General features: G+C 63.3%; 100 protein-coding genes, 4 tRNA genes and 1 riboswitch (2 of these 105 cut by a window edge). Of the genes, 71 read left to right on the top strand and 33 right to left on the bottom strand.

Features of this window, described 5'->3' with window-relative positions:
- Positions 1–1,003, top strand: the 3' portion of a protein-coding gene (locus ABEA23_RS02305; protein WP_345476469.1) for a phytoene desaturase family protein. It extends 671 nt beyond the left edge of the window; only the last 1,003 of its 1,674 coding nucleotides appear in the window; its start codon lies beyond the left edge, outside the window; the stop codon is at positions 1,001–1,003.
- A gap of 96 nt (positions 1,004–1,099) precedes the next feature.
- On the opposite strand, the gene ABEA23_RS02300 is transcribed toward ABEA23_RS02305, so the two are convergent.
- A complete protein-coding gene (locus tag ABEA23_RS02300) occupies positions 1,100–1,819 on the bottom strand; it encodes a LysE/ArgO family amino acid transporter (RefSeq protein ID WP_345476468.1) in 720 nt (239 codons plus the stop codon).
- A 94-nt stretch (positions 1,820–1,913) separates the two neighbouring features.
- Here ABEA23_RS02300 and ABEA23_RS02295 point away from each other — a divergent pair, with 94 nt between their 5' ends.
- The 17 genes from ABEA23_RS02295 to ABEA23_RS02215 all read left to right on the top strand — a co-directional run bounded on the left by ABEA23_RS02295 (position 1,914) and on the right by ABEA23_RS02215 (position 28,816).
- Positions 1,914–2,807, top strand: a complete 894-nt coding sequence (locus tag ABEA23_RS02295) for an ArgP/LysG family DNA-binding transcriptional regulator (RefSeq protein ID WP_345476467.1) — start codon at positions 1,914–1,916, stop codon at positions 2,805–2,807.
- A 131-nt stretch (positions 2,808–2,938) separates the two neighbouring features.
- A complete protein-coding gene (locus tag ABEA23_RS02290; protein ID WP_345476466.1) occupies positions 2,939–4,339 on the top strand; it encodes a 2-hydroxycarboxylate transporter family protein in 1,401 nt (466 codons plus the stop codon).
- A gap of 148 nt (positions 4,340–4,487) precedes the next feature.
- On the top strand, positions 4,488–6,488 hold the full coding sequence (gene ftsH / locus ABEA23_RS02285; protein ID WP_345476465.1) for an ATP-dependent zinc metalloprotease FtsH: 2,001 nt from the start codon (positions 4,488–4,490) through the stop codon (positions 6,486–6,488).
- Entirely contained in the window at positions 6,481–7,050 is a 570-nt protein-coding gene (folE, locus tag ABEA23_RS02280; protein ID WP_044495777.1) for a GTP cyclohydrolase I FolE, read from the top strand. Before ftsH ends, folE begins: the two co-directional genes overlap by 8 nt.
- A gap of 266 nt (positions 7,051–7,316) precedes the next feature.
- Complete coding sequence (folP, locus tag ABEA23_RS02275) at positions 7,317–8,231, top strand: dihydropteroate synthase (RefSeq protein WP_345476464.1); 915 nt, start codon at positions 7,317–7,319, stop codon at positions 8,229–8,231.
- Between the two features lie 188 nt (positions 8,232–8,419).
- Positions 8,420–9,454 (top strand): 2-amino-4-hydroxy-6-hydroxymethyldihydropteridine diphosphokinase, encoded by a 1,035-nt coding sequence (folK, locus tag ABEA23_RS02270; protein ID WP_345476463.1) that lies wholly within the window; start codon positions 8,420–8,422, stop codon positions 9,452–9,454.
- Complete coding sequence (locus ABEA23_RS02265) at positions 9,451–10,008, top strand: DUF3180 domain-containing protein (protein WP_049897398.1); 558 nt, start codon at positions 9,451–9,453, stop codon at positions 10,006–10,008. The genes folK and ABEA23_RS02265 overlap by 4 nt, the downstream gene beginning before the upstream one ends.
- Positions 9,998–10,510: a PH domain-containing protein gene (locus ABEA23_RS02260; RefSeq protein ID WP_345476462.1), complete on the top strand. Its 513-nt coding sequence runs from the start codon at positions 9,998–10,000 to the stop codon at positions 10,508–10,510. Before ABEA23_RS02265 ends, ABEA23_RS02260 begins: the two co-directional genes overlap by 11 nt.
- Positions 10,510–12,300 (top strand): PH domain-containing protein, encoded by a 1,791-nt coding sequence (locus ABEA23_RS02255; protein WP_345476461.1) that lies wholly within the window; start codon positions 10,510–10,512, stop codon positions 12,298–12,300. Before ABEA23_RS02260 ends, ABEA23_RS02255 begins: the two co-directional genes overlap by 1 nt.
- Positions 12,301–12,331: 31 nt before the next feature.
- Positions 12,332–13,249: a Rossmann-like and DUF2520 domain-containing protein gene (locus tag ABEA23_RS02250; RefSeq protein ID WP_345476460.1), complete on the top strand. Its 918-nt coding sequence runs from the start codon at positions 12,332–12,334 to the stop codon at positions 13,247–13,249.
- An 80-nt stretch (positions 13,250–13,329) separates the two neighbouring features.
- Entirely contained in the window at positions 13,330–14,250 is a 921-nt protein-coding gene (gene panC / locus ABEA23_RS02245; RefSeq protein ID WP_345476459.1) for a pantoate--beta-alanine ligase, read from the top strand.
- A gap of 109 nt (positions 14,251–14,359) precedes the next feature.
- On the top strand, positions 14,360–16,375 hold the full coding sequence (locus ABEA23_RS02240; RefSeq protein WP_345476458.1) for a M13 family metallopeptidase: 2,016 nt from the start codon (positions 14,360–14,362) through the stop codon (positions 16,373–16,375).
- A 33-nt stretch (positions 16,376–16,408) separates the two neighbouring features.
- On the top strand, positions 16,409–17,953 hold the full coding sequence (lysS, locus tag ABEA23_RS02235; protein ID WP_345476457.1) for a lysine--tRNA ligase: 1,545 nt from the start codon (positions 16,409–16,411) through the stop codon (positions 17,951–17,953).
- Between the two features lie 3 nt (positions 17,954–17,956).
- Complete coding sequence (locus ABEA23_RS02230; protein ID WP_345476456.1) at positions 17,957–18,124, top strand: hypothetical protein; 168 nt, start codon at positions 17,957–17,959, stop codon at positions 18,122–18,124.
- Between the two features lie 168 nt (positions 18,125–18,292).
- Positions 18,293–18,595, top strand: a complete 303-nt coding sequence (locus ABEA23_RS02225; RefSeq protein ID WP_044493714.1) for a histone-like nucleoid-structuring protein Lsr2 — start codon at positions 18,293–18,295, stop codon at positions 18,593–18,595.
- A gap of 204 nt (positions 18,596–18,799) precedes the next feature.
- The gene (locus ABEA23_RS02220) at positions 18,800–21,316 is read left to right on the top strand and encodes an ATP-dependent Clp protease ATP-binding subunit (protein ID WP_345476455.1); all 2,517 of its coding nucleotides are present in this window, start codon (positions 18,800–18,802) and stop codon (positions 21,314–21,316) included.
- Between the two features lie 465 nt (positions 21,317–21,781).
- Positions 21,782–28,816, top strand: a complete 7,035-nt coding sequence (locus ABEA23_RS02215; RefSeq protein WP_345476454.1) for a choice-of-anchor G family protein — start codon at positions 21,782–21,784, stop codon at positions 28,814–28,816.
- Positions 28,817–28,865: 49 nt separating this feature from the next.
- Here ABEA23_RS02215 and ABEA23_RS02210 read toward each other — a convergent pair whose 3' ends face one another.
- Entirely contained in the window at positions 28,866–29,753 is an 888-nt protein-coding gene (locus ABEA23_RS02210; RefSeq protein ID WP_345476676.1) for an HhH-GPD family protein, read from the bottom strand.
- Positions 29,754–29,955: 202 nt separating this feature from the next.
- Here ABEA23_RS02210 and radA point away from each other — a divergent pair, with 202 nt between their 5' ends.
- Positions 29,956–31,326, top strand: a complete 1,371-nt coding sequence (gene radA / locus ABEA23_RS02205) for a DNA repair protein RadA (protein ID WP_044493716.1) — start codon at positions 29,956–29,958, stop codon at positions 31,324–31,326.
- A 122-nt stretch (positions 31,327–31,448) separates the two neighbouring features.
- Positions 31,449–32,600, top strand: coding sequence for an FUSC family protein (locus ABEA23_RS02200; protein WP_345476453.1), 1,152 nt, complete (start codon positions 31,449–31,451; stop codon positions 32,598–32,600).
- 82 nt (positions 32,601–32,682) lie between these two features.
- On the opposite strand, the gene ABEA23_RS02195 is transcribed toward ABEA23_RS02200, so the two are convergent.
- The gene (locus ABEA23_RS02195) at positions 32,683–33,657 is read right to left on the bottom strand and encodes a phosphatase PAP2 family protein (RefSeq protein ID WP_345476452.1); all 975 of its coding nucleotides are present in this window, start codon (positions 33,655–33,657) and stop codon (positions 32,683–32,685) included.
- A 134-nt stretch (positions 33,658–33,791) separates the two neighbouring features.
- Here ABEA23_RS02195 and ABEA23_RS02190 point away from each other — a divergent pair, with 134 nt between their 5' ends.
- Positions 33,792–34,826 (top strand): o-succinylbenzoate synthase, encoded by a 1,035-nt coding sequence (locus ABEA23_RS02190; protein WP_345476451.1) that lies wholly within the window; start codon positions 33,792–33,794, stop codon positions 34,824–34,826.
- A gap of 128 nt (positions 34,827–34,954) precedes the next feature.
- Positions 34,955–36,946 (top strand): 2-succinyl-5-enolpyruvyl-6-hydroxy-3-cyclohexene-1-carboxylic-acid synthase, encoded by a 1,992-nt coding sequence (gene menD / locus ABEA23_RS02185; protein ID WP_345476450.1) that lies wholly within the window; start codon positions 34,955–34,957, stop codon positions 36,944–36,946.
- Here menD and ABEA23_RS02180 read toward each other — a convergent pair.
- From ABEA23_RS02180 to ABEA23_RS02170, 3 genes are all read right to left on the bottom strand, one after another.
- Positions 36,943–37,344: a VOC family protein gene (locus tag ABEA23_RS02180; protein WP_345476449.1), complete on the bottom strand. Its 402-nt coding sequence runs from the start codon at positions 37,342–37,344 to the stop codon at positions 36,943–36,945. The two genes, menD and ABEA23_RS02180, sit on opposite strands and share 4 nt — an antisense overlap.
- A gap of 143 nt (positions 37,345–37,487) precedes the next feature.
- On the bottom strand, positions 37,488–38,129 hold the full coding sequence (locus ABEA23_RS02175; RefSeq protein ID WP_345476448.1) for a flavin reductase family protein: 642 nt from the start codon (positions 38,127–38,129) through the stop codon (positions 37,488–37,490).
- Entirely contained in the window at positions 38,126–39,544 is a 1,419-nt protein-coding gene (locus tag ABEA23_RS02170) for an isochorismate synthase (RefSeq protein ID WP_345476447.1), read from the bottom strand. The genes ABEA23_RS02175 and ABEA23_RS02170 overlap by 4 nt, the downstream gene beginning before the upstream one ends.
- A gap of 134 nt (positions 39,545–39,678) precedes the next feature.
- On the opposite strand from ABEA23_RS02170, the gene ABEA23_RS02165 reads away from it, so the two are divergent.
- Positions 39,679–40,449, top strand: a complete 771-nt coding sequence (locus ABEA23_RS02165) for a demethylmenaquinone methyltransferase (RefSeq protein WP_345476446.1) — start codon at positions 39,679–39,681, stop codon at positions 40,447–40,449.
- A gap of 22 nt (positions 40,450–40,471) precedes the next feature.
- Positions 40,472–41,521: a polyprenyl synthetase family protein gene (locus ABEA23_RS02160; protein ID WP_345476445.1), complete on the top strand. Its 1,050-nt coding sequence runs from the start codon at positions 40,472–40,474 to the stop codon at positions 41,519–41,521.
- 318 nt (positions 41,522–41,839) lie between these two features.
- On the opposite strand, the gene ABEA23_RS02155 is transcribed toward ABEA23_RS02160, so the two are convergent.
- The gene (locus ABEA23_RS02155) at positions 41,840–42,409 is read right to left on the bottom strand and encodes an HIT family protein (protein ID WP_345476444.1); all 570 of its coding nucleotides are present in this window, start codon (positions 42,407–42,409) and stop codon (positions 41,840–41,842) included.
- Entirely contained in the window at positions 42,406–42,837 is a 432-nt protein-coding gene (locus tag ABEA23_RS02150; RefSeq protein WP_044493725.1) for a hypothetical protein, read from the bottom strand. Before ABEA23_RS02150 ends, ABEA23_RS02155 begins: the two co-directional genes overlap by 4 nt.
- A gap of 114 nt (positions 42,838–42,951) precedes the next feature.
- Between ABEA23_RS02150 and ABEA23_RS02145 the strand changes: the two genes are divergently transcribed.
- The gene (locus ABEA23_RS02145) at positions 42,952–44,379 is read left to right on the top strand and encodes an FAD-dependent oxidoreductase (RefSeq protein WP_345476443.1); all 1,428 of its coding nucleotides are present in this window, start codon (positions 42,952–42,954) and stop codon (positions 44,377–44,379) included.
- Between the two features lie 77 nt (positions 44,380–44,456).
- On the opposite strand, the gene ABEA23_RS02140 is transcribed toward ABEA23_RS02145, so the two are convergent.
- The gene (locus ABEA23_RS02140) at positions 44,457–45,338 is read right to left on the bottom strand and encodes a M48 family metalloprotease (RefSeq protein ID WP_345476442.1); all 882 of its coding nucleotides are present in this window, start codon (positions 45,336–45,338) and stop codon (positions 44,457–44,459) included.
- A gap of 203 nt (positions 45,339–45,541) precedes the next feature.
- On the opposite strand from ABEA23_RS02140, the gene ABEA23_RS02135 reads away from it, so the two are divergent.
- The 5 genes from ABEA23_RS02135 to ABEA23_RS02115 all read left to right on the top strand — a co-directional run bounded on the left by ABEA23_RS02135 (position 45,542) and on the right by ABEA23_RS02115 (position 50,944).
- A complete protein-coding gene (locus ABEA23_RS02135; protein ID WP_345476441.1) occupies positions 45,542–46,771 on the top strand; it encodes a Na/Pi cotransporter family protein in 1,230 nt (409 codons plus the stop codon).
- A gap of 11 nt (positions 46,772–46,782) precedes the next feature.
- A complete protein-coding gene (locus tag ABEA23_RS02130; RefSeq protein WP_260072619.1) occupies positions 46,783–47,079 on the top strand; it encodes a hypothetical protein in 297 nt (98 codons plus the stop codon).
- A gap of 2 nt (positions 47,080–47,081) precedes the next feature.
- On the top strand, positions 47,082–48,074 hold the full coding sequence (locus ABEA23_RS02125) for a PstS family phosphate ABC transporter substrate-binding protein (protein WP_345476440.1): 993 nt from the start codon (positions 47,082–47,084) through the stop codon (positions 48,072–48,074).
- Between the two features lie 82 nt (positions 48,075–48,156).
- Positions 48,157–49,530, top strand: coding sequence for a M23 family metallopeptidase (locus ABEA23_RS02120; protein ID WP_345476439.1), 1,374 nt, complete (start codon positions 48,157–48,159; stop codon positions 49,528–49,530).
- A 199-nt stretch (positions 49,531–49,729) separates the two neighbouring features.
- Positions 49,730–50,944, top strand: a complete 1,215-nt coding sequence (locus ABEA23_RS02115) for a Na/Pi symporter (RefSeq protein ID WP_049897406.1) — start codon at positions 49,730–49,732, stop codon at positions 50,942–50,944.
- An 89-nt stretch (positions 50,945–51,033) separates the two neighbouring features.
- Here the strand turns inward: ABEA23_RS02115 and ABEA23_RS02110 are convergent, their stop codons facing one another.
- Positions 51,034–51,522 carry a YajQ family cyclic di-GMP-binding protein gene (locus tag ABEA23_RS02110; RefSeq protein WP_345476438.1) on the bottom strand — a complete coding sequence of 163 codons (489 nt, stop codon included), beginning with the start codon at positions 51,520–51,522 and terminating at the stop codon, positions 51,034–51,036.
- 237 nt (positions 51,523–51,759) lie between these two features.
- Here ABEA23_RS02110 and ABEA23_RS02105 point away from each other — a divergent pair, with 237 nt between their 5' ends.
- Positions 51,760–52,266: a GNAT family N-acetyltransferase gene (locus ABEA23_RS02105; protein ID WP_345476437.1), complete on the top strand. Its 507-nt coding sequence runs from the start codon at positions 51,760–51,762 to the stop codon at positions 52,264–52,266.
- A 108-nt stretch (positions 52,267–52,374) separates the two neighbouring features.
- Here ABEA23_RS02105 and ABEA23_RS02100 read toward each other — a convergent pair whose 3' ends face one another.
- On the bottom strand, positions 52,375–53,730 hold the full coding sequence (locus ABEA23_RS02100) for an aminotransferase-like domain-containing protein (protein ID WP_345476436.1): 1,356 nt from the start codon (positions 53,728–53,730) through the stop codon (positions 52,375–52,377).
- 150 nt (positions 53,731–53,880) lie between these two features.
- Between ABEA23_RS02100 and ABEA23_RS02095 the strand changes: the two genes are divergently transcribed.
- A tRNA-Tyr gene (locus ABEA23_RS02095) sits at positions 53,881–53,965 on the top strand.
- A gap of 189 nt (positions 53,966–54,154) precedes the next feature.
- The gene (trxA, locus tag ABEA23_RS02090) at positions 54,155–54,541 is read left to right on the top strand and encodes a thioredoxin (RefSeq protein WP_260073797.1); all 387 of its coding nucleotides are present in this window, start codon (positions 54,155–54,157) and stop codon (positions 54,539–54,541) included.
- Positions 54,542–54,691: 150 nt separating this feature from the next.
- On the opposite strand, the gene ABEA23_RS02085 is transcribed toward trxA, so the two are convergent.
- A complete protein-coding gene (locus ABEA23_RS02085; protein ID WP_345476435.1) occupies positions 54,692–55,741 on the bottom strand; it encodes a DNA-3-methyladenine glycosylase family protein in 1,050 nt (349 codons plus the stop codon).
- Positions 55,742–55,969: 228 nt separating this feature from the next.
- Between ABEA23_RS02085 and ABEA23_RS02080 the strand changes: the two genes are divergently transcribed.
- Entirely contained in the window at positions 55,970–57,499 is a 1,530-nt protein-coding gene (locus tag ABEA23_RS02080) for a cystathionine beta-synthase (protein WP_345476675.1), read from the top strand.
- 2 nt (positions 57,500–57,501) lie between these two features.
- On the top strand, positions 57,502–58,668 hold the full coding sequence (locus ABEA23_RS02075) for a cystathionine gamma-synthase (RefSeq protein WP_345476434.1): 1,167 nt from the start codon (positions 57,502–57,504) through the stop codon (positions 58,666–58,668).
- Between the two features lie 75 nt (positions 58,669–58,743).
- Here ABEA23_RS02075 and ABEA23_RS02070 read toward each other — a convergent pair whose 3' ends face one another.
- Both ABEA23_RS02070 and ABEA23_RS02065 read right to left on the bottom strand, forming a co-directional pair.
- Complete coding sequence (locus ABEA23_RS02070; RefSeq protein ID WP_345476433.1) at positions 58,744–59,367, bottom strand: DUF4282 domain-containing protein; 624 nt, start codon at positions 59,365–59,367, stop codon at positions 58,744–58,746.
- A 23-nt stretch (positions 59,368–59,390) separates the two neighbouring features.
- Positions 59,391–60,917, bottom strand: coding sequence for a hypothetical protein (locus ABEA23_RS02065; protein ID WP_345476432.1), 1,527 nt, complete (start codon positions 60,915–60,917; stop codon positions 59,391–59,393).
- 449 nt (positions 60,918–61,366) lie between these two features.
- Between ABEA23_RS02065 and ABEA23_RS02060 the strand changes: the two genes are divergently transcribed.
- The 10 genes from ABEA23_RS02060 to ABEA23_RS02015 all read left to right on the top strand — a co-directional run bounded on the left by ABEA23_RS02060 (position 61,367) and on the right by ABEA23_RS02015 (position 68,544).
- Positions 61,367–63,256 (top strand): DEAD/DEAH box helicase, encoded by a 1,890-nt coding sequence (locus ABEA23_RS02060; protein WP_345476431.1) that lies wholly within the window; start codon positions 61,367–61,369, stop codon positions 63,254–63,256.
- 86 nt (positions 63,257–63,342) lie between these two features.
- Positions 63,343–63,414: transfer RNA gene (locus ABEA23_RS02055), tRNA-Thr, on the top strand.
- Between the two features lie 86 nt (positions 63,415–63,500).
- Positions 63,501–63,574, top strand: a tRNA-Met gene (locus ABEA23_RS02050).
- Between the two features lie 252 nt (positions 63,575–63,826).
- On the top strand, positions 63,827–64,702 hold the full coding sequence (locus ABEA23_RS02045; RefSeq protein WP_345476430.1) for a DsbA family protein: 876 nt from the start codon (positions 63,827–63,829) through the stop codon (positions 64,700–64,702).
- A 63-nt stretch (positions 64,703–64,765) separates the two neighbouring features.
- Positions 64,766–65,047 carry a hypothetical protein gene (locus ABEA23_RS02040; RefSeq protein ID WP_044493771.1) on the top strand — a complete coding sequence of 94 codons (282 nt, stop codon included), beginning with the start codon at positions 64,766–64,768 and terminating at the stop codon, positions 65,045–65,047.
- Positions 65,044–65,499 carry an FAS1-like dehydratase domain-containing protein gene (locus tag ABEA23_RS02035; RefSeq protein ID WP_345476429.1) on the top strand — a complete coding sequence of 152 codons (456 nt, stop codon included), beginning with the start codon at positions 65,044–65,046 and terminating at the stop codon, positions 65,497–65,499. Before ABEA23_RS02040 ends, ABEA23_RS02035 begins: the two co-directional genes overlap by 4 nt.
- A complete protein-coding gene (locus ABEA23_RS02030; protein ID WP_345476428.1) occupies positions 65,496–65,969 on the top strand; it encodes a MaoC family dehydratase in 474 nt (157 codons plus the stop codon). The genes ABEA23_RS02035 and ABEA23_RS02030 overlap by 4 nt, the downstream gene beginning before the upstream one ends.
- Positions 65,970–66,092: 123 nt before the next feature.
- Positions 66,093–66,947 carry an ABC transporter substrate-binding protein gene (locus ABEA23_RS02025; RefSeq protein WP_345476427.1) on the top strand — a complete coding sequence of 285 codons (855 nt, stop codon included), beginning with the start codon at positions 66,093–66,095 and terminating at the stop codon, positions 66,945–66,947.
- A gap of 5 nt (positions 66,948–66,952) precedes the next feature.
- A complete protein-coding gene (locus ABEA23_RS02020; protein WP_345476426.1) occupies positions 66,953–67,762 on the top strand; it encodes an amino acid ABC transporter permease in 810 nt (269 codons plus the stop codon).
- The gene (locus ABEA23_RS02015; protein ID WP_345476425.1) at positions 67,759–68,544 is read left to right on the top strand and encodes an amino acid ABC transporter ATP-binding protein; all 786 of its coding nucleotides are present in this window, start codon (positions 67,759–67,761) and stop codon (positions 68,542–68,544) included. The genes ABEA23_RS02020 and ABEA23_RS02015 overlap by 4 nt, the downstream gene beginning before the upstream one ends.
- Positions 68,545–68,697: 153 nt before the next feature.
- Here the strand turns inward: ABEA23_RS02015 and ABEA23_RS02010 are convergent, their stop codons facing one another.
- The 3 genes from ABEA23_RS02010 to ABEA23_RS02000 are packed head-to-tail and all read right to left on the bottom strand — an operon-like array spanning position 68,698 to position 71,408.
- Positions 68,698–69,375, bottom strand: a complete 678-nt coding sequence (locus ABEA23_RS02010; protein ID WP_345476424.1) for a methionine ABC transporter permease — start codon at positions 69,373–69,375, stop codon at positions 68,698–68,700.
- Positions 69,372–70,469, bottom strand: coding sequence for a methionine ABC transporter ATP-binding protein (locus ABEA23_RS02005; protein ID WP_345476423.1), 1,098 nt, complete (start codon positions 70,467–70,469; stop codon positions 69,372–69,374). Before ABEA23_RS02005 ends, ABEA23_RS02010 begins: the two co-directional genes overlap by 4 nt.
- 45 nt (positions 70,470–70,514) lie before the next feature.
- Entirely contained in the window at positions 70,515–71,408 is an 894-nt protein-coding gene (locus ABEA23_RS02000; RefSeq protein ID WP_345476422.1) for a MetQ/NlpA family ABC transporter substrate-binding protein, read from the bottom strand.
- A gap of 209 nt (positions 71,409–71,617) precedes the next feature.
- Positions 71,618–71,757: riboswitch (SAM riboswitch) on the bottom strand.
- Positions 71,758–71,991: 234 nt separating this feature from the next.
- Between ABEA23_RS02000 and ABEA23_RS01995 the strand changes: the two genes are divergently transcribed.
- The 7 genes from ABEA23_RS01995 to ABEA23_RS01965 all read left to right on the top strand — a co-directional run bounded on the left by ABEA23_RS01995 (position 71,992) and on the right by ABEA23_RS01965 (position 81,355).
- Positions 71,992–73,110 (top strand): UDP-N-acetylmuramate dehydrogenase, encoded by a 1,119-nt coding sequence (locus ABEA23_RS01995; RefSeq protein ID WP_345476421.1) that lies wholly within the window; start codon positions 71,992–71,994, stop codon positions 73,108–73,110.
- A 53-nt stretch (positions 73,111–73,163) separates the two neighbouring features.
- Complete coding sequence (locus ABEA23_RS01990; RefSeq protein WP_345476420.1) at positions 73,164–74,183, top strand: aldo/keto reductase; 1,020 nt, start codon at positions 73,164–73,166, stop codon at positions 74,181–74,183.
- 256 nt (positions 74,184–74,439) lie between these two features.
- Complete coding sequence (locus ABEA23_RS01985; RefSeq protein ID WP_345476419.1) at positions 74,440–75,870, top strand: NtaA/DmoA family FMN-dependent monooxygenase; 1,431 nt, start codon at positions 74,440–74,442, stop codon at positions 75,868–75,870.
- Between the two features lie 56 nt (positions 75,871–75,926).
- Positions 75,927–77,633 carry an ABC transporter substrate-binding protein gene (locus tag ABEA23_RS01980; RefSeq protein WP_345476418.1) on the top strand — a complete coding sequence of 569 codons (1,707 nt, stop codon included), beginning with the start codon at positions 75,927–75,929 and terminating at the stop codon, positions 77,631–77,633.
- 10 nt (positions 77,634–77,643) lie between these two features.
- Positions 77,644–78,672, top strand: coding sequence for an ABC transporter permease (locus tag ABEA23_RS01975; protein ID WP_345476417.1), 1,029 nt, complete (start codon positions 77,644–77,646; stop codon positions 78,670–78,672).
- A complete protein-coding gene (locus tag ABEA23_RS01970; RefSeq protein ID WP_345476416.1) occupies positions 78,669–79,541 on the top strand; it encodes an ABC transporter permease in 873 nt (290 codons plus the stop codon). Before ABEA23_RS01975 ends, ABEA23_RS01970 begins: the two co-directional genes overlap by 4 nt.
- On the top strand, positions 79,541–81,355 hold the full coding sequence (locus ABEA23_RS01965) for a dipeptide ABC transporter ATP-binding protein (RefSeq protein WP_345476415.1): 1,815 nt from the start codon (positions 79,541–79,543) through the stop codon (positions 81,353–81,355). The genes ABEA23_RS01970 and ABEA23_RS01965 overlap by 1 nt, the downstream gene beginning before the upstream one ends.
- Here ABEA23_RS01965 and ABEA23_RS01960 read toward each other — a convergent pair whose 3' ends face one another.
- The gene (locus ABEA23_RS01960; protein ID WP_345476414.1) at positions 81,356–82,189 is read right to left on the bottom strand and encodes a sulfurtransferase; all 834 of its coding nucleotides are present in this window, start codon (positions 82,187–82,189) and stop codon (positions 81,356–81,358) included.
- A 19-nt stretch (positions 82,190–82,208) separates the two neighbouring features.
- Here ABEA23_RS01960 and ABEA23_RS01955 point away from each other — a divergent pair, with 19 nt between their 5' ends.
- The 4 genes from ABEA23_RS01955 to ABEA23_RS01940 all read left to right on the top strand — a co-directional run bounded on the left by ABEA23_RS01955 (position 82,209) and on the right by ABEA23_RS01940 (position 86,882).
- On the top strand, positions 82,209–83,597 hold the full coding sequence (locus ABEA23_RS01955) for an FAD-binding oxidoreductase (RefSeq protein WP_345476413.1): 1,389 nt from the start codon (positions 82,209–82,211) through the stop codon (positions 83,595–83,597).
- 139 nt (positions 83,598–83,736) lie between these two features.
- Positions 83,737–84,786 (top strand): ATP-grasp domain-containing protein, encoded by a 1,050-nt coding sequence (locus ABEA23_RS01950; protein WP_345476412.1) that lies wholly within the window; start codon positions 83,737–83,739, stop codon positions 84,784–84,786.
- 124 nt (positions 84,787–84,910) lie between these two features.
- On the top strand, positions 84,911–85,930 hold the full coding sequence (locus tag ABEA23_RS01945) for an asparaginase (RefSeq protein ID WP_345476411.1): 1,020 nt from the start codon (positions 84,911–84,913) through the stop codon (positions 85,928–85,930).
- A gap of 64 nt (positions 85,931–85,994) precedes the next feature.
- On the top strand, positions 85,995–86,882 hold the full coding sequence (locus ABEA23_RS01940) for a polysaccharide deacetylase family protein (RefSeq protein ID WP_345476410.1): 888 nt from the start codon (positions 85,995–85,997) through the stop codon (positions 86,880–86,882).
- A 19-nt stretch (positions 86,883–86,901) separates the two neighbouring features.
- Here the strand turns inward: ABEA23_RS01940 and asd are convergent, their stop codons facing one another.
- From asd to ABEA23_RS01900, 8 genes are all read right to left on the bottom strand, one after another.
- Positions 86,902–88,104, bottom strand: a complete 1,203-nt coding sequence (gene asd, locus ABEA23_RS01935; protein WP_345476409.1) for an aspartate-semialdehyde dehydrogenase — start codon at positions 88,102–88,104, stop codon at positions 86,902–86,904.
- Positions 88,105–88,233: 129 nt separating this feature from the next.
- Positions 88,234–88,503, bottom strand: coding sequence for an NF038396 family protein (locus ABEA23_RS01930; RefSeq protein WP_345476408.1), 270 nt, complete (start codon positions 88,501–88,503; stop codon positions 88,234–88,236).
- Between the two features lie 48 nt (positions 88,504–88,551).
- Entirely contained in the window at positions 88,552–89,094 is a 543-nt protein-coding gene (locus ABEA23_RS01925) for a dihydrofolate reductase (protein WP_345476407.1), read from the bottom strand.
- On the bottom strand, positions 89,091–89,909 hold the full coding sequence (locus tag ABEA23_RS01920; protein WP_345476674.1) for a thymidylate synthase: 819 nt from the start codon (positions 89,907–89,909) through the stop codon (positions 89,091–89,093). The genes ABEA23_RS01925 and ABEA23_RS01920 overlap by 4 nt, the downstream gene beginning before the upstream one ends.
- Complete coding sequence (locus ABEA23_RS01915) at positions 89,906–90,283, bottom strand: GNAT family N-acetyltransferase (protein WP_260072556.1); 378 nt, start codon at positions 90,281–90,283, stop codon at positions 89,906–89,908. Before ABEA23_RS01915 ends, ABEA23_RS01920 begins: the two co-directional genes overlap by 4 nt.
- Before the next feature lie 207 nt (positions 90,284–90,490).
- Positions 90,491–91,483, bottom strand: a complete 993-nt coding sequence (locus ABEA23_RS01910) for an NUDIX hydrolase (protein ID WP_345476406.1) — start codon at positions 91,481–91,483, stop codon at positions 90,491–90,493.
- Between the two features lie 72 nt (positions 91,484–91,555).
- Entirely contained in the window at positions 91,556–92,593 is a 1,038-nt protein-coding gene (gene mshD, locus ABEA23_RS01905) for a mycothiol synthase (RefSeq protein ID WP_345476405.1), read from the bottom strand.
- A gap of 42 nt (positions 92,594–92,635) precedes the next feature.
- On the bottom strand, positions 92,636–93,331 hold the full coding sequence (locus ABEA23_RS01900) for a response regulator transcription factor (protein ID WP_345476404.1): 696 nt from the start codon (positions 93,329–93,331) through the stop codon (positions 92,636–92,638).
- A 183-nt stretch (positions 93,332–93,514) separates the two neighbouring features.
- Between ABEA23_RS01900 and ABEA23_RS01895 the strand changes: the two genes are divergently transcribed.
- The 3 genes from ABEA23_RS01895 to ygfZ are packed head-to-tail and all read left to right on the top strand — an operon-like array spanning position 93,515 to position 95,737.
- Complete coding sequence (locus ABEA23_RS01895) at positions 93,515–94,354, top strand: hypothetical protein (RefSeq protein ID WP_345476403.1); 840 nt, start codon at positions 93,515–93,517, stop codon at positions 94,352–94,354.
- A gap of 17 nt (positions 94,355–94,371) precedes the next feature.
- On the top strand, positions 94,372–94,494 hold the full coding sequence (locus ABEA23_RS01890; RefSeq protein WP_267878916.1) for a hypothetical protein: 123 nt from the start codon (positions 94,372–94,374) through the stop codon (positions 94,492–94,494).
- 7 nt (positions 94,495–94,501) lie between these two features.
- A complete protein-coding gene (gene ygfZ, locus ABEA23_RS01885) occupies positions 94,502–95,737 on the top strand; it encodes a CAF17-like 4Fe-4S cluster assembly/insertion protein YgfZ (RefSeq protein WP_345476402.1) in 1,236 nt (411 codons plus the stop codon).
- A gap of 47 nt (positions 95,738–95,784) precedes the next feature.
- On the opposite strand, the gene ABEA23_RS01880 is transcribed toward ygfZ, so the two are convergent.
- From ABEA23_RS01880 to aqpZ, 4 genes are all read right to left on the bottom strand, one after another.
- On the bottom strand, positions 95,785–96,603 hold the full coding sequence (locus tag ABEA23_RS01880) for a GNAT family N-acetyltransferase (protein ID WP_345476401.1): 819 nt from the start codon (positions 96,601–96,603) through the stop codon (positions 95,785–95,787).
- 308 nt (positions 96,604–96,911) lie between these two features.
- Positions 96,912–97,943 (bottom strand): 6-phosphofructokinase, encoded by a 1,032-nt coding sequence (locus ABEA23_RS01875; RefSeq protein WP_044493816.1) that lies wholly within the window; start codon positions 97,941–97,943, stop codon positions 96,912–96,914.
- A 137-nt stretch (positions 97,944–98,080) separates the two neighbouring features.
- Positions 98,081–99,286, bottom strand: a complete 1,206-nt coding sequence (locus ABEA23_RS01870; protein ID WP_345476400.1) for a pyridoxal phosphate-dependent aminotransferase — start codon at positions 99,284–99,286, stop codon at positions 98,081–98,083.
- 160 nt (positions 99,287–99,446) lie between these two features.
- Positions 99,447–100,193, bottom strand: coding sequence for an aquaporin Z (gene aqpZ, locus ABEA23_RS01865; RefSeq protein WP_345476673.1), 747 nt, complete (start codon positions 100,191–100,193; stop codon positions 99,447–99,449).
- A gap of 269 nt (positions 100,194–100,462) precedes the next feature.
- On the opposite strand from aqpZ, the gene ABEA23_RS01860 reads away from it, so the two are divergent.
- The 7 genes from ABEA23_RS01860 to rplL all read left to right on the top strand — a co-directional run bounded on the left by ABEA23_RS01860 (position 100,463) and on the right by rplL (position 104,569).
- Positions 100,463–100,535: transfer RNA gene (locus tag ABEA23_RS01860), tRNA-Trp, on the top strand.
- A gap of 69 nt (positions 100,536–100,604) precedes the next feature.
- On the top strand, positions 100,605–100,862 hold the full coding sequence (secE, locus tag ABEA23_RS01855; protein WP_345476399.1) for a preprotein translocase subunit SecE: 258 nt from the start codon (positions 100,605–100,607) through the stop codon (positions 100,860–100,862).
- A gap of 51 nt (positions 100,863–100,913) precedes the next feature.
- The gene (nusG, locus tag ABEA23_RS01850; protein WP_345476398.1) at positions 100,914–101,618 is read left to right on the top strand and encodes a transcription termination/antitermination protein NusG; all 705 of its coding nucleotides are present in this window, start codon (positions 100,914–100,916) and stop codon (positions 101,616–101,618) included.
- Between the two features lie 147 nt (positions 101,619–101,765).
- Positions 101,766–102,197, top strand: coding sequence for a 50S ribosomal protein L11 (gene rplK / locus ABEA23_RS01845; RefSeq protein WP_260072567.1), 432 nt, complete (start codon positions 101,766–101,768; stop codon positions 102,195–102,197).
- A gap of 181 nt (positions 102,198–102,378) precedes the next feature.
- A complete protein-coding gene (gene rplA / locus ABEA23_RS01840) occupies positions 102,379–103,086 on the top strand; it encodes a 50S ribosomal protein L1 (protein ID WP_345476397.1) in 708 nt (235 codons plus the stop codon).
- Between the two features lie 422 nt (positions 103,087–103,508).
- A complete protein-coding gene (rplJ, locus tag ABEA23_RS01835) occupies positions 103,509–104,030 on the top strand; it encodes a 50S ribosomal protein L10 (protein WP_044493828.1) in 522 nt (173 codons plus the stop codon).
- 152 nt (positions 104,031–104,182) lie between these two features.
- On the top strand, positions 104,183–104,569 hold the full coding sequence (gene rplL / locus ABEA23_RS01830) for a 50S ribosomal protein L7/L12 (protein ID WP_044493829.1): 387 nt from the start codon (positions 104,183–104,185) through the stop codon (positions 104,567–104,569).
- A gap of 67 nt (positions 104,570–104,636) precedes the next feature.
- On the opposite strand, the gene ABEA23_RS01825 is transcribed toward rplL, so the two are convergent.
- Together ABEA23_RS01825 and ABEA23_RS01820 are read right to left on the bottom strand one after the other, a co-directional pair.
- The gene (locus ABEA23_RS01825; RefSeq protein ID WP_345476396.1) at positions 104,637–105,104 is read right to left on the bottom strand and encodes a hypothetical protein; all 468 of its coding nucleotides are present in this window, start codon (positions 105,102–105,104) and stop codon (positions 104,637–104,639) included.
- Entirely contained in the window at positions 105,097–106,779 is a 1,683-nt protein-coding gene (locus ABEA23_RS01820; protein WP_345476395.1) for a PspC domain-containing protein, read from the bottom strand. Before ABEA23_RS01820 ends, ABEA23_RS01825 begins: the two co-directional genes overlap by 8 nt.
- A 136-nt stretch (positions 106,780–106,915) precedes the next feature.
- Between ABEA23_RS01820 and ABEA23_RS01815 the strand changes: the two genes are divergently transcribed.
- Together ABEA23_RS01815 and ABEA23_RS01810 are read left to right on the top strand one after the other, a co-directional pair.
- Positions 106,916–108,256 carry an ATP-binding protein gene (locus tag ABEA23_RS01815; protein ID WP_345476394.1) on the top strand — a complete coding sequence of 447 codons (1,341 nt, stop codon included), beginning with the start codon at positions 106,916–106,918 and terminating at the stop codon, positions 108,254–108,256.
- The gene (locus tag ABEA23_RS01810; RefSeq protein ID WP_345476393.1) at positions 108,253–108,918 is read left to right on the top strand and encodes a response regulator; all 666 of its coding nucleotides are present in this window, start codon (positions 108,253–108,255) and stop codon (positions 108,916–108,918) included. Before ABEA23_RS01815 ends, ABEA23_RS01810 begins: the two co-directional genes overlap by 4 nt.
- A gap of 182 nt (positions 108,919–109,100) precedes the next feature.
- Here ABEA23_RS01810 and ABEA23_RS01805 read toward each other — a convergent pair whose 3' ends face one another.
- The gene (locus tag ABEA23_RS01805; protein ID WP_345476392.1) at positions 109,101–110,153 is read right to left on the bottom strand and encodes a LacI family DNA-binding transcriptional regulator; all 1,053 of its coding nucleotides are present in this window, start codon (positions 110,151–110,153) and stop codon (positions 109,101–109,103) included.
- Between the two features lie 244 nt (positions 110,154–110,397).
- Between ABEA23_RS01805 and ABEA23_RS01800 the strand changes: the two genes are divergently transcribed.
- The 3 genes from ABEA23_RS01800 to ABEA23_RS01790 form a co-directional block, all read left to right on the top strand.
- A complete protein-coding gene (locus ABEA23_RS01800) occupies positions 110,398–112,020 on the top strand; it encodes an HAD-IA family hydrolase (protein WP_345476391.1) in 1,623 nt (540 codons plus the stop codon).
- Between the two features lie 172 nt (positions 112,021–112,192).
- Entirely contained in the window at positions 112,193–114,301 is a 2,109-nt protein-coding gene (locus ABEA23_RS01795; protein WP_345476390.1) for an ABC transporter substrate-binding protein, read from the top strand.
- 69 nt (positions 114,302–114,370) lie between these two features.
- Positions 114,371–115,343, top strand: partial view of an ABC transporter permease gene (locus tag ABEA23_RS01790; RefSeq protein ID WP_044493853.1) — the 5' portion only. The gene runs 32 nt beyond the window's last position; the window shows 973 of its 1,005 coding nt (coding positions 1–973); it begins with the start codon at positions 114,371–114,373; its stop codon lies beyond the right edge, outside the window.

Raw genomic sequence — 115,343 nt, 5'->3', positions numbered from 1 at the left:
TGCGGGCCTTGCCGCCCATTCCACCGCACCGCTGAGCAGACCGATGACCTCGGTCTTCGGGGTGGTGCTCGGTGCAGCCGCCCACGCCAGTGGCTGGCCAGTGATGGAAGGCGGCTCCCAGCGCATTGTTGATGCCCTGCTGAAGGTGCTGCAGGAACATGGCGGCACGGTGCAGACGGGTTTCCGGGTGGAAGGGCTGCACGGAACCTCGGCCGGTCGGCAGCGGGGCCGGCGAAGGGCCCGGCATCGGGGCTGGCTGATCAGCGGTACGCGGGTGGCCGAAGGCAAGCGGGATCGGCACCGCACCGCGGAGGAGCCCGCCGACGTCGTCGTGTTGGATCTTTCTCCACAGCAGCTGCTGGCCTTGGAGGGTCTGAGGCTGCCCGGGGCAGTCCAGCGGGCGATGAACCGCTGGGATTATGGGCCCGGCATTGTGAAGGTGGACTACTTGGTGGATGGCCCCATTCCTTGGGCCGCCCCAGAACTTGCCGAGGCAGGTACCGTGCATCTGGGGGGATCTGCCGGTCAGATTGCCGCCAGTGAGGCTGCCGTGGCGCGCGGAGTGCTGCCCAGCAGGCCCTATGTGCTGGTGACGCAGCCCGCTGCCGCAGATTCCACTCGCACCCCGGATCACCGCACCGTGGCGTGGGCGTATGCGCACGTGCCTTATGGTCTTGATGCTGCCGGCACCGAGCGTGCTGTGCGGCTGATGGAGGCGGAGATCGCTCGGCAGGCTCCCGATTTTCAGCAGGCCATCCTGCAGCGCAAGGTATGGGGCCCGGCGGATCTGCAGTCCTGGAACCGGAATCTGGTGGGTGGCACCATCAGCGGGGGGCTGCCTACGGTGCTGCAGACGTTCTCGCGTCCGGCTCGGCCGCTGAAGCCCTACACCACAGGGGTCGACGGCGTGTACCTGGGCTCAGCTTCGACCCCGCCCGGGGGCGGAGCACACGGGATGGCCGGCTGGAACGCGGCGCATACGGTGCTGCGAGATTTCAGCTGAGCCCGAGGTCAGCCGGTTGATATCGACTCAACCCGGTGTCGGCTCAACCGGTGTCAGCTGAACCCGGTGTCAGCTGAACCCGGTGTCAGCTGACCTTTAGAGGCCGTTGAGTGCCAGCAGTGTTGCCACGCCAAGCATGATGAAGCCGACGGCGGCATCGATCACCACCCAGGTGCGTGGCTTGTTCAGCAGTGAGGCCAGTGCGGATCCGCCACCGCCCACCAGGGCATGCCACACCACACAGGCGACTATGGCGCCTGCGGCGAAGATCCACTTCATCTCCCCGAAGCTGTTGGCCATAGTGCCCAGGAGTACCAGGCAGTCCACCCAGGCATGGGGGTTCAAAATGCTCAAGGTCAGCGCGGTGGTGGCCACGGTGGAGATTTTGGAGACTTTGGTGACCTGTACTTGCTGGGCCAGGGCGGTGCCGCCGTGACCGGGCTCGGGGCTGTCGCTGGAGGTCATCACCACCTGCAGGGTTTCGGTCACCGGGGTGGAGGATTCGCCGTCGAAGTTGGCGCGCATGCCGCGCCGGTGCTCCCAGGCGGAGCGGAACGAACGTGCGGCAAACCAGAGCAGGTAGACCACGCCGAACCAGCGCAGCACCTCCAACAGCCAGGGCGCGTGATCCAGAATCACGCCCACACCCGCGGTGCCCAGCGCAATCAGCAGCAGATCTCCGGCCAGGCAGCAGGCGATGGCCAGCAGCACCCGGTCGCGGCGCAGACCCTGGCGCAGCAGGAACGCGCTCTGCGGGCCGATGGCCACCACCAGGGCCATGGTGGTCAGGAATCCGGTGAGCAGAACGGTCAGCATAAGCACCATTCTGTGGAACCGGGGGCATCCGTTCCAGCTCAAGATTCTTCAGTAGCTGAAGACATCCTTCAGATATCGGCGTAGTCTGGGGAGCGTGAACACTGACCACCTGCGTGCTTTCGTGCTGGCGGTAGATGAAGGGACCTTCGAGGCCGCCGCTGATCTTCTGCGCATTTCCGGCTCAGCGTTTTCACAGCGCATCAAAGCGCTGGAGAAGGAAATCGGACAAGTGCTGCTGACCCGCACGATCCCCGTGACGCCCACGGAGTCGGGGCAGAAGCTGCTGGGCATTGCCCGGCAGACCGTCTTGCTAGAGGATGAGGCCCGGCGCAGCCTGGGTTTCCGCGGATCATCGCGTAACTACAGCCCCACCACCACGCTCTCGGTGGCCGTGAATGCCGATTCGCTGGCCAGCTGGTTCCTGCGGGTGCTCCAAGAGGCTGCCACCTGGGACGACGTCGAGCTGCACCTGCATGCTGAGGACCAGGAGCACACCCATGAGCTGCTGCGAAACGGCACGGTCACCGCTGCTGTCACCGAACACCCCACACCGGTTTCCGGGTGCCGCGCTGAGCCGCTGGGCACTATCCGCTACTGGCCGGTGGCTTCGCGGGAGTTGCTGGACCGCCACCGCGACGAGGGCGGTGCGGTGCGCTGGGCGAGCGTGCCGCAGATCGACTACAGCATCCGCGACTCCACTCAGCGCACCGCGCTGGCGGCCCTTGGAGTGACCACCCCGGCCATCACGCACCTGGTGCCCTCGGTGCAGGCCTATAACGCCGCCGTCGGATACGGCCTGGGGTGGGGGATGATCCCGGAATCGATGCTCCCAGCCGGGGTGAAGGAGGGAACTCATCGGGACCTGGAGATCATCGCGGAGATTCAGCCCGATGATGTGGAGCTGCATTGGCAGCACTGGTCTACGACGACGCCGGCTATGGATCGGCTCAACGACGTGGTGCGCCGGGCTGCCGCCCGAATGACGTGACGCTACCCGCCCGGGTGATCAGAGTCTCAGTTTGCATTTTATAAAGTATCAACTACCGTAATGCGGGTCACTCAGCGTGATGTGTGCAACAGGGTGCGCATCACATCAGCACTTTTCGCACTAGGAGACCCGTGAGCTCTCACTCCCAGACGCAGGCAACGACGCCTGCCGCAGAGACCACTGGTGCAGCAGGCACCAGCAAGGCAGCGGACACCACCGCCGAGTTCAGCCAGCCCGAATCCTGGACCCGCATCATGGGCCTGCCCATCGGCTGGTTCGCGATCCTCTTCGCTGTGGTCATCGCCTGCGCGGCCCTGGGCGTACTGCCCAACGCCATGCTGGCCGGATTCGCCGTCGTCATCCTGGTGGGTGCACTGCTGAACTGGATCGGCGGGCGCGTACCAGTGCTGCGCAACTACGGTCTGCCCACTGTGCTGTGCATCCTGACCCCGGCCATCCTGCTGCACTTCGGGCTGTTCCCCACCGCGCTAGCGGAGAACATGGAGATCTTCACCAACGGCTCCGATATCGGCTTCATCGACTTCTACGTGGCCAGCCTCATTGCCGGATCCATCCTCGGCATGCCGCGGGCACTGCTGCTGAAGGCCGGGGCACGCATCGCGGTTCCGCTGCTGGGCACCATCGCCGTCGTCTTCATCACACTGGGGCTGATCGGTGCCGCCCTGGGTTATGGTCTGCGCGAATCCGTGCTGTTCGTCGCAGCCCCCATTATGGGTGGCGGCGTCGGTGCTGGCATTGTGCCGATGTCCCAGATCTACGAATCCCAGATGGGCGGCGAGGCCTCCTCCTATGTGGCCACGCTGATTCCGGCGGTGATCATCGCCAATGTGCTGACCATCTTCTGCGCCGGCATCTTCAACGGCATCACCTATAAGGGTCAGCAGTTCTTCGTGGGCTTCAACGGCAACGGCCAGATCGTGCGCGTGGCGGGCAAGGTCGAGGACTTCAGCGGCAAGCCCAAGCCCACCGGCGGCACCTTCAATGTGCTGATCATCGGCCTGACCGTGGCCGCCGTGCTGTTCCTGGCCGGAAGCCTGATCGCCAACTTCGTCCCGGGTCTGCATGCCTACGCCTGGACCATCCTGCTGGCCGCAGCCATCAAGATCTTCGGTCTGCTGCCGGAGTCCTTCGAGGACGCAGTCTCCACCTGGTTCGGCTTCGTCTCCGGCACTCTGACCCCGGCGCTGCTGGTGGGCATCTCCATCACCTTCTTCGAGTTCGATGAACTCGGCGCGCTGCTCTCCGACTGGCGCTACCCGGTGCTGGTGCTGCTGGCCGTCGTCGTCGCCGTGGTGGTCTCCGGTGCCCTGGGCTGGCTGGTGAAGATGTACTACGTCGAAACCTCCATCGCCGTGGGAATGGGCATGACAGATATGGGCGGAACCGGCGACGTCGCGGTGGTCTCCGCGGCTAACCGCCTGGAACTGATGCCGTTCCTGCAGGTCTCCTCACGCATCGGCGGCGCCCTGGTGCTGCTGCTGGTCAGCCTGCTGATCCCAGTGCTGAACTGAGCGTCTCCCGCAGGCGGGGCAGCTGCGAGCATTTCGCGCCCGGTGCTTACTTGCGCCGGGCGCGAAAGTGCATCCGGCCGTGTCGCCGTCGTCGTCGGCCCCCGGGTACGGTATCCCTTAGTCGACATCTCGCACGTGACGGAGCTGCATGAACTTCAAGAAGATCTTCACCGGACCGCTGTTCTGGATTCTGCTGGCAGTGGTGGCGCTGCTCGTCGTCGTGCCGCTGCTGTTCACCTCCTCCGGCTCAGGCCAGCGTGTGGACACCAATGTGGGTATGGAGCTGCTGGCCGAGGACAAGGTCAAAGAAGCGCGGATCGACGACGGCGACTCGCGGGTGGACCTGACCCTCAACGAGCCCTTCGAGCAGGACGGCCAGGAGTACGGCGAGGCCGTCAACTTCCACTTCTCCACCGCGCGTGCTGAGACCGTCGCCCAGGCAGTGGCCGATGCGGACTTAGAGGGTTATACCGATCAGCCCGAGCAGTCGAACTGGCTGCTGTCCATGCTCGGCTTCATGATCCCGTTCCTGCTGATCGCACTGCTGTTCATCTGGCTGATCACCCGGATGTCCGGTGGGAACTCCCGGGTCATGCAATTCGGCAAGTCCAAGGCCAAGATGTTCGACAAGGACATGCCTCAGGTGACCTTCGCCGATGTCGCCGGTGCTGAGGAAGCCGTGGAGGAGCTCCACGAGATCAAAGAGTTCCTCTCCGAACCCGAGAAGTTCCAGCGACTGGGCGCGAAGATCCCCAAGGGTGTGCTGCTCTACGGCCCGCCCGGCACCGGTAAGACCCTGCTGGCCAAGGCCGTGGCAGGCGAGGCCGGCGGATCCTTCTACTCCATCTCCGGCTCGGATTTTGTGGAGATGTTCGTGGGCGTGGGTGCCTCCCGTGTCCGTGACCTGTTCAAGCAGGCCAAGGAGAACTCCCCGGCCATCATCTTCGTTGATGAGATCGACGCCGTGGGCCGCCAGCGCGGTGCCGGCGTGGGCGGTGGCAACGATGAGCGCGAGCAGACCCTGAACCAGCTGCTGGTGGAGATGGACGGCTTCGACGCCAATACCAACATCATCGTCATCGCCGCCACCAACCGGCCCGATGTGCTGGACCCGGCACTGCTGCGTCCAGGCCGCTTTGACCGGCAGATCCCCGTGGAGGCCCCGGACTTCGCCGGACGCAAAGCTATCCTGGCCGTGCATTCCAAGGGCAAGCCCATGGTGCCGGATGTGGATCTGGAATCCGTGGCGCGCAAGACCCCCGGCTTCACCGGCGCGGACTTGGCCAATGTGCTCAACGAAGCTGCGCTGCTGACCGCCCGCTCCAATGCCGACCTCATCGATGACCGGGCCATTGACGAGGCTATCGACCGCGTGATGGCCGGGCCGCAGAAGCGCACCCGCTTGATGAAGGACCACGAGCGTCGGGTCACCGCGTACCACGAGGGTGGACACGCGCTGGTGGCGGCTGCGCTGAACTACTCCGCCCCGGTCACCAAGATCACCATCCTGCCGCGTGGTCGTGCGCTGGGCTACACCATGGTGGTGCCCGAGGACGATAAATACTCCACCACCCGCAACGAGCTGCTGGATACCGTCGCCTATGCCATGGGCGGGCGGGTCGCTGAGGAGATCGTCTTCCACGACCCCTCCACCGGCGCTGCAAATGACATCCAGAAGGCCACCGACACTGCCCGCCGCATGGTCACCGAATACGGCATGAGCGCCAAGGTCGGTTCCGTGAAGCTGGGCTCCGGCGACAGCAGCCCCTTCCTGGGCCGCGAGATGGCCACCGGTAAGGAATATTCGGAGCAGCTGGCCGCCGTCGTCGACTCCGAGGTGCGCTCCATCATTGATGAAGCCCACGACGAGGCCTACTGGGCGCTTACCGAGAACCGTCACGTGCTGGACCGGCTGGCCGAGGAACTGCTGCGGGTGGAGACCCTCGGCGCTAAGGAAGTCGCCGAGATCTTCAAGGACGTGAAGAAGCGTCCGAAGCGCAATGTCTGGGAGTCCAGTCCGGAGCGGCCCATTGTGGTCAACGGTGAACTGGTCAAGGACACCGCCGGCGCCGAGGCTGAATCTTCCACTGCCCCGCTCGGCCAGACAGGCGGATCGGCCGAGGCAGGGCAGGAGCCCGCCGGTGAGTGAAGTTGATCTGCCGCGCATCGAAGCTGCGGTCCGCGAGATTCTGCTTGCCGTAGGGGAGGACCCCGAGCGCGATGGCCTGAAGGAAACTCCGGCCCGGGTGGCCCGCGCCTACGAGGAAGCGTTCAAGGGACTGCGCCAGGATCCGGCCGAACTGCTGGGCACTACCTTTGATATCGGCCACCAGGAGCTGGTGCTGGTCCGCGATGTGCCCTTCTACTCCATGTGCGAGCACCATCTGGTGCCGTTCTACGGCAACGCTCATATCGGCTATATCCCGGCGGCGGAGGGCAAGGTCACCGGACTTTCCAAGCTGGCGCGGCTGGTGGATATCTTCGCCAAGCGCCCCCAGGTCCAGGAGCAGCTGACCACCCAGGTGGTGGATGCCCTGATGGAGCACCTGGAGCCGCAGGGCGCGATTGTGGTGATCGAAGCTGAGCACCTGTGCATGTCCATGCGCGGGGTTGCCAAGCCGGGAGCCAAGACCATCACCTCCGCAGTGCGCGGTGCACTGCGCAACGCCGCCACCCGCTCCGAGGCGATGAGCCTGATCCTGCATAGCTAGGCGCCTGGTGTCCGGGCGGTGATACCCGGGCGGTGGTGCCCGCCGACGGCGCTGGCCCTAGCCGCGAGGCCGCCCCGCTGCACATGCGCCCGGAGCGCCGACGGTGGCGCTCGGCCGGTGCTGCCCGCCCCGGCGTCGTCGCCCCACGGTTTTACCCGGGCTTATCGGTTTTACCTACCCGTATACGGGCCGGTAAAACGCATAGGCTCGGGTAAAACCGGCAATGACCTTCGGCAGTAGCGCCAGAACCCCAGGAGGAACCGCAGATGACCGCACACCGGACGCCCCGGACCCTCATCATGGGGATCCTCAACATCACCCCGGACTCCTTCTCCGACGGAGGACAGTACGACGACGCCCCCGCGGCGCTGGCTCATGCCCAGCAGTTGATCAGCGAAGGCGCCGATATCCTCGACATCGGTGGGGAATCCACCCGCCCCGGTGCCGAACCTGTGGACCCGCAGACCGAACAGCAGCGGATCCTGCCGGTGCTGGAGCAGCTGTTGGAGCTGGATGTGCGGCTCTCCCTCGATACCAGGCACCCGGCCACCGCCCGCGCAGCCCTGGAGCTTGCCGACAGTCGCGCCCCGGAGCTGATCATCAACGACGTCTCCGGGCTGCTCACTGATCCGCAGATGCCCGCCGTCGTCGCCGAGTTCGGCTGCGAGGTGGTGATCACCCACAATCGCGGTGACTCCCAGACCATGCAGCAGCGCAGCGACTACCAGGACCTGCTGGGTGAGGTCCGGCAGGAGCTGAAGCAGATTCGCCAGCTGTACTTAGACGCCGGAGTCCAGCGCGACCGGATCATCCTGGATCCTGGCATCGGGTTCGCCAAGACCCCGGAGCAGAACTGGCAGCTCACCGCGGCCCAGCTGGGAGAATTCATCAGCAGCGGGCACAGAGTTCTGCTGGGTGTCAGCCGCAAGGGCTTCCTGGGGGCGCTGCTGGCAGACGCGCAAGGCACCCCGCGCCCCCCGGCAGGCCGCGATACGGTCACTGCAATCCTCAGCGCCCATGCCGCCAGCCTCGGATGCTGGGCGGTACGGGTGCATAATGTGCAGGCCAGCGACGACGCCGTGCGCCTGGCTTCCCATCTGGGTTCTGGCTATGCCTGGACACCCATCCCGGACCCCGATGGCAGCGCGGCCGTCGACTATGTGGACCGCGGCTGGGGCTGATGTGCCACATCGTGCCGACGGGGTCACTCGCTCCGCGGCCCCGGCAGCGCCGATACCGGCAACGCTGCCCCCAGTTGGCACTGAGTTTCTGCCGTCATCTCCACCCTCGGCCAGTACCGGTGGCGTAGCCTGGAAGAAGCACCAGCTAAGGCACGGATCTCAAGCGGCAGTAAGAAAGTGAGTGCACGATGGGCAGCGACCTGATTCGTCTCACCGGCCTTCATATCAGTGGGACCCATGGTGTCTTCGACTTCGAGAAGGAGAACCCGCAGCCTTTCACCGTGGACGCGGAGCTGGGCGTTGATCTGCGCGCCCCCGGCCGCAGCGACGAGTTAGCCGACACGATCTCCTATGCCGATATTGCTGACCTGATCGAAGAGATCGTCAGCCGCGAGCGCTTTGACCTCATTGAGGCCATTGCCGAGACCATTGCCCGCTCGGTGCTGTTCTTCGATGCGCGCATCCAGCACGCCCAGATCACGGTGCACAAACCCCAAGCACCGATGACGCAGAGCTTCGACGACGTCTCAGTCACAATCCACCGGACTCGCGATGACCTTGAGCGCACCGTGGAAACGGTGGGCACCGGCAGTATGCCGCGGATCGTGGTCGACGACGCCGAGCACCTGCGCGACCCCGAGCTGCCCGCCCAGTTCGCAGTTCGCTCGGTGCTGGCGCTGGGTTCTAACCTCGGTGATTCGCGAGCCACGCTGACCTCAGCAGTGCAGTCGCTGGAGGCGCACGAGGATGTCGTCGTGGTCAACGCCTCCCCGGTGGCGCAGACTAAACCGGTTGGCGGTCCGGAGAATCAGCGCGATTACCTCAACCAGGTGGTCGAGATCGAAACGCGGCTCTCCCCGCATGCACTGCTGGACCTGGCTCAGCAGATCGAGGCCGAGCATAACCGAGTGCGCGAAGAGCGCTGGGGCCCGCGCACCCTGGATGTGGATATTGTCACCTACGCCGGTGCGGTCATCGACTCACCACGGCTGCAGGTTCCGCACCCCTCCGCGGCAGAGCGGGCCTTCGTGCTGCTGCCCTGGTCATGGATGGACCCGGTGGCGCTGCTGGGCGGACGTCCAGTCCGTGAACTGGCAACAGAAGCCCCGGATTTCCAAGACGTGTGTCGCCTGGAGGAGCCCGAGCTGGGCAGCCCAGACGACGACGCGGCCTCACCTGGTGTTGACCCCGCCTCTGATGTCACGGGAGTGACCCCCGAGTGAGTCGCCTCCACCCGGTATGGCTGCTGATCATCAGCGCAGGTGCTGCGCTGCTGGGGTATCTCGCCACAGTGGGCATGATCTCTGCCGGGCACGGCTCGCCAGTGCTGCCGATGTCCTCAGCGGTCACCCTGGTCGGTGTGGGCCTGATCGTGCTGGCGCTGGGGATCCTGGTCTGGTGGGATCAGCGCCGTTTGCTCAAGGCCGCCGATGAATCCCGGCGTCGTTCCCGGGCCGGGCAGCCGCCGTCGTATTCGGCACCTGCGCGCAGACTGCACCCGCTGCAGGCAGCACGGGTGGTGGCCGCGGGCCAGGCCTGCGCCTACGCGGGGGCGCTGATCGCAGGCTGGCACGGCGGAGTGTTGCTGCACCTGGCACCGGCAGCGGGTGCCGGAACCCCCAATGTCACTTCATCCTTAGTGATGATGATCGGCGGTCTGATCTGGGTGATTATTGGTTTTGTGGTGGAGACCCTGTGTCGGATCCCACCAGATAATGCTGCCCCGCCGCAGGACGGCGAGACGACCACTGATGGAAATGAGGGATATGCGCTCTGAGGCGATCGATCCGGTAGGCGTGGAGTGGACCCGGGTGGATGAGAAGTACATCACCGTGCGATTTATCACCGGGATCCTCACCTGGTTCTTCATCTTCGTAGTGATCGGCGTGCCGATGACGCTGGGCTGGGTCAATGTCTGGTGGTCCCCGCCGCTGTGGGTGCAGATCCCTGGGATCAGTGCTTTGGTGCTGTGGGCCGTAGTGGATCTTGCCCTGATCCCACGCCAGGTGCGCGCCATCGGCTACCACGAGCGCGAGGACGATCTGCTGATCCGCAAGGGCCTGCTGTGGCAGCAGGTGGTGGCGGTTCCTTATGGTCGCCTGCAGTACGTGGACATTGAGGCAGGTCCGCTGATGCGCCGCTTCGGGTTGTGCCAGGTGCAGCTGAAGACCGCCTCAGCCTCCACCGATGCCACTATTCCCGGTGCTGTCCGTTCCGAGGGTGCGCGGCTGCGCGATGAGCTCTCCGCCCGCGGTCAGGCGCGATTGGCTGGACTCTGATGAGGGAAGCCGACGACGACGCCCGCGTTCAGCACCCAGCCCCCGAGCCGGGGCAGCAGCCCGCCGCAGAGGGAGCCGCGCCGGCCCAGCCAGCAGAACCGGTAGAGCCTCCCGCGGAGAAATGGTTCGATGAGTCTTGGACCAAAGTCCATCCGCTGAGCCCGTTTGTGCGCGGCTGGCTGACCATCGTCGGCATCCCGGCGATTATCTTCGGCTACAACTGGGAGCTCTGGGCTGATATCTGGCAGGCTTGGCGCTCTGGTGAGCTCACCGCAGGGCTGGAACAGAATCCCACGCCCTATCTCATCGGCGCTGGAGTCTTCATGCTGCTGGTGGTGCTGGTCTTCGGCGGTTATGTGCTCTCCTGGTGGTTCACCCGCTACCAGGTCACCGATGAGCATGTGATGGTCAAGTCCGGGATCTTCGTTCGGCAGCACCGCCAGGCTCGCATCGACCGGGTTCAGGCCGTTGACCTGCGCCAGCCGCTGCTGGCCCGCATCACCCGTTTGGCGGAGCTGCGCTTCGAAGTTGCCGAAGGCGACGGTACCGCTGCCACGCTGGCCTTCCTGAAGAAGGACCAAGCCGAGGAACTCCGCACTGAGATCATGGACCGCGCCGCTGGTCGCAGCTCCGCCTCAGATGCAGAAACCGCCGCCGGCCATTCCGCGGACCCGTATTCAGCAGTTGATGCTAGAGATGCCGACGCCACCGCCCCCAGTGGACCAGGCGGCTCAGGGGATCCCGCGGCGGATAGTGCCGACCGCGCCGTCGTCGCCCCTGCGGCGGCTCCGGTGCGTCCCGGCGTGCAGGATCGCGTGATCGCCCAGGTCCCGGTGGGCCGGCTGATCGGTTCCGTTCTGGTAGGTGCGGGCACCATCATCTTCCTGGTGCTGCTGACAGTGTGGGGTCTCATCCTTGGTGGTATCGCGCTAGGCGTGGCCCTGTTCTCAGAGAACAGCTTCGATGAGGTCATGGGTGGAATCAGTATCCCCGTGGTGCTGCCGCTGGTCATTGCCGCGGTCTTCAGCTATTACAACGAGTTCTCCTCCGGCTTCCGCTTCACTGCCACCATGACCGGGGCCGGTCTGCGCTTGAAATACGGGCTCTTGGAGACCAATACGCAGACGGTCCCGCCGGGGCGCGTGCAGGCCATCCAGATTCAGCAGCCCATGCTGTGGCGTCCCTTCGGCTGGTTCAAGGTGGTGGTGACGGTGGCCGGCTACGGACTGGACAGCCGCAGCACGCTGCTGCCGGTAGGCCGGCGCGAGGACGTTATGACCATGGCTGCGGAGATGTTCCCTGATTTGCAGATCCCCAATCCGGAAGAGATGTTCATCGAGGGTCTCACCGGCACCGGAGTCCAGCGCGGCTTCACCGAAGTTCCCGCCCGGGCTAGGATCTTCGACCCGGTGGTGCGCCGTCGTCGTGGATTCTTCGCCACACCCGCTGCCCTGATGATCCGTGACGGTCGGCTCTCTCGCCGCCTGACCATGGTCCCGCACGAGCGAATTCAGTCCTCATCGCTGCACCAGGGGCCTTTTGCCCGGATGTCCCGGATCGCCACCTTGCAGCTGCACCTGCCCTCAGGCCCCTTCCAGGCGCGCATCAAGAACCAGGACCTGCAAGCGGCGAAGGACCTCTTCGAGCTGGAGGCCGGCCAGGCCGCCGTCGCCCGCCGCATGACCGACCGGAACCAGTGGATGCTTCCCGAGGAGCTGCGCGAGTTCGAGAAGATGGTGGAGCAGGTCAAAGAGGAGCACAACGACGACGCCCGCGCCCCGTTGAGCTGAACACCGTCAACGCTGGGTAGGCTGGTCCGCTGTGAGCAACCCCATCGACCCCTATGCCGCTGAACTTCCTCCGGCCCAGCGCGATGGCCGGCTGGGCGTCGGCGTGATCTCCGCAGGGCGAGTCGGCGCCGTCCTCGGGGCGGCGCTGCGCAATGCCGGTCACCAGCTGGTGGGCGTGCATGCGGTCTCCGAGGCTTCCCGTGACCGTGCCGAGAGTCTGCTGCCGGAGGCTCCGGTGTTAGAGATTCCGGAGATCCTGCGTCGGGCGGAACTGGTCCTGCTGGCGGTGCCTGATGATGCGCTGCCGCCGCTGGTGAGCGGTCTGGCCGAGGCAGGACATTTTCAGCCCGGGCAGCTGATCATTCACACCTCCGGCCGCTATGGGGTGGGGGTATTGACCCCGGCCGAGCAGGCCGGCGCCATCACTTTGGCCATCCACCCGGCCATGACGTTCACCGGCATGAGTTTGGACCTGGATCGGCTTTCTGCCTGTGCTTTCGGGGTGACCGCGGATGAGACGGTCCTTCCAGTGGCGCAGGCGCTCGCGGTCGAGATGGGCGGGGAGCCGGTGGTGATCGCTGAGGAGGATCGCGGCCTCTATCACGCAGCGCTGGCGCATGCTTCAAATCATCTGAATATCCTCTCTGCCCAGGCCAGTCAGCTGCTGACCGGGATCGGCGTGGATCAGCCTGAACGGGTGCTGGGGCCATTGATGCGCGCGTCGCTGGATAACGCGCTGGCCTCTGGTGAGAGTGCGCTGACGGGTCCGGTGGCCAGGGGCGATATCGGCACTGTGCAGCATCATCTTGAGCTTCTTGCTGATCCGCAGTTGCCCGCTGATCTACGTGCGGCCTATTCGGCCATGGCACGTGCCGCCACCCAGCGTGCCCTGGATCGCGGCCTGATCAGTGAGGATACCGCTGCTGCATTATTGGATGTCCTGCCCTGATCTTCTAGGGCTGCCGCGGTGTGCGCAAAGCCACCTCCCAACGGTCAAATCGCGGCCCCAAGCGTGACTACACTGTCCGGGTGAGAAAACCGCAGGTCTTCACCACGGTCCAGGACTTCCGCGCCGCTCTGGCCGAGTTCGTTCGCCGCCACTCCACTCTCCGTCCCACTGTGGGAATGGTGCCCACCATGGGTGCATTGCACAGCGGACATGGAGCACTAGTGGCCGCCGCCCGTGAACAGGCAGATATCGTCATCGCCAGTATCTTCGTCAACCCCTTGCAGTTCGACGACGAGACCGACTATCAGCACTATCCGCGCAGCCTGGATGCTGATCTGCAGCTGCTGGGAGAACAGGGCGTGGATCTGGTGTTCGCGCCCACGCTGGAGGAGATGTACCCCGGCTTCCCGGAGACCCCGCAGGTCAGCCTCACCGCAGGAGAGATGGGTCGCCTCTGGGAGGGAGCCTCCCGCCCCGGGCACTTCGACGGCGTGGTCACCGTGGTCGCCAAACTCTTCAACATCATGGCGCCGCCGTCGCCGGCGAAACTGCACGCCTGGTTCGGCCAGAAAGACGCCGAACAACTGGCCATCATCACTCGCATGGTCCAGGACCTGAACCTGCCGGTGACGGTGCGCTCTCTGCCGATAGTCCGTGATGAGAACGGCCTGGCCCTCTCCAGCCGCAATCAGCGGCTCTCCGTCGAGGATTATGAGGCCGCCCTGGCCATCCCGCAGTCACTGTTCGGGTTGAGGCAGAACGTGGAGAACGGGGACCCGCTGGGGCTCGACGACGCCGTCGCAGTGCTCAACGAGGCCTATGGCGTGGACCTGGATTATCTGGTGGTCGTGGACCCCGCCACCCTGCAGGAGCTGCCGCCTGAGGATGGCCCCCTGCAGCAGGAGGCTCTGGCGATGATCGCCGCGCGGGTGGGACCGGTGCGGCTGATCGACAATATGGTGCTGACACCCGCCTCCGCAGCCTCAGACACCGCGCGCTGACCACTTCCGCCGCAAGACGTGCGCTGTGGCTGCCGGGCGGCCTCCACGCTCAGCCGAATGTGACGCAGGAAACGCCCGCGTTACCCGCGCGGCGGTAGATTGGTGTGCCATGAGCACTGCTGCGTCTTTCCCCCATATCGATGAGTCCGTCCGCCCACAGGATGACCTGAACCTCCACGTCAACGGTCAGTGGCTGAAAACTGCGGAAATCCCTGCAGATCTGGATGCCTACGGGTCCTTCCTGCAGCTGCGGGATAAGGCCGAAGCCGATGTGCGGGCCATCCTGGAAGACGCCGCAGAAACTGCGGGCAGCTCCGCTGCAGCAGATGACGACGACGCTATTGCCCAGCGCATCGGCACCTTCTACGCCGCGTTCATGGACGCCGAGCGGGTCGAAGAGCTCGCACTCGCTCCCATTCAGGACCAACTGGACCAGATCGAGGCGGTCAGTTCAGCCGCCGAGCTGATGCGCCTCTCCGCGGCATGGCAGCGCCGCGGAATTGACGGCCTGCTGGCCGCAGGCGCCGTGCGCGACGCCGGCAACCCCGAGCGCATGCTCTGGCATATCTTCCAGGACGGCCTCGGTCTGCCCGATGAGGCCTACTACCGCGAAGACACCCACGCGGAGACACTGACGAAATACCAGGAACACCTGGTCCGTCTGCTCACCCTGGGAGGACGTGAGGATGCCCAGGAGGCGGCTGCCGCCGTCGTCGCCCTGGAGAAGCGACTGGCCTCCCATCACTGGGACCGGGTCACCACCCGCGATGCTCAGAAGCGCTACAACCTGAAGACCCGCGCGCAGGCCCTGGAGCTTATGCCGCTGCTGGAGGAGGCGATCAACGGCTGGGGGCTCACCGAATCCCAGGCTGCTGAGATTGTCATCGGCCAGCCCGATGCGCTGCCCGGCTTCCAGCAGGCCCTGACCGAGGAGCCTCTGGAGTCCTGGAAGCACTGGCTGCGCGTGCAGCTGCTGCGTGCTGTTGCCCCGCTGCTGCACACCGAGCTGGTCAACGAGCATTTTGACTTCTACTCCCGCACGCTCAACGGCACCCCGGAGCTCAAGGAACGTTGGAAGCGCGGCGTGGCGCTGACCAACGCACATCTGGGCGAGGACGTGGCCCAGATCTATGTGGCCCGCCACTACCCTGCAGAGGCTAAGCAGGCGATGGATGAGCTGATCGCTGCGCTGATCGAGGCTTACCGGCGTTCCATCTCCCGGCTGGAATGGATGGGGGAGGCCACCCGCGCCAAGGCGCTGGAGAAGCTGGAGTCCTTCCGGCCACTGGTAGGTCACCCGGCGCGCTGGATCGATTATTCCGCCGTGGAGGTCAGCGCTGATGACGTCGTCGGCAATGTGGCTCGGGCAACTGAGGCCGCATGGGAGCGCGATGTGCGCAAGATCGACGATGGCCCGGACCCGGAGGAATGGCATATGACTCCGCAGACGGTCAACGCCTACTATCACCCGCTGGAGAACGTCATCTGTTTCCCAGCGGCCATCCTGCAGCTGCCGTTCTTCAGCGTGGAACGGGATATGGCGCAGAACTTCGGGGCCATCGGCGCAGTGATCGGACATGAGATCGGCCATGGCTTTGATGACCAGGGCTCCCGCTACGGTGCCGACGGTTCACTGACCAACTGGTGGACAGATGAGGACCGCGCGGCATTCGAGGAGCGCACTGCGAAGCTGGAGGGCCAGTTCAATCAGCTCAGCCCCACCGTGCTTGGCGATGAGCACACAGTCAACGGTGAGCTGACCCTGGGGGAGAACATCGGCGATCTCGGCGGCATCGGTATTGCCCACCAGGCCTATAAGCTCTGGCTGGCGGCGAAGAATCAGGACATCAGCATCGCTGAGGTGGCCGGTCCGGATACCGAGGACGACGACGCCGCAGAAGGCCTCACCGGGGATCAGCGCTTCTTCTACGCCTGGGCTCAGGGCTGGCGGCAGATCATCCGGCCCGAACGTGCGCTGACGCTGCTGAGCATTGACCCGCACAGCCCCGCAGAGTTCCGCGCGACCCAGCCGGTGAAGAATGTGGAGGCCTTCCATGAAGCCTTCGGCACCACAGAGGGCGATGGCATGTATCTTCCTCCGCAGGAACGGGTGACTATCTGGTAGGGCATGTTCTACTACGCCGCGTAGAATGGCGGAGTGAGTGACCAGAATTCCGCGCAGCCCCAGACCGATGCCGCCCAGATCGATACCAATGACCAGCGTGCGGTGCGCATGGATAAGCGTGCCCGGCTGCTGCAGCAAGGACGTGCCGCCTACCCGGTGACCGTTCCGCGCAGCGCCTCGCTGGCCGAGGTTCGCGAGCGCTTCGACGGCAAGGTAGAAGCAGGTGAGTCCACCGGGGAGACCGTCTCGGTGACCGGACGTGTGATGTTCATCCGCAATACCGGAAAGCTCTGCTTCGCCACCCTCCAGGAGGGCGGCAGCAACGGCGACGGCGTGCGCCTGCAGGTCATGCTGTCATTGGCCGAGGTGGGCGAGGATGCGCTGGTGGAATGGAAGTCCCTGGTGGACTTAGGCGACCACGTCAGCGTCACCGGAGAGGTCATTGCCTCTCGCCGCGGTGAGCTCAGCGTCATGGCCACCACCTCTGCGCTGGCCTCTAAGGCCATCCGCCCACTGCCAGTGCTGCACGCAGACCTCAATGAAGAGACCCGTGTCCGGCAGCGCTATGCGGATCTGATCGTCCGTGATGAAGCACGCCAGATGGTGTACCAGCGCGCGGCTATTACTCGCTCCATCCGTGACACCCTGCACTCACATCAGTACGTGGAGGTGGAGACCCCTATTCTGCAGCTGATCCACGGTGGTGCCCAGGCGCGGCCCTTCGAGACCCACCTGAACGCTTTTGACCAGGACATGACCCTGCGCATCGCCACTGAGCTCTACCTCAAGCGGGCCGTGGTCGGTGGGATCGACCGGGTCTATGAAATCGGCCGGGTCTTCCGCAATGAGGGCGTGGACTCCACGCACTCACCGGAATTCACCATGCTGGAGTCCTATGAGGCATGGGCCGATATGTACGTCATGGCCGAGCGGATGCAGGAGATGATCCGCAATGCGGCCGACGCCGCCGGAGTGGGTCGCCAGATCCAGACCGATAAGGGTGTGGTGGATCTCGACGGCGAATGGAAGTGGCTCAGCGTCTACCCCGGCCTCTCCGAGGCAGTGGGTCAGGAGATCACCCCGGACACCGACGCTGAGATCCTGCGCGCGATCGCTGCTGAGCATGAGGTCTCCATTGACCCAGCCTGGGGTGCGCAGAAGCTGGTGATGGAGCTCTTCGGCGAGATCGTGGAGCCGCAGCTGCTGCAGCCGACCTTCGTCTGCGACTACCCGCCGATCGCTCAGCCGCTGGCTCGTGCACACCGTGAGAAGCCCGGCGTGATTGAAGCATGGGACCTGATCATTGCCGGCATGGAGACCGGTACGGCCTTCTCCGAGCTCATCGACCCGGTGATCCAGCGTGAGCGGCTGGTGGAGCAGTCCCGCAAGGCTGCTGCAGGTGATGACGAGGCTATGCAGGTGGATGAAGATTTCCTTCGTGCCCTTGAATACGGTGCTCCGCCAATGGGCGGTATTGGCCTAGGTATTGACCGTTTGGTGATGCTGTTCACAGGGACTGGAATCCGGGAGACAATTCTCTTCCCACTGCTCAAGCCAGAGGCTCAGTCAGGGGACTAAACAATGGACAATTTCTGGATGTACTTCGAGGTCCTGGCACCCTCAATTGGTGTAGGGCTGGTGTTCTGGCTGGCGATTCGCTCGATATTCCGTGCCGACCGGAGCGAGCGTGCCATGGAGGCAAAAGTCAGGGAAGAAGTAGCACGGAAATATGAGTCGGGCTCAAAGTAAGCTGGATTTTTCCTGAAGATTTTCTGGCTTGACGGGAATTACTAATTCCTGGCAGACTACCACCGTTGTGCTCGCGCTTTTTTATGGCGCAATGTGATTTCAGCGCGACTATGAGGTCCCCATTCAGGAGCGCCTCATCGCGTGACTTAAAGCAGTGAGGTGCTGTAAATGGCAAAAAAAATTGAAGAGGTCTTGGTTGACGATCTTGACGGTTCGCCGGCAAAAGAGACCGTGACCTTCGGCCTTGACTCCCGTTTCTATCAGATTGATCTCTCTGAAGAGAACGCCAAGGAACTGCGTGAGGCGCTGAAGAAGTACGTCCGCAAGGGACGCCCGATCGCCCCGCCGTCGCCGCAGAATGAAGCCAAGCAGATCCGCGAGTGGGCCATTGCCAATGGCCACCAGGTGGCCAAGCGTGGACGACTGCACCGCGACATCGTTGAGGCATACCGCAACGCCAAGAAGCGCTGACAGTCGAGTCAGTCTTCCTAAGATTTACTGCCAGAGGGCGGGGACCGAGCTGATCGGGTCCCGCCCTCTTTGCGTGTATCGGCACAAGGTGCCCGGGATGGGCGTCGTCGTACTTTTCCCTGTGGCGAACAGGCGTGGCAGTCCCGCCGCTGACCCGTAGCCTTGAACCCTGGAGCAATACTGCTTAGGGAGTGTCAGTTGGCAATGTTCGAGAGATTCACAGATCGCGCACGTCGCGTCGTCGTGCTGGCCCAAGAAGAGGCCCGCATGCTCAACCACAACTACATCGGCACCGAGCACATCCTGCTCGGCCTCATTCACGAGGGCGAGGGCGTGGCCGCCAAAGCGCTGGAGTCCCTCGACATCTCGCTCGGTGGTGTGCGCGAGAAGGTGCAGGAGAAGATCGGCCCCGGCCAGAACGCGCCGTCGGGCCACATCCCCTTCACCCCGCGCGCCAAGAAGGTCCTGGAGCTGTCTCTGCGTGAGGCGCTTCAGCTGGGCCACAACTACATTGGCACCGAGCACATCCTGCTAGGCCTGATCCGTGAGGGTGAGGGCGTGGCAGCGCAGGTGCTGGTAGAGATGAACGCAGACCTCAACAAGGTCCGCCAGCAGGTTATCCAGCTGCTCTCCGGTTACTCCGGTGGACAGCAGGAGAAGGCCGGAGCTGGTGTGGGCCAGGGCGGGGGATCCGAGGGAACCCCTGCCGGTTCAGTCGTACTGGACCAGTTCGGCCGCAACCTCACCGCAGCAGCCCGTGAGGCACAGCTGGACCCGGTGGTGGGCCGCGACTACGAGCGTGAGCGCGTCATGCAGGTGCTCTCCCGCCGTACTAAGAACAACCCGGTGCTCATCGGTGAACCCGGTGTGGGTAAGACTGCTGTGGTGGAGGGCTTGGCTCAGGCCATCGTCAACGGCGATGTCCCGGAGATCCTGAAGGACAAGCAGCTCTACACCCTGGACCTGGGGTCCTTGGTGGCAGGTTCCCGTTACCGCGGTGACTTCGAGGAGCGTCTGAAGAAGGTGCTCAAGGAGATCCGCACCCGCGGGGACATCATCCTGTTCATCGATGAGATTCACACCCTGGTGGGCGCAGGTGCCGCCGAGGGTGCCATCGATGCTGCCAATATTCTCAAGCCCATGCTGGCCCGCGGTGAGCTGCAGACCATCGGTGCCACTACCCTTGACGAGTACCGCAAGCACATCGAGAAGGACGCTGCCTTGGAGCGCCGGTTCCAGCCGATCCAGGTGGCAGAGCCTTCGGTGGAGACCACAGTGCAGATTCTGCGGGGCCTGCGTGACCGCTACGAGGCCCACCACAAGGTCTCCATCACTGAGGACGCGCTTGAGGCAGCTGCGAATCTGGCTAACCGGTACGTCAATGACCGGTTCCTGCCGGATAAGGCCATCGACTTGATCGACGAGGCAGGTGCCCGGCTGCGGATCCAGAAGATGACTGCGCCGCCGGAGCTCAAGGAGTACGACGCGAAGATCGAGGATGTCCGGCGGGAGAAGGAAGCCGCCATTGACGCCCAGGACTTCGAGGGTGCTGCTGCGCTTCGTGACAAGGAGCAGAAGCTTGTCCAGGAGCAGGCTGATAAGAAGGAAGCCTGGGAGCGTTCCAAGGATGATGAGATCGCTGAGGTTGATGCTGATCTGATCGCCGAGGTCCTCGCATTCTCCACCGGTATCCCGGTCTTCAAGCTCACTGAGCAGGAGTCTGACCGGTTGCGCCGGATGGAAGAGGAGCTGCATAAGCGGGTCATCGGCCAGGACGAGGCCGTGAAGAGTCTCTCCCGCGCCATCCGCCGCACCCGTGCCGGCCTGAAGGACCCGAATCGGCCCTCCGGCTCATTCATCTTCGCTGGCCCCACCGGCGTGGGTAAGACCGAGCTGGCCAAGGCGCTGGCTGAGTTCCTCTTCGGCGATGAAGAAGCCATGATCACTCTGGATATGTCCGAGTACCAGGAGAAGCACACAGTCTCCCGGCTCTTCGGTGCGCCTCCAGGCTATGTGGGTTATGAGGAGGGTGGACAGCTCACTGAGAAGGTGCGGCGTCGTCCGTTCTCCGTGGTTCTCTTTGACGAGGTGGAGAAGGCTCACGCGGACCTGTTCAACTCGCTGCTGCAGATCCTGGAAGACGGTCGCCTGACCGACTCGCAGGGTCGCGTAGTGGACTTCAAGAACACCGTGATCATCATGACCACCAACCTGGGCACCCGGGATATCTCCAAGGGTGTGATGACCGGCTTCACCAGCTCTGAGGACACCACCACCAACTATGAGCGGATGAAGGGCAAGGTCAACCAGGAGCTGCGCCAGCACTTCCGGCCCGAGTTCCTCAACCGTGTGGATGACACTATTGTCTTCCCGCAGCTGGAGCAGCAGGAGATCGTCAAGATCGTGGACCTGTTCGTGGATCGGCTGCGCAAGCGTCTGGCGGAGCAGGCCATGACTATGGAGGTCTCTACCGCGGCACGTGAGTTCCTTGCGGAGAAGGGCTATGACCCGTCAATGGGGGCCCGCCCGCTGCGCAGGACCATTCAGAGCCTGATTGAGGACCAGCTCTCCGAGCGGATTCTCTACGGCGAGATCCCCCATGGCGCGGAGATCACCATCGGGGTTCAGGGCGAGGGTGCGTCTCGTGAGCTGACCTTCGACTGGAAGATGCCGGTGGAGCAGATCGAGGCTGCTGAGGAGCCGGCTGCTATCGAGAGCTGACCTGCAGCAATAGCGTCACAAAGGAAGCCGATGTCCGTGAGGGCATCGGCTTCCTTTTTGTTTCCCTGTTCAGCTACGGCGCAGGTTGAGGGTCGTCATGAAGTGTCACAGAAAAAAGTACCCGCTCAGGGGACCACTACTGGGACCAAGTAATTGCATCACACGAGACCTAGTAATCGCTGATCCGCCTGACTAGGGATTTTGCGCGAATACCAGGTATGAGTTGCGGACCTATACCCGGTAAAAGTAACTAGTAATAAAATTCGCGAGCCGGAAAGATGGGGCCTGTAAAAAGCATGACGAAGCCTTGTGAATAGCTGATTCCACTGGCTAGCGTCGGACCTGTTGGGCGATTTACGCCCAGATCGGGACCGACTTTTTGCACAGGGGGGACTCCCAATGGGGAAGTCATCAACAGCGACGTCGCAAGATGTTCAACAGCCCAGGAAGGGCGCAGCCAAGCGCTTGACCGCTTACCTGACCGCGGGCCTCCTGGCCCTGACCATGGGGGGCGCCGGTCTGGCTCCGGCCCATGCATATAGCCCGGAAGACCCCAGCCAGGCCCGGGCTGAACTCATTAACCTCGATGCCCTTGGCTTGGATGTTCTTGATGCCGGAAGCTCAGAGTCAAGCTGGCCCACTGATCCAGGTGGAGCTCCTCAGAACATCGACGTCGAAGCACTAGGGCTGATTGGCATCCAGCTTCCTGCGTTGGGACTGCCCTTGATCGGGGAGAACGGCCTGATTGACCTCGACGGCGAGACTCTGGGGCTATTGGGTACCTGGGCCGATTCTCCCAGCGCTACTGAGTCCCACGCCGCTGTAGGTCTGGTCGGCGGTGACGGAACCATCAGCACCAACGCCGAGGACCTGGCAGGTTATGAGCTTGCCACGTTGGACCTGACCGCTATTACTCCAGGTCTCACGGATGGCGTTGTTGACGCAGTGGCACTTGAGCTTGGTGCCATCGCCTCTGAAGCCAGCGTAGTTAATGGAGAAATCAGCAGCAGTTATGCCGTGGCAGATGCGCAATTGCGCATAGATGCCCCCGTCCTAGCTGGTGTCACAGGCGCAGTCGATTCCACTGTTGATGTTCTCAATGGAACACTGGCAACGGCTGTCGGCCCCGAGGGGGCGATCCAGGGCGTCCTAAATGCACTGGACTTCGATCTAAACGTCCTGGGACTCGTGCAAGTAACTACCGGTTCTCCAAGCGTGAGCGTCAGCACCGACCTCGATGCGGTCACCGCTGGTTTGCTTGAGGAACCCATCGTCAGTGAATCCGGGCTTGTTGCCCTGGACCTCAGCACAGGCGAGGTCATTGTGGACCTCGCACAGTTGATGGAAGGCCAGGACGGACTCAACGGACTGCCTGCGAACACTGATCTCTTGAGCGAGGACAATCTCAATCGGATTGTCTCCGAGCTCAATACCCTGGTGACGGTGGATCTCGTGGGTGTGGTCACGGAAGCTCTTGAGACAGCACTCAATGAGACAGAGTTGGTAATCGACCTGAATCCGAACTTGAGCGGTGCCGGCGGACTTCTGCAGGGCGATATTAGCGTCACGGTCCAGGGCTCCTTGGCTCAGCTCAGCGGCCAAGGTGATTCCTCGGATCTGTTGAGTGTTGAGGGCGGTTTGAGTCTAGTCATTCCGTCGCTCCTACCGTTTGTTCCGGACACCGTTATTCCGATACCGGTCGGCTCGCTCCTCGGTGCTCTGACAGAGCCTGTAGTCAATCAGCTGCTGCCTGGTCTGCTCTCCCCTGTAAGCACTCTCCTGCTAAACGCCGGACCCGTGATCGGTGGAACCCTTGCTAACGTCACTGAACCTGTTCTGAGTGCTTTGAGCCCGGTTCTTGTAGGACTGACAGAAGTTGCTACCGTACGCATTAACGATCAGCCCACGGAACGCGATGCTGAAGGGTATCTGGGCGAAGGATCCTTCTCCGTCAGCGCTCTGACGGTAGAACTGCTAAGCCTCGGTACAGGCGGCGGCGCCATTTCCCTGCCGTTGGCAACCTCTAGCGTGCTGGCGCAGGATGAGTACAACCCGACTCTCACAGCTGAACCTAGCCAGGTCCTTGAAGGCGACACTGTCGCAGTCACTGGCGAGTACTGGGACCCCACCTCGGATATCACTGTGACTGTCACGGGACCTGAAGGTTTCGAGACGGTTGTCCTCGATGAGATTGAAGTAGCTGATGACGGTTCTCTCGATTTCACATGGCAGGTATCGTCAGGTGCGCCGTTAGGCGATTACACCGTTACAGCAAGTCAGGGTGAAGGTGACGATGTCATCCAGCGTGAGGCCGGATTCAGTGTCGTCACAGAGCTTGACCCTGCCTTGACCCTGCCAGAAACGGCAGCACCTGGTGAAACTGTTTCTATTGGTGGCAGTAATTTCACTCCTGGGACTGTTGATGTCACCCTCACGCCGGAAGGTGGCACTCCCGCCACCATCCCCGGTGTCGAAGTTGGAGAAGACGGTAGTTTCACCACCGAGTGGGACGTTCCGGCGGAACTGCCTGACGGCACGGTGATCACGGTGACTGCCACCGATCCGGACTCCGATGAGCCGCTTGCAGAGGGTACCTTTACTATTGTTGAACCCGAGGCGGAGTTTGAAGGCACTGTGTCTGCGGACCCCGCGGAACGAGCCCCCGGGCAGGCCACCACCGTCACCGGCGGAGGCTGGGACCCCGCATCTACGCTTGTTCTTCGACTGATCGACGGTGAAGGTAACACCGTTGCTACCTACCCGGGTATTGCCGTGGACGAAGAGGGCACATTCAGCCACACCGTCACTGTCCCGTTAGGGGCCGCGCTAGGTGCGGGTGCTATTACGGCGACGCAGAACGGCAATGTGGCAGAGGACGTGCTGACCATCCTGGACCCCGCCGACGTCTACGCCGACGCCGCTATTGAAGTAGATAGCCCTGTTGCCGCCGGTGACCCTGTAGAGGTTGTTGGAACCGGCTATATCCCCAACTCTGCAGTGGACGTTGTTATTACCAATGCAGACGATGCAGAGGTGGCAACTCTGTCGGACGTCGCAACTGATAGTGAAGGGAACTTCACGGTCTCCATCACAGTTCCAGTAGGCACAGCTCCTGGAGAGGGTTACATCGTCTCGGCAGCTGACACAACTTATCCGGATGTTATGGATTCGGCTGACTTGGAAGTCACTGAGGTGATCCTGGAACCAGAAGTTGCTCTGGCTCCGGTGACGGGTCCTGCTGGTACTGAGGTGACTGTGGAAGGTTCAGATTTCCTGCCCGGACCTGCGAATATCACTCTGGTTGACGCTGCTGGGGTCTCTCATTCCCTGGGAGCAGTCGAAGTCGCTGCGGATGGGACCTTCAACCAGCAAGTGACTATTCCAGACGGTGCCGCCGGTGCAGCAATCGTCACGGTGACATCGACTGCTGACCCGGAGAACAGTGCCTCGGCCGCTTTCAACATTGAAGAATCTGAGGATGGGGCAGAGCCTCCGGTCTTCACGGTGACACCAAGTGAGGGTGCCGTTGGAGACTCCATCGAGTTCAGCGGTGAGGGCTGGACTGCCAACGAAGAAGTCGCGGTCACGCTCGTCGAAGTGACTGAAGACGGCGAACCTGCGGTCATCGAGCTCGGCACGGTAACTGCCACCGCTGAAGGCGAGATTTCCGGAAGCTTCCTAGTCCCTGCGGGCGCGGAGCCGGGAAGTGCTCTCATAGTGGCTTACGAAGTTGAGGACCAGGGCACTAGTGCAGCCGCAGAGTTCACCGTCCTGGAGCCGGATCAAGTTGATCCGGGGGATTATGACCCAAGCATCTCCTACGAGCCTTCTCCTGGTGTTGCGGGTGAGGGACTGACTGTTACTGGTACCGGTTATCGTCCTGGTTCCACGGTGATCGTGGAGATTTACGGGACTGATCCGGATGCTCCGGAATACCAGTACTCCGAAGTCGAGGTTGACGCCGAAGGTGGCTTCACCCATACCTTCACGGTTCCGCAGGATCTGGAAGGCGATTACACTCTGCGTGCCGCGGATTCTGAAGTCCCGGAGATCTCCGACGAGGCAGTCCTGACGATTGTCACGGGTGAGGATTCGGTCTTTGATCCGAGCATCACTGTTCCGGAAGAGGCAGCACCGGGCGATGAGATCGAGGTCGTCGGTGAGGGCTTTGATCCGGAGCAGGGTGAGGTTGAGGTTGTCATCGTTGACCCGGAGACCGGTGATGTGATTGCTGGTCCTGTGACTGGCACCGTGGATGAGAACGGTGATCTGAGTGTTGAGATCACTGTTCCTGAGGGTGCTGTGCCGGGTGATTACTCGGTGGTGGTGACTGATCCGGAGACTGATGAGGTCCTGGCTGATGCTCCGATCACTATCGTTCCCGCAGATGATGAGGATCCGGTCTTTGATCCGAGCATCAGTGTCCCTGAAGAGGCAGCACCAGGTGATGACATCGTCGTCGACGGCACCGGTTTTGATCCGGAGCAGGGTGATGTTGAAGTTGTCATCGTTGACCCGGAGACCGGTGATGTGATTGCTGGTCCTGTGACTGGCACCGTCGATGAGAACGGTGATCTGAGTGTTGAGATCACTGTTCCTGAGGGCGCTGTGCCTGGTGATTACACCGTGGTGGTGACTGATCCGGAGACTGATGAGGTCCTGGCTGATGCTCCGATCACGATCGTTCCGGCTGAAGACGACGGAGAGGTAGGCACCGGCAACGAGAACATCGCTGCTGATCCCGCCAGCATTCCGGCTGGCAGCAGCACGGCTGTCACGGGTGCAGGCTTCGAGCCCGGTAGTACCGTGAACCTCGAAGTGCGCGATAGCGAAGGTATCTCGGTCTTCGTGCCCGGTGTGCAGGTCGGCGATGAAGGCACCTTCACTCGCCAGGTGACTATCCCAGCTAACCGAGCCGCGGGCGACTACACGATCGTCGCAGTTGACCCGGCCACCGGCACCCAGTTGGCGGAAACACCCCTAGAGGTGACTACCGCTCCTTGGGACGGTGTGGTTGATCCAGCCATCACGGTGACCCCGGATGAAACTGAACCAGGCGGGCGAGTGCTCATCGAAGGTTCCGGCTTCGATCCGGCAAGCCAGACCGCCACGGCTGAACTGGTAGGACCCGATGGCGAGACCGTGGCTCTGCCACCGCTGACCATTCGGCCAGACGGCACAGTACTGCAGCTGGTGACCATCCCGGCGGACACTGTCCCCGGCGACTACACCATCCGTGCCACCGATCCGTCAGTGCCGGAGGAACCCGCGGAAGCTCCGCTCACCGTAATCCCCGCCAGCGATGACGGCGACGATGGCGAGGTCCGCGTTCCCGGCGTCGTTATCACTCCGAATCCTGTGGATCCGGGTGAGGAGGTCGTCATCGAAGGTGAGGATCTCGAGCCCGGTACCGAAGTCGATGTGATCATCGTGGACGGCGATGGCAATGTCATCATCGAGGTTCCCGGTGTGCCGGTGGATGAGGACGGCGGCTTCGAAATCACCGTTCCGATTCCCGAGGACACTGTCCCCGGTGACTACACCGTCATCGTGCAGGACCCCGACTCCGGCGAGACCATCGTGGAGGACGACTTCACGGTGAGCGAGCCAGATGGTACGGATCCAGGTGATGGGGAAGAACCCGTGGTCGAGCCCACCTTCCAGGTGGTGCCTGACACCGTTGACCAGGGCGGGTACGCCGTTGGTATCGGCGGCAACTGGACTCCCGGGACGAACGTCACCCTCCAGATCACTGATGGTGCCGGCACCCCCGTGGGTGCGCCGGTCACCGTAGAGGTGAACGAGAACGGTCTATTTGCCGGCGTGATCTCGGTGCCAGCGGATGCAACTCCCGGCAGCTACACCGTGGTGGCAAGTGATGGCGAGCGCAGTGAGACTGCGCCGCTGACCATCGAAGAAGCCACCGTGCCTCCGGGCGACGGAGACGACGACGATGAGGACCCAGTCCGCCCGCCAGGCCCGGAGCAGCCCGGCATCCCGGAGGATGAGCCCGGATTCACCACCGATCCCACCAACCCTGCCCCAGGCGAAGAAATCATCATTGATGGTGAGAACTTCGATCCTGAACTCGGCGAGGTTGAGGTGATCATCGAGGATGAGGATGGCAACCGTACTCCCATCGGCCGCCTGCCGGTTGATGAGGATGGCAATATCAACGGCCCCGTCACCATCCCCGAGGACACTGAACCCGGCGACTACACCGTGATCATCACCGACCCTGAGACCGGTGATCCCGTCGCGGAGGCTCCGATCACCGTGATCCCGCCGGACTGGGCAGATCCTGATCCGGTCGATCCGGACGAGCCTGAGCTGCGGGATCCGGTCATCGGCATCGAGCCCGGTGAAGTTGAGCCGGGGCAGAGCATCATCATCGGAGGAGGAAACTGGACCCCAGGTACCGAGGTGGCCGTGCAGATCACTGACGGTGCCGGGAACCCAGTAGGCGACCCGGTGGTCATCACTGTGGATGAGAACGGCCTGATCATCGGTACCGTGACCGTCCCTGAGGGCACCGAGCCTGGCCAGTACACCGTAGTGGCCTCCGACGGCGAGCGGACAGCTACCGCGCCGCTGACCGTGGTTCCCACAACCGACGATGATGACGATGATGACGACGGCGATGAGGGCGACGCTGACTCCATGCGCGCCGTGCTCAGCGACCCGGTCCTGCATCGCGGTGACGAGCAGACGGCCACCGTCGTCGGTGTGGCACCAGGAACAGTGGTGTACGGCGCCACGGATGACGGCGCAGAGTTGGAGCCCGTCACGGCTAACGACGATGGCCGTGCAGTCTTCACCTGGACCATCCCGCAGGGGGCTGACCACGGTGACTACACCTTCACCGCCACGGCGGAAGGTTACGAGACCGTCACTGCCTCCTACACCGTGGACCCGTACTACGACATCGCGGTGGAACACGCGGTCAAGGCGGTCGGTGCCGAACAGATCGGAACCGCGTGGGGCTACGCGCCGGGAGAGGTCGTTCAGGGGTACATGAACTCTTACCCGACCATCGATCTGGGAACCCAGGTTGCTGACGAGAACGGTGTCGTGACCTTCACCTGGACCACCCCGGCAAACACCAACCCCGGTTGGCACACCTTCTCAGCACATGCTGAGGGCGCGCCGGACCTCTCGGTCCAGTTCTACGTCACTGCCGCAGACGACGACGGCGCAGGCGACGGCGACGGAACAGGTGACGGAGATGGCTCAGGTGACGGTGACGGTGACGGTGACGGCGCAGGAACCGGTGGCCCCGGAACTGATGGAACCGGCAGCGGTACCGACGGCTCCGGCGCAGGTCCGGCAGGAGGCAGCGGGGCTGGGGCCGGTGCAGGATCCGGAACCGGCGGTGGCGCACTCGCCAGCACCGGTGTCCAGGGTGCAGCGGCGGTCGCTGGAGTAGCGATACTGCTGCTCATCCTCGGCGGAGTCATCCTCGCCACCATGCGGCGCAGGGCAGCTCAGAACACTGAGTAAGCCGCACAGAAAAACTGAATAGCCACTTCCGGGTGTGCTCTGGGTTCGCTCAGATCACACCCGGAAGTGCGACCAGCTCCTTGTCCTCAGCCGCAAGCCCATCCCGCAGCAGGGAATCCAGGCACCGCACGCGCTGCTCCATGTCAGCCGCCGGCAGCGGCAGGGTCTCCAGAAGCACACTGCGCTGCACCGGTTCGCCAGTACGCAGCACCGCCATCATCGCTCCGCGCACCTGCCGATCAGTCCCAGCCCAAGCCTGCCCGCGGGTCTGCTGCTCCTCGGTCGCCGGAGGTGAGCCGGCCGCCCGCCACGCACAAAGGTCCTGCACAGGGCACTCAACGCACTTCGGAGCCCGAGCAGTGCAGATCAGCGCCCCGAGCTCCATGGCGGCAATATTCCAGGTGCATGCGAGCTCGCCGTCGTCGTGAGCGGTCTGCGGCATCACATCATGAGCCAATTTCCGCTGCTGGGCGGTATAGGTCTTCCCCGGCAGCGCATGCCCGGAGAAGACCCGGGCATGCACCCGGCGAATATTGGTATCCACCACCACCTCCGGCTGATCGAAGGCGAAGCAAGCGACAGCGGCCGCCGTGTACTCGCCCACTCCCGGCAGCGCCAGAAGCTCCTGGCGGGTACCAGGCACCTCGCCACCATGGCGCTCAACAATCGCCTGAGCGGCGGTCTGCAGCCGCAGAGCTCGGCGCGGATAACCCAGCCGATCCCAGACAGTCAGGATCTCCGCTGCCGATGCCGCGGCAGTGACAGCCGGGGTCGGCCAACGGCGCATCCACTCCTCCCAGCGAGGCAGCACCCGAACCACCGGCGTCTGCTGCAGCATGATCTCTGAGACCATCACACCCCAGGCCGAGCAGTCCTCACGGCGCCACGGCAGATCGCGTGCAGCTTCTGAATACCACTGCGCCAACCGGAAATGCACCGGCTCGGGATCCGGACTCCAGGTGAAATCGGCACGCGGGGCGCCTAGGCCTGGGGCACTTGGACCTTGTGCACCCAGGTCGGGTGCTCGTGAGTCTGGAGCGGCTGAATCTGGGGTGGTCACAGCGGTGAAGTCTAATGGCCGGCCGGTGAAGCCTTAAAAGTCGCATCCGCATGTCAGAGGCCCCGGCTACTGTGGTGCCATGGCCAAGAGCAAGACCACCCCGAAGTTCGAATGCACCGAATGCGGCTGGCAGACGGTGAAGTGGGTTGGCCGCTGCCCAGAATGTCAGGCATGGGGCAGCGTCGAAGAAAAAGGCCAGGTCACCGCGCGGACTACCGCCGCCCGCAGCGCGGCCGCCCCGGCTAAGACCATTGCTGACGTCGACTCTTCCGTGGCCGAGTTCCGCGCCACCGGCATCGGGGAGCTGGACCGGGTCCTCGGTGGTGGGCTGGTGCCCGGTGCCGTCATCCTCATGGCGGGCGAGCCTGGGGTTGGCAAGTCCACACTGCTGCTGCAGGCCGCCTCAGCGGTGGCAAGAACGCACCCGGAACAGCCCGTGCTCTACCTCACCGGTGAGGAGTCAGCCGCGCAGGTCAAAAAGCGCGCCGAACGCATCGATTCCCTCGCAGATAAGCTCTACCTCGCCGCCGAATCAGACCTCGGGCAGGCGCTGGCGCAGATCGAAGAAGTCGCACCCCAGCTGACCATCATGGACTCAGTCCAGACGCTGTCCTCAGCAGAGGTCGACGGCGCCGCCGGCGGTGTGACCCAGATCCGTGAAGTCACCGCCGCCATGATCGAAGCCGCTAAAAGGCGGAACATGACCACCATCCTGGTCGGTCACGTCACCAAAGACGGCAATATCGCAGGACCCCGTATGCTCGAACACCTCGTGGATGTGGTCTGCCAATTCGAAGGGGACCGGCACTCCCGGCTGCGGCTGCTGCGCGCGGTGAAGAACCGCTACGGACCAACCGATGACGTCGGCTGCTTCGACCTCGGCGAAGACGGGCTGACCTCACTCTCCGACCCCAGCGGACTCTTCGTCTCCGCGATGACCGAACGTGTCCCAGGCACCTGCATCACCATCACCTTAGAAGGCCGGCGCCCGCTCACCGCCGAAGTCCAGGCCCTGGTAGCCGAGTCACAAGCCTCCCAGCCGCGTCGAGCAGTCTCCGGACTCGACTCCCCACGAGTCTCCATGCTGCTGGCGGTCCTGCAACGCCGCGCTAAACTCACCGCACTGATGAAATCTGAGGCCTATGTGGCCACAGTCGGGGGAGTGAAGATCACCGAACCCGCTGCAGACCTCTCCATCGCTCTCGCCGTAGCCTCAGCCGCGCTGGAGAAACCACTGCCCAACAGATTCCTTGCCTTCGGTGAAGTCGGACTCGCCGGGGAAGTGCGCCCAGTCTCCGGACTGCAGCGCCGCCTCCAAGAAGCCGCCCGCCTAGGCTTCACCCACGCCATCGTGCCCAAAAACACCACTGACAATGCAGTCCCAGAAGGAATGACCGTCCGCGAAGTCGGGTCCCTGCCAGAAGCACTGGCGCTGCTCTTCAAAGACTGAACCCCGGGAGCCGGCGGCATGGAAGCCCCGCGACCTGTGAAACCCAAGTCCTGTGAAAGCCAAGCTCGTGATGTCAGTGACAGTCCAGCTCAGACACCGCGGCTGACCCATAGACTCATCATGTGAGCCCATCAGCCGCCAACTACTTCACCCACCTGCTGCGCAGTAGCGGGCGAGTCATCCGCAACCACACGCGTGTGGGCTTCACCCGGGCCAAACGCTCCATCATCCCGGCGCTGCAGATGACAGTGGCCGGAGTCGGCGCATTCGTCCTGGCGCAGAACCTGCTCGGACATGACCAGCCCATCTTCGCCGCCGTCGCCGCCCTGCTGGCCACGGGGTTCACCAAAGAACCCCGGCTGCGCAAAGTCATCGAGGTCGCCGCCGGCTGCACCCTCGGAGTCTTCCTCGGCGACATGCTCGTCCACGCCATGGGGGCAGGATGGCTCACCGCCGCCATCGTCGTCTTCCTCTCAGTGATGCTCGCCCGTTTTCTGGACCCCGGGCCCACCTTCGCCATGCAGATGGGCCTACAAGCACTGCTGGTGGTCATGCTGCCAGCGCCAGTAGATGCCGCATTAGGGCCGTTTGCCCGCGGTGCCGACGCCGTAGTGGGCGGAGGCACCGCACTGCTGATCGCCCTGCTGACCCCCAAAGACCCACGCTCAGAACCGATCCGCGAACTCAAAGCCGTCGCCGACCAGCTCACCCGCTCCCTACGGGAAACCGCCGCCGGAATCCGCGACTCAGACTCCCGCGAAGCCTGGCATGGCCTCATCCGGGCCCGCGGCATCCAGCCGCAGCTCGATGAGCTGACCAACGCCATCAACAGCGCCCGGGAACTCATCAGCTTCTCCCCGGCACACCGGCGGCACCGGCACTACATGCGCCGGATCCAGCGCACCGCAGACAAACTCGACTTAGCCGTGCGCACCATGCGGGTGATCTGCCGTCGCGCAGTCTCCACCATCGACCACGCCGCCTTAGATGATGAAGGCACCAGCAACCTGGCCGCGATTCTGGAGGACCTGGCTGAAGGCACCACGCTGATCACCCGGGCCGTAGCCGAATCCGGGCCCGGCTTCGACCGCGGAATGAACGCCGCCCAGAAATCACTAGTAGCCGTGGCAGTGCAGCTTCACCCCAAGCGGCTGGGAGTCCACAACCTCGAAGGCGAGACCATTGTGCTGCTGGTGCGCACCATGGTGGTGGATCTTCTGGAAGCTACGGGCATGGACCACGACGTTGTCCTGGACCACCTGCCGACGCTCTGAGTAGCCACACCCTGAGTGGCCACACTCTGCTCAGCCACGCTCGGCGCAGCACCAGCGCTGGCAGTCGGTAGCAGTCGAAGAATCAGACCCGCTCGTAGAGTTCCCGGTACTCCGGCGGCACCGGATAACGGACTCGCTCACCGCGCGGGCTCGGCACCGGGGCTCCGCGCATCCTGCGCCCGGCCTCTGCGCCGAAGAAATTGATGCCAGCCCCAGCCAGCAGGAACGCCGGGCCAAAGGACAGCAGCGCACCGGCAAGCCAGTGCCACAGCGTGGGATCGTCCATAGCCGCGAAGATCCCGGACCAACCACCGGCGAAGAGGAAGCACAGCCCGGCCGCGGCCGAGAGAATGATCCCAAAGAACCAGCACAAGGCTGCCGCTGGCGCGACCGAGGGCTCCTCCTCGTAGATGACTGTGTTGCCCTTGGGGTCAACGCGCATGATCAGCCAGCCACCCACCAGCCCCCACACAGCCACTATCAGGTAGGCGGCGATCATATCGCTGGGCCGGTGCCAGGCCTCAATGAAGATATAGGCACCCCAGCCGCCGCCCCAGAAGGCTGCCAGCAGACCAATGAACGGACGCTGCCGAGGGCTGGCCACTAAGAACACCGCCACCGCCACAGAAGCGGCAATAGTGGCATGACCGCTAGGCAGTGAGTTCGCTGTCCAATACTCCGGGTTATTCGCCAGATCAGGCCGATCCAGCCACCCGTACTTCAATACCTGGGTGGAGATATTCGCTGCCACCACGGTCCCGATAGCAATCAGTGCGCTGAGGAACTTCTGCCGAGCCAACGTGATTCCGGCGAATAGCACCGCAGCCGGAGCCACAATATAGACCGCGATCCAGCGGTTCTCCGGATTCAGCGGCGGCAGCGGATGCTCAAAATAATCCGCGGTGATGCGCATGACGTTGTCCAGAATCTGCCCCGAGGTAGTGCGCACAAAGTACTCGTAGAGCAGGATGAACAGTGCCGAGCACAGCAGCATCCCCGCAATCCACAAGCCAGTGCGCCGGGCAGGCGGACGAAGCGGAGTCGAGGCGGCAGACATGCTTCCCAGTATCCCAGGTCGACTGAATAAACACCGAACATTCCGGTTCAGTCCGCACCGCCCGGATCCGAAGTTTCCGCCCCACCAGACCCATCCGGCCACCTGCGCATGCTCCGGCTCCTAGACTGGGCCCCATGACCGGCCCAACTCACCCAAGCGTTGACGAGGTGCTCGACGGCGCCGTCGTCGTCTCCCTGCCTATGCGCACCCGTTTTCGCGGCCAAGACGCTCGTGAACTGATGTTGCTGCGCGGGCCGCGCGGTTGGGCCGAGTTCGCGCCGTTCCCCGAATACGGCCCCCAGGAGTCTGCCCAGTGGCTGGCTGCAGCCATTGAGGCCGGCTGGAGGGGGCTGGGTGAGCCGCTGCGGCACAGCGTGCCGGTGAATGCGACCATGCCGGCGGTGGACGCTGCCGGGGTGGACCAAGTGCTCTCCAGATATCAGGACGCCGAGGCGATTCCGGCGGTGAAGATTAAAGTCGCTGAACCCGGACAGAACCTCCAGCAGGATCTGGACCGGGTCGCCGCCGTGGCGCGGGCGTTGCCGGATGCCGGGCTGCGCGTCGACGCCAACGGGGCGTGGAGCATCCCGGAGGCCGTAGAGGCGTTGGAACAGATCGCCGCGATCGCCGGGGCAAGATTCGAATACGCCGAACAGCCGGTGGCTGGAGTGGAGCCGCTGGCTCAGCTGCGCGAAGAGCTGGTCCGTGCCGGAGTGCCGGTGCGGATCGCTGCGGATGAGGCCGTACGCAAGGCGCAGGATCCGCTTCGGGTGGCCCAGCTGGGGGCAGCCGATCTCATTGTGGTCAAAGTCCCGCCGCTTGGCGGAGTGCAGCGTGCCCTTCAGATCGTCCAGCGCGCCGGGCTCGACGCCGTGGTCTCCTCAGCACTGGACAGCTCAGTGGGACTCACCGCGGGCCTCGCACTTGCCTCCCGACTGCCGGAGCTGCCCTTCGCCTGCGGGCTCGGAACTGTGCCGCTGCTGGCCGCCGATGTGTTGAGCTCTCCGCTTGTCCCGGTCTCCGGTGCGCTCACCGTGCCAGTGGGCGACGACGGCGCTGTGGTCGCTCCCGAGCCCGATCCGCAGCTCATTGCCCAAAACCGGGCGGGCGCAGAACGTCAGGCCTGGTGGGAGCAGCGGCTGCGCCAGGCGTACCACGAGCTGCCGTAGCCGCCGTCGGCGTCTGACCGGGCTGAAACCTGCCGATTGTGGCGGAAACGGCGTTATTCGGCAGGTTCTAGCCCGGTGAAACTCATCCTCCGCCCCGCCGGACGAGGCCTGCCGCTTAGGATGGATCCATGACTTCTGGCCGGCGTCCGTTCCGCGAGTTCGATGACTCCTATGACGCCGAATCCCTGCGGCTGGCCCGCCGCGTGATCCGTGGGCTGAGCCTGACGATGCGGCACGTGGTGCTGGCGCCTGGATCGCGCTCTGCCCCGCTTGCCTATGCGCTGGCCGAGGCCGAGCAGCTCGGTGTGCTGGACGTGCATATGCGTATTGATGAACGCTCCGCTGCCTTCACCGCCCTGGGCCTGGCTATGTCCACTGGTCAGCCCGCCGGAGTGGTCACCACCTCCGGCACCGCGGCGGGAAACCTGCTGCCTGCGGTGATGGAGGCCGATATGGCCGGTATCCCGCTGGTGGTGATCACCGCCGACCGACCCGAATCCCTCCACGGCACCGGAGCCAATCAGACCGTGTGGCAGCAGGGGATGTTTGCCGGGCGGGTGCGCGATGAGCTGCATATTGACCAGTCCTTCATCGCCGAGGGACAGGTCCGCCTGGAGCCGGAATCCCGCGACGACATGCTCGCAGCCGAGACCCAGGCGGCGCTGCTGGTCCGTGCCGCAGTGACCGCCACTGCCCGTAGCGCACCGGGCCCGGTGCACCTGAATATCGGTTTCGCAGACCCGCTGGTGCCCGAGGAGGTTCCCACCCCGCAGGCAGGAATCCAACGTTGGGCGCGCAAGGGAGTGATCCCGGCCCAAGAGCGTGAACGGCTGTACCAGCAGGCACGTTCAGGCTCGGTGAGCCCGGCCGAACAGTTGGAGGCCGCAGCCCTGGGGGAGCGGCTTGGTTTCGACTCCGAGCCGCTGCAGCCTACCGCTGGTTCCTCGGATCAGCCCTCTGCCGATGCGCAGCAGACCATCGACGACGCTGCCCACGAGCCGGTCACCCGCACCCTGTTCGTGATGGGGCACGGGGCCCAGCGTGAGGCCGTTGATTTCGCCGTGCGCACAGGTCACCCGATGCTGGCCGAGCCCACTTCGGGTGCGCGGTGGAGTGACCTGGGCGCAATCCAGGCCTACCGGTTGCTGCTGCAGGCACCTCGGGGCAGTGCGGGGGAACAGCTGGTGGCGCAGACCGAACGCGTCGTCGTCGTCGGGCGACCTACGCTGACCCGTCCGGTGCAGCGGCTCATTGCGCGCCAGGACATTGAGGTGCTGCATTACGCCCCGGGCGCTGAGCCCTGGCATGATCACCGGCTGCCGCGCCGCATCATCACCGATCTGCGCGAACTCGCTGGGCTCACCGGCACCGCCGCTGCGGGCTGGCGGCAGGCTTGGCAGGATGCGGGGCTGGCAGCTCAGCGGGTGATTGACGCAGTGCTGCGTGAGGACGAGCAGGAGCACAGCGCGCCCAGTTCGGTGCGTGCTGCCCAGTTCGTAGCCGAAACGGTGCGCACCCCGCTGCTGCTGGGCTCTTCCTCGGTGATCCGGGATGTAGATCTCACCGCGGTGCTGACTAGGAGTCTGCCCGGCAGCGCGGGAACTCAATCGCTCGACGGCGCGGGCCCGGGCGGCCGACCCAGGGCGGTATATGCCCTGCGCGGGCTGGCCGGGATCGATGGCAATCTCTCCGCCGCCAGTGGGGTGGCCCTTGCCGCTGGGGAGCGGATCACCGCCCTGGTGGGGGACCTGACGTTCCTCCATGACGTCAACGCGCTGCTGCTGCCCTCCACGGAGCAAGTCCCGCAGCTGGACATTGTGGTGATCAACGACGGCGGGGGCGCCATCTTCGACCAGCTCGAACATGGTGCGGTGGGCCGCCGATCAGGACAGGCCGAATCGGTGGAGCGACTCTTCGGCACCCCGCAGGACGTGGACATCGAAGCACTGGCTGATGCCTACCACCATGAGTACTACTTTGCTGAGACTCTGCAGGAGCTGGGGGAGGCCCTGGCTCACCCCGACGACAGATTAGGCATGCGGATTATCGAGGTGCGCACCGATCGAGTCGGATTGCGGGACCTGCACCAGCGCATCAGCGAACGCGTCGCTGAACTCTAGCTGGCCGCGTCCGTCTCCTGCCGCCAGGTGTCCCAGCCCCAGCACAAGCAGAATGGGTGTCCGGCCGGATCGGCGTACACCTGGAAGCCGGTGGACGCGTCCAGATCGCTGGAGGCCTTGAGGAATTCCGCCCCCAGTTCAAGGGCGCGGGCGTGCTCGGCGCGGATGTCCTCGACGAAGAAGTCCAGATGGATCTGCTGCGGCTGCCCGTCGGGCCACTGCGGTGGCACATGATCGACTACCCGCTGAATGGCTACCGGGTAGTCGCCGTCGAGCTCTATTTCGTACCAGTCCTCGTCGGAGCGCTGCACCTTGCCCTCCAGCAGAGCCGCCCAGAACTGGGCGACCTCCTCGATATTGGCAGCATCCAGAACAATGACCTGTCGGGAGAACCTCATGGGCCCATCCTCGCACCGACACCTGCCGAAGCCCAGGGTTCACAGACCACAGTTTTACCCGGGCTTCGGGGTTTTACCCGGGGGTATACGGGCAGGTAAAAGCCCGAAGCCCGGGTCAAGTTCCCGCGTGGCAGGAGCTGAGCTTACGGGCGGTGCATGCGCAGCAGGTCTTCGCCGCGGATCCTGAAGTAATCTGCAGGCCCGCCCCCGCGGAGTAAAGGGTCCGCCTGAGCGGTATGAAAGATCCCGTCTTTGAGGAGACTGCGCTCAATATGCACACCGACGACTTCACCGAAGACCATGCGTGTCACGGTTCGCTCTCCCGACGCCGACACCAGCGGCACCACCTGAGTCAAGCGGCACTCGAAGACAGCTTTCGCCTCGGCTACATGCGGTGCAGATATCGTCCGGGAAGCACGTGGGCTAAGACCTGCGAGCTGAAACTCATCCACGTCAGGCGGTACCACCGCGGCGGTGGAGTTCATCTGCTGAGCCAAATCCCCGCTGGCGAGGTTCCAGCAGAACTCACCGGTGGCCTCGATATTGCGCACACTGTCCTTTGCGCCATTTGATGCGAACCCGATAATCGGCGGCTCGTAGTTAAATGCGTTGAAGAAGCTATACGGAGCCAGATTCAGTACACCGTCGGTGCTCTGCGAGGAGATCCAGCCGATGGGGCGGGGAGCGATAATCGCATTGAACGGCGAGTGCGGCAGACCATGGCCGACCGCCGGCTCATAGAAATAGCGGTCACCGGTACTGCTATGACCCGGATGAGGTGTCACGATGCCACCAGGCCCAGGGTGGAGAGCATTGGCCGCAGCTTGGAGCGGGTCTCGGCCAGCTCATCCTCGGGCACCGAATCGGCCACAATGCCACAGCCGGCGTAGAGCCGGATTCGCCGGCCACCGTTCCCGTTCTCAGCGGCCGCAGCGTCCCCGTCGTCGTGCGTGGTGGAAGAGGGCCCCTCCAGCACCCCGCCGCGCAGCGCGATCCCAAAATCAGCGTTGCCCGCGGCATCCATCCAGCCCACCGGTCCGGCGAACGGCCCGCGATCAAGTCCCTCCAGCATCTCCAGCAGCTGCCCGGCCTCCCGGGTGGGAGTCCCGCATACCGCAGCAGTGGGATGGGCGCGCTCAGCAACCTGAAGCGGGCTCGGGAGCGTGCCCTCGCTCCCTGAGGCCAGCACACCGCTGACATCGGTGGCCAGATGGTACACATTGGGCAGTCGCAGCACATGCGGGTCGGTAGGGGACTGCAGAGACTCTGTCAGCGGAGAAAGCTGCTCCACCAGGGACTGCACCGCAAGGTCATGCTCGCGGTGCTGCTTGGCGTTCCGCAGCAGCCGGTCAGCAGCCTCCTGCTCAGACCAGGACCGGTCAACAGTGCCAGCCAGCACTCGCGAAGACACCCGCTCACCGCGCAGGCTCACCAGCATCTCCGGCGTAGCCCCCAGCACGGACTCATTGCCCCCGCTGACTTCGCCCACGCAGTAGGTCCAGCATTCGGCGTAGTCAGCGGCTAGTCGGGAGAGCAGCACGCCGCGCGGCAGCGGTTGGGAAGAGGTGACGACGACGTCGCGGGCCAGTACCAGCTTCTGCACTGTCCCGGCCGCGATCGCCGAAAGTCCCGCGGTGACAGCGTTCAGATACTGCCGCTCGGACTGGGATCCAGCCTGCAGCTGGCCCGCCGGCAGGTTCCTGGGTGCTGCGGCAGTATCCAGCAGGCGCACAGTCCCGCCGTCGAGGACTAAGCCATGCTCAGTAAGCAGGGCAGTCACATCTGCGGCAGCAGAATCACCCACCACAGTGAGCAAGCTGCGCTCAGCAGAAACCGCGAGGATCAGCTGCGGCACAATCAGCCGCGAGGCATAGGAAGACGTCTCAGAGAAAGCCACTGAGGTAAACGCCACAGGCCCGGCCCCCGGGTAATGCGCCGCCTCAGCGAATGCAGCACTGACTGGACCGTGAGGACTCTCCAACGGCTGCCAGTCCACGGCCGCCCAGGAATGAGCCAGTTCAGCGAATCGGCGCGGCCCGGATGCAGTGAATTCTGCAGCGACCCCGAGCCCGAGCAGCCCCTGGCCCTGACGGATCCACACTCCGCTGGGAGTCAGTGCCGGAAGCAGACCGGTCAGCCCGGCGTCGTCCAGAGACACTTCATATGTATGGCTGTGCAGGACGGTGGGCTGGGAGTTCATGGCCGGATCAGTTTATGGCACGTGACTTAACGGCCGGCCCATCCGGCCCCAGCTCACCGGCACTCAGATCTCCGGCTCAACCCCAGTGTGCAGCAACCCAGGGCCCGGCTGCCCTGTGGGAGAATGCTCAGGTGATGAGCCCCACCCGCCGCGGCCGCCGCGCCAGCCTGGAGAAGAAGCCCGACGACGTCGCCTCAATGTTCGACCAAGTCGCTGAGCGATATGACATCACCAATGATGTCCTCTCCCTGGGGCAGACCAAGCGCTGGCGCAAGAAACTGGTGCAGGCCCTTGATGTGCAAGCCGGTGAAACCGTGCTGGATCTTGCCGCCGGGACTGGCAGCTCCACCGAGCCGTTCCACGACGCCGGGGCCACCGCCATCGCCTGTGACTTCTCCTTAGGCATGCTGCAGGTGGGCAAGCGTCGTCGGCCAGATATGACTTTCATCGCAGGCGACGGCATGAACCTGCCCTTTGCTGACAACAGCTTTGACGCGGTCACCATCAGCTTCGGATTGCGTAATATTGTCTCGCCGCAGACGGGGCTGGCTGAACTGCTGCGGGTCACGAAACCCGGTGGTCGGCTTGCCGTCATGGAATTCTCCGATCCCACCTTCCGGCCGTTCAATGTGGTCTATAACGAGTATCTGATGCGCGCTTTGCCCCCGGTGGCCCGCGCGGTGTCCTCCAACCCGGACGCCTACGTCTATCTGGCCGAATCCATCCGCGCCTGGCCCAATCAGGACAACCTAGCGCAGATGATTGCTGACACCGGCTGGAGTGATGTGAAGTACCGCAATCTCAGCGGCGGAATTGTGGCCATCCACTACGCGGTCAAAGGATATGACGACGCCATAGCCGGCAGTGCTGGTGACGGTGCGCACAGCGCCACCGGCGGCGTCTAGAACTCGGTAGGCTTAAAGCACAATGACAGAGACACCAGCGGACGCCCTGACCATCAAGCTGCCGGCAGGCTTTGACGTCCTGGCCGATGACGAGCAGCTGGCCGGGAAGGTCAGTGACGCCCTTGATGCAGTGGAGGCGAAGCTGCTCGCTTCGCTCTCCAGCAGCGATAAACTCGCCAATTCTGCCGCGCGCTACCTGGCCGAAGCCGGTGGCAAACGCATCCGCCCCTTGTTAACGATTCTGAGCTCTCAACTGGGCGCTCAGGCCGGTGATGACATCCGCGATGATGTATTGCAAGCGGCCGTGGTCATGGAAATGACCCATCTGGCCACCCTGTACCACGATGACGTCATGGATTCCGCTCCGCTGCGCCGCGGTGCTCCTTCTGCCCATGAGGTGTGGGGCAACTCAGTGGCGATTCTCATTGGGGATCTCATTCTTGCCCGGGCCTCACAGCTGATGACGCACCTGGGAGATGAAGGATCGCGCATCCAGGCGGAGACTTTCGAGCGACTGGTCATGGGCCAGATGCATGAGACGGTCGGCCCTGCCGAGGGCGAAGACCCCTACGAGCACTATCTGAGCGTCATCAGGGACAAGACTGGCTCTCTGGTGGCAGCAGCGGCCCGACTCGGTGCCTTCTTCGGCGGCAGCGGGGAAGAGACCGCCATGTTGCTGCAGGAGTACGGGGAAGCCGTGGGCGTGGCCTTCCAGCTGGCTGATGATGTCATTGACCTAGCCGCCGACGGCGCCACCTCCGGCAAGACTCCCGGGACTGACCTGCGCGAAGCAGTGCCGACCCTGCCAGTGCTGCTGCTGCGCCGGGCTGCCGACGCCGGGGACCCCGCTGCGACTGAGGCGCTCGCACTCGTTGATGCCGACCTGAGCTCCGATGAGGCGCTGGCTGAAGCGGTGGCCGCAGTGGTGGCCCATCCGGTGACACAGGAATCCTGGGATGTAGCGCGCAGCTGGTCGGCCAAGGCTAAGGCGGCCATTGAGCCGCTGCCTGACTCCACGGTCAAACGCGCCCTGCTGAGCTTCGCCGACGCGGTCGTCGACCGCCAGGGCTGAGCTGGGCTAGTCCCGCGGGCGGGGAGACCCCGCCACGCTCTCGCTCGGCGCACGCCGAGCTTCACGCCTAAAGGGTCCCGCGGGCGGGGAGACCCCGCCACGGCCGTGACGTGGCCCGCACCTCCGCGCAGTGGACGGCACGGGTCCCTGACGTCACGGCTCCACCCGCGGGCTCACGCCGAGCTTCACGCCTAAAGAGCGCCGACGCCGGGCACAGGTCCCGTTCGCCTCAGCACGAAACTGCCGAAACTGCCCCCAAAATCACGGGAGTTCCGGCAGTTTCTCTACGTTAACGTGCAGCGCGGGCCGCGTGCAGCCTCAGCTGCCGGGCTTCTCGTCTGACAGGACTGTCTGCAGCGCAGATTTCAGTTCCTGGGCACGCTGGGCGCGGAATTCGACATCCAGGGGATGCCGAATCTGTCGGTAGAGCATGTCATCGCCGTAGCGCGGGAAAACATGCAGATGGTAATGCCAGACATGCTGGTTTCCGGCGGGCTCATTATGCTGCCGCACCGAAGTGCCCTCAGGCTGCCAAGCCAGTTTCATCGCCAACGCCACCTGCCGTGACATGACCCCGATCTTGGCCAGCAGTTCATCCTCTAAGTCATAGAGCGCCTCGCGGTGGGCCACCGGGGTGATCATGGCGTGGCCCGGATGCGGCCCGAAGCCGTCACAGGCGATAAACACCAAGAGGTCCTCATCCTGATAGACCAGGTCACTGAGCTCACAGCGGTTCCCTGGATCCGAGGTGTTACCGGCGGCCAGCTGGCAGAACGGACACACATAGCCTGCCGGGGCGTGGGAGCGCCACAGCGGCTCGTCCCGGGTCAACTCGGGGTCTCCACGGGATCCGGCGGCAGTGCCGGGGACGTCGTCGTGTCCGCTCATTCCTCGTCCTCGAAGGAGAACTCGAGAAGGTCGAAGAGGAACTCGCTGACTGTCGCCCCCTCGGGGGTCCACTCGTGCTTATCGTTATTACGGCGGTGGATCAGCGGGTCAGGCAAATCAAGATCGTGGACATTGATGCCCCAGACCCAGCGCTCCTCTTCATCTTCGAGGAACAGCAGGTGGCCTTCCTCCACCACCAGCTCATCCGGATCGAAGATGAAGTGATAGGCCTCCAGAATCTCCTCGCAGCGGCCCAGCGCCAGGTAGAGCTCCTGGAGCACAGTTGGCAGCTGAGTATTGTCCGCCAGCTCGGACTCAGCGATGAGCTGAGCCAGCTCCTGCTCGGTATATCCCTCCTGAGGGGTCCACTCGTCGTCGAGGTACTTGGGCACCAGTTGTTTGAACCGCTCCAGGAAGATCTCCGCCATGGTTCCATCCTAGGTGCCGGCAGCAGGAACATTCAGGTACGGCGGCATGTTGTCTAATAAGGCATACTGTCTTGAGGTAAATCGCCAGTTTTCGTGAAAGGAAACCCGCCTCCCGTGTCTGACACGTTCTCCTCCCGGCCCATTCGTGTTGCCGTCATCGGTGCAGGTCCCGCGGGAGTCTACGCCTCAGACATCCTGGCGAAGGCCCAGAAGAAGCTCGATGTGCAGTTCAGCATCGACCTCTTCGACCGTTACCCGGCGCCCTTCGGGCTCATCCGCTACGGCGTGGCCCCCGATCATCCGCGTATCAAGGGCATCATCAAGGCCCTGCACAAGGTTCTGGATCGCGGAGACATCCGCCTGATCGGCAACGTCAACATCGGCACAGACCTGACCATCGAGGACCTGCGCCGCCACTACGACGCGGTGATCTTCGCCACCGGTGCCATCAAAGATGCCGACATGAGCCTCCCCGGTGTCGAACTGGAGGGCTCCTACGGGGCCGCGGACTTCGTCTCCTGGTACGACGGCCACCCGGACTACCCGCGCGAATGGCCCCTGGGGGCCGAGAAGGTCGCCGTCATCGGCAATGGCAATGTTGCCCTCGACGTCGCCCGAGTGCTCTCTAAGCACGCCGATGATCTGCTCGAGACAGAGATTCCCGACAACGTCTACGAGGGGCTGAAGACCTCCCCGGTCACTGACGTTCATATCTTCGGCCGCCGCGGCCCTGCACAGGTGAAGTTCACGCCCCTGGAGCTGCGCGAGCTCTCCCACAGCCGCGACGTCGATATTGTCCTCTACGAGGAGGACTTCGAGTTCGACGAGGCCTCCGATGAGGCGATCAAGACCAATAACCAGACCAAGACCATGGTCAACACCCTGGCCAACTGGCTGGTGGAGCAGGAGGAGCGCGAAGCTGAGGCTTCCCGCCGTCTGCACCTGCATTTCCTGCACCAGCCGGTGGAGATCCTCGAGGGCAAGAACGCTGATGGCTCAGGCAACGGCAAGGTGGCTGGCATCCGGTTCGAGCGCATGGAGCTCGATGGCACCGGCAACGCCCGCGGCACCGGAGAATTCGTGGATTACGAAGTCCAGGCCGTCTACCGCGCCATCGGCTACTTCGGCTCGGAGATCGAGGGCATTCCCTTTGATGACAAGCGCGGAGTCATCCGCAACGAGGCCGGACGCGTCCTGGACGAGAACGGCGAGCATATCCCCGGCACCTATGCCACCGGCTGGATCAAGCGCGGCCCGGTGGGGCTGATCGGCCACACCAAGGGTGATGCCATGGAGACCATCGACTGCCTGGTCAGCGACGTCGAGAGCCTGCCTCAGGCTGAGGCTCCTCAGGAGCAGGCCGTGGTGGAGCTGCTGGAGTCCCGCGGAGTGGAGTACACCACCTGGGAGGGCTGGCTGAAGCTCGATGAGCATGAACTCGGGCTCGGCGCCTCCTTCGGCCCGTTGGCTGACGGTAATCCTCGTGAGCGTGTGAAGGTGGTTCCGCGCGAGGAGATGGTCCGCATTTCACGCGCCGACTAGCACTCACTGACCTCACTTACGCAGGAGGGGCTCACCGCACTACGCGGCGAGCCCCTCCTGTTGTTTGTGCTGTGGGCCTATTCCATGCCGGCCATATTGCGCAGGCGCTGGATCCGTTCGTTCATCGGCGGGTGGGTGGAGAACATCTGCTTGGCCCGGGGGCCGAAGGGGTTAGCGATCATCATGTGCGCGTGGGCATCATGTTTAGGGTCTTCCTTGAGCGGCTGACGGGCGATGCCGCCGTCGAGCTTCTGCAGCGCCGAGGCCAGCGCCAGCGGATCACCGGACAGGGCCGCACCGTCAGAGTCGGCGTCGTACTCCCGGGTTCGGGAGATCGCCATCTGGATCAGACCTGCCGCCAGGGGCATCAGCAGGACTGCCAGGAGTGCCCCCACCAGCATCAGCGGATTCCCGCCCTGATTGTTATTGGAGCCGCGTCCTCCGCCGAAGAGCAGGAAGAACTGCGTCACGGTGGTCAGGAAGCCTGCCACCGCCGCGGCCACTGAGGAGATCAGCACGTCCCGGTTGTAGATATGCATCAGCTCATGACCGGTGACCCCGCGCAGTTCCCGTTCATTGAGCAGGTTCAGGATGCCCTCGGTGTAGCAGACCACCCCATTCTCTGGATTGCGGCCGGTGGCGAAGGCATTCGGGGTGGGCTGCGGGGAGATATAGATCCGCGGTGCCGGCTGCTGTGCACGAGCCGCCAGCCCCTCCACCATCTGGTACAGCGCTGGGGCCTGCTCCCGGGTCACCGGGTAGGCCTTCATGGCGCGTAGAGCGATCTTGTCCGAATTCCAGTAGGAGTAGGCCACGGAGACCACGCCTATGCCGGCAAACAGGAACAGCACTGCCGGAGTGGAAGTGAAGTAGGCGACGATCGCACCGACCAGAAGCAGCAGTGCAAAGAGGAACATCAGCAGCCCGAAGGTTCTGAGGCGTCCATGATGGTGGTGCATGCTCACACTCCCGTGCGTTGTTCGGTCTCGCCCAATGGCGTCACTGGGTAACGCCATTCTACGGAGGAGTTTCTGCTGAGCAGGTCTCCGGGACGTTCACCAGGGATTCATCTAGGAGTTGCTTCCTGGCCGTTATAGATCAATAGCCTGACCTCGTGGTGCCCGCCAGATGCCTGCTGGCGCACAGAATCACAGGAGCCAACATGGGACATGCCACTGTCGAGCAGAGAACTTCCCAGGGACCTCAGGAGGCTGCCCCTCCGGTTCTGCGTAGTCCCTTCGAGCGCTTCGGGCTGTCCGGACGAGCCTTAAGCGCTGCCAATTGGCTCTCCGTTGTTGCCGCGGTGTATGTGCTGATCACCGCCGTCAACGTGATCGGGTCTGGCTTCAAAATCGCTACCGGAGATCAAGCCGGTGAGCTGTTCTCCTTCGCTACTAACCCGATCGTCGGGCTCATGATCGGCGTGGTCGCAACTGCACTTACACAGTCTTCTTCCACGACTACTTCGGTCACCGTGGGGTTGGTAGCGGGAGGCCTGCCGTTGGAGATCGCGGTGCCCATCATCATGGGCGCCAATATCGGCACCACGCTGACCAACACACTGGTCAGCCTCGGCATGGTCCGCGACAAGGAACAGTTCCGGCGAGGATTTGCCGCGGCAACGGTCCACGACTTCTTCAACGTCCTGGCAGTGTGTGTCTTCCTGCCTTTGGAGATGATGTTCGGGCTTCTTCAGCGCAGTGCTACTGCGGTGGCTGATGCCACTGTCGGGGCCGATGCCGGAGTCATCAATATGATCTTCGGTGGCCTTGGCGACATTGTGAAGGGCGCGACCCGTCCGTTGTCCGATCTGATCCAGGACGCTCTGAGTTTCCTGCCAGAGGTGTGGCACGGAGTGCTCATGATCATCGTTGCTGTCGCCCTGATCCTGCTGGTGATCAACTTCATCGGCAAACAGCTGAAGATTCTGATGGTGGGCAAGGCTAAAGATGTCCTGCACTTTGCGATCGGGCGCGGGCCCATCGCTGGGATTACCTCGGGCGCGGTGATGACCGTGATGGTTCAATCCTCATCCACCTCTACTGCCCTAGTAGTGCCCTTGGCAGGGTCGGGGGCATTCACGCTCAGGCAGATCTATCCCTTCACACTTGGCGCCAATATCGGCACCACGATCACTGCGCTTATTGCCGCATTCGCGTTCGATGGTCCCGAGGCAACGGCGGCGCTGACCGCGGCCCTGGTGCACCTGTTCTTCAATCTGTTCGCCACCATCGTGATCTTCGGGCTGCCGGTGGTTCGTGATCTGCCTCCACGTGGGGCAACCTGGCTGGCCAACCGTGCTGCCGAGCGGAAGATCTACGCGGTGGTTTGGGCTTTGGGCGTCTTCGTGGCCCTTCCGCTGCTTCTGATCTTCCTGACCACAGTCTTCTGAGAGGAACTGCCGTGACTACCCCTGAGAACCCCCGGCCCGAGACAGAGGCTCAGTTAGAGCAAGTGCTTCGTGAGACCGAAGCGGCTGTGGCTGATCTGCGCCAGGAACTTGACCGGATACAGAGTGAGCGCCTCCAGCGTGCTGAAGTTGACCGACTCGAGGAACACCTCGCCACGGCCACAGTGCGCTGGTCGGTGGTCAAGGAGTTCTTGAAGGTGATGGTGCAGGAACTACGAGGGGCACAGAACAGTTCGCCGGGGCAGCAAAGCAACGGTACGGACCCTAAGCACGACCTCGAGGGGGCATAGCCATGAGCCGGACTATACGGGGGCGATCCGTCGCAGCGCTGTTCATTGCGGCTGGCTTGGGTATCAGCGCATGTGCCGCCGGGGAAGCCCACGCAGGTCAAACCGTGTTGATTTCGGGCTCCTCCACTGTTGCCCCGATCACTGAGCTCGTTGCACGCGAGGGTGGGTTCGACGTCGAAATCTCGGCGGAGGGCACCACAGACGGTTTCCAGCGATTCTGCACCGGGCAGACTGATGTCAATAATGCCTCTGAAGCCATCCCGGGTGAGGGTCAGCCCTTGGACCTGCTGAGTCTCTGTCAGGAGAACGAGGTGGAGTTCATTGAGCTCCCCATCGGCATTGACACACTGACTGTGGTTCGGCACCTGGACAATGAATTTGCAGCCTCGATGACCATGGATGAACTGCAAGAAGTGTGGGCACCGGATTCTGAGGTGACAACCTGGTCTCAGATTCGGCCAGAGTGGCCCGATGAGGAAATAGAACTAGCGGGTAGGCCGCCCGGATCTGGAACCTTCGACTACTTCACTCATCATGTGGTGGGTCAGACCGGAGAAATCCGCGATGACTACTTCGCCACCGATGACTTGGACGAACTCATGGACTGGGTCGCCGAGCATGAGAACGCGTTGGCCTTTATGGGTATCGGCAATTACTACAGCGCCGGCGATGATGAGTCGCGAGAAGAAGTCTCGACGGTTTCGGTCGATGGAGTGGTCCCCACGCTGGAGAACGCCCAGAACGGCAGCTACCCGTTGACCCGGCCCCTATTCATCTATGTCTCAGTCCAGGCGCTCGAGGAGAAAAGCTCCGTGGGTGAATTCGTGGAGCACTATCTCGAGAACACCCATGAGACCTTGCCGCGGACGTTCTTCTACCGGCTGCCAGGGGACGCTTACGAGAGCGTTCAGCAGCGCTACGAGGACACGGTGACTGGTTCGCTCTATGAGGGCGACCCGTTCCGGGCTGAATCAGTGACCGAGCTCCTTCGGTAAAGATGACCCTTCCAATGAGGCTTCTGGCCCGATAGTCTGCTCATCCAGGCCCTTTTCCGACCGCTATGGAAGGCGTTGGCCGGTGCGTGAAGAATCCCTGAGCCAAGAATCGTCCCTTGATTTGCCGCATGGATCGTCGCGGCGCGAAACGACCCTGCCTGATACCTCAACGCCCACCGGTACCGGCCCGCGGAGAGGACCCCGCCTCCACCGGCTCCTGGTGCTGCCGATAGCGGCTCTCCTGGTGGCGCCACCGCTGGTGGCTTCCGCCGAGGATCCCCAGGAAACTGAGGGTGTGTCCTTGGCGGCACCGGCATGGAGCCTTCCGGAACTCAGCTCTAGCACTCCGCAGACTGCGGCAGGAGCATCTGCGGCGGCGGACGAACCCGCACTCGCTGATGGCCCCTCCTCGTGGATGGCGATTAATGCTCTGCAAGCCGTCCAGGAGCGGTTCACGGCAGAGGAGTTCGAAGAGGAAGTGCCAGGGTGGGACGCTGACACCGGCGGTACGCTCAGCCTTCCCGGTGGGCTCGAGCTGGTGCACCCGGTTCCGTTCAGCTTCCTCTCCTCGCCCTTCGGGTGGCGCAATAACCCGACCGCCCCGGGCCGGCAGTTCCACTATGGCCAAGACTATCCCTCCGCCTGCGGGACACCAGTGCGTGCAGCCGAGGGCGGGGTGATCGAATCCGCCGGATGGCACGACGCCGGCGGGTGGCGCATGGTGATCAACCACGGGCACGGGGTCAAGACCGCCTATAGCCACAATGAGCTTTTTGTGGCTGAAATCGGTGACGTCGTCCAGCGCGGAGAAGTGGTGGCGGTCTCCGGCACCACGGGGCGCTCCACAGGCTGCCATGTCCACTTTGAGGTGATCGTGGGCGGTGAGTGGGTCAACCCGGCCCTCTACCTGCCTGGCTTCTACGACCAGCCCGAATATCTGCATCCTGGCGGCTATCAGGGTTATGTCCCGGATCGGGGACGCGAGGATCGCGACGACCTCAGTGCGGCAGGCTCCCTGGAAAGCCCATCTGCCAGTCCCTCGCCCAGCCAGTCACCGACTCCGCGTGAGTCCGAATCGCCCTCGAGCAGCTCCAGCGCTTCTCCATCAGCTTCGACAAGCCCCTCGCCGCAGTCGCCCGAATCCACCGGGTCCGAGCAGCCGACCCCGAGCGAGCCAACAAGTCCAAGCCCCAGCCCCAGCGACCCGGAGCCATCGTCTCCTGAGCCCAGCCCCGGTCCAGACGATGAGTCAGCCTCACCCACCCCGGACCCGACGTCTCCGGGGACTGAAACGCCGGAACCTGAGGCTCCTGAACCCACCACAGAGACCCCCAGCAGCGGCTCGCCCTCACTGGATGTCTGCGAGGTTCGCGATGATGCCGGCGAGCTGCTTGAGCCGGATCACCCGGACTATGAAGAGTTGAAAGAGCTCCTGCCTGCCGACTGCGATGATTAGCGGTCGCCCGCGGAGGAGTCCGCGCGTTGGGTGACTAGTGGTCGATCCGCGGAGATGATATTCGTCACAAAACTGGAGCGTTCAAGCAGAATCACCCACTTGTTTACCTGAAGTTCACCTTGGGCTGGGACTCTCAACTCGCACGGGAGATAGAGCGTTCCAGCTAAGCGCTCATCCGCCACAGCTTCAGGAGACTTTTATGGCAATCTCGCCACCGGTGGAGAAGCAGCAGACCCCCTCCACTGTCGTTATCGACTCCCCGCGTCCCACTGGCCGACGCCCCCTCTCACCCCGCACCACCAGCATCCTTAATTGGCTCACCGTCGTGGCAGGCGTCTATGTCCTGATCACTGCCGTGAACGTCATCGGCGCTGGCTTTTCACTGGCCGCCGGTGATCAGGCCGCCACGCTCTTCTCTTTCGCCACCAACCCGATCGTCGGCCTGATGATCGGCATCGTCGGCACTGCCCTGACTCAGTCCTCTTCCACCACTACCTCGGTGACGGTGGGACTTGTAGCCGGTGGACTGCCGCTGGAGATCGCAGTGCCGATCATCCTCGGTGCCAATATCGGCACCACCTTGACCAATACCCTGGTCAGCCTGGGCATGATCCGGGATAAGGACCAGTTCCGCCGCGGGTTCGCCGCCGCAACCGTCCACGACTTCTTCAACCTGCTGGCTGTCGCCATCTTCCTGCCCCTGGAGATGATGTTCGGGCTCCTGCAGCGCCTGGCCACCGCAGCTGCCGGTGGGCTCTCCGGTGCCGACGGCGGGGTGGTCACCACGATCTTCGGCGGCATCGGCGGGGCTGTGAAGGCAGCCACCAGCCCGTTGTCCAACCTCATCAAGTCCGTACTGGGCCAGATCCCAGGTCCCTGGGGCGGCATCGTGATGATCGTGCTGGCCATCGCGCTGATCCTGATGGTCATCAATCTGATCGGACGCAAGCTGAAAGCTCTGCTGGTGGGTCGGGCCAAGAAGGTGCTGCACACCGCTATCGGCCGCGGACCGGTGACCTCTATCGGATCCGGTGCGCTGGTGACCGTCATGGTGCAGTCTTCCTCCACCACCACTGCACTGATGGTGCCGCTGGCCGGCTCCGGCGCACTGACTCTGCGTCAGATCTACCCCTTCACCCTGGGCGCGAATATCGGAACCACGGTGACCGCGCTGCTGGCTGCTTTCGCTTTCGACGGCGCCCTGGGCACCATCGCGCTGACCGCAGCCCTGGTGCACCTGTTCTTCAATGTGCTGGGCACCCTGGTCGTCTACGGCCTGCCCGGCCTGCGTGAACTTCCGTTGATCGGGGCTACCTGGCTGTCCAACCTGGCTGCCGAGAAGAAGTCCGCAGCTTTCGCATGGGTCATCGGAGTCTTCATCCTGCTGCCACTGGGGCTGATCTTCGTCCTGTGAGCTGACCTAGCCTGATGTGAGAACAGTGAGGGCCGACGACGGGAGCATCCGTCGTCGGCCCTCACTGTCTGATCAAGAGGACGAGGCTCTTAGCGGAAGTTGATGAACTGCAGGGCTGCGTCCTCGAAATCCTTCAGCAGCGCGATGACTTCCTGCAGATCATCGCGGGACTTGGACGTCACGCGCAGCTCATCGCCCTGGATATTGGCCTTCACGGTCTTCGGACCTTCATCGCGGATGATCTTCGTGATCTTCTTGGCGGTGGCCTGGTCGATGCCCTCCTTGATCACACCTTCAATCCGGTATTCCTTGCCGGAGGCAAAGGGCTCTCCGGCCTCGAAGGACTTCAGCGAGATGCCGCGCTTGATCAGCTTGGAGCCGAAGACGTCCTCAATCGCCTTCGCCCGCTCCTCGGAATTGGCCTTAATGAGGATCTTCTCCCCGGAGAAGTCGATCTCCGCGCCGGTGCCCTTGAAGTCATACCGCTGAGCGATCTCCTTCTGAGCCTGGTTCAGCGCGTTGTTGACCTCCTGCTTGTCCACCTGGGAGACGATGTCGAAGCTCGAATCCTTAGCCATGACGGCTCCTTTCTCTCGTGTCTGAGGACCAGTGTATGTAACGCGGCAAGGCGTGCTGAGTGCAGTGCTGCGGACTCCCTCGATTCCACGGCGCAGGATCGGATCTAGGTCTTTAGGGTCAGCTCTCTGCCACGGAGCGCTGCTGGTGGGTCGCAGCCACCCCAGGCGAGCAGGCGCCGTCGTCATCTTCTGTCACCGGTGCGCGGCCGGGACCCGGGGTGAAAGATACTGCTGAGAATGAGGCAGAACTGGACAGTTGAATCGGTGCCGCTGGAAGACCCGCGGGCACAACGCCTACGTCAGGCGATGGCGGAGGAGCTTGATCCCCGATACGCGGATCGGCAGTGGCTCTTCGAGAAACTGGCTTCCCGAGAAGAGAACCCAGCAGGGCATATCGCCCCGCAGACCGTGATAACCACACTGCTGGTGCTCGATGCAGAAGGCACTGCCGCCGGTCACGGGATCCTGCGTGACTTAGGCGGTGAGCCGGAGATCAAACGGCTCTACGTTGTGCCTGAGGCTCGTGGCAAAGGTGCTGCCGGGGTACTCATGCAGGCTCTTGAGGACCACGCACGAGCCACTGGCGCACCGCGAGTCATTCTCCAGACCGGAGACCGCCAGCCAGAGGCCGAGGCGCTCTACCTCAAACGCGGCTGGACCCCGATTCCCATCTACTGGCCGTACCGGGAGATGGATTTCTCGCGCTGCTATGAGCTGACCCTGGCGTACGCCCCTCCGGCATAACCCTGCGCGTCCGGCCAAGCGCTGATCATCCGGCATAAGGCTATAAGTCCATGCCGATTGAACAACCCTATGCCGGATCATGGGCTGAAGCCTCAGCCCGGCGGTACGTCAGACGAAGGCGGGGCGCAGCTCCCCGGCGGCAGCCTTGCTGATCATCTGCGCCAGGGTGGAAAGATGTGCGGCATCCTCTGGGAGCTGCGCGATGGTCAGCCGTAGGTAATTCTGCTGCCGAGGGTGCCCGGCATCCTCGATGAAGGAGGTCGAACCGATATCAACGGTGACCCCTTGGCTGGCCAGGGCCAGCGCCGCCTTCTCTTCCTGGGCCACCTCGATCCACAGTGACCAGCTGGCCGGGCCGGTGCGCACCTTCAGGCCGGCTTCCTGCAGGGCTTCTACGGCCATGCTCTTGCGGATTTCGTAGTGCCGCCGCGCCACATTGACCCGGCGCTGAGCATCTTTGCTGGTGAGCAGGGCAGCCAGCGTGTGCTGCAGAATGCGGCTCACGGAGCCAAGTCCTTCAGCTCGCAGTGCGGCAGCCTTATCGACGAACTCCTGGGGTCCGCCCATGATTCCGGTGCGTAGGTCCACCCCGAAGGCGCGGCAATAGGCCTGCACCCGCAGTGTGCGCTCAGGCAGCATAGTGCCCAGGCTGGCGCCGGTGTCCGCCGCGAGTGGGCCCAGCGGGTCATCCTCCACTACCGAGGCAGCGAAGTCCTCCAGTACTGCACTCAGTTCACGCGCGCGTGCCTCAGTGAGCAGGTGCCCGGATCCGAAGGCACCGGACGGCGTGTGAACAAACGCCACCGCCCCTTCCTCCAGCGCGCTGCGCAGGGAGGCAGGCACCGCGCCGTCGTCGTCAGTGGCAACCGGGAGAAGTGTCAGGCCCATCTGCCGGGCGGTCATCAGGAATCCGGGGGAGAAGGGGGTTTCGACGGCGATAGCCTGCCCTGGCTGAGCGGCCGCGCGCACCGCGCTCCACAGACCTTCGCTGCCGCCGCCCACGGCGAGCCAGGCCTGCGGTTCATAGGGAAAGACTGCCTGTGCGGCCTTCTGCAGGTCCTCCGCCATGGTTTCGCGTGCCCAGACATTGACATCTGGCTGGCGTGCAGCAGTGCTGATGGCCTCCTCGAGCGGGGCCAGTAGGGCAGGATCCGGGCTGCCGAGGAGCAGATCGATCTCACTGAAGCTGCGGAAGGCATCCTTGCCGGCGCGTGCGGCGTCGATCACGCGGGTGCCGCCGCGGCGCCGTGTTTCCACGACATTCTCTTCACGCAGGATGCCCCAGGCCTGGGCGATAGTGCCCACGCTGACCCCGATCTCCTGAGCGATATCGCGCACAGTCGGCAGTCGTGTCCCCGGCGGCAGATCGCCGGCGTCGATAAGATCCCTGATCTGTTCAGCAATACCGCTGGGGGTTCGAGTGCTCAATCGGCGCGAAAGGGCGACGGCATCTAGTTCGGACATGCGGGCTCCACAACTGGGCAAGTATCTGGGCGGCACCGGACTGCAAGGGCCGGTTCATCAAGACGACACCTTACTCCTTGTGCGGATTCGAAATATCACCGTGTCTTGCGCTAAAGTAGTTCGGTGCCTTGTACTGCAGGGCGCTGACTCGGCGGATTACCCGAGCGGCCAAAGGGGGCTGACTGTAAATCAGCTGGCACTGCCTACGGGGGTTCGAATCCCTCATCCGCCACCACGTGAAGTGTCAGGACATCGTTCAACCGATGTCCTGACACTTTTCTTGTATCTGGCGCAGGGTGCGACGGGGCGGAGGGTCCCTGCCTTTAGATAGCTTCCCTGTCACCTGCGCCACCATAGAATTCGCCGCGCGCGTAAGTCGCCACAGGGGTCCACATCGGCGGTCATCTGCCGTATCGTGGCGCCCATGGCTACTACAGAGCTGACCGCAAACGACTTCCAGAAGACTCTGGATGAGACTGACATCCTCCTGATCGACTTCTGGGCCGACTGGTGCGGGCCCTGCAAGCAGTTCGCTCCTGTGTATGAGCAGGTCTCCGAACAGCACCCCGATGTCACCTTCGCCAAGGTGGACACCGAGGCTGAGCAGGAGCTTGCCGCCGCGGCGAACATCACCTCCATCCCCACGCTGATGGCTTTCCGCGAGAAGGTGCTGGTCTTCGCCCAGCCCGGCGCGCTGAACGCCGAGCAGCTGGGTGGCGTGGTCCAGGCCGTGAAGGACCTGGACATGGAGGAGATCCACAAGCAGATCGCCGAAGAGGAACAGAACAAGGAATCGGCCCCGGAGGCCTGAGACCGGCGAAGACTTCGAGAATCCCTCGCGCAGAAGTGGTAAGCAGCCCCTACTAGGCTCGCCCCGCTTCTGCGCGGGGGATTTTCTCGTTCATAGGAACAAGCATGTGTAGGCCCGAGCGCGGCCGGTGAGTTGCCTTTGCAGGACTGTTCAGCGGTCCCGGTAATCGGCAGGGGCCAGCTTTGCTCCGAAGCGCTGGTGCCGGAACCCGGAGAGCCCAAGCAGCCGGATGACTCGATGCCGGTGGGGACGGAACGGCTCCAGCAGCCGGAGCATCCCCGCATCATCGGTGCGCCGACCAGTCAGGGCCTCGCCCACAAAGGCGCTGAGATGAAAATCACCCACTGAGGGTAGATCGGCTGCACCGTGCGAGCGCTGCAGCGCCTCAGCGACAGTCCAAGGACCGATTCCGGGAATGCTCACCAACTGCTCCTGCAGATCCTCCAGGGCAAAGGCCTCCGCAAGTGTGGCAGCGCCTAACCGATGAATGCTCCGCGCCCGGGCTGCTACCTGCAGCACTGTCCGCGACAGTGGCGGCTGCACCCATAGCCGGTGCCACTCCCAGGAGGGCACCGCGCGCAATTGCCCACCGGTCAGTGGGAGCCGCAGCCAGTGAGGCGCCGGCAGGCCGCTGTACGACGGCGCGGGCTCCGCGTAGCTGCGGATGAGGTTCCGCCAGCTGAAGCGGGCCTGGTCATGGGTGACCTTCTGCTCCAAAGTCGCAGTGACCAGCTGATCAAAGAGCGCGCCGGTGGCAGGCAGCCGCACTCCCGGGTGCTCACGGCGGATACGGGCCAGGGTGGTGGAGATCCGGTCGCCCATGGCGTCGAGCAGAAACTCCAGCTCCTGCCAGTCATCAGCTGCGCCTAGGATCAGCGCAGCCCGCTGCAGAGCAAGCTGGGCCGTCTCCTGGCTGCTTGCCGCGGTGCGCACACGTACGGTACTGGTCCCCAGCTGGTCGAAACGGTAGGTGACCTGCCCGAGTTCCGCGCCGTCGTCGGCATAGATCCGCTGGGCCAGCCAGGCGCCGGCACCGGGAGTACCGCGGCCGCCTCCGGGAAAACTGCCGGGGTCAACCCGGATGGTGGGATCAGCATGACCGCGCTGCAGAACGCCCAGGCTGCGCGGCAGATCATAGGGGCCGTGCAGATCCACCACGCTCTCTGCGTGTGCCACCGCTGATGACGCTGCTGATTCCACGCCACCACCATCCCATAAGCGCCTGACACCATCGGTAGCGAGAACCCACCAAGGCCCGGCAATTTCCGTTCAAAGCAGGAATCTGCAGCTGCTCGCCAGTGTTGCGCCACAAGTCGCCGCACCCTGGGGCTGGGCAATCAGCGCCGGTACCCTGGAGCAATGAGCCTGAGCCGGGAACACTCCTTCAGCGGCTCGGCACCAAGCAATGCAACCGGAAGCGAAGCAAAGATGAAGTATGCCCAGTCCGTCGTCGAGCTGATCGGCGGTACCCCTTTGGTGAAACTCAATAACGTCACCGAAGGGATCTCTGCCACCGTTCTGGTGAAGCTGGAGTACCTGAATCCCGGTGGGTCCATCAAAGACCGCATCGCGCTGAAGATGATTGAGGACGCCGAACGCGAAGGCAAACTCAAACCGGGCGGCGTAGTGGTCGAACCCACCTCCGGAAACACCGGTGTGGGCTTGGCCCTGGTGGCCCAGCAGAAGGGCTACCGCAGCGTCTTTGTCACTGTGCCCAAGGTCGCCCAGGAGAAGCGAGATGTGCTGCGCGCCTACGGAGCCGACGTGGTGGTGGGCCCGGCAGGAGTCGACGCCGATTCCCCGTTGAGCTACTACGGCATCTCCGATCAGCTGGCGCAGGAGATCGAGGGCGGATACAAGCCTGACCAGTTCTCGAATCCGGCTGCTCCGAACTCTCATTATGAAACCACCGGCCCGGAGATCTGGGCTGATACTGAGGGCAAGATCACTCACCTGGTGGTGGGCGCTGGCACCGGCGGCACAGTCACCGGCACCGGCCGCTACCTCAAAGAGGTCTCTGCTGATCGAGAGACCGGCCCGGTACGTGTGGTGGTGGCCGACCCTGACGGCTCCATCTACTCAGGTGGCGAAGGCCGCCCCTATTTCGTTGAAGGCGTGGGGGAGGACGTCTGGGTCGCGAACTACGACACCACCGTGCCCGATGAGCACTACGCCATCACCGATGCCGAGTCCTTCGCGATGGCCCGTCGGCTAGCCACCGAGGAAGGGTTGCTGGTGGGCGGCTCCTCCGGCACAGCCGTGGCAGCAGCACTGAAGGTGGCCAAGGAGCTGGGAGAAGAGGACGTCGTCGTCGCTGTCCTTCCGGACTCCGGTCGCGGCTACCTGGGCAAGATCTTCAATGATCGGTGGATGATCGACCATGGCTTCGGCGAGGTGATTTCTACTTCCACCGGCACTGAGATCAGCGTGAAGACGTCAGAGGAGCTCAGCGCAGCAGTGCGTCACGGTGTCATCGGCGCCGGCAGCACATCCGCAGCACCGGGCACCGGAGCCAAGAACCCCCGGACGACGACGGCGGCTGACCTGCTCACTGCCAAACGCCACCTGCTCTCCGACGCACTTCCGGAGGTCATCTCCATCCGCCGCAGCACCACCCTGCGCGAAGCCGTCTCTGTGATGAACCGCTACGGCGTCGATATCGTTCCGGTGATTGATCAGCCCGGTCGCATTGCACGCATCGGTGAGGTTTACGGCATCGTCGATGTGGAGCAGCTCTCCGAGGATGTCATCGTAGGTCAGGCTGACCCCCACGAACCGGTCTCCGAGCATCTGCGCACTGAGCTTCCGCTGGTGGGCATCACCGAGACCGTCCCGCAGATCCTGGTCAAACTGCGGCAGAATCCCACCCTTTTGGTGACCAAAGAGGGCGACATTGTTGGCGTCCTGACCCGCAACGACCTGCTGGCGCACCTTTCCGGCGCCCAGGAGAAGGAGTGAACATGGCCGCACACCACGGCAAAGAACCCGGATTCTCCACCCACGCAATCCACACCGGTCAGGACATCGACCAGGTCTACGGTGCAGTGGTCCCGCCGCTGCACTTCTCCACCACCTACGCTCCTGATGGCATCGGTAATCTACGCAACGGCTATGACTATGGCCGCGCTGGCAACCCGACCCGCACTGCCCTGCAGCAGCAGTTAGCCGCTGCCGAGGGCGGCGCCCACGCTTTCAGCTTCAGCTCCGGGCTTGCCGCAGAAGATGCGGTGATCCGAGGGCTGATGCGACCGGGACAGCGCATTGTGATGGGCAATGATGCCTATGGCGGCTCCTACCGGCTGATCAGCCGGATCCACGGGGACTGGGGTATTGCCAACACCCCGCTGGATCTCAACGACCATGAGCGTGTTGCCGCTGAGCTCGAGGCAGAGGACGCCACCCTGCTCTGGGTGGAGACCCCCTCCAACCCGCTGATGACCGTGGTGGATATCGCCGCTCTGGCAGAGATCGCCCATGCCAACGGAGCGCTGCTGCTGGTGGACAACACTTTTGCCACTCCGTACCTGCAGCAGCCGCTGGCGCTGGGGGCCGATGTGGTGGTCCACTCCACCACCAAATACATCGGCGGTCATTCTGATGTGGTGGGCGGCGCCGTCGTCCTCTCTGATGATGACCTGGCGCAGAAGGTGGCCTTCCAGCAGTTCGCGGTGGGGGCGGTATCCGGTCCGCTGGATGCCTACCTGACTACTCGCGGACTGAAGACTCTCGGTGTGCGTATGGACCGGCATGCCTCCAATGCTGCCGCCGTCGCGGAGTTCCTTGCCGGGCACTCGGCGGTGGAGCGGGTGCTGTATCCGGGGCTGTCCGACCACCCCGGCCATGAGCTGGCCAAGAAGCAGATGCGCAATTTCGGCGGCATGGTCTCCATGCAGCTCAAGGGCGGGGAACCAGCGGCTCGTAAGGTAGCTGAGGCTACTCAGTGGTTCATCCTGGCGGAGTCTCTGGGCGGTGTGGAGTCGCTGATGAACTACCCGCATGAGATGACTCACGCCTCGGTGCGCGGTACCGAGCTGGCTGTCCCGGAGAACCTGCTGCGTCTCTCGGTGGGCATTGAAGATGTTGAGGATCTCATCGAGGACCTGGACCAGGCACTGGCCGGCCTGTAGTTCCTTGCAGAAAAAGGTCGGGGCCCGCACTTGCCAATTTTGAGTGCGGGCCCCGACCTTTGTGATGTCAGGCGGTTACTTCTTCTGGGAGATGTCCCAGCGGAGGCTTTCAACCTCGGTCTGCAGCGCTGAGGTGTTCTGCGCGGTGCGGACTGCCGCGATGTAGAACTCCAGCATCATGCGGATGAACACCAGGTATAGACCGAACAGCAGGGTTCCGAAGATCAGGAACATCACGCCGGCCAGGGCGCTGTCGGAGAACGAGACGATCAGCAGGACCAGCCATCCGATACCTAGGCCCAACAGTGCCAGGGCATAGATGAATGCGGCGAACTTGATGGTGACGTAGCTCTTGAAGCTGAAGTCGAACAGCGCCGCGAAGAAACCCTTAGAGTCCACGCGGTTTCGCGGCGCGGGGTTCTGGGGGTAGGGATTCTGCTGGGAGTAGGAGGGGTTGCCGCCTCCGGGGCCGCTTGGTCCGCCTGGGCCACCTGGTCCGCCGAAGCCGCCAAACCCGCCCGCTGGTGCCCCCTGCTGGGAAGAGCTCTGCTGAGGATAGCCCTGCGGGGGATAAGGCTGCTGGGAATTGTCTTGGCCGGGAGCCCCGGTATTTCCTCCACCGGGAGTGGCACCGCTGTCTGGAGTGCCGTAAGGGTCGTTGCCGTAGGGATCGTTGGGGTTGTTCGGGGGCTGAGTCATGTCACTCTCCTGAATCGTTGATTCTATTTCCGGAAGAAACCCACCAGCGAGGGTGGAAGCTTGGCAGTCATAACAGGGGCTACGTACCGAGCCAGCGTTTCAATCACCAGTCCGATGATCAGCAGGATGGCGAAGGTCCACCAGGCGGGCCCGAAAGTGGCGGTACTGAAACCGAACCACCCCGCACTGAAGCCAACCTGTATCTGTCCGAAGAACGTGAGCACTACACCTACCGCGGCGTAGATCAGCGGCAGAGTCACCCAGGACAGCGGATTCGCCAGCACCTCCGGCCGAGAATCTCTGCGCAGGCTCCACAGCAAAGCAGCTGCAACCAGGCCAAGGATCCCCAGCAGCACGGCCAAGAGCACCTGCCACCACTGAAGATCCGTCGTCCACAGATAGAGCGTGTTCTGGCCGGGGCCGTTGCTGACTAAGTGCACCAGCCCGCCTTCGGCACGCAGCGCCCCAGAGGTCAGCAGCACAAAGATGATGACCACTGCTGTGGAAGCCCAGAACGGAAAGCTCAGCACAGCGGTGAAGGATCCCTCCACCGCCAGCCAGATGAGGATGAAGATCAGCACCGGGATCACCAGGATGATTCCGTGCAGCGCCATGACCCGCGGAACACGGTAGGCAGAAGGCAGCACGCTCTGAATGCGGCCTCGCCCCTTGGAGTAGAACTTCCGCGAGGCAGACAGCAGCAGCCCGATCAGCAGGTAGAAGAAGAACGCGCCGAAGAACAACGAGGCCCCGGCAGCTGACCCCAGCATCCGCACTTCGCCGGTGAAGGGTATTTCTGTGGTTTGCCGAAAAGTCAGGGCAAGGGTCACCAGCAGCGTCAGCAGCGCCATGACCAGGGATACTGCTGCGCTGAGCGTCAGTTTGGCGGCAAGAGGCAGCGTCACCAGCCGTGTCCGGGGATCTCGCTGGGACCAAAACCGCCCGACGACGACGGCGGTCAGCCCGGCCAACAGCAGCGCCAGCAGATTCGGCGCCCAGAGGCTCAACAGGAGCATCGATTCGCTCTGCGCGGTCATGGTGAAGCCGAAACGCCCGAAGAGCCAGACTCCGGCAATCTGGAATGGCAGCGTGATGAAGGCGGCAATGCCAGAGAGTTCCAACTGCTGGGCCAGGTCTACAGCAGGGTCCGAGGCCGCAGTGTTGCTATCGAGTCCCACGCCGATCAGCAATCCGATCACCGTCAGTACAGCGAGCGTGATCAGCGCTACATACCCGGCCAGCTGAGCCATCGCCAGTGAGAGCACATGCTGAAGCCTGATGCTCTTCATGAAACCCGGTACCTGAACCTCAGGCATAGATATCTGTGGTCCGGTCGCTGGCTGCGCTGCGGCGGAGCCCTGTTCGGGCCCAGCTGAGGAGGCAGGCTCAGGGCCCCGATGCTGAGTCTCACCGTGTTCTCCCAACGGGTCACCGGTGGGGGCAGCGGAGTCAGGGCGCGGAGGCCGAGGGGGGCGATAGCCGCTGGGTGGTCCGGCGGGCTTGCCGGGCTCCGGGCCCTCGGCGGGATTCTCACTGTATGGGTCAGCCACTGAAGTAGTCCTCATTCCGTTGCGCTCGCGGTGTTCTGACCAGCGCCGTAGTGGCCTCTGGAAGACAGTCCCCACCTTACGCAAAGCCGATGACCTGGGGAATGACCGCGCCGGGCAAGCCGGAATAGTCAAATCGAGGCAGATGACGTAGACTTGTTCAGCATTCTCCGGATATTCCCGTTTATCTGTACTGACTCCCGGCGCAGCTGACTTGTTCAGCCTGGTAGGACCGGTCGAGATTATGTGTGTTTCTGCGGGTCGAGTCCGGAGCCGTATAAGCGGCCCGTCCCCGTGACCTAACACGTCCAGCGATATCACCTGACGCACCCTGCCGTGCCCATGCGCTGCGCAGCCTAGAGCTGTGCGGTTCGAGCACGAGTGGTTGACGCGCCATGCGCTGTGCCGTGGGCACACGGGGACCCCAGGTCGCCATAAGTCAAGGAGACACCATGACCCAGACCGCAGAAGCAACCACAGAGACCACCCAGGAGACCGAGTCCGGTCCTCGTTTCGCAGACCTCGGTCTGGACGACCGCGTTCTCGCGGCCATCCAGGAGATGGGCTACGAGACCCCTTCGCCCATCCAGGCCCAGACCATCCCGCTGCTGACCTCCGGTCGCGACGTCGTCGGCCTGGCTCAGACCGGTACCGGTAAGACCGCAGCCTTCGCACTGCCCGCGCTGACTCATATGGCACAGGCCCACGACGCCGGGGAGCTGGGCTCGGTGCCCAACACTCTGGTGCTGGCGCCTACTCGTGAGCTGGCCATCCAGGTAGCCGAGGCATTCACCACCTATGCCGCGAAGGTTCCTGGCATCTCCGTGCTGCCCATCTACGGCGGTGCCCCCTACGGCCCGCAGCTGCATGGTTTGCGCCGTGGGGCCAACGTCGTCGTCGGTACCCCCGGCCGTGTCATTGACCACATGTCCAAGGGCTCCTTGGATCTGTCCGAGATCAAGCACCTGATCCTGGATGAGGCCGATGAGATGCTGCGCATGGGCTTCGCCGAAGAGGTGGACAAGATCCTGGCGCAGACCCCGGATGACAAGCAGGTCGCCCTGTTCTCGGCCACTATGCCCAAAGCTATCCGCCGGATCAGCGAGGACTACCTCAACAACCCCGTTGAGGTTTCGGTCAAGAACAAGACCACTACCAGCGCCAATATCCGTCAGCGCTATGTGGCGATTAAGCACCATGCCAAGCCAGAGGCGCTGGCTCGCATTATGGAGACCGAGCCGCATGACGCGGTGATCGTCTTCGTGCGGACCCGCTCGGCCACCGAAGAGGTTGCCTCTAAGCTCAATGCCCGTGGTTTCACCGCCGCGGCCATTAACGGTGACATCCCGCAGAACCTGCGTGAGAAGACTGTGGAGCAGCTCAAGGACGGCCGGATTGATGTGCTGGTGGCCACCGATGTGGCTGCCCGTGGTCTGGACGTGGAGCGCATCAGCCACGTGTTCAACTACGACATCCCGCTGGACACCGAGTCCTACGTGCACCGCATCGGCCGTACCGGTCGTGCCGGTCGCTCCGGTGAAGCCGTGCTGTTCGTGACCCCGCGTGAGCAGCGGATGCTGCGCTCCATCGAGAAGGCCACCCGTCAGCAGGTGGAGCAGATGAGTCTGCCCACCATCTCTGATGTCAACGCCTCCCGCCTGGAGCGCTTCTCCGAGCGCATCACTGAGACCCTGGCAAGCGAGGAGCTCGAGGAGTACCGCGGCTTGGTGTCCTCCTACGTCACCGAGCACGACACTCCGGCTGAGGACATCGCTGCGGCCCTGGTGGCGATGGTCCACGACGGTCGCCCGCTGTTGCTGGACGAGAAGGCTGAGGACGAGCTGCTGCGCGAAGCCAAGCGTGGCTTCTCTGAGCGTGGTCGTGATGACCGTGGTGAGGGCGGTGACCGCGGGCCCCGCGGCGATCGCCCCAGCCGTGACCGTGGTCCTGCCACTGCCGGACCGGGCAACGCGATGTACCGCATCTCGTTGGGCCGCCGTGACGGTGTGGCCCCGGGTCACATTGTGGGTGCCATTGCCAATGAGGCGGGGCTGAATGCCCGCGAGATCGGCAGCATCGACATCCGCCCGACCCACTCCCTGGTGGAGCTGCCGGAGAAGCTCTCCGGTGAGCAGTGGGCAGCACTTGCCAAGACCCGCATCGGCGGGGAACTGATCAAGCTCGAGAAGGACTCCGGCGCCCCGGCTGGCGGCGGATTCCGCAAGCGCGAGGACGACGGCGAGCGCGGCGGTTTCCGCGGCAAGGGCGGCCCGCGCAAGGGCGGCTTCGGCAAGTCCGAGGGCGGCTTCAAGAAGAAGGACAAGAAGGCTCGCTGGCACTGATTTTCAGGCCGGTCGACCTTTGAAATGACAGGGCACTGAGCCGATTTGGGTAACAGCTCAAACCGGTGATAAAGTGTTCTGTCGTTGCCCCAATAGCTCAGTGGTAGAGCGCAGTCTTGGTAAGACTGAGGTCCCGGGATCGATTCCCGGTTGGGGCTCTGAATGAGAGCCCGCGCAGCGCAGCTACTCTCACTTGAGAAATTCGGTGAAGAATCCCTGCGCAACGCGGGCCTTTCTCATTCGTGGCGGTGTAGCTCAGCTGGTTAGAGCGCACGACTCATAATCGTGAGGTCGCGGGATCGAGTCCCGCCACCGCTACCGAACTTAGAAGCCCCGGATCGCTCAGCGGTCCGGGGCTTCTTCGTCGTCGGACAGGGGAGCCCCGCGCTTGGCGGGCCGGCACAGCGCCTGCTCCCGTATTTACCCAGGTTGTGTTTCACGCAAGGCCCCCACAGCCGCCGTCGTGCAACAAAGGGCGTGCACGAAGCGTGCCAGGGTTCGACCCCACAGCCGAGCTGAGAACATTCGTTAGAGTGGTCCTGGCGTAACCGACCCGCCAGATAGGGCGAAATGACCACACCACCGCAGGACGGACAGCACTACCCCACGCAGGGTTCAGGCCCGGCGGGCGCACAGCCGCCAGCTGGATACCAGCCTCCGGGCTACTCGGATCCTGCCTCCGGGGCAGAGCCCACCTCTGAGCCCAGGCGTACCGGTCTCATTGTGGGGGTCGCCCTCGGCGTCATTCTGCTGGTCGGTGTCCTGGTCGCGGTTCTCTTCGCCACCGGTGCCTTCGACGATGACGCCGAACCCGGCCAGACTGCCCCAGCGGCTACTGAGCCCGCTGCGGAAGAGGAAACTGCTCCCCAACAGCCTCACGGCGCCTACCCGGCGGCAGGTACCGACGAGGGCGGTTTCATCCTCACCGCACCTGATGAGCTGGCAGCAGGCGCAGCACCCGAAGGGCCGGTGCACGTAGTGATCTACACCGATGCTGGATGCCCCGCTTGCGGCAACTTCGAATCAGCTTTCCACGATCAACTCGAAGGTTGGCTGGCCGCCGGAGACATTGCACTGGAATACCGCTCGATGAATTGGATTCGCCCTCCCTACTCCGGTGACGCCGCCAATGCATTCGCCTGTATGGCTGAAGAAGCTCCTGAGTACTACCTGGACTTCCTCGGCAGCATCACTGCCGAGCAGGACGGAGGCTTCCAGCTCCAGAAGCAGGGACTGGCCGAGCGAGCCGAGCAGGACTACGGCGTGAATATCACCGACTGCGTCGACGAAGACCGCTATGCAGACTTTGTAGCCGGCGCCGGGGAGCACGGTCTGGCCCAGGGCATTGCTGGGACCCCCACCGTCATCATCAACGGTGAAGAAGTCCCCGCCGCAGAGCTTGGCGCAACGGACCGCCATATCGAAGAAGCCATCGCCGCGCAGTAACCGCAACCTCCTGGCGCGGATCCCTTCAGGGGTGTTCAGGCACGCCCGGTAGGATGGCCTGCGATGTCCTCCAAATCCCCTGCCCCCGGACAGCCGACACCCCCAGCGGCATTCGACCCGTGGTCCAGCGGCACCCCCGCCTACCGCGCCTGCCTGCTCGGCGGCATGATCTTCACCTTCTTCGGTGTGGTGACTCTACTGATCGCAGTCTTTACCGACTCCGCAGGCGTACGCACCACCGGGTTCATCCTCACCGGAGTCGGTCTGCTGGCCCATCTGGTGGGCATCGGACTGCGTCGGGCCCAGGCAGCCCGGATTCTTCGTGAGAGAAAGAACCAATCGTGACTATCAACACCGAACGGCAGGGTCACCGCTACCCGCCCGCTCAGCCCTACCAGGTCAGCCGCGAGGCCATCCGGGAATTCGCCCGGGCGGTCAAAGCAGAGCACCCGGCACACACTGACCCCGCCGCAGCAGAAGCACTCGGCCACGCCGACCTGATCGCACCACCGAGCTTCGCCGTCGTCGCCGCCCAGCGCGCTGAGGCTGCCGTGATCAATGATGAGGAAGCCGGCATCGACTTCTCCCGCGTGGTCCACGCCGATGAACGCTTCATCCACCATGCGCCCATTACCGCCGGGGACACCCTGCACGCCCAGACCACCCTGGAACGTATCCGGGTCATGGGGGCAGGTGCCATGGTCACTACCCGCACCGAGATCACCAACGACGACGGCGCCGCCCGTGCCACTGTGACCTCGTCCCTGCTGGTGCGCGCCGAAGGAGAGGAAGCATGAGCCGTCCCGATATTGCACAGTTGGAAAAAGGCAGCATCATCGGCAGCCGCCAGCTGCAGTTCTCCCGCGCGGATCTGATCCGCTACGCCGCGGCCTCCGGGGACCACAATCCGATCCATTGGAACGAACGCTTTGCGCAGGAAGTCGGCCTGGACGGTGTGATCGCTCACGGCATGCTCACCATGGGAGCGGCAGTGGGACTTGTCAGTGACTGGGCAGGTGACCCCGGCGCCGTCGTTGACTACCAGACTCGCTTCACCAAGCCAGTTCCGGTGCCCGATGCTGAATCCGGCAGCCCGGAAACACCCACAGCCACCCTGGAGATCACCGCCAAGATCGGTGCAGTGGACACGGAGGCCTCCACCGCGCGGGTGGATCTCACCGTTGAGCTACTGGGCACACCGGAGGAGAACGGGGAGCCCACGCGCACAAAAGTGCTGACCAAAGCCCAGGCTGTGGTGAAGCTCTGAGCGTGCCCAGTAAGGCGAGCATCGCCTGCTGGACACGTCCCTGAAACACTAACGACCCCTATAATGTGCTGATACTTTTCGCCCACTGGACGAAACCGCACCATACGAATGAGGAATCCACATATGCGCAGCCTCACTGAGACTGAAATGCCCTGGCTGAAAGGCCTCTCCCTGGCCGGCGTCGCAGCCCTGGCGCTGACCGCCTGCGGCGGTGGCGAAGAGACCGCTGACGAATCCGGCCTGGACCTGGTGAACGCCGGCGCACTCACCGTCTGCTCCAATCTTCCCTATCCCCCGTTCGAGTACTACGACGCGGACGGCAACGAGGTGGGCTTCGACATCGACATCGCCCAGGCCATTGCTGATGATCTGGACCTGGAGCTGGAGATCATCCAAGCCCAGTTCGAGGGCATCCAGTCCGGTGTGGCGCTCAACGCCAATCAGTGCGACCTGGCGATCTCCGGATTGACCATCACCGAAGCCCGCGCCGGCAACATGCTGTTCTCCGAGCCTTACCTCGATGACAACCTCGGTGTCCTGGTGCGCTCGGATTCCGGCATCGAATCCCTGGAGGACCTGGACGGCTTCGAGGGCACCGTGGGCGCGCAGTCTGACACCACCGGTGCTGCCGAGGCCCAGGAGCGCGGCCTGGACCTGCGCGAGTACACCGACGCCGGTCTGCTGATCCAGGGTCTGGAGTCCGATCAGGTGGAGGCAGCCATCGGCAACATCTCCATCCTGGGTTACCAGGCAGGTGAGTCCGAGACTCTGGTGTTCGTCGATGAGATCGACACCGGCGAGCAGCTGGGCATCGCAGCGCAGCTGGAGAACCAGCCGCTGATCGATGAAGTGAACCGGATCCTGGGTGAGCTGGAGGACAACGGCGGACTTGAGGAGATCGAGGACCGCTGGTTCCACTCCGAGACCCCTGACGAGGGCGGCGATGACGCCGAGGCCGATGACGAGGGTGACGACTAAGCCCTATGGCTCTGACTACACGACAGCGGAGGCGGCTGAGCCTGGGTATCCAGGCGGCCGTCTTCGCTCTTGCCGTCATCCTGCTCATCGCCCTAGTGGACTGGGCTGCCATCCAGCGCAGCTTCTTCAACTTCGGCAACATCGGCCCGATGTTCCCCGACATCCTCATCGTGGGCCTGTGGAACACCCTCCAGTACACAGCTGTGGGCTTCTTCTTCGGTCTGCTGGGTGGCACGGTGTTGGCGCTGATGCGCATCGCCAGTTTCCCGGTCTACCGCTGGATTGCCACGATCTATGTGGAGTTCTTCCGCGGAATCCCGGCGATCCTGGTGTTCATCGCCCTGGGCTTCGGCGCCTCCCTTGCGTTCGGATGGAACCTCTCCACCCTGCAGATCGCAGGTTCCGCCCTGGCCATCGTCTCCAGCGCCTATATCGCTGAGACCCTGCGAGCCGGCCTGCAGGCTGTGCCCAAGGGGCAGATGGAAGCTGCCCGTGCCCTGGGTATGCCCGCCTGGCGCGCCATGGTGTCCATCCAGATCCCCCAGGCCTTCCGCATTGTGATGCCGCCACTGACCAATGAGGCGATCCTGCTGACCAAGGACTCCTCGCTGATCTTCGTCGTCGGCATGGCAGGCTCGGCAGCTGAGCTGACCAAGATGGGCCGCGATGGCATCAACATCTATCAGGCCGGTCTGACTCCGCTGGTGGTAGCCGGTGTCTGCTACCTGATCATCACGGTGCCGCTGTCGATCCTGGCTCGGCGGCTGGAGAACCGCAGCCCTGCCCGGGCGAGCAGGAAGAAGGCCAAAGCATGACCCAGAACACCCCCAACTCAACGGTAGAAACTGCGGCGGCCGCCGCAGTGAGCATCACCGACCTGCATAAGTCCTACGGGGACAACGAGGTGCTCAAAGGCATCAGCATCGACATCGCCCCCGGTGAGGTGGTGTGCCTGATCGGTGCCTCAGGCTCCGGAAAATCCACACTGCTGCGCTGCGTGAACCGCCTGGAGGACCCGAATGCGGGAACCATCACGGTGGGCGACTACGAAGCCACGGACCCGGATGTGAACCTGGATGCGATGCGCCGAGAAATCGGCATGGTCTTCCAGCAGTTCAATCTCTTCCCGCACCTGTCGGTGCTGGAGAACTGCACCATCACCCCGCGTCGGGTGCTGAAGCAGTCCCAGGCTGATGCTGAGGCCGAGGCGCTCAAGCAGCTGGACAAGGTGGGTCTGAAGCATCTTGCCGACCGGCGTCCCGAGCAGCTCTCTGGCGGCCAGCAGCAGCGTGTGGCCATCGCGCGTGCGCTGACCATGAAGCCGCAACTCATGCTCTTCGATGAGCCCACCTCAGCGCTGGATCCTGAGACCGTCGGTGATGTGCTGGCTATTATGCGCCAGCTCGCCCAGGCCGGGATGACGATGCTGGTGGTCACCCATGAGATGGGCTTCGCCAGGGAAGTCGCAGACCGCGTGGTCTTCATGGACCAGGGCGTCGTCGTCGAAGAAGGTCCGGCTGCTGAAGTAATCGGCAACCCCAGTCAGCCGCGCACCCAGGACTTCCTGCGCCGCGTGCTGAACCCGCTCTCTGACTAGCTTCTGATTCCGGCGAAGAGCTTCGCAAGTCACAAATCGTTTCATTTTCACGGAAACGCCAAGGGGCCCCGGCAGCTGCACCTAGCTGCCGGGGCCCCACCCATCTGCCCTCCGTCGATGCCCAGTCGTCTGGAGGGCAGGCCTATGTGCGGGTCACCGGCGCAGGATCTTCCTGGCCAGCCGGTTGCCCACAAGCTGCAGTCCCTGGACCATCACCACGATGACGATCACCGCCAACCAGGTGACCTCCGGACGGAATCGCTGGTAGCCCTCCACAATGGCGAAGTTTCCAAGACCGCCGCCGCCGATGACACCGGCCAGAGCTGACATATCAATCAGAGCGATGATCACGAACGTGTAGCCCAGAACCAGCGGCCCGAGCCCTTCAGGCAGGATCACGGTAAAGATGATGCGCGTGCGGGAGGCCCCCATGGCGCGTGCGGCCTCGATAACGCCCGGGTCGATGGACACGAGGTTCTGTTCCACCACACGGGCGATGGCGAACGTCGAGGCCCACACCATGACATGGATGACCGCAGTATTGCCGATTCCGGTGCCCACCACCTGCAGGGTGAGCGGTTGAATGGCTGCGAGCAGAATGATGAAGGGAATGGGCCGGATGGTGTTCACCACGAAGTTCACCGTGGCGAAGACCGGCTTATTCGCCAGGATATTGCCCTCACGGGTGGTGTAGAGCAGCAGGCCAAGCGCCAGACCGATGCCCCCGCTGATAGCAAAGGCCATGACCACCATGTAGATGGTGTCCTGGGTGGCTTCCCACAGTTCTGGCAGGTAATACGACCAGTCAAGATTCTGGAAACGCTCGATCACCGTGCTGCCTCCTCTCCGGTCGCGCCAGTGCTGATCTCCTGGCCATCACCAGCGCTGCGAAGTTCGGCAAGGAAACCGGCGACGGCGGCGTCGTCGCCTTCAACAGAGATGGTCAGCAGACCGAAGGCAGCGTTCTTTGTGGTGTTCATGCCGCCGTGCACGATCTCAAAGCTGACACCTAATGCTGCCGCACGGCCCAGGACTGCTCCCACTGCGGCAGAATCGCGCAGCGAGACGGTGATGAGCCTTCCCGAAGTGCTCTTGCGGATGCGGGCCAGGTCGGCGTCGGTGGGCCTGTCCTTCAGGGCCGAACCGACAAAGCTGGCTTCTGCGCCGCTGCGCGGGTTGGAGAACACATCGTAGACAGGGCCCTCTTCCACGATCCGGCCTTTGTCCATGACTGCCACCCGGTCAGCGATGGCACGGATGACCTCCATCTCGTGGGTGATGGCCACGATGGTGATGCCGAGTTCCTCGTTGGCGCGGCGCAGCAGCCGCAGCACCTCCTCCGTGGTGGAGGGGTCCAGGGCGGAGGTGGACTCATCAGCCAGCAGGATGTCCGGCTCAGCGGCCAGCGCGCGGGCGATTCCCACCCGCTGTTTCTGCCCGCCCGAGAGCTGCTCGGGGTAGGCCTTGGCTTTATCGGCCAGGCCTACGAACTCCAGCAGCTCTGCAACGCGGGCCTCACGTTCTTCCTTCTTCCAACCGGCGACCTTCAGCGGATAGGCCACATTGCCGGCCACGGTGCGGGAGGTGAACAGATTGAACTGCTGGAAGACCATGCCGATGCGCGAGCGTACGTGCCGCAGCTTGGACTCTGGCATGCCGGAGATCTGCTGACCCAGCACGGTGATGGTCCCGGAGGTGGGCTTCTCCAAACCATTGACGAGCCGGATCAGAGTGGACTTGCCCGCTCCTGAGAAGCCGATGACGCCATAGACCTCCCCGCGGTTCACGGTGAAGGAGACGTCGTCGACGGCGGTGACTGAAGATGACTTGCCGGTGGTGAAGGTCCGCGTCACATTGCTGAAATGGATCAGCGGACCTCCACCAGCAGCGAGCGCAGCGGTGCTTTCTGTGCTCGGAGTGCTCACAAATACTGGGCTTTCTGTGCTGGGGGATGGTGCAGGCTTAAGCGATTACTCGGCCTGACGCAGGGCTTCCTGGTAATCGGTCAGGGCCTCCTGCAGTTCCTCCGCGGTCACATCGCCGGCGGGAACCGAGGTGCCTGCAGAGCGCTCATCAATGATGTCCAGCACCCGCTGGTCGTGATAGAGCGCAGCGATCTCACGCAGAGCCTCATTGTCTACATCGGCTTCGCGGGCAACGAAGGCGTTGACGTAGGGGAAGGCGCTCGGGTCGCTCGGATCGTCGGAGAAGAGGCCATCCTCGTTCGGGTCAAGATCTGCGTCCTGGGCGAAGTTGTTGTTGATCACAGCGCCCTGTACCGACTGCAGCGCGTTGACGGTCTGGGCGGCGTCGAGGGCCTGGACGCTGACAGTCGACGCTGCTTCATCAATGTGGCGTGGCTCGGGCTGTGCAGTCTCCTCAGCCAGTTCAAGCAGTCCTGCCGCCACCAGCACGTTGATGGCGCGGCCCTGGTTCACCGGATCGTTGGGGATGGCTACGGTGTCGCCGTCCTGGAAGTCGCTGACATCGGAGTACTCGTTGGAGTACACGGTCAGCGGCACAATCTCGGTGGCGCCGATGGGCTGCAGGTTATCCCCGGAGCTGTTGTTGTGCTCAGCGAGGTAGGCGATGTGCTGGAACCAGTTGACATCGATGTCGCCGTTGGACAGAGCGGGATTCGGCTGGTTGTAGTCGGTGAAGTTGACCAGCTCGATCTCGTAGCCCAACTCCTCCTCAGCAATCTCCTCCAGCTGCCGGTGGCCTTCGTGCAGGTTGGCCACACCGATCCGGAAAGAGGTCTGGTCCTCCGGAATGGCTTCAGCGTCTCCGTTGCCGCCGCAGGCGGTCAGGCCAAGCAGGGCGGTGGCGGCCAGGGCTGCGGTTAGGCGCTTTGGTGCAAACATGGGTGTCTCCTCAAGGATTTCTGCGGGGATAGGTGTGCCGCAGTGGACTGTAGGTGAGATGAGAATGACGACGACGGGCCCGCGTCACAGGCAACGGCGTGCCCGATTGTGGGCACAGCGCTTCAGGCCCTGATGGGGGCCAGCCGATGGAGGGTGGCGCTGATTAGCGCACGGACATTCGACACATCTTTTGAGAGTGTCCCTTCTTGAGTCTGCTCTTGCCCGTTCCGGGCATGGTGACGGCTGGTGAAGCCGTCTGAAACGGGCCGCTTCTTAATCCGGTGCCACCCAGGAACATGGGGTTGGCGAGCGGCCCGATTCCGGATCGTGAGGGCCGCTTCTCGCGAAGCACTCCCCATACTCTAGCGGTTCCGCGGAGCAAAAGCAGATGTCAGGTGTCACAAAGTGTCACAGTATGTTCAAAATATGTAGTGATACTTCCGCAGGCCTTCCCGTGCCGACCGCTGCGCTCGTTTTACCATCCGGTTTTCGCAATGCCTACCCGTATCCGGGATGGTGAAGCGAAAAGGGGATGGTAAAGCGCGAAAGAAGGGCCCCAACCGCGCCCCGGTAGGCTAAGCGGGTGACTTCCTCCCGTACTTTCAGTGAGCACACCACCGCGCGCGTGGGCGGCCCCGCCGGGCAGTGGGTTGTGGGCGATTCCGAGGCGCAGATCCTTTCGGTGCTGCAGGAGCATCCGCTCCCGGCTGACGCGGAGCGTGAAGCTGGCCGCGATTCGCTGCTGGTGCTCGGCGGCGGATCGAACCTACTGGTCTCTGATCAGGGGTTCGCCGGCACCGTGCTGCAAGTGGCGGTCACCGGAGTGACCGCCGAGCCAGTGGGGGAGGACGGCGTGCTGGTGACAGTAGCGGCGGGACACCCCTGGGACGACGTCGTGGCCTGGACGGTGGAGCGCGGACTTGTGGGATTAGAAGCACTCTCCGGTATCCCCGGTTCAACAGGCGCTACACCGGTGCAGAATGTGGGGGCTTACGGAGCTGAGGTATCGCAGACGCTGGTGGATATCCGCGCATGGGACCGGTCCAGCCGTGAGCTGGTCGTGCTGAACAATGAACAGCTGGGCTTCGGCTACCGCGATTCGCTGCTCAAGCGCAGCACCATCGAAGGCTCCCCTCGTTATGTGGTGCTCTCGGTGCGCTTCCGGCTCACCCATGCTGTGGGGGAGCCCATGTCCTCACCGGTGCGCTACGGGGAACTGGCCCGCAGCCTCGGGCTGACCGCGGAGATGCCGGAGGATGAACGGCGAGCGCCTCTGGCCCAGGTCAGACAGGCCGTGCTGGGACTGCGAGCGGGCAAAGGCATGGTGCTCGATCCTGAAGATCCAGATACCTGGTCCACCGGATCCTTCTTCACCAACCCGATTGTGGCGGCGTCGAAGGCTGCCTCACTTCCGGAGAGCGCCCCGAGGTTCCCTGCAGGCGTAGACCACGACGGTACGCCCCTGGTGAAGCTCTCCGCTGCGTGGCTGATCGACCAGGCAGGCTGCGCCAAGGGGTTCGGGGCAGCGCTGACTGATGGCCGGGCGTCCTTGTCCACCAAGCACACCTTGGCGGTGACTAACCGCGGTGGGGCCTCCACCGAGGATCTGTTGACCGTTGCACGCGCGGCCCGCGACAAGGTGGAAGCGGCTTTTGGCATTCGGCTGCACCCGGAGCCGGTGCTGCTGGGCTGCAGTCTCTGACACGCTGCCGCGTAAGCCGCAGCACCGGCTGAGCCCTTGGCAAGATGGAGGGCATGACTCTGCCTGATGTGACCCTGGGACGCGAGCCCTATGAACTGACGACGACGGCGCTGGGCTATGGCGCGATGTCATTGGCGGGCGCCTACGGTCCCATCAGCGATGAGGCTGCCATCGCGCTGCTGCATGATGTTTACGACCGTGGGGTCACCTTCTTGGACACTGCCAATATCTACGGGCTCGGGGTCAGTGAAACGATCCTGGGCACGTTCCTGCGGGGTCGCCGGCACGAGTTCATGGTGGCGACCAAGGCCGGTATTGATCCCAGCGGGGAGGCCGGCAAGCGACGGCAGAACGGCAAGCCGGAGCATCTGCGGGAGCAGATAGAGCTGAGCCTGCGGCGGTTGGGAACAGATTATGTAGACCTGTACTACCTGCACCGACCGGATCCGGAAGTCCCCATTGAGGAGTCAGTGGGCCCTCTGGGCGAGCTGGTGGAGGCCGGGAAGGTGCGCAGCATCGGGCTCTCCGAGGTCACTGCCGAGGAGATCCGCCGAGCTCACCAGGTGCATCCGGTGACTGCGGTGCAGAGCGAATGGAGCGTCTTCGCCCGCGACGTGGAGCGATATGTGCTGCCCACGGTGGCTGAGCTCGGCATCGGATTCGTGGCGTTCTCGCCTGTGGGCCGGGGCATCCTGACAGACCATTTCGACGCCGCCGGGCTGGCTGAGGGTGACACCCGCCGGAAGTTCCCCTGGTTCAGTCCGGAAAACCTGACGCATAACGACGCCGTTGCCGCTCAGTTGCGGCAGGCGGCGGCCGGGCTCGGGATCCCCGCCGCGGGCTTGGCGCTTGCGTGGCTGTATAAGAAGGCTGCGCGCATCGGGGCGGACCTGGCGACCATACCCGGGACCAGGTACACCTCTCATATGGATGAACTGCTCCGCGGAGTGGACTTTGAACTCGACGTCGACGCCGAGGCTCAGCTGGACAGCCTGGCAGATCAGGTACACGGGGACCGCAGCTTTGACCCGATGTGGGTCAGCGGGGGCCGTGAGGGCCTGCTCCCGCGTTAGTGCCGGCAGCACAGCCGGAGTGAACATTTTTTGAGGTAGTCGGCCACCCGACAGATTCGAGTGCGCGCATTATGCGCCTAGCGGCCGAGTAAAGTCCAGGATTTAGCCCCGGTTAACCAGCACCCATGTCACATGAAGAAAAAATCAGACATTTAACGTAGCTCAATGTTCATGAACACTAAATCTGTGTTCATAATAGACCCCACGGGCCCCCAAAAGGGATCCCTTCTGTATCCGTGAGGTTGAGGAGAGCTGCATGGCTGAGCGTGAACGTCCACTGATTCTGAGCCTGTTCGAGATGGGCTCAGTGGTGCATCTTGCGCCGGGCACTTGGACTCATCCCGAAGATCAGCGGCACAGGATCGCTGATCTCAGCTTCTGGCGAGAACTCGGTGGCATCCTGGAGGAAGGACGCTTTGATCAGTTGTTTCTCGCAGATGTGGTGGGTGCCTATGACAATACTGAGGACGGTCTGACCACCCCGGTTCGCGAGGGTTTCCAGATTCCAGCCCTGGATCCGCTGATCGTCCTTGGGGCGCTGGCAGAGTCCACCGATCACTTAGGACTTGCCGCTACTTTCTCCACCACCTATGAGCCGCCCTTCTCCTTTGCCCGCCGGCTGGCCACCCTGGATGCCCTCTCAGGCGGACGGATCGCCTGGAACGTGGTCACCTCTTATCTGAAGAACGCCGCGCAGAACTTCGGACTTGAAGACCAGATCGAGCATGACGAGCGGTATCACATCGCGGATGAGTTCCTGGACGTGATCTACAAGTTGCTGATCGGGTCCTGGGACGAGGGCGCCGTCGTAGGTGATGTTCACCGACGGGTGTGGGCAGAGCCGGAATCAGTGCGCTATATCGACCATGCCGGTGAGTACTTCTCAGTCCGGGGGCCGCATCTGGTAGCTCCCACGCCGCAGCGTCTCCCGGTGTTGTTCCAAGCGGGAAGCTCGCTGACAGGAATGGCTTTCGCAGGTCAGCATGCGGAGGTGGTGTTCCTGGGTGGCGGGTCCACCGACAGTATCAGGGAGAACATTCAGATCATTCGGCGTCATGCCGAAGAGGCTGGCCGGGACCCTGAGCAGCTGCGATTTGTCGCCTCGGCGCATGTGATCATCGGCCGTACCGAAGAAGAAGCTCACGCTAAGGCCGAAGAAATTGACCAATACCGGACTTCTTGGGACGTGCTCCAGAAGAACGGGCGTAGTCCGAACCTGGACCGCTACCGGGATGAGGAACTGGTGGCTGACATCATCAAGCGCCGCGACCACGGCCATGAAGTGCTGATCCGAGGCTGGCGCGAGGGCCAAACAGTGAAAGACCTTCGCAGCAGCGCAGCTGGCGGGGGCCGGGCCAAGAACGGCCTGCGCGTGGTGGGCACCGGCGCACAGGCCGCAGATGCGCTCACCCGATGGGCAGAGGAATCTGGCCTGGACGGGTTCAACATCGGCAACCAAATCAGTTTCGGGACCATCCGCGACTTCGTGGACCAGGTGGTGCCGGTGCTGCAGCGGCGCGGACTGGCCCGCACCGAATACACACCCGGAGAGACCCTGCGGGAAAGGCTCCTCGGCGCAGGGCCCCACCCCCACACCACACACCCGGCTGCCCGATACCGGGACCCGGCGGCGCTGCTGACACCGGCTGAGCCGTTCGACAAGCGTCTCACCCCCGCCGCCAGCTGACTTTCTCCAGGGGCTGTGATAGCCCGACGCATTACTCGTCATCTCAGAGGAAATTTATGTCATCGCACACTCAATTTCATCGTCGCTCGGCTTCGGCTGTAGTGGCAGTAACGGCCGCAGCCCTAGTTCTTTCTGCCTGTGGTGTACCAGGAACAGCAAACACTGAGACCGAAGAGGTTGACTCGATTAAGGCGCTGACCGAACTTGCAGTTCCGCCTTCAGAACCCGACCCCGATGCGGTGTCCGGAGGAACGCTAAGCCTCTCCACCGGCAGCGACCCGGTCTGCCTGGACGGTCACCAGGTGTCCACCGCCGAGCTCCAGCTGCTGGGGCGGATCATCTACGACAACCTGGTGAGCCTGGACGCCGAGGGAAATCCGGCCCCCTGGCTGGCCGAGTCCTGGGATATTAGCGAGGACGGCAAAACCTACACGTTCCATCTTCGCGATGATGTCACGTTCAGCGACGGTACCCCATTGGACGCCGAGGCCGTCGTAGCGAACTTTGAGCATATGGCTGCCCCTGAGACCGCCTCGCCGCTGGCCGCTGCCTATATCGATCCCATCGAGTCAACTGAGGCGATCGACGAGCACACGCTGGAAGTGCATCTCGAATACGCTTACAGCCCGTTCCTCTACGTGCTGGCTCAGGGCTGGCTGGGTCTGATCTCCCCGACTCAGTTGGAAGAGGACCCGGAGAGCACCTGCCTGGAGCCGATAGGGAGTGGCCCATTTGTCGTCGATCAGTACACCCCAGGTGAGGGCGTCACTTTCGACAAGCGGGAGGACTACGACTGGTCGGCCGACTACCTCAACCATGAGGGCCCTGCGTATCTGGACCGTATTGAGATCAGCTTCATCGCAGAACAGGCAGTCCGGTTCACCTCTTTGGCCAGCGGTGAGTTCGACGCCTCATCGAATATCGCGCCACAGAACGCCGAGGCTGCCAAGAATGACCCGGAGATCAACTACCACAACATCTCGCGCATTGGTAATCCTCAGCGCATCACCCTGAACACTGAGCGTGAGCCCTTCGACGACGTCAACGTGCGCAAGGCATTGGCCCTGGGCATCGATGTGGAAGGGATCGCCGAGGCTGTGGGTTTCGGCGAATACGAGCCGCGGCACGCCTTCCTCTCCCCGACAACCCAGTACTACCGGGAGGAAGCAGAAGAGAGCTGGGATTATGATCCCGAACGTGCCGCTGAGCTGCTGGATGAGGCCGGATGGGAGGAGACCGACGGCGAGGGCTACCGGACGAAAGACGGTGAACGATTCACTGTCGAATTTCCGTTCGCAGATACAGCCGTCGTCGGGTCGCTGAACGACCTGATCCAGTCAGAACTCCGCAATCTCGGGATCGACCTGGAGCTGGTGCAGCTCCCAGCGGCAGAGGCGACACAGCGCCGCCTTGACGGTGACTATGACATCGTCACTGGGGTCTGGCATACCAACACCCCAGACGCCCTGTATATCGTGTACCACTCGGATGAGATCACCGATGACGTGCGGATCGGCCAGAACACCTCTCGTCTTCAGGATGAGGAGCTCGATGATCTCCTCGTGCAGGCACGTCAGACGACTGACTTCGGCGAACTCGAATCGCTCTACGGTGACGCCCAGGAGCGTCTGGAGGAACTGGTCCCGGCGATTCCGCTCTACGACTTCTACTCACCCTGGGCTCTCCGGGATCACGTCAACGGTGTACTGGCAGACTCCTCGCACGGTACGCCTCTGTTGACGCTGGCCTGGCTGGACGAGTAGGTGAGGAGCCATGGTCACCACCAGTATTGATCCGGAGACCGAACAACTGCGCGGCAAGGATGCTAAGAGGGCTGGTCGAGTTGCCTCGGCCGCACAGCGGAAGCTCTTGAGCATTCTCCTGTCCCTGGGAAAACGACTGCTCAGCGGAGTGCTAGTCCTGTGGGGAGCGGCCACGGTCACCTTCTTTGCCCTGCATATACCGCGCGGAGACCCCGCCCTGATGCTCCTGGGTGGCATTGAGGCCAACCCCACACCTGAGGTTCTGGCCCAGGTGGGTTCGGACTGGGGATTCGACCAGCCGGTCGTTGTCCAGTACCTCGGATACCTGAGCAGACTGACCACCGGTGATCTCGGGGTCTCATACCAGCAGCGAATGTCGGTGGTTGATGCGATCAGTGTCCAGCTCACCCCCACCATTCAGCTGGCTTTCACCGCTGCCGCTGTGTCGATTCTTCTGGCTTTGGTGGTCTCACTCGCCACGGCGAAACGCGGTCCGTTGATCACCGGAATCACGTCCAACACTTGCATTTTCCTGGCCAGCGTCCCAGGGTTCGTCATCGGAATCCTGCTGCTGTTTCTCTTCGCGGCGATCATTCCGATCTTTCCGTCCTCGGGCACCGATGGCATATCTCGGTTGGTGCTCCCGGTTCTGACATTGGCACTGTCCATCAGCGCTACGCTCATCCAGGTGCTCAGGACCGAACTGGATGAGGTCCTGGAGCAGCCGTTCATTCTTACCGCCCGTACACGCGGCCTCAGCCTGGCGTCCGCCAAACTCAAGCACGCACTGAGGCACGCTCTGGTGCCCATTGCGACCATGAGCGGCTTCATCATCGCGAACCTGCTGGGCGGCGCCGTGCTGGTCGAGACGGTCTTCAGCAGGCAGGGAATCGGAAGGGTGGCGCTGGAGGCGGTGCAGAGTCAGGACGTTCCGCTGGTCATCGGGGTGGTTCTCTTCGCAGCTTTCGTCTTCGTGATCGTCAACTTCATCGTCGACATTCTCTACACGGTGATCGACCCGCGATTGGAGACCACATGAGTACCGCTACCTCGATCACAGCGACCCTGGAGACACCCACCACCAGCCGGCGACGGCGTCCGCTGTGGCTGCGTCTGGGAATCATTACTGCCGGGCTCTACCTTCTCCTGGCAATCCTGTCTGCGCTCTTTCCGTCTGTCCTTGCGCCCCATGATCCGTACCAGGTGCATATGCGGGCGATTTTGGCCCCGCCGAGCTCGGAGCACTGGTTAGGCACTGATGAGTCAGGGCGCGATGTCCTCAGTCGACTGGTCTACGGGGCACAAGCTTCCCTGGCCATTGGTTTCGGCGCCACGGTGCTCGGCGTCGTGGCAGGAAGCTTCTTCGGCCTCCTGTCCGGGTTGGGTCCCAAATGGTTGGACACCCTCATCATGCGCGCGGTCGATTGTCTCGTAGCCGTTCCGGACATCCTGTTGGCGCTGATCGTCATCACTCTTGTCGGCGGTGGCACCATCAACACGCTCATTGCTGTGGGAATCGCGAGTATTCCGGGATACGCGCGCATCATCCGGGCGCAGACCCATCAGGTCAGGGTCTCCCCGTATATCGAAGCCTCGCGCATCCTCGGACTGAACCGTTACGAGGTCGCCGTGCGTCATGTCTTCCCGAATGCTTTCAGGCCACTGGTCTCAGTCATTGCGCTGCGGATGGGCGGAGCTATCGGTGCAGGTGCAGGCCTGAGCTTTCTGGGCCTCGGTGCGCCCCCACCTCAGGCGGAATGGGGGGCCATGATCTCCACGGCTCGTAATTTCTTGCTCACCGACCCAATGCTTGTCCTCTGGCCTGCACTCGCACTGACCTTCACGGTAGTTGCTGTGACCGTCCTCGCCCGTGAGATCAAGCAGAGACTCGAAGGGAGAAGCGTCTGATGACTGTCAAAGAACTGGAAAAGCGCCGTGCGCTCCGTGAAGCATGTGCCCCTGATACACAGTGGTCCGATCGTGGCTCATCTGAACCTGTCATTGATGTCGAAGGATTAAACGTAGATTTTCATTACGACCGTGACGGGTGGAAGCGTGTGCTGCACAATGTCAGCTTTCAGATTCGGCCCGGTGAGTGCCTTGCGCTTGTAGGGGAGTCCGGATCGGGAAAGTCGGTCACCTCGAGAACATTGGTGGGCCTGACTGGCGATAAGTCACGGGTGGAGTCACGGCGCATGCACTTCCACGGTCAGGAAGTCGGCTCCCTCTCAGATCGACAATGGCAAAGAATTCGAGGCTCCAACATCGGCTTCGTCCTGCAGGATGCGCTGTCTTCACTTGATGCGCTGCGAAAGGTCGGTCAGGAGATCGAAGAGCCACTCAAGCTCCATACCGACCTGGGCAAGGAACAGCGCAGAACGCAGGTGATCGAACTGCTGGACAAGGTCGGAGTGCCCGAGCCTGAGCTCAGGGCGCGGCAATATCCCTATGAGCTCTCGGGTGGTCAGCGTCAGCGAGCCCTGATCGCCTCCGCTATCGCAGCATCACCCGGCTTCCTCATCGCTGATGAACCCACGACAGCGCTGGACGCCACTGTCGCGGCGCAGATCCTGGAGTTGCTCAAACACCTGAAATCCGACAACGGTGCGATGCTGCTGGTGTCCCATGATCTCTCGGTGGTCTCCAACATCGCAGATCACATCGCGGTGATGAACCGCGGTGAGATCGTTGAGCACGGAAGCGCACAACAGGTCCTCTTCGACCCTCAAGACGAGTACACCAAGGCCCTTCTGGGAGCAATCCCTTCTGCGCGATCACGTGGACAGAGGCTCTCATCCGAATCCCCGTTCACCACCACTCGCAGCACAGCACGCGGTGTTGCCAGAGAGAACCGCGATGAAGCACAAAGACACGGCCACCCTTCAGCTCCGGTGATCGAGGTCGAGCACCTGACCAAACGGTTCCTAGGACCGGACGGCCAGGAACGTACAGTGGTCGACGACATCAGTCTGGACGTCAGATCGGGAGAGACCCTCGGGGTCGTCGGCGAATCAGGATCCGGCAAGACCACCCTGGCGCGAATCGTACTGGGTGTGGAAGCACCCTCGGCAGGGACCGTTCGTGTTCTCGGTGCTGAATGGGACGCCTTGCGGGGGAGAGCTCGAAAAGAGAATCGTCGCAGGGTTCAGGTGGTGTCACAGGATCCGCTGGGCTCCTTCGACCCCCGGCACACTGTCAGGAAGCTGCTGCGAGAGGCGCTCGCCGTTGCCGGCACGGTTGGCAGGACCGCAGCTGCCAGGGAGAAGGAGCTTATGGACCTCGTGCGGATCGAACATTCCGTCCTGGGGCGCAGGCCCATTGACCTTTCCGGCGGCCAGCGGCAGCGCATTGCCATCGCCCGCTCTCTCGCGCTCGACCCTGATGTGATCGTTGCTGATGAACCAGTGTCAGCCCTTGATATCTCAGTTCAGGCACAGGTGCTGGATCTCTTCTCGGATATTCAGCAGGAGTATGGGGTCGCCTATCTCTTCATCTCTCACGATCTCGGGGTGATCAACCACGTATCTGACCGGATTCTGGTGATGAAGGACGGACAGGCTGTGGAGACCGGGAACGTCGAGGAGGTCTTCGACTCCCCCCAGCAGGAGTACACCAAGACCCTCCTTCGTGCCATTCCCAGTCTGGACGAGGCACGCCGAAAGCACATTGGGCCAGCCCATCGTTCACACCAGGCACAGCTCGGACCCCTGAGGAGTAGATAACTAACCAGTGGCCACCGGCCGCTCAGGGTGATTGGCCCACTGGCTGAACGAACCCGGATACAGTGCTGCATCGAACCCGGCCAGCTGCAGGGCGAGGGTCGCGTGGGCACCGTTGATCCCGGAACCGCAGTAGCTGACTACTGGAGACTCCGGGTCCACCCCTAGGTCCAGGAAACGCTGCCGGAGGACCTCTGCGGGAAGAAAGCGGCCCTCAGCATCAACGTTCTGCACCGTGGGAGCATTCACGGCACCCGGGATATGCCCCGCACGTGAATCGATGGGCTCATGCTCGCCGGTGAAACGCTCCGCTGCCCGCACATCCAGAAGCGTTCCGTAGGCGGGGACATCGGCGACGTCGTCGATCCCCACGACCTTCTGCTTCCCGTAGTCCAGCGTCACCGCGCCGGGCTCGGGGGCCACCTCTCCGGCCTCCAGAGGGAAGCCCGCATCGGTCCATCCTTGCAGCGCGCCGTCGAGCACCCGAACATCCTCCATGCCGGCGTGACGCAACAGCCACCAGGCCCGCACGGAGGACATGTTCTTCATATCGTCATAGACCACCACGGTGTCGCCGTCGTTGAGTCCCCAAAGCCGCGCGGCCGCCTGGAGCCGCGGCAGACTGGGCAGCGGGTGCCGGCCCTCAGTCACCGGCAGTCCGTGTTCGGCCAGTTCATGGTCCATGTCCACATACACCGCGCCTGGCAGGTGTCCCCGAAGGTACTCCGGGCGACCATCAGGGCGATCCAGCCGCCATCTCACGTCCAGAATGCGCAGCTGGCGGCTGCCGGCGGACACGAGTTCATGCAGTTCCTCGGCGCTGATCAGCTGGCTCATGACCGATAGCATTCCAGATATGGCAGCAGAGCGGCAGCACACCGACCCCGATCATCGGGCCTGGCACCAAGAACTCACCGATGCGCTGGGCGAGGCGCTGATCACCGGTGAGCAAACCGCTGCTGCGACCACCGACCGTTCCGGCTGGACCGAACCGGGTCTGCCCGATGCCGTGGTCCGCGCTCGCACGGTCGCCGATATCCAGGCAACCCTGCGCATCGCCAATGCACACCGCGTGCCAGTGGTCACCAGGGGAGCAGCCACCGGACTGGCAGGCGGAGTCACCGCCGGAGCCGGGAGCATCGTGCTCGATGTCAGCGGATTGAACCGGATCCTGGAGATCGACCCCGCCGAGGCCACGGCCCGAGTCGAGACCGGCGTCATCACCGCAGATCTCGACGCCGCAGCTGGAGCCCACGGGCTGTTCTACGCCCCCGATCCCGGCAGCGTGAGCATCTCCACTATTGGAGGCAATATCGCCACCAATGCCGGAGGTCTGCGCGGTGCCAAATACGGGGTGACCCGGGACGCCGTTCTGGGGCTTGAGGTGGTCCTGGCTGATGGGCGGCTCATCCGCACCGGACGCAGCACCCTTAAAGGGGTTTCCGGCTATGACCTCACCGCGCTGTTCACCGGGTCGGAGGGAACCCTCGGCGTTATCGTCTCAGCCACTGTGCGGCTGTTGCCCATCCCGGCGGAGACTGCCACAGCGGCGGCCTATTTTCCCGACGTCGAAGCCGCCGCGGCGGCGGCAAGCGCCATAGTGACTGCCGGGGTTCGCCCCACCACACTAGAGATGGTCGACGGCGCGAGCCTGGCTGCCATTGATGAGCTCAGCGGTACCGACTATTCCCATCGCGGTGGCGCCTTCCTACTGATTCAGACCGATGGCTACGGTGCCGCCATAGAGCTGCAGCACGCTGTGGACGCGTTCCGCGCGAGAGCCACACGAGTCGATATTGCTGCCGATCCCGCTGAGGCTGAACAGCTCATCGCCGCCCGACGCCTGGCGCTGCCAGCTATTGAAGCCCGCGGCAGAATGCTCATCGAGGACATCGCGGTGCCTCGGAAGCACTTAGCCGAAGTCTGCCGGCAGATCCGCGCCATTGGAGAGAAACACGGCACTGAAGTTTACGTAGTAGCCCACGCCGGTGACGGGAACCTGCATCCGGTGTTCGTCTACCAGGGAGAGCAGAACCTCATTCCGGACAACGTCAGTCGCGCCGCCGATGAGGTCTTCCAGCTGGCCATTCGCTTCGGCGGCACTCTCACTGGTGAGCACGGCGTCGGACTGCTCAAACAGCGTTGGCTGGCTGATGAACTGGGCGAGGATGTCCTCGGGCTCTCCCACCAGGTCAAAGCGGTCTTTGATCCCCACGGGATCCTCAACCCCGGCAAAGGTATTTGAGCCCTGGTCCCAGGCTCCACCGCCGCAGGTTTCCGCCCCGGTTCGCAGGCACAACGCGTATGACGCCGGATGACATGCAGCCAGGCTGTGATCAGCGACCGGCACCACAATGGAGACTCCAGCCTGAGTAAGGAGCGCCATGTCCGGCATTAGTTTCCCCGTTGCAGACCGCCCGGTGGTGTACATCATCCACGACAACCCGGAGTGGATCCCGCCATTTAGAGACGCCTTTACCGCCGAAGGTGTGGAGTTCGTCGAATGGCTGCTGCCGGACCAGGTTCTGGATCTCAGCGCATTGCCCCCGCAGGGGATCTTCTGGTCCCGGCTTTCCGCTTCCTCCCATACCCGCACTGATCCCCACGTCAAAGAGTACGGCCGGGCGGTGCTGGCTTGGCTGGAAGCCTCCGGCCGCACCGTCATCAACGGCGCCGGGGTCTATGAGCTTGAGGTCAGCAAAGTCCGCCAGCACCGCCTACTGAGCCAACAGGGATTCCGGGTCCCGCGGACCACCGCGGTCTTCGGTCACACCGGGCTGGTCAAGGCCGCCGAGGCCTTCACCCCGCCCTTCATCACCAAGCACAACCAGGGCGGTAAGGGTCTTGGGGTGCGGCGTTTCGACTCTCATGCCGAGCTGGCAGAGGCCGCTGAAGACTTCGCTCCCGGAGGCGATAACGAACCCATCGATGGGATCACCCTCATCCAGGAGTACGTCGCTCCTGCCCAGCCGTTCATCACTCGCGCCGAGTTCATCGGCGGGGCGTTCCACTACGCCGTGAAGGTGGATATTTCCGGCGGATCATTCGAGCTCTGCCCCGCTGATGCCTGCCAGGTCACCCCTGGTCAGACTGGTATTGCCGCCGCGGTATGCAGTGTGCCCGACCATGACCACCACGACGACGGCCAGGCGGCTGCGGCGTCGTCGGCTCCGCAGTTCTCCCGGCGCGAGGAGATCACCGACCAGACCCCGCTGATCCAGCAGCTCAGTGAATTCTTGAAGTCCCAGAACATCGGGCTGGCCGGGGTGGAGTTCATCGAGACCGCCGCGGGTGAGCAGGTGGTCTACGACGTGAACACCAATACCAACTACAACCCTGCCGTGGAAAGCTCCGAGCTGGAGGCCGGGCGGTTGCCGGCCACCCGGCGGATCGCCCAGTTTCTCGGCACTGTGCTCTCTTCGGATGGTGCCTGAAGCCGTCTGAGCTGCGCCGGTCTCTTAAGCGAGCTCCTAGGTTCTGTTCAGGACATATTGGTGTCTGCGTGATCCACTCCAAAGGGCTAGCCCTTATGAGGACGATCACACGGATGTGGTGACTGTGGCACAAAGAGGCCGACGACGCGTGGTGCTGATTGCCACCGGTGGGACGATTGCGTCCCGGAGCAGTGACTCGGGGGCACGAGCCCAGGACACCGGTGAGCAGCTGCTGGAGCAGTCAGGTCTAGAGGACAGCGAACTGGATCTGGAGTCCCAAGACATCGCGGTCACCAACTCCTTCAATTTTGACCTCGGCGACCTAGCTGCGATCTGCTCGGCGGTGGCACACGCCACGAGCAGAGAGGATGTCCACGGGGTCGTGGTCACCCACGGCACCGACACCATGGAAGAGACTCTGGCCATTCTGGCGCTCACCCATCGAGGTGAGACCCCGGTGGTCCTTACCGGCGCCCAACGCAGTCCTGACCAGGCCGATTCGGACGGTCCGCGAAACCTGAGGGACGCCGTGCGCACGGCAGCCTCCGACTCGGCACGCGGCCGTGGTGTGATGCTGGTTTTCGGGGGAGCGATTCACGCCGCCTGGGGGACGAGCAAACAACAGACCCTGGCGATGCAGCCCTTTGAGCATCGCAGCGGAGGTGTCATCGGGCGGGTGTACGGCCATGCACCGTACTTCTTCTCCACCCCCGAAGCTCCTGGCCAGCGTCAGCTTCAGCTGCCTAGCGAGGGGTTCGCCCGGCTGCGAGTCGACTGCATCCTCAGCTATCCCGGGGCAGACGGGGCACTGTTGGAGGCGTCCTTGGCCGCTGGTGCCCAAGGTGCCGTCATCGCAGCTCACGGTGCCGGTAACCCGGGAAAACACCTTGTGCACGCCATCGAGCGCGCTGTGGAGGCAGGCATGCTGATCGCCGTGGGCTCCAGAGCATCAGCGGGCGCGGTAGCTCCCATCTACGGCGGCGGTGGTGCAGTAGACGCAGTCGCGGCTGGTGCCCACTTGCTCGGAGACATCCCTGTGACCCAGGCGCGCATTCTGTTGGCCCTCCTTGTGGACCAGGGCACTGTGGAACAAGCTCGAGCGGCGCTTGACGAATGGACCACACCTTTTAGAGACCTCACGTAAAACAGGACCCCCGGGGAACCGTCACCGGCAACTGAAGGTCGACTATGGAGAAAAGAGGAGCACTATGGCTAAGGAAATATTCGTCGCTTTCGGAATCGACGTCGACGCGGTCGGCGGGTGGCTGGGATCCTACGGAGGTGAGGACTCTCCCAATGACATCTCACGAGGCATCTTCGCCGGGGAGGTGGGAGTCCCGCGTCTGAACCGTCTACTGGCCAAATATGACCTGCCCAGCACCTGGTTCTGGCCAGGACACTCCATTGAGACATTCCCTGATCAGTTCGATGAGGTAGTCGCCGCCGGGCACGAGATCGGAGTGCACGGCTACAGCCACGAGAACCCCATCGCGATGACGCGCGAGCAGGAGACTGAGATCCTGACGTACTGTATCGATCTCATTGAACAGCGCTCCGGGCGGCGACCCACCGGCTACGTCGCGCCCTGGTGGGAGTTCTCCACAATCACCAATGAGCTGCTGCTCGAACAGGGCATCAAGTATGACCACTCATTGATGCACCGTGACTTTGAGCCCTATTACGTCCGCGTGGGGGACAGCTGGGAAGAGTCCAAGATCGACTATGACAAGCCGGCCAGCAGCTGGATGAAGCCGCTGATCCGCGGCACGGAGACTGATCTGGTGGAGGTTCCGGCCTCCTGGTACCTGGATGATCTGCCGCCGATGCTATTCATCAAGTCCAGCCCCAACAGCCATGGCTTCGTCAATCCCCGCCATATAGAAGAGCTGTGGCGGGACCAGTTCGACTGGGTCTACCGGGAGTCTGACTACGCGGTCTTCACCATCACCATCCACCCGGACGTCTCAGGGCGCCCACAGGTGCTGCTCATGCTGGAACGGCTCATCGAGCACATCAACAAGCATGAGGGCATCAAGTGGGCGACCTTCGACCAGATCGCAGATGACTTCCTGCAGCGCTCACCGCGCCGCAAGTGAGTCGGCCCGCGGGGGCTCGTCAGAGCTTGCCGATGGCGATCATCAGCATGCGTCGAAGCGGCTCCGCCGCGCCCCAGAGCAGCTGATCACCCACGGTAAACGCGGAGATGTACTCCGGTCCCATCTCCAGCTTCCGGATACGGCCCACCGGGATCTCCAGGCCGCCGGTCGCGGCCACCGGAGTCAGCTGGTCCATGGTCGGCTGCTTCTCATTGGGCACAACCTTGGCCCACTCAGTGCCGGCGGCCACAATCTGTTCGATCTCGGCCACCGGGATGTCCTCGCGCAGCTTCAGAGTCAGCGCCTGGGAGTGGGAGCGCAGGGCCCCGATGCGCACACACAGTGAGTCAAAGGGGATTTTCTGGCCGGCGGACTGCACTCCGGGGGCCAGGTCCTGCCCGCGTCCGAGGATCTTATTGGTCTCCACCCCGGCCTTCCATTCCTCCTTGGCCACGCCGTTGCCCAGATCGGCGTCGATCCACGGGATCAGCGACCCAGCCAGCGGGACTCCGAACTGCGAGGCGTCCAGGCCTTCGCGCTGGGCGGCGAGGACTTTACGGTCGATGTCCAGGATCGCCGCTGCGGGATCATTGAGCTCCTCGGCGACGACGTCGCGAAGACCACCGAACTGGGTCAGCAACTCGCGCATATGCTTGGCACCGCCGCCGGAGGCCGCCTGGTAGGTCATCGCCGTGCCCCACTCCACCAGATCCTGCTTGAACAGGCCGCCGAGGCCCATCAGCATGCAGGAGACGGTGCAGTTGCCACCGATGAACTCCTTGACCCCAGCGGCCAGGCCGGCGTCGATGACATCGCGGTTGATGGGATCCAGCACAATGATCGAGCTGTCTGCCATACGCAGGGTGGAGGCGGCATCGATCCACAGTCCGTCCCAGCCGGCTTCGCGCAGCTTCGGATAGACGGCCTTGGTGTAATCCCCGCCTTGGGCGGTGACGATGATCGGCAGTTTAGCCAGCGTATCGACGTCGTAGGCATCCTGCAGAGTCTTCTGCTCAGGGTCCACCCCGGGGTATTCAGGGGCGGTGCCGCCGGCATTGGAGGTGGAGAAGAACACCGGGTTGATATGGGCGAAGTCGCCCTCATCAAGCATGCGCTGGATCAGCACGGAGCCGACCATGCCGCGCCATCCGATGAGTCCCACCGCCGGGGCCTGGCCGGCACCGGTGAGCTGAGCAGAGGTATCAGGAAGCACAGAAGTCATAGTGGACAGCGTAACGAACCCAGCTCGCCAGTATTCCCATAACATCGCTGGGAAGCTGCTGGAGAAGCCGCTGCGCTCAGACACGACGGGGCTGCGGGACCGCCACCAAGAGCGTGGAGTCGTGGAAAGCTAGGAGTCGTTGTCCATCTCCTGAGCAGACTGCCGGAGGAGTTTTTTGCGGTGGAAATGGCCCCAAATGCCAGCGCCCACCCAGACCTGGCTGACAATGATCAAGGCGATACCGGCGCCCGACAGGTCATCTGAGATCAGCATGAGGGCGAAGATCACGGTTATCAGCGCCATCAGCGGAAAGAGCAGATAGGCCATAAAGCCCATCAGGACTGCGTTGGTGAAACCTGACTGGGCGGGCTGGGGCGTGAGCTCGGGCTTCTCCGTCATGCCGACAGTCTAAATGTTCAACCGCGCCGTCCCGGAGGGGGAGGGGAGTTAGCGACGTCGAGCGTAGGTTTCGAAGCGGTAGCGCACCCCGGATTCCGACGTGTCCCACTTGCCCAACCCCTGCGCGGAGCCGGCCAGCTCCCAAGCGGCGGGATCCAGCTCCGGGGCGAATGTGTCGCCCTCGATGTCTAAGTCCAGCACAGTGACCGAGGCCAGATGGGCGATGCCTTTCTCCACTGCTTCGGCGTAGATGGCACCACCGCCCATGATCCACACGGCGCTGGACTCTCCGGCCTGTTCCTGCCCGAGCGCCACAGCATCCTCCAGGCTGGAGGTGGTCAGCGCACCTTGCTGAGCCAGTTCGGCGGCGCGGGAGGTGTCTCTGGTGACCACAATGTTGCTGCGCCCCGGCAGCGGGCGGAACCGCTCAGGCAACGATTCCCAGGTCTTGCGGCCCATAATGACCGGGCAACCGGCGGTCACCGTCTTGAAGTACGCCATGTCTTCAGGGACGTGCCACGGCATAGTTCCGTGACGTCCGATGACGCGGTCTGGGGTTTGTGCCCAGATCACACCTACCGCTGCGCTCATACTGCGACGACAGCTTTGATAGTGGGATGCGGGTCATAGTTAAGCACTTCGAAGTCCTCGTACTGGTAGTCCAGCAGGGACTGTGGCTGCCGGGTGATGTGCAGCTGCGGGTAGGGGCGGGCTTCCCGAGAGAGTTGCTCGCGAACCTGCTCGATGTGGTTGTCATAGATGTGGCAATCGCCGCCGGTCCAGATGAACTCGCCGGGTTCCAGACCGGTCTGCTGTGCCACCATGAGCGTCAGCAGTGAGTAGCTGGCGATGTTGAAGGGCACGCCTAGGAACATATCGGCGCTGCGCTGGTAGAGCTGGCAGGAGAGTTTGCCATCAGCCACGTAGAACTGGAAGAGGATGTGGCAGGGCGGCAGCGCCATCTCTTCGATCTGGGACGGGTTCCACGCGGTGACCAGGTGGCGTCGTGAGTCGGGATTAGCTTTCAGCTGTTCCACTAGTGTGCTGATCTGGTCGATGCTCTCCCCAGTGGGGGTGGGCCAGGAGCGCCACTGCACGCCGTAGACCGGCCCGAGATCGCCGTTCTCGTCGGCCCATTCGTTCCAGATGCGGACTCCGCGCTCCTGCAGCCAACGGACATTTGAGTCCCCGCGGAGGAACCACAGCAGCTCCAGGGCTACGGATTTGAAGTGCACCCGTTTGGTGGTGATGAGCGGGAAGGAATCTGCGAGATCGAACCGGATCTGGCGTCCGAAGACGCTGGTGGTCCCGGTGCCGGTGCGGTCTGACTTCTTGGTTCCATGGGCCAGCACATCGGCCAGCAGGTCTTCATAGGGCGTGGGGATCGCTGAGCTCACGCGGCTCAGCTTACCGCCTGGTTCTTGCGATATTCGGGGTAGCGCTTCAAGTAGTGGTCAATGTAACTGCATTCTGAGGTGAACCGCCGGTCCTCAGCGATGAGCCTGTCCAGCAGCAGGGTCACCAGGCAGCGGGCGTAGCCTTGACGGCCGAAGCGCTCATTGATGATGGTGTGCATCAGCCGGGTCACCGGGATGCCGCCGCGGTCCTCGAGGGCGTAACCGATGAAGCCGATGAACGTGCGTTCACCGTCGATGGTGTCCCACAGCTCGGCCCGGCAACGGTCCTCGTCGATGACGAGTTCGGCCGCTGGGTGCACATTCTTCTGCTCGGGGCCGGAGGCGGTGGTGTTGCGGCGTTTGGCCAGGGGATGTCTCACCATTTCCCCAGAGTAGCCAGTGCCGTGACGGATGTCACTAGCCAAACGTGCGCGGAGAGGGCTTCCCGCGGCTGGGAGCTGGGGAGGGGCCACGGCAACCACAGTGAGTGGTCATTTCGTCCATTAAAGCGGGCGTATTTGGCCGGTTATTACGGACAAACTGACCACTCACTTACGGGACAGCGGGGTTTCCCCGCCCGCGGAACTAACTCAGTCCTCGAACGGTTCGTAAATCTCCAGGGACACGACTTCCCCGCCGCGATCTACCGCCTGTTGTCCGACGACGATAGCCCCTGGTGCCAGGTAGGGATCCTCGTGCGGCAGCGCCACGCTGACCTCGTCCTGCTTGATCCAGCGGGAGAGCTCGTTGAGCACGATCGGCAGTACCGGCCGGTGGGTGCAGATCAGCGAGGGCTGGATCAGTTCAAGCGACTTCTTCACTCGCCCGGTGGTTTTCGCCGGCTGCTGGCGCGCCCGTTTCTCGGTGAGGGAGCGGCGGTAGCGGATCTTATGCCGGTGGAGTTTTACGTAGGGGGCTATGGTCTCGGCGCAGCGCTTCCACGGGCTGCAATGCAGCAGGCGAGGCCGCCAGGCGGTCAGCAGCTTTTCCACTGATTTGGCCTGACGCTTGCCGGTGGCCGCTAGTGGGCGCTCAGATTCTGAGCGTGACCAGGTGGAGCGCGGTTTAGCTTTTGCGTGGCGGAGCACGATGAACGGCACTGTGCGCAGGCTATTGCTTTCATGGAGCCGCTGAAGCTCTTCCAGGGGGATGATGTCGCCTTCGCTGCTGAGCATTTCCCGGGCCTCCGCGGGGCTGACCCAGCGCACTTCATCGGTTTCGTCCCCGTCTGGCTGTGGCTTGCCCTGGGCGATTTCTGCCGCCCAGTACCACACCTCTTTGGGTTTGCCGTTGACGGTGTAGTGAGTCACCGGCAGCGGCATGCCGAGCCGTACTTTGGCGCCGACTTCTTCGCTGACTTCACGGACGGCGCATTCGGGGAGAGTTTCGCCCTCGTCGAGCTTCCCTTTGGGGAAGGACCAGTCGTCATAGCGGGGGCGGTGGATGACCAGCACCTGCAGTTGGCCTTTGTGGAGCCGCCAGCAGAGGGCGCCTGCGGCGAGGATGTCGGCGGTGGTGCCTTCATCAGCCACAGTGGAGGTACGTCGGCGCGGCACAGCGGTCATGCTCTGCAGGGAGGTCACGTGTGAAAGATACCAGCCGTAGCCCGCGTCGCTGACCACAGCCCCGCTCGTGAAGCAGGACGACGACGTCGCTCAGCTGATCTCTGCGGATGCCTCCGCCCCGGGGGCGTACTGGGTGTCCACGTCCCAGACGGTGAACCCGAGTTTCTTGTACAGCTGGGCAGCAGCAGTGTTGGAGGCATCCACGTAGAGGATGATGGCGTCCACGTTCTGTCCGCGCAGATAGTTGATCCCTGCGGCCGTCAGTGAGGCGCCAAGCCCGCGGCCCTGAGCCTGCGGTGCCACGCCCACTACATAGACTTCACCGAGCACCTCACCGGGCTGGTTCGGGGCGATTTTGGTCCAGTGAAAGCCCAGCAGTTCCCCGTCTTCTTCAGCCAGCAGGAACCCTTCCGGGTTGAACCAATCGGAGTCGATGCGCGCTTGCAGGTCCTGCTGGGTCAGCTGACCCTGTTCCGGGTGGTCAGCAAAAGCTGCGGCGTTGACGGCCAGCCAGGCGGCGTCGTCTTCTCCTGCGACGAAGCTGCGGAGCCTGACCCCGTCCGGGAGGGTTAGCTGCGGTGCGTCTACGCTGTTTTCCAGGCGCATCCGCCACAGCTCACGCACCGGGGACCAGCCGAAGCGCTGTGCCAGTCGGGGGGCCGCTGGATGCTCACCGTGGGCCCAGGCTCGAGCACCGGCAGCGCGATCCGTGGAGCTGCTCAGGGAGCTTTCCAGCAGCTGAGCCAGCTGGATGGCGATCTGCTGGCCGCGGTGATCGGGGTGCACCGCCAATTCCAGTACATCGGGGGTTTCTTCGCCCGGGGTGTTGTCACCGAGGACGACGACGCCGGCCCCGACCAGATGTTCGGCTCCGCCGCCTGGGGTTCTAGTGCCTTCTGCGGTGGAAGATTCGGTCACTGTCCCGGGGGGCTGCCAGGCAGCAGCGAGGGCCACAGAGCCTGGCCGGCGCAGTGCTACCAGGGTCTGCTCGGAGAAGGGCGGGGCGCTGTCGGCCTGCTGGGCATCGGCGGCCAGGGCGGTGACGGCGTCCAGCTGCTCGGTGCTGAGTGGTTCGGCGCTGAGGGGTCCGGCGATGAGGTCCAGACGGAGAGTTGCGTGCTGACTCATAGCCCCACTGTAGACCCGCCCGCTGAGCGCTTGCAGGGCAGTTCAGGCTGCGTCGATGTCGTCGCGGTCGTTGTCTTCGTGGCCGCTGCCTTCGATGAGCAGCCGGTAGCCGACATTGCGTACGGTGCCGATGAGCGACTCGTGCTCGGGCCCCAGTTTTGCGCGCAGTCGACGGATATGCACGTCCACGGTGCGAGTACCGCCGAAGTAGTCATAGCCCCAGACATCATGGAGCAGCCGGTCGCGGGTGAAGACCTGCCCCGGGTGCAGTGCGAGATGCTTGAGCAGCTCGAATTCCTTATAGGTGAGGTTCAGCAGCTTGCCATGGATGGTGGCCATATAGGTGGTCTCATCAATGACGATGGCGCCTGCGCGGATCTCCCCATTTGGTACCTCGTCCTCGGCCTCCACCGCTGCCATGCGCAGCCGGGCGTCGACTTCGCCGGGGCTTGCGCCGGTGAGGATGAAGTCGTCGGCCTGCCAGGTTTCATTGAGGGTCGCCAGTCCGGACTCACTGACCACCACTATGACGGGTGAGAGCATGGATGATTTCACCAGCTGGCACAGTGAGCGCGCATGGGCCAGATTGGTGCGCGCGTCGATCAGGGTGATGTCCACATTGGGTGCCCGCACAATGCTGGAGGCCTCCGCTGGGAACGAGCGAACACGATGGTTGAGCAGCTCAAGCGAGGGCAGCGCGGCTTCCGGGGCGTCAGAGAGCAGAAGCACCTGAGCCATCGGTAGTCCTCCCTCTGCGGTGTGCGCGTTCAGTGGTTCACTCTGCCGCAGCCCTTTCCGGGTGCACCAGTCCAGGTGAGCGGCTCGCTCAGTACCAATATTCCGCAATGCGAAATGATGTTTGAGTGATCCGGTGATGAGTATAGCCGTGACCAGATCTCCGGCTCTGGCAGGATGGGTTGCGTGAAGTATCTGCCCGTGGCCGCTGCTGCCCTGCTCGCCTCTGCCGCGCTCGCGGTGTCCTCCTGGTTGGGGGTGTGGCCGCTGACTGCCGTGGTGGGGATGATCTGCCTGATGGTTGCTCTGGGCTGGCCTCAGCTGATGGGGGTGACAGCCCGCCGTTCGCTCTCTGCCGTCATCCTCTGCGCAGGTGTGGTTGCCGCAGTCGGGGCGGCCATCGTCGAGCGGGTGGAGAGCCTCTTCTTCTGGTCCTCCGTGGCCCTGGCCTTCGGGGTGATGGTGGTCTTCATCATCCAAGTGCTGCGCGGCACCGGGCGTCCGCACCGGCTGGAGTCCACCCTCGGTGCCTGCGCTGGAGTTCTGGTGACCACGACGGCTGCAGGATGGGTGGCAGGCCTGCGCTATCCGGCCGGTATGGCCGGTGCAGGCGACGGCGGTCTGGGGCTGCTGCGTGTACGCGGACTGCTTCCCTACGAAAACGGCAGCGTACTGGGCGTGACCGGTCCCGGCGGTGAGCTCTCAGTGGTGGCATTGGCCTCCTTCGCACTGCTGGCCGGTGCCTTAGTGGCGTGCCTGCCGGTGCGTGATGCGGTGGTGCTTCCGCTGACCGTACTGAGTGCCTTCGCCGCAGCGCTGGGCACCGCCCTCTTCTGGGGGGAGCTGACTCTGCTCTTCGCCGGTGTGCTCGGTTTGGCCGCCGGGGCACTACTGGCCTGCTTCCGGCGTTTCCTGGTGTTACAGGGCCCACCTGCCGGGCGACTCTCGGCCATGGCGGTGGGGGCGGCACCCATTGCGGCTATGGGAGCCTTCGTCTACTTCACTGAACGCCTGCTCTTCGCGTGAACGGTTAGGATGGTCCCATGACTGAAGCACAGATTCTCGCGCTGGAGATTTTCTTCATTGGCCTGCTGGTGCTGGTGACCATCCTCATCGCCTACATCTCCTATGTGGTGCTCTCCCGCCTCTACAAGGGTCAGCGCTGATCCTTCCGTGACATACACGTCACCACTGCTGAAGCGCCCGGGCGCTGTGGAGGGCGGCGCGCCCGATGCTGGTGTTGCCGCACATTACGGCAACCCGGTGAAGGAACAGCGCGCACTGGACGCCGGCAAGGGCGCCGTCGACCTCTCCCACTATTCGGTAGTCACCATCACCGGTGAGGACCGTCTCTCCTGGCTGACTACGCTTTCATCCCAGCAGCTCACCGGCCTTCAGCCTGGTGAATCCAGCGAACTGCTGCTGCTTGATATCTCCGGACGTATTGAGCAGGCCCCTGCCGTCACCGACGACGGCGAGACCACCTGGCTCATCACCGAATCCTCACACGGGCCGCTTCTGGCCTCGTGGTTGGACTCCATGAAGTTCATGCTGCGCGTGGAGATCACTGACCGCAGCGCTGAATATGCGGTGATCGGTTCCACCCGCCCGCTGCCTGAGGGTGTCTCGGTTATGGTCTCCCACTGGGAGGATCCCTGGCCCCGACTTGCACCCGGTGCCGCCTCCTATGCAGAAGTGGACGACGACGCCCACCCGGGGCTTGACTGGCACTGGCACCTGAACGTCATCCCGCGTGAGAATCTTGAAGCCGCTGTGGCCACACTGGAGGAGCAGGGATGGCAGCTGGCCGGCTCGCAGGCGGCCGAGGCACTCCGCATTGCCGCGTGGCGCCCCCGGCTGGCCCGCGAAGTAGATGACAAGGCCATCCCCCACGAACTGGACCTGATCCGCACCGCTGTGCATTTGAGCAAGGGGTGTTATAAGGGCCAGGAGACTGTCGCACGGGTGCATAACCTGGGGCACCCGCCCCGCCGGTTGGTCTTCCTGCACCTGGATGGCACCGAGCACACACTGCCCACTCCCGGTGCGCAGGTGCTGGCACCAACTGACGCGACAGACACTGCTGCACTCGCCGGCGAGCGCCCGGTGGGTGTGGTGACCTCAGCGGCACGTCACCATGAAGCCGGCCCCATCGCTCTGGCCCTGGTCAAACGCAAGGTGGACCCCGCACAGCAGCTGGTGGTCCGCGATGTTCTCACTTCAGCTGGTGATGCAGAGCCGGCTGATGGTCCTGGGCCGGTTGCTGACGCAGAGCCGGTTGCCGATACCGGGGCCGAAACGCAGCAGCAGACCGTGTTCTACGCGGCTGCCCAGGAAGTCATCGTGCGCCCTGATGCAGGCCAGGCGGTTGGCCGCCCGCAGGGCAACTTCGTCCGCCGCCCCCGTTAGCCGCTCCAGAGCTGAAGGTCCGCCCCGACGCCGGGGTATTGGGGCTGCTACTGCTCCGGAGACAACACCACGGTGGTCTGGGAGCCGGCCGGAACAAAGCTCAGCGATCGCGCCAGCCTCGCTGATCCCGGGGAGCTCAGTGCAGCCCGCCACTGCGGGATCAACCCCTCGTCCAGTGCTTCCTGCACTGCAACCGACGCAATGCTGGCGGCGTATCCGCGCATGCGGTGCTGCGGATGCGTGAGGACGCCTACATGCCCGAGCATGTGATGCCACACCTCCCAGCCGGCCCCAGCCAGTGGCAGATGCCCCGAGAAGCCAGCGGCCGCGGCGTCGTTCCCGCTCTGTCCCTCCGCCTCGGCAGACGTGCCCCGGTGTACGACAGGCTGCCCGGGCTGCTCAGTGACGAGGGTGGCTGCCCATTCAGCTTTACGAAGCCCAGAGAGGGCCACATCATCGGCGGGGGAGTGGGTCAGGAGAGCATCGAGGTGCTCAGACTCATGCGAGACCACCGTGCCCTCCGGATGCAGCGGCGCGAGGCCGGTATAGGAGGCTTGATCGCCGTAGAGTAGCTCTGCCTGGCCCAGCGAACGGGCCGAGACATCATGTTGGCGGGCCACATCCAATAGGGTGCTCTCCTGCACCAGCTGCGCATCCGGGAGACCGTGTGCGCGCGCCAGCAGTTCCGGCGGCCCGTAAAGGACGGTTCGGTCAAAGAGTCGTACCAGCATGAGGGCACCGGCGCCATCTTCACCGGCCTCGATGCGTGAACCGGCAGGGGCGGACTCGATCCGATCATCCGGTAGCTTCAGCATCCGGGACCAGACCAGCTGGATGATGCTCTGGGTCTGCTCGGTAAGGTGCATCGTTATACGCTACCGCTTTGCGCGGCGTCGGCCCTGTGCCTTTCCGCTAGGCCTTACCCCTGAGCGGTACCGTTGTGCCCCAACTGCTGTGTCCTACCGCTGGGCCCCACCCTTTGTGACCCAGCACGGTGCGGTTCCCGTTTTACCATCCCAAATTCGCATTACCATGCCGTATCCGGGATGGTAATGCGAAAAACGGATGGTAAAACGAGACTGGTGCCCCGCGCCGAGGCAGGACACCAGTTGTAGTTGATTGACGTTGCTTGAAGCCGCTTATAACGGCTGCACCCGTGACCGCGGGAGGCGAATCAGCGGCCGAAGAGAATCTTGGCCTCTTCATAGCGTTCAGCAGGAACAGTCTTGAGACCGTCCAGTGCCTCAGCAAGGTCCACCTTGATGATCTCAGTGCCACGCAGCGCGGCCATATGGCCCCAAGCGCCCTCGTGGACCAGATCCAGGGCCTTAATGCCAAAGCGGGTGGCCAGCACACGGTCATAACCGGTGGGGTTGCCGCCGCGCTGGATATGCCCCAGCGTGGTGTTCCGGGTCTCGATCCCGGTGCGCTCTTCGATCTGCGCGGTGATCCACTCACCGATCCCGCCCAGGCGGGGGCGGCCGTCGGCTTCCTGCCCCTTACCTGCCAGGGCCTCTTCAGCGCCTTCGGGGATGAAGCCCTCGGCGATGACGACCAGTGGGGACCGCCCACGCGAATGCACCTGCTCCACCCACTCGCAGACCTGGTCGATATCGACGCGCTGCTCCGGGATGAGAATCGCATGCGCACCGGCAGCCATGCCCGAGTGCAGCGCGATCCAGCCCACGTGACGCCCCATGACTTCGGCGACCATCGCGCGGTGGTGGGATTCACCGGTGGTGCGCAGCCGGTCCATGGCGTCGGTGGCGATAGAAATCGCGGTATCGAAGCCGAAGGTGTAGTCGGTGGCTTTGAGGTCATTGTCGATGGTCTTGGGAACACCCACCACCGGGATGCCGTCATCGGCCAGCCGCTTGGCTCCGGCCAGAGTGCCTTCGCCGCCGATGGCGATCACGGCGTCGACGTCGTGACGTTTCAGCTGCTTGGCAATGTTCTCCGGCCCGCCCTTGGGGTGGTTATACGGGTGGGTGCGGGAGGTGCCCAGAATAGTGCCGCCTTCGCGTGCGATACCGCGCACATCGTGGCGGGTCAGCTCGGTGTAGTCGGCTTCGATGATGCCGCGCCAACCGGCTTTGAATCCTACGAATTCATCGCCGAAGCTCTTCACCCCGTGCAGCACGGCCGAGCGGATCACCGCGTTCAGGCCAGGGCAGTCACCGCCGGAAGTCAGCAGTCCGATGCGCATATACAGCTCATTCCCTTCAATCTCGCATTCACGAGCCTGACGTCATCGGCAGGGCATGTTCAATCTCTTAGTCTATGCACCCGCCGTGGCTGTGGCGACCGCCAGGAGCGGACTCACACCCCAGCAGGGATAACTGCTTATTTGCTGCCCAGCAGTGCCCGGATGCGCTCGATGCCAGTCACCAGGTCCTCGTCCCCCAGGGCGTAGGACAGCCGCAGGTATCCGCTGGGACCGAAGGCCTCACCAGGTACGACGGCGACCTTCGCCTTCTCCAGGATCAGCTCAGCCAGCTCCGCCGACGTTGTGGGGGTCACCCCGTCATAGTCCTTATCCAGGGCCTGGCGCACATCCACATACGCGTAGAAGGCCCCTTCGGGAACCGGGCATTCGAAGCCGGCCACGCTGTTGAGCGCCTCGACCATGAGCTTGCGGCGGCGGTCGAAGGCCTCACGCATCTGCTCCACCGGCTCGGTGGGTCCTGTGACCGCGGCCAGGGCGGCCAGCTGGGACACATTGGCCACATTGGAGGTGAGGTGGGTCTGCAAGGTGGTGGCAGCTTTGATGATGTCCGCCGGACCCACCATCCATCCCACGCGCCAGCCGGTCATCGCGTAAGTCTTGGCAACACCGGAGAGGATCACCACCTGGTCCGCCAGCTCCGGAAGGGAAGCGATCGACGTGAAGGGCACGCCGTCGTAGGTCAGCTTTTCGTAGATCTCATCGGTGATGACCCAGAGGCCGTTCTGTGCCGCCCAACGACCGATCGCGTAAGTCTCCTCCGGGGAGTAGACCGCACCGGTGGGGTTCGACGGCGAGACGAACATCAGCACTTTGCTGCGCTCAGTCCGGGCCGCTTCCAGCTGCTCCACGGTGACCTTGAAGCCCTGTTCAGGACCGGCGAAAACCTCCACCGGAGTGCCTCCGGCGAGCTTGATGGCCTCCGGGTAGGTGGTCCAGTAGGGCGCGGGCAGGATGACCTCATCGCCGGGATCCACCAGCGTCGCCAAGGACGCGTAGACAGCCTGTTTCCCGCCGTTGGTGACCAGTACTTGAGAGGCCTCGGCCTGGAAGCCGGAGTCCCGAGTGGTTTTCTCTGCCAGAGCCTGCCGAAGTGCCGGCAGCCCGGCGGCGGGGGTGTACTTGTGGTTCTTCGGATCCTTGGCTGCCTCGACGGCAGCCTCCACCACATGCTGCGGGGTCGGGAAGTCCGGCTCCCCGGCGCCAAAACCGATGACGTCCTCGCCTGCCGCTTTCAGTGCCTTGGCCTTGGCATCCACCTTCATAGTGGCGGACTCGGCGATCGAGCCGATGCGGGCGGAAACTCGGGAGGCGGGGGAGGTCATGGAGGTCCTTTCTGGCCCTAAAACACTATGCCTTGCAGTGATCTTGCCGCAGTGATCTGCTGCCCCAACCCTACCGGTCAGGCGGGAGAGTGCCCCGGGGTACCTCCGGGCGTCTTACACACCGGACGCCCGGGCGCGCTCAAAGGTGAAGCGGCACCGGTTACTGGGCCGGGTCGTCCTCGCGCTCAAGGATGACCTCCTCGGTATTCGGGAAGATCATTGGGTAGAGCACGCCGGCAAGGGCCGCACCTGCTAATGGTGCCAGCAGGAACACCCACACCTGCCCCAGCGCCTCGGGGGAGAACCACGCCACTGCCAGAGACCGGGCGGGGTTGACTGAGGTATTGGAGATGGGGATGGACACCAGGTGGATAAGTGTCAGGGCCAGGCCGATGGCAATAGGTGCGAACCCAACCGGTGCCCTGCTGTCAGTAGATCCCAGAATGACCAGCAGGAACAGGAATGTCAGGACAAACTCGGCCAGTAGGACAGCGCCCATCGAGTAACCGAAGGGCGAGAGCTCGCCATAGCCGTTGAGCGCGAATCCGGATTCGCTGATGCTGTAGCCACCGGCCTGCTGGGTGACCAGGGCGTAAATGACGAGGGCGGCCAGCGAGCCGCCGAGGATCTGGGCCGCACAGTACGGCAGTACCGCTCGTGGCTCCACACGCCCGGCCAGCAGCGCCCCGAGAGTGACCGCCGGGTTGAAATGTCCACCGGAGATATGGCCGAAGGCATAGGCAGAGACCAACACCGAGAGGCCGAAGGCCAATGCGACACCCAGGAAACCGACCCCGGCGTTGAAGTCTTCGGAGACCCAGGCGGAGGCCGCGAAAATCGCCGTACCGCATCCGCCGAGCACCAGAATGAACGTGCCGATCAGCTCGGCCAGCAGTCGTGAGGTCATCGATGAGGACACAGCATCTCCTTCAGCGCGCTAGAGGGCCCGTCATGCCCATGGCCCTCAAGAGAGTTCTGGTGCAACTTCAGGGGCATCGTAACCACGGTTGAGCCCCCATGTCTGCCCCTGCGGGCCAGCAATCTCCCGGTGTCCACGGACCATCAGAAGGCCTACCCCATGAGGGCAGGTTTGGCATGACTCCACACTGACGCGTAGACTGGAACACCGGTGTCTCCGGACACCTCTACTGAGCGTGCCCCACAAGGTGCGCTCGTAGGGCAGTGGCGCAATTGGTAGCGCAACGGTCTCCAAAACCGTAGGTTGCAGGTTCGAGTCCTGTCTGCCCTGCGTCTCTCCAGCCGAGAGGATCCGGCGAGACACACCAACTCATCGTCCCTACCAGAAGATGGAGTCCTCGTGTCACAGACGCCCGTGACTGATGTCCAGGGCCCTGCCGGCAGCGGCGACGGCCCCCGGGGACCGTTTGGCAAGGTGTGGCTGTTCCTCAAGCAGGTCATTGATGAGCTGCGCAAGGTCATCGTCCCGACCCGCTCCGAGCTGGTGAACTACACCCTAGTGGTCCTGGTCTTCGTGATCATCGTGATCCTGATCGTCACTGGTCTGGACTGGGTCTTCAGCCGTGCCGCAGACATCGTCTTCGGTGGCGGAATCTGAGCCGGACGACGACGCCGGCCACGTACCAACGCATACATACCAAGGAGAAACGTGTCTGATCAGGAACTGACGCAGGACGAGACAGTCGAGGCTGTCGAGACCCCTGCTGAGGAGGAGAAGACCTACGAGGAGCGCGTAGCTGAGCTGAAGTCCAAGCTGCGCCGCGACCTCGGCGACTGGTATGTGGTGCACACCTACGCGGGCTATGAAAAGCGCGTGAAGTCCAACCTGGAGACCCGTATCCAGACCCAGGACATGGAGGACTACATCTACGAGATCGACGTCCCCATGGAAGAGGTCGTCGAAATCAAGAACACCCAGCGCAAGGTCGTGACTCGCGTGCGCATCCCCGGCTACGTGCTGGTGCGCATGGAGCTGACCGATGAGTCCTGGGGCGTTGTCCGCCACACCCCCGGTGTCACCGGCTTCGTGGGCAACGCTCACGACCCGCAGCCGCTGAGCACCGACGAGGTCTTCGAGATGCTGGCCGAGCACCGCCTGGGCAAGCCTGATGCTCAGAAGAAGGTGGACGTGGCCGACGGCGACGAGGCTTCGGCACCGGCTCCGGCCCAGGAGATCAAGGTGGACTTCGAGATTGGTGAGTCCGTGACCGTCACCGACGGTCCCTTCGCCACCCTGCCGGCGTCGATCTCTGAGATCCACGCCGACTCCCGCCAGCTGGTGGTGCTCGTCTCGATCTTCGAGCGCGAGACCCCGGTGACGCTGAACTTCAACCAGGTCGAAAAGATCTACTGAGGTCTTAACGCCATAACTTAAGCTTTCGTCGTCGGACTCTTGCTTTGGAGTCTGGCGACGATTCGATCATCTGCGCCACAGATGGTCACCCCTGATGCCCTCGCTCCTGAGGCCTCAGGAAATCGTGAAGAAAAGGACGCAAGAAACATGGCCCCGAAGAAGAAAGTCGCCGGCCTGATCAAGCTGCAGATCCAGGCTGGTGCCGCTAACCCGGCACCGCCTATCGGCCCTGCCCTCGGTCAGCACGGCGTGAACATCATGGAGTTCTGCAAGGCCTACAACGCCGCGACTGAGTCCCAGCGCGGCAATGTGGTGCCTGTGGAGATCACGGTCTACGAAGACCGCTCCTTCACCTTCGTCACCAAGACCCCGCCGGCTGCTGAGCTGATCAAGAAGGCCGCTGGTGTGCCCAAGGGCTCCGGTGTGCCGCATACCGACAAGGTCGGCAAGCTCACCCAGGCTCAGGTCGAGGAGATCGCTCAGACCAAGATGGAGGACCTCAACGCGAATGACATCGCCGCAGCCTCCAAGATCATCGCCGGTACCGCCCGTTCCATGGGCATCACCGTCGAAGGCTGATTTAAGCCTGCAGAAGAGGCGAGCTAGCTCGTGATCTTCAGGCGATGAAGTCCAGTAAGCGCCGAAGGCGTGGTGGGTGACATCAGCCGCATATGACAAATAACGTTTGATCCCTGCCAAGGGGTCAGTGGGAAGGGCCGAGCGCGGTCCGCGTACCACAACTGCTAAGGAGAAAACGCAGATGGCACAGCGCAGCAAAGCATATAGGGCAGCCGCCGAGAAGATCGGTCAGGACAGCCTGTACACCCCGGTCGAGGCAGTCGCCCTGGCCAAGGAGACCAACCCGTCGAAGTCCGACGCCACTGTAGAGGTGGCATTCCGCCTCTCCGTGGATCCCCGCAAGGCAGACCAGATGGTGCGCGGCACCGTCAACCTGCCCCACGGCACCGGTAAGACTGCCCGCGTGGTGGTCTTCACCCAGGGTGACAACGTGGCCAAGGCTGAGGCCGCCGGCGCTGACTTTGTCGGCGGCGATGAGCTGATCGCCAAGGTCGCAGAGGGCTGGACTGACTTCGACGCCGCCGTGGCTTCCCCGGACATGATGGGTAAGGTTGGTCGCCTCGGTAAGATCCTGGGTCCCCGTAACCTGATGCCGAACCCCAAGACCGGCACCGTGACCCCCGACGTGGCCAAGGCCGTCACTGACATCAAGGGCGGCAAGATCGACTTCCGCGTCGACAAGCACTCCAACCTTCACTTCATCATCGGCAAGACCAGCTTCGAGGAGAAGCAGCTGGCCGAGAACTACGCCGCTGCTCTGGAAGAGATCCTGCGCCTGAAGCCCTCGGCTTCCAAGGGTCGCTACATCCAGAAGGCCACCGTATCCACCACCTTCGGCCCGGGTATTCCGGTTGACCCGAATGTGACCAAGGTAGTCGCCGGCGAGTAAAGCCGTAAGAGTCTCACCACGACTCTGATTTCAGGAAGAGCCTCGTTCCCCTCAGGAGGAGCGGGGCTCTTCCTGTTCGCAACGGCACCGGAGCTCAGGATTGGTCTTGGGTGCCTCAGGTGTGTATAGTTATTCACTGACCAAAGACCGCCGGTCGTTGTTGTCGTGTGGAAATCAGTTGGCTCTGAGTTCCACGGTCACCAGGATGAGTTCCTGGGGTGCGACACAACTGTAAAGACCCTCTGGGGCGACCTGCGCAGGTGCAACGAAAGCCGCTGAAGATCCTTCGAACAGATGATCTCTGGAAGAAGGAACTATCTGTGAGCCCCGTGCGTCTGCGCATCGGGGCTTTTTTCTTGCCTGAAGGCAGAAGGAACTCCGCGCACCGAGACTGACCGGCCTGTGAATTCGGAAGGAGTGCCATGGCGAATCCTGAGAAGGCTGCCGCCGTCGAGGAGCTGAAGGAACTGTTCAGCAACTCGACTGCTGCCGTGCTCACGGAATACCGCGGCCTCTCCGTGGCCCAGCTGCAGAACCTGCGCCGGTCCGTGCGAGAGAACGCGAACTACGCCGTGGTGAAGAACACGCTGACCGAGATCGCAGCCAAGGAGCTCGGCATCGACGCCTTTGATGGCAAGATGTCTGGCCCCTCTGCGATTGCGTTCGTCCACGGCGATGCTGTGGATGTGGCTAAGGCCCTGCGTGACTTTGCCAAGGACAACCCCCAGCTCATCGTCAAGGGCGGCTACATGGATGGCCAGGCTCTGGACGAGGCTGGTGTGAAGAAGCTCGCGGATCTTGAATCCCGTGAGGTTCTGCTCGGCAAGCTGGCTGGTGCCTTCATCGGCGCACAGTCCAAGGCTGCTGCTACTTTCCAGGCTCCGATCTCCAAGATCGTGCGCACTGCGGAAGCCCTGCGCGTCAAGCAGGAAGAAGCTGCCTGAGTCTCTGCCGAGACCCGACGGATCAACTCACCGGCGTAGTGGTGGGTCCCGTCACCTTCGACTGTACGCAGTCCGAGACTAACCAAGATCCGCGTGTGCCACACAGGGTCCAGACTGGCCCGGCACAACAGATATAAGAAGGAGCGCCACCCATGGCGAAGATGAGCAACGAAGAACTGATCGAGCAGTTCAAGGAGATGTCGCTGATCGAGCTCTCTGAGTTCGTGAAGCTGTTCGAGGAGACCTTCGACGTGACCGCAGCCGCTCCGGTTGCTGTTGCAGGTGCAGCCCCGGCTGCTGGCGGCGAGGCCGCTGCTGCTGAAGAGCAGACCGAGTTCGACGTCATCCTCGAGGCCGCTGGTGACAAGAAGATCGGCGTCATCAAGGAGGTGCGCGGCCTGACCTCCCTCGGTCTGAAGGAGGCCAAGGAGCTGGTCGACGGCGCACCGAAGGCCGTGCTCGAGGGCGTGGACAAGGATGCCGCTGAGAAGGCCAAGGAGGCCCTGGAGGGCGCCGGCGCCACCGTCACCCTGAAGTGACACTCTTCGCATAAACAAAAGGACCCCCGGAGATTTTCTCCGGGGGTCCTTTTGTGTGCTGTGCGTTCTAAATGCGCTGCCCAGGCTTGGGTTTCAGACCTGCTGCCACAAGCGTCAGGCCTGCCAAGGTACAGATCACCAGTGCCACGGTGATGGGGTCAACACTGACCGAGAAGACCACCGAGGCGATGACCCACATCGCCAGCAACAGGCAGATGACCCCGAATACCATCGTCCCGGTGCGGATCCCGGGCTTCTCCCTGTCGGTAGTACGCGGATATACCGACGACGGTCCAACTGGGGTCGTTGGCCCGCTGGAGTACACGCTGCTGTGCTGCTGCATTTCTGCACGCTGCCACCAGCGGGGCTTCCGCTCTGGCTCCTTCCAGGTGAAGTCCATCTCTGACTGAGCCTTCAGGGACTCGGCAAGCAGCGCATCGACGTCCTTGGGTTCGCTCGGGCTGGGCATAGACGCGGTGGGCTGATGCCTGGTGCCCAGCGGGCGTGTGGCGTCGTCGTTCGTTCTGTTATTCATCATCGGTCACCTCTTCCTGCCACTGCAGGTAGTTCTCATAATTGTCGTCCAACTCCAGTTCGCGCAGCCAGGACCGGTACTCAGGGTCCATGAATCCGGTGTCGTGGTACTCCTCGAGCTGCCAGGCCTCTTGGTCCTCCTCGGTCCAGTCGCTCTCGTCCCAGTTGCCCAGGACCTCCTGGTCATAGGTGCTGGCGTCGTAGATGGTGAGGTTGCCGAATGCCGAGTTCAAGTTGAGTTCGATGGTGTCCGTCGGCACGGTGGGTCCTTCATTGCCGAAGTCCACGTCAGGGGTTCCGAAGCCGGCCACGTTGTGCCAAAAGTCCCCGGCCCGGATCTCCATATTGCTGAGAGCATGAGCGTTCTTGGTCACCACATGCGTATTATCCGGAACGATGACTGTGGTGTTGGCGAAGGCCGAGTTGATCTCCACTGAGGTGCTGTATCCCCAGTCCGGATCCTGAGGATCCTCACCGGCCTCCTGAGCCATCTGCTCGCGCAGCTGCCGCAGATCCACAGTGGTGTTGGAGAACGCTGTATTCACTGACTGGCTGTCGCTGTAGTAGTCGCCGAAGACGTAGTTGGCGCCGCGGCCATCGATGCCGGTGCTGTATCCGGAGAAGAGCACCATCATCAGCACCGTGAAAATCATCAACAGTCCGGTGCGGCCCTTCCGGCCTCGCAGCCCGGAGACAATATTGGCCAGCCCCAGCAAAGCCACCAGTCCGGCCAGTGCCACCAGCACTGCAGTGGGGCTGGAAAGACCGATACCCGCTCCGAACCAGGCAGCAGCTGCCAGCAACGGAAGGGCCAGCAGCAGGATGCCCAGGGTCACCAGACGACGACGCCGCCGTGCCTCGCGCTCGCGAGGGTCCTCAGCGGGCTCCGGCGCTTCCGCGGGGGTGACCGGTGCGCTGTACCCTGCGGGTTTGCTGCGCGTTCCTGCAGCGGCTCCGGCGTAGCCACCTGCTGCAGGCCCCGTCGCTGAAGAGGTTGGATCACCGTGCTCGGCCGCCGAGCTGGCAGCGGCGCCAGCCGTCTCCTTGGGATACCAGGCGGGTTTGCCGTCGGGCCGCTGTGCGTTGCGCGCTGAGCCGTCGTCGTCCGCGGACGAGCCTGCTGACGACTCAGCGGGAGAAAAAGGGCGGGAGCCGGTCCCGGTGTGCCCGCGGCCTGCGTCTGGAGCGTCATAGGGGGAGGGGGCGTCGCTGTGCCGCCAGTTGCGGAAGATCAGATACACCACCCAAGCCACTACGCCCAGGATCATCAGGTTCAGCAGCACTGCGAAGGGGCCAGCAATGCTCACCGGAGTGAAGACATTGACCGCACCGATCAGGGTGAGACCGGCCGCGCCCCACAGCCCGCTCGGGTACTCCCCGCGAAGCGCCTGCTGTGCGTGGATCCGACCGTGGGTATCCGGCAGGAACAACCACGCGAGACCGTAGATCAGTGCAGTGGGGGAGAAGAAGAGGATGAAGGCGACGACGCCGAGGCCGCGCACCAGGGCGGCGTCCCAGCCTAAGCGCTGGGCTGCCGCAGCGAACACACCCCCGGCCCAACCGCCTTCGGGTCGGCTGATGCCTGTGGAGCGGATCCAGTTGAAGAGCTGATGCCCGGCTTCGGGTCGACCCGGACCGGGTTCGCCGTGCGGGGCGGAGGAGTATGCGTTGTCCATGCTTCAAGCTTGCCGCTGGAGATGCATTGTCCGCTATGCGGGTTCCCCCTGATTCACCCCTGATCTGCGGAGCTTGTGGCCCGGAATCTTGCCTCCAACGAGAGTTTGATAGGGGTGCCCGTGGCAGGATGGCCCTATGAACCCCGAGACTGCAGCATCGCCGCGTCCCGCCCTGGTGCGCCCGCCGCTGCGCCGTGCTGTCGGCACGCCGGTGGCCGGTGTGTGTCTTGGGCTTTCCCGGCATCTTGGACTTTCGGTCCCCGTGGTGCGTGTGGTGATGATCCTGCTAACCCTGGCCGGCGGTGTGGGGCTGTTGCTCTACTGCTGGCTCTGGATATTTGTACCAAGCGATCAGGAACCGGTCCCCGAGGCGGCTGCCCGGGGTCTTAGTGGTCCTGCGGTGCAGGGTGCAGAGGCTGCCAGTTCCTCCCATACTGCAGCGAATAGCGACGACGCCGCCTGGGAGAGTCAGGATCGGCAGGTTCGTGCCAAGCAACTGCTGGATTCCTTGACCAGTTCCCCTGAGGTGCTGCTTGGCGGGCTGCTGCTGGGTGCGGGTGTGCTGCTGATGCTGCAGATGGTCGGGGTTGAGATCGACTTCCGCATGATTGTGCCTCCTGCGGTGCTGCTGATCGGCGTGCTGCTGGCATGGTCGCAGCTTGATCGCAGCACATCCGGGCAGGCGGCACGAGGTGAGAGCACGCGCGCCGGTGCGCTGTGGCAGGTGGTCGCAGGCGCATTTCTGGTGCTGATAGCGGTAGTGGTCATCGCGGCGGGCATGGTGTCCGGGGGAAATCTGATCCTGGGACTGGTGCTGGCCGCTATGCTGCTGGCCGGCCTGGCCTTGGTGGTCGCGCCCTGGCTGATTCGGCTCTATCGCACCTCCAATCTCGAGCGAGCCCGTGCTGCGGCTGAGGCAGAGCGCGCAGATATCGCGGCACATCTGCATGACTCAGTGCTGCAGACACTGGCCATGATTCAGAAGCAGAAAGCGGATCCGGCCGCCGTCGAACGTCTTGCCCGCAGCCAGGAGAGGCAGCTGCGCGCATGGCTGTACCGGCAGAATGCGGCCGACCCAGGGACGTTGAAAGATCAGCTGTTGGCTGTTGCCGCTGAGCTTGAAGAGGTGCATTCGGTGCCGGTGGAGGTGGTCGCTGTGGGCGATTCCCAGCGCAGTGATCATTCCGCTCTTGTGGCCGCAGCCCGGGAAGCCATCCTCAATGCCATCAAGCACGCCGGCCCGGCCTCGGTGTATATCGAGTCCAATGCGCGAGAGGATGCGGTCTTTGTTCGTGACAGGGGTTCAGGTTTTGATGTCGAGTCCATTGGAGAGGATCGGCTTGGCGTCCGGGAGTCGATTATCGGCCGGATGAAGCGAGCAGGCGGGCACGCACGGATCCGCTCCGGTGCTCGCGGCACAGAAGTGGAACTGTGCATCCCCGTAGATTCCCCCAGCACCCAGGAGAGCACCGCATGAGCACCCCCGCACCTGTTCGTCGTGTCGTGATTGTTGATGATCACGCTATTTTTCGCGCCGGGCTGCGCGCTGAGCTTGCCGGTTGTGTTGATGTGGTGGCCGAGGCTCCCGACGTCGAATCTGCTGCCGCGGTGATCCGCCAGCAGGTTCCTGATGTGGTGCTTCTTGACGTGCATTTACCCGGTGGCACCGGCGGGGGCGGGGCTGAAGTGGTCAAGCTGTGTCGGGACCTTCTGGAGGAAGTGAAGTTCCTGGCCATCAGCGTTTCTGACCAGGCCGAAGACGTCGTCTCGGTGATCCGAGCTGGCGCCAGAGGCTACGTCACCAAGACCATCAGTGCCGCAGAGCTCGTGGAGGCAGTGGAATCCGTGGCCTCCGGGGATGCGGTGTTCTCGCCTCGACTGGCGGGTTTTGTGCTGGATGCCTTTGGCACCTCCGGTGTGGTGGAGGACGTCCGCGATGAAGAGCTGGACAGACTCTCAGCACGTGAGGTGGAAGTCATGCGGCTGATCGCCCGGGGTTACACCTACCGGGAGATTGCCTCAGACCTGTTCATCTCCATTAAGACCGTGGAAACCCACGTCTCCAAGGTGCTCCGCAAACTGCAGCTGTCCAGCCGACATGAGCTGACCCGCTGGGCCGAACAGCGTCGCATCGTCTGAGCCTTGTTGAGCCGGCCTGCGCTGGCCTTCGTGTGATCGTTTTACCCGACCTTCGGAGAAATACCTGCCCGTATACGGGGCGGTAAAACACCGAAGCCCGGGTAAAATTCGGCAGCTTACACTGCCTGCGGCACATAGGCCTCCCATCTGCGAGCCACACATGCGCCCTGGCTGGAGAAGCATCAATTGCGTGGTGCAGCGGTGGAGGCCCGGACCTCCAGGGACGGCGCAATGGTGATGTGCCGATCCTCTATCCGGCCGCCGATCCTCTCCAGCAGCATCTCCAAAGCCATCCGCCCCATCTCAGTGCGAGGCTGATCCACGCTGGTCAGCTGCGGGCGGAGCATTCTGCACACGCTGGAATTGTCATAGCCGACCACGCTGAGCTGCTCGGGGATACGCAATCCAGCATCCAGACACGCCCCCACGAGGTCAGCGGCGATCCTGTCGTTCTGGGTAAACACCGCCGTGGGGGCTGAAGTCTCTTCCTGGAGCTGAAAGATGAGGTACTTGATAGCGGCGTCGAGATGCTCAGGTCCTTCGATCTGCGGCTCTATACCGGGCAGCAGGTTCCGCACGATCTCGGAGAAAGCCTGCCTGCGGTGCATCGCAGCCGGACGAGAGGAACCCGTCAGATGGGCAATGCGGGTATGCCCCAGGCTCACCAGATGCTCCACGGCGAGCTTCGCCCCGAGCTCATCGTGGTTGGCTACGGTGTCGATTCCGCTGACCCGCTCAGGCAGGCGGCCTACTACCACCAGCGGCACCCGTCTGCCGATTCGCTCCAGGGACTGGGGAGGCACCCAGGAGGACACAATCACCACTCCTTCCACACCCAAGGCCAGGAGCGAATCCAGCTCCGCCTGCATGCGGTGAGGATCGCGGCGTCCGTGGGCGATCACTAGGCGTAGGTCATTCTCCACGGCGGTGTCTTCGACGCCGAAGGTGAGGTCGCGGTGGTAGCTATTGCCCAGATCTTGAAGCAGCACCCCCACCAGCCCGGTTCGTCCCTGCACCAGGGAACGGGCCCACACATTGGACCGGTAACCCAGCTCCTGAGCCACCGAGAGGATGTGCTCGCGGGTAGCTTCTGAGACGCCGCGCTGATTGCGAATGGCCAGGGAGACCGCTGACTTCGATACCCCCGCAGCCAGGGCCACGTCATGGATCGTGGGCGCTCGGCCAGAGCGACGGCGGGCAGGCACCTTTTCAGGGGCAGAGCGGAGTCCAGTCATCGTGGGGCGAACCTCTTAGTAAGAAAAGCGAGCGATTCAGGTTCAGCGTATGGCGGCTGAAGTGCGCGCGGGCTCGAAACTGGCGCGTTCCAGCGAATTGTCGTGGAACGTTCCAGAGCTGTTTACCTTCGGTACTCCAACGCGTCACCGGGTGTTCGTACTTTCGGACACCGGGCCTTGCTGAAACGTTCCAGCTCCTTAGGGCGTTCAGCCCCGCGAATCACATTCCACCGAGAGGATCCTCATGACGCTCACCTCCCTGCCTGCTGCTCTGCGCAGGACTCCCCGTGCCCTGCTGCTGGACTTCGGGGGAGTGATCATCCTGACGGCAAAGCGTCCCGAGGGTCGCCGCGAGTTCGCGCAGGCCCTGTCCCATCGGCTCGAAGAGGCCGGGGCGCCAGTGGCCGCAGAACGGCTGGAGCAGTGCCTGGCCGCCGGTGCTGCGGGACTGAAGCACTGGAAGCACTCCTCCTCGCGGCGCCGGGAACCCCGTGAGCTCACCGTGGCAGAGATCATCGGCGACTTCTACTTCAGCGACCTGGAGGATCCGGCCCGGGCGCTGCTGACCGGCTGGGGTGCCGAGCTGCTGGATGAGATGTCCACTGCGCTGACTGACCACAACCTGCGCGACGGCGTGCCGGAGCTCATCAGCTACGCGCAGCAGAACGGCATTGCCTTAGGCATCGTCTCCAATGCGCACTCCGGACGCAGCCACCGCCGACTGTTGACCGCGCTGGGGCTCGACGGCGTGTTCGGGACTCAGATCTATTCGGATGAGGCCGGAATTCGCAAGCCGCACCCAGACATGTTGGGTCGGGCTGCCCGTGGGCTCGGGGTCGACCTCAAAGACGCCTGGTATGTGGGCGACACTATGGACCGCGATCTGGTGGCCGGCCGACGCGCCGGAGTGGGAGCGGTGATCCTCACGCGTTCTCAGCACACCGATAACCCGCCGTTCCCCATTGACGATACGGCCGAGGCCGTCGTCGACAACCCCGCCGAGCTCCTCCAGCTGCTGCAGGCCACTGAGCCGGCGGAAGTCCTCGCGGCTGAATCTGACCCCGCAGTGGATCAGGATGACGCCGCCGGAACTGCTGCCAGCTCCGGTGCCGTGCCGGTGCGAGCCCTGCTGCTGGACCACGGCGGGGTCATTTCCGATACCGTCAAGCCGCAGCAGCCCTTCGCAGAAGCCGCCGAGGCAGTTGAGCAGGCGCTGCTGCGCGCCGGATGCCCCGTGGCGGAAGGCCGCGGGCTGGAGATCATTGAGGCTGCACATCAGCGGTACAAGGAATATAAAGACGCGCAGGAAGCACAGGGCACCTACAAGGAAGTCACCCCGCGGCTTTACTGGGGCGAGTTCACCAAGGAGTCGGTGACCCCGCAGCAGACCGAGGTGCTGCTCGCCGAGGCCGAGTCGCTGCAGATGCCGCTCTACCGCTCCAAATCTCATAAGCGCGAGCGCGAAGGCATCCGGGATCTCCTGCTGCACTGCAAAGAGGCTGGCATCCCGGTGATCATCGTCTCCAACACCATCTGCGGCCGCGGGGTCCGCAGCATCATCGCCGGATACGGGCTGGATCACCTGGTGGCCGGCTGGGTCTGCTCCGATGAACTCGGGCTGAAGAAACCCCACCCGGACATCTTCCGCTACGCCCTGCGCATGGCCTCAGTGGCCCCCGAAGAAGCCGTGATGGTGGGCGATAAGCCCTTTAACGACGCCATGGGGGCTCAGCAGGTGGGGATCGGTCGCCGCATCCTTACCCGCGGCGGTTCCGGCACCGACGCAGAGCTGCAGCAGGCGCTGGAGACCGGATGGGCTACATCAGTAGTGGATCATCCCGGGCAGATCCTGGCACTGCTGAACTGAGCGCCGTCGGTCACTGGAACGATCCAGTGAATTCCGCAGAATTCTTCCCCGTAAGTCACCGGAGAGTTCACCGAGAGATTACTCAGCGTCCCTAGCGTGACAACTGGAGCGATCCAGAAGCCCTTGGGCCTGTTCGTTCACCACTGGCACACCACACTTGAGAGGCATCACTATGCGATATGCAGCATCGGCAGCCACAGCGCTGACGGTCGCGGCACTGGCGCTGACATCCTGCGGGGCAACCGCCCCGGCAGCGTCAGAGCCCACCGAGGACAACAGCAGCACCGGCCATATCGACACCGGCATGGCCAACGGATCACCGGCCCTGGCAGACCAGCTCACTGCCCCCACTGCAGAGTCCCCGCAGCTCGCCGAGCGTGTCGAGGCCGGGGAGCTCCCTGAACTGCAGGACCGTATGCCGGCCGAGGCGGTGACCCTGATCGGCAAGGATGGTGTGGGCCAGTACGGCGGCGAGCTGCAGATGGCCATGAACGGCAACGACGATGACTCTCTCATCCGCCGTTACGCTGCCTATGAGCCCATGGTGCGCTGGGATGGTGACTGGTCTTCGGAGCTGACCCCCGGTGTGGCACGTCAGTGGGAGGTCTCTGAAGACGCCACCACCTATACCTTCCACCTGCAGGAGGGCATCCGCTGGTCTGACGGGGAGCCTTTCACCTCTGATGACATTGTCTTCGGTTACCAGGATGTGCTCATGAATGAGGCCCTCACCCCGGGGCCCACTGAGTACCTCATGGACCCGGAAGGCAACTGGCCTGAGGTCACCGCCATTGATGAGCACACTGTGGAGCTGAAGTTCCAGGCCCCGCATGGCTTGTTCCTCATGCAGCTGGCCCGCGCAGAAGAGGATGGAAAGTTCCACCGCTTCCCACGCCACTACCTGGAGCAGTTCCACGCTGACTACAACTCTGATGCCGAGCAGATGGCCGAAGAGGAGGGTTACGAGGACTGGGCGGATATGTTCACCGCCAAGGGCTGGGTCACCCTGGGCACCGGTTTCGACTCCCGGTGGATGAACCCCGAGCTGCCCCAGCTCAACCCGTGGATCATCGAGAATCCCGCCTATGAGGGCACCCGCGTCACCGCAGTGCGCAACCCCTACTACTGGAAGGTTGATGAGGACGGCAACCAGCTGCCCTATATCGACCGCCTGGTCTTCGACGTCTTCGATTCCGCCGAAGTCATCGCCTTCCGCGCAGCAGCCGGAAACATCTCCTATCAGGACCGTCACTTCGATCACGACTTCCGCCCGCTGCTGGCGGAGTCCATGGACGAATATGACTTCAGCCTGATTGATGTCACCTCCACGGATATGAACACCCTGCTGTTCAACTTCAACCACATCCACCCGGATGAGCAGATGCGCGAAGTCTTCACCGACCTGAACTTCAAGGCTGGTCTGAGCCACGCGCTGAATCGCGACGAGATCATCGAGCTGGTCTACTTCGGCCAGGGGGAACCAGCACAGGCTGCCCCGCGTGAAGGCTCCCCGTACTACCACGAGGAACTCGCCACCCAGTACCTGGACTTCGATCTGGACCTGGCTGCTGAGTACCTCGACGAGGTGCTCCCCGATAAGGACGACGACGGCCGCCGCCTCGGCCCAGACGGCACACCATTCACCTTCGCTGTTGATGTGGCCACCGACCGTTCCGTAGAACATGCCCGCGTCCTGGAGCTTGCTCAGGGCCACTGGGCAGAGGTGGGCATCACCATGGAGATCCAGTCGATGGACCGTGACCTGCGTAATGAGCGTCGCGACGCCGGCGAATTCGATGTCTATGTCCGTGACGGCTCAGCCGGCCTGCAGGACGCCATCCTGCGTCCGCACTGGTATATGCCCTACGGCGACTCCGGCGCATACGCCTGGTCCTGGGGTTCGTACTACCTCGACGGCGAGGACGCCGGTGAAGCACCGCCGGAGGACTCCCCGGCATGGCGCCAATGGGAAATCTACGACGAGATCCTGGTGACCGCTGACCAGGAACGCCAGGCGGAACTCATGCACGAGCTGCTGGATGTCTCTGCTGAGGCGTTCTGGACTATCGGTGTCTCCACAAGCCCCAACCGGGCCGGCGTCGTCGCCAATGATCTGCGCAACGCACCGCATGAACTCTTCGAAGCCAGCGCCTACCAGAACCCCGGCCCTTCGTACCCCGCACTGTGGTGGTGGGAGAACCCGGATGAGGCCGTGGCCGATGACGAGGAAGACGCCCAGGAGTACGTAGACGAGTACGAGGGCGAAGACCTGCCCGAGTAGTCCCGGCGGCGCGAACTGACAGCTGCCGATTCATCACTGACACCATCCCCCGGAGGACCTGAGACGACGATGCTGACCTACATGATCCGCCGCATCGGCTGGTCGCTACTGACCATATGGCTGATCTCGCTGGTCTGCTTCTTCATCATCCAGGCGCCTCCGGGGGACTTCGTCTCCGTCCTGATGGCCAATATGGAGATGGAAGGCCGGCGTCTCAACGCGGAGCAGGTATCGGTGCTGCGTGAAAGATACGCGCTGGACCAACCCTGGTACGCCCAGTACTGGGCCTGGATCAGCGGCATTCTGCTGCGCGGTGACTTCGGGTACTCCTTCCGCTGGAACCGCCCGGCAACTGACGTGATCCTGGAGCACCTGCCATTTACGCTGCTCCTTGCCGGGGGCGCCCTGCTGCTGACCTGGATCATCGCCTTCGCCATCGGCATCTACACCGCCGTCAAGCGCTACTCCATCGGTGACTATTTCTTCACCTTTTTAGGGTTCATCGGACTCTCAGTGCCGAACTTCGTGCTGGCGCTGGTGTTCATGTACATCGCATTCAAGTACTTCGGCATGAGCGTCGGTGGGTTGTTCAGTCCGGACTATGTGGAGGCCGAATGGTCCCCTGCCAAGGCCCTGGATCTGATCAGGAACTTGATAGTGCCCGCACTGATCATCGCCACAGCAGGTACCGCCGGGCTGATACGTATTACCCGCGCCAATCTCGCCGATGAGCTCACCCAGCCCTATGTGGTGGCGGCCCGGGCTCGGGGCCAGCGCGAGAATGTGCTGCTGATGCGCTACCCGGTGCGAGCCGCTATGAACCCCTTCATCTCCACGGTGGGGTACGCGATCCCCTCGGTGATCTCCGGTGAGGTCATCGTCTCTTCGGTGCTCTCTCTGCCCACCACCGGCCCGGTGCTGCTGGGAGCGCTGCGCAATCAGGACATGTACCTGGCCGGCAGCTTCCTACTGATCTTGGGGGTCTTGACTGTTATCGGCACCGTCATTTCTGACCTGGTCCTGGCATGGGCCGATCCGCGAG

The organism is Nesterenkonia rhizosphaerae (assembly GCF_039544555.1).
GTDB lineage: Bacteria > Actinomycetota > Actinomycetes > Actinomycetales > Micrococcaceae > Nesterenkonia > Nesterenkonia rhizosphaerae.
The sequence above is the reverse complement of the archived record's forward strand: the minus strand, read 5'-3'. Positions and strand labels throughout refer to the sequence as shown.

Excerpts from the sequence above, each read along its gene's own strand:
- folP (WP_345476464.1), top strand. The coding sequence starts at position 7,317 with ATGACCGCACACCGGACGCCCCGGACCCTCATCATGGGGATCCTCAAC.
- menD (WP_345476450.1), top strand. The coding sequence starts at position 34,955 with ATGACTTCTGGCCGGCGTCCGTTCCGCGAGTTCGATGACTCCTATGAC.
- ABEA23_RS01890 (WP_267878916.1), top strand. The coding sequence starts at position 94,372 with ATGACTGAAGCACAGATTCTCGCGCTGGAGATTTTCTTCATTGGCCTG.
- ABEA23_RS02070 (WP_345476433.1), bottom strand. The coding sequence starts at position 59,367 with ATGACTCAGCCCCCGAACAACCCCAACGATCCCTACGGCAACGACCCT.
- ABEA23_RS01930 (WP_345476408.1), bottom strand. The coding sequence starts at position 88,503 with ATGACGGAGAAGCCCGAGCTCACGCCCCAGCCCGCCCAGTCAGGTTTC.
- ABEA23_RS01805 (WP_345476392.1), bottom strand. The coding sequence starts at position 110,153 with ATGACTGGACTCCGCTCTGCCCCTGAAAAGGTGCCTGCCCGCCGTCGC.
- ABEA23_RS01950 (WP_345476412.1), top strand. The coding sequence starts at position 83,737 with ATGTCCGGCATTAGTTTCCCCGTTGCAGACCGCCCGGTGGTGTACATC.
- ABEA23_RS02140 (WP_345476442.1), bottom strand. The coding sequence starts at position 45,338 with ATGCACCACCATCATGGACGCCTCAGAACCTTCGGGCTGCTGATGTTC.
- ABEA23_RS01955 (WP_345476413.1), top strand. The coding sequence starts at position 82,209 with ATGGCAGCAGAGCGGCAGCACACCGACCCCGATCATCGGGCCTGGCAC.
- ABEA23_RS02080 (WP_345476675.1), top strand. The coding sequence starts at position 55,970 with ATGAAGTATGCCCAGTCCGTCGTCGAGCTGATCGGCGGTACCCCTTTG.
- ABEA23_RS01900 (WP_345476404.1), bottom strand. The coding sequence starts at position 93,331 with ATGGCTCAGGTGCTTCTGCTCTCTGACGCCCCGGAAGCCGCGCTGCCC.
- ABEA23_RS02225 (WP_044493714.1), top strand. The coding sequence starts at position 18,293 with ATGGCAAAAAAAATTGAAGAGGTCTTGGTTGACGATCTTGACGGTTCG.
- rplL (WP_044493829.1), top strand. The coding sequence starts at position 104,183 with ATGGCGAAGATGAGCAACGAAGAACTGATCGAGCAGTTCAAGGAGATG.
- asd (WP_345476409.1), bottom strand. The coding sequence starts at position 88,104 with ATGACTTCTGTGCTTCCTGATACCTCTGCTCAGCTCACCGGTGCCGGC.
- ABEA23_RS01875 (WP_044493816.1), bottom strand. The coding sequence starts at position 97,943 with ATGCGCATCGGACTGCTGACTTCCGGCGGTGACTGCCCTGGCCTGAAC.
- rplJ (WP_044493828.1), top strand. The coding sequence starts at position 103,509 with ATGGCGAATCCTGAGAAGGCTGCCGCCGTCGAGGAGCTGAAGGAACTG.
- rplA (WP_345476397.1), top strand. The coding sequence starts at position 102,379 with ATGGCACAGCGCAGCAAAGCATATAGGGCAGCCGCCGAGAAGATCGGT.
- mshD (WP_345476405.1), bottom strand. The coding sequence starts at position 92,593 with ATGAGTCAGCACGCAACTCTCCGTCTGGACCTCATCGCCGGACCCCTC.
- aqpZ (WP_345476673.1), bottom strand. The coding sequence starts at position 100,193 with ATGACCTCACGACTGCTGGCCGAGCTGATCGGCACGTTCATTCTGGTG.
- ABEA23_RS02155 (WP_345476444.1), bottom strand. The coding sequence starts at position 42,409 with ATGAGCGGACACGACGACGTCCCCGGCACTGCCGCCGGATCCCGTGGA.
- ABEA23_RS02230 (WP_345476456.1), top strand. The coding sequence starts at position 17,957 with ATGGACAATTTCTGGATGTACTTCGAGGTCCTGGCACCCTCAATTGGT.
- folK (WP_345476463.1), top strand. The coding sequence starts at position 8,420 with ATGGGCAGCGACCTGATTCGTCTCACCGGCCTTCATATCAGTGGGACC.
- ABEA23_RS01820 (WP_345476395.1), bottom strand. The coding sequence starts at position 106,779 with ATGGACAACGCATACTCCTCCGCCCCGCACGGCGAACCCGGTCCGGGT.
- ABEA23_RS02260 (WP_345476462.1), top strand. The coding sequence starts at position 9,998 with ATGCGCTCTGAGGCGATCGATCCGGTAGGCGTGGAGTGGACCCGGGTG.
- ABEA23_RS02060 (WP_345476431.1), top strand. The coding sequence starts at position 61,367 with ATGACCCAGACCGCAGAAGCAACCACAGAGACCACCCAGGAGACCGAG.
- ABEA23_RS01975 (WP_345476417.1), top strand. The coding sequence starts at position 77,644 with ATGGTCACCACCAGTATTGATCCGGAGACCGAACAACTGCGCGGCAAG.
- ABEA23_RS01810 (WP_345476393.1), top strand. The coding sequence starts at position 108,253 with ATGAGCACCCCCGCACCTGTTCGTCGTGTCGTGATTGTTGATGATCAC.
- ABEA23_RS02040 (WP_044493771.1), top strand. The coding sequence starts at position 64,766 with ATGTCCTCCAAATCCCCTGCCCCCGGACAGCCGACACCCCCAGCGGCA.
- ABEA23_RS01980 (WP_345476418.1), top strand. The coding sequence starts at position 75,927 with ATGTCATCGCACACTCAATTTCATCGTCGCTCGGCTTCGGCTGTAGTG.
- ABEA23_RS01970 (WP_345476416.1), top strand. The coding sequence starts at position 78,669 with ATGAGTACCGCTACCTCGATCACAGCGACCCTGGAGACACCCACCACC.
- ABEA23_RS02165 (WP_345476446.1), top strand. The coding sequence starts at position 39,679 with ATGAGCCCCACCCGCCGCGGCCGCCGCGCCAGCCTGGAGAAGAAGCCC.
- ABEA23_RS02240 (WP_345476458.1), top strand. The coding sequence starts at position 14,360 with ATGAGCACTGCTGCGTCTTTCCCCCATATCGATGAGTCCGTCCGCCCA.
- ABEA23_RS01915 (WP_260072556.1), bottom strand. The coding sequence starts at position 90,283 with ATGGTGAGACATCCCCTGGCCAAACGCCGCAACACCACCGCCTCCGGC.
- ABEA23_RS02135 (WP_345476441.1), top strand. The coding sequence starts at position 45,542 with ATGGGACATGCCACTGTCGAGCAGAGAACTTCCCAGGGACCTCAGGAG.
- ABEA23_RS02160 (WP_345476445.1), top strand. The coding sequence starts at position 40,472 with ATGACAGAGACACCAGCGGACGCCCTGACCATCAAGCTGCCGGCAGGC.
- trxA (WP_260073797.1), top strand. The coding sequence starts at position 54,155 with ATGGCTACTACAGAGCTGACCGCAAACGACTTCCAGAAGACTCTGGAT.
- ABEA23_RS02020 (WP_345476426.1), top strand. The coding sequence starts at position 66,953 with ATGGCTCTGACTACACGACAGCGGAGGCGGCTGAGCCTGGGTATCCAG.
- ABEA23_RS02000 (WP_345476422.1), bottom strand. The coding sequence starts at position 71,408 with ATGTTTGCACCAAAGCGCCTAACCGCAGCCCTGGCCGCCACCGCCCTG.
- ABEA23_RS01990 (WP_345476420.1), top strand. The coding sequence starts at position 73,164 with ATGACTCTGCCTGATGTGACCCTGGGACGCGAGCCCTATGAACTGACG.
- ABEA23_RS01965 (WP_345476415.1), top strand. The coding sequence starts at position 79,541 with ATGACTGTCAAAGAACTGGAAAAGCGCCGTGCGCTCCGTGAAGCATGT.
- ABEA23_RS02045 (WP_345476430.1), top strand. The coding sequence starts at position 63,827 with ATGACCACACCACCGCAGGACGGACAGCACTACCCCACGCAGGGTTCA.
- ABEA23_RS02105 (WP_345476437.1), top strand. The coding sequence starts at position 51,760 with ATGAGGCAGAACTGGACAGTTGAATCGGTGCCGCTGGAAGACCCGCGG.
- ABEA23_RS02195 (WP_345476452.1), bottom strand. The coding sequence starts at position 33,657 with ATGTCTGCCGCCTCGACTCCGCTTCGTCCGCCTGCCCGGCGCACTGGC.
- ABEA23_RS02180 (WP_345476449.1), bottom strand. The coding sequence starts at position 37,344 with ATGAGGTTCTCCCGACAGGTCATTGTTCTGGATGCTGCCAATATCGAG.
- ABEA23_RS02150 (WP_044493725.1), bottom strand. The coding sequence starts at position 42,837 with ATGGCGGAGATCTTCCTGGAGCGGTTCAAACAACTGGTGCCCAAGTAC.
- ABEA23_RS01800 (WP_345476391.1), top strand. The coding sequence starts at position 110,398 with ATGACGCTCACCTCCCTGCCTGCTGCTCTGCGCAGGACTCCCCGTGCC.
- ABEA23_RS01815 (WP_345476394.1), top strand. The coding sequence starts at position 106,916 with ATGAACCCCGAGACTGCAGCATCGCCGCGTCCCGCCCTGGTGCGCCCG.
- ABEA23_RS01940 (WP_345476410.1), top strand. The coding sequence starts at position 85,995 with ATGGCTAAGGAAATATTCGTCGCTTTCGGAATCGACGTCGACGCGGTC.
- ABEA23_RS02015 (WP_345476425.1), top strand. The coding sequence starts at position 67,759 with ATGACCCAGAACACCCCCAACTCAACGGTAGAAACTGCGGCGGCCGCC.
- ABEA23_RS01925 (WP_345476407.1), bottom strand. The coding sequence starts at position 89,094 with ATGAGCGCAGCGGTAGGTGTGATCTGGGCACAAACCCCAGACCGCGTC.
- ABEA23_RS01960 (WP_345476414.1), bottom strand. The coding sequence starts at position 82,189 with ATGAGCCAGCTGATCAGCGCCGAGGAACTGCATGAACTCGTGTCCGCC.
- ABEA23_RS01870 (WP_345476400.1), bottom strand. The coding sequence starts at position 99,286 with ATGACCTCCCCCGCCTCCCGAGTTTCCGCCCGCATCGGCTCGATCGCC.
- ABEA23_RS02220 (WP_345476455.1), top strand. The coding sequence starts at position 18,800 with ATGTTCGAGAGATTCACAGATCGCGCACGTCGCGTCGTCGTGCTGGCC.
- ABEA23_RS02030 (WP_345476428.1), top strand. The coding sequence starts at position 65,496 with ATGAGCCGTCCCGATATTGCACAGTTGGAAAAAGGCAGCATCATCGGC.
- ABEA23_RS02170 (WP_345476447.1), bottom strand. The coding sequence starts at position 39,544 with ATGAACTCCCAGCCCACCGTCCTGCACAGCCATACATATGAAGTGTCT.
- radA (WP_044493716.1), top strand. The coding sequence starts at position 29,956 with ATGGCCAAGAGCAAGACCACCCCGAAGTTCGAATGCACCGAATGCGGC.
- ABEA23_RS01985 (WP_345476419.1), top strand. The coding sequence starts at position 74,440 with ATGGCTGAGCGTGAACGTCCACTGATTCTGAGCCTGTTCGAGATGGGC.
- ABEA23_RS02125 (WP_345476440.1), top strand. The coding sequence starts at position 47,082 with ATGAGCCGGACTATACGGGGGCGATCCGTCGCAGCGCTGTTCATTGCG.
- ABEA23_RS02100 (WP_345476436.1), bottom strand. The coding sequence starts at position 53,730 with ATGTCCGAACTAGATGCCGTCGCCCTTTCGCGCCGATTGAGCACTCGA.
- ftsH (WP_345476465.1), top strand. The coding sequence starts at position 4,488 with ATGAACTTCAAGAAGATCTTCACCGGACCGCTGTTCTGGATTCTGCTG.
- ABEA23_RS02190 (WP_345476451.1), top strand. The coding sequence starts at position 33,792 with ATGACCGGCCCAACTCACCCAAGCGTTGACGAGGTGCTCGACGGCGCC.
- ABEA23_RS02115 (WP_049897406.1), top strand. The coding sequence starts at position 49,730 with ATGGCAATCTCGCCACCGGTGGAGAAGCAGCAGACCCCCTCCACTGTC.
- ABEA23_RS02255 (WP_345476461.1), top strand. The coding sequence starts at position 10,510 with ATGAGGGAAGCCGACGACGACGCCCGCGTTCAGCACCCAGCCCCCGAG.
- ABEA23_RS02025 (WP_345476427.1), top strand. The coding sequence starts at position 66,093 with ATGCGCAGCCTCACTGAGACTGAAATGCCCTGGCTGAAAGGCCTCTCC.
- ABEA23_RS01825 (WP_345476396.1), bottom strand. The coding sequence starts at position 105,104 with ATGAATAACAGAACGAACGACGACGCCACACGCCCGCTGGGCACCAGG.
- ABEA23_RS02075 (WP_345476434.1), top strand. The coding sequence starts at position 57,502 with ATGGCCGCACACCACGGCAAAGAACCCGGATTCTCCACCCACGCAATC.
- rplK (WP_260072567.1), top strand. The coding sequence starts at position 101,766 with ATGGCCCCGAAGAAGAAAGTCGCCGGCCTGATCAAGCTGCAGATCCAG.
- ABEA23_RS02300 (WP_345476468.1), bottom strand. The coding sequence starts at position 1,819 with ATGCTGACCGTTCTGCTCACCGGATTCCTGACCACCATGGCCCTGGTG.
- ABEA23_RS02110 (WP_345476438.1), bottom strand. The coding sequence starts at position 51,522 with ATGGCTAAGGATTCGAGCTTCGACATCGTCTCCCAGGTGGACAAGCAG.
- ABEA23_RS01880 (WP_345476401.1), bottom strand. The coding sequence starts at position 96,603 with ATGCACCTTACCGAGCAGACCCAGAGCATCATCCAGCTGGTCTGGTCC.
- ABEA23_RS01795 (WP_345476390.1), top strand. The coding sequence starts at position 112,193 with ATGCGATATGCAGCATCGGCAGCCACAGCGCTGACGGTCGCGGCACTG.